The 84,332-nt window shown below is 60.5% G+C and carries 86 protein-coding genes, 2 tRNA genes, 1 pseudogene and 1 riboswitch; of the genes and pseudogenes, 64 read left to right on the forward strand and 25 right to left on the reverse strand.

Annotation, left to right across the window (positions count from 1 at the left end; translation table 11 throughout):
- Positions 1-530 (forward strand): sigma factor-like helix-turn-helix DNA-binding protein (locus ACK4TM_RS00670; RefSeq protein WP_409695163.1); only part of this gene is annotated, 530 nt, incomplete at its 5' end.
- Between the two features lie 134 nt (positions 531-664).
- On the forward strand, positions 665-1,636 hold the full coding sequence (locus ACK4TM_RS00675; protein WP_409695166.1) for a Gfo/Idh/MocA family protein: 972 nt from the start codon (positions 665-667) through the stop codon (positions 1,634-1,636).
- An 80-nt stretch (positions 1,637-1,716) separates the two neighbouring features.
- Here ACK4TM_RS00675 and ACK4TM_RS00680 read toward each other — a convergent pair whose 3' ends face one another.
- The 6 genes from ACK4TM_RS00680 to ACK4TM_RS00705 all read right to left on the reverse strand — a co-directional run bounded on the left by ACK4TM_RS00680 (position 1,717) and on the right by ACK4TM_RS00705 (position 8,004).
- Positions 1,717-2,190: a GNAT family N-acetyltransferase gene (locus tag ACK4TM_RS00680; protein WP_409695169.1), complete on the reverse strand. Its 474-nt coding sequence runs from the start codon at positions 2,188-2,190 to the stop codon at positions 1,717-1,719.
- Positions 2,187-3,998 carry a M3 family oligoendopeptidase gene (locus ACK4TM_RS00685; RefSeq protein ID WP_409695172.1) on the reverse strand — a complete coding sequence of 604 codons (1,812 nt, stop codon included), beginning with the start codon at positions 3,996-3,998 and terminating at the stop codon, positions 2,187-2,189. The genes ACK4TM_RS00680 and ACK4TM_RS00685 overlap by 4 nt, the downstream gene beginning before the upstream one ends.
- 63 nt (positions 3,999-4,061) lie before the next feature.
- Entirely contained in the window at positions 4,062-5,651 is a 1,590-nt protein-coding gene (locus ACK4TM_RS00690) for an ATP-dependent DNA ligase (RefSeq protein WP_409695174.1), read from the reverse strand.
- The gene (locus tag ACK4TM_RS00695) at positions 5,648-6,658 is read right to left on the reverse strand and encodes a ligase-associated DNA damage response exonuclease (protein ID WP_409695177.1); all 1,011 of its coding nucleotides are present in this window, start codon (positions 6,656-6,658) and stop codon (positions 5,648-5,650) included. The genes ACK4TM_RS00690 and ACK4TM_RS00695 overlap by 4 nt, the downstream gene beginning before the upstream one ends.
- A 111-nt stretch (positions 6,659-6,769) precedes the next feature.
- On the reverse strand, positions 6,770-7,714 hold the full coding sequence (locus ACK4TM_RS00700) for an alpha/beta hydrolase (protein ID WP_409695180.1): 945 nt from the start codon (positions 7,712-7,714) through the stop codon (positions 6,770-6,772).
- Positions 7,714-8,004, reverse strand: coding sequence for an SCP2 sterol-binding domain-containing protein (locus ACK4TM_RS00705; RefSeq protein WP_409695183.1), 291 nt, complete (start codon positions 8,002-8,004; stop codon positions 7,714-7,716). The genes ACK4TM_RS00700 and ACK4TM_RS00705 overlap by 1 nt, the downstream gene beginning before the upstream one ends.
- Before the next feature lie 77 nt (positions 8,005-8,081).
- Between ACK4TM_RS00705 and ACK4TM_RS00710 the strand changes: the two genes are divergently transcribed.
- The 5 genes from ACK4TM_RS00710 (at position 8,082) to ACK4TM_RS00730 (ending at position 12,959) form a co-directional block, all read left to right on the forward strand.
- Positions 8,082-8,639: a tetratricopeptide repeat protein gene (locus tag ACK4TM_RS00710; RefSeq protein WP_409695186.1), complete on the forward strand. Its 558-nt coding sequence runs from the start codon at positions 8,082-8,084 to the stop codon at positions 8,637-8,639.
- 24 nt (positions 8,640-8,663) lie between these two features.
- Positions 8,664-11,492 carry a helicase-related protein gene (locus ACK4TM_RS00715; RefSeq protein ID WP_409695189.1) on the forward strand — a complete coding sequence of 943 codons (2,829 nt, stop codon included), beginning with the start codon at positions 8,664-8,666 and terminating at the stop codon, positions 11,490-11,492.
- On the forward strand, positions 11,489-11,878 hold the full coding sequence (locus ACK4TM_RS00720; protein WP_409695192.1) for an RNA-binding S4 domain-containing protein: 390 nt from the start codon (positions 11,489-11,491) through the stop codon (positions 11,876-11,878). The genes ACK4TM_RS00715 and ACK4TM_RS00720 overlap by 4 nt, the downstream gene beginning before the upstream one ends.
- Positions 11,879-11,926: 48 nt before the next feature.
- A complete protein-coding gene (fdxA, locus tag ACK4TM_RS00725) occupies positions 11,927-12,262 on the forward strand; it encodes a ferredoxin FdxA (protein ID WP_409695195.1) in 336 nt (111 codons plus the stop codon).
- A gap of 190 nt (positions 12,263-12,452) precedes the next feature.
- Complete coding sequence (locus ACK4TM_RS00730) at positions 12,453-12,959, forward strand: CarD family transcriptional regulator (protein ID WP_409695198.1); 507 nt, start codon at positions 12,453-12,455, stop codon at positions 12,957-12,959.
- Positions 12,960-13,011: 52 nt separating this feature from the next.
- On the opposite strand, the gene purD is transcribed toward ACK4TM_RS00730, so the two are convergent.
- Entirely contained in the window at positions 13,012-14,274 is a 1,263-nt protein-coding gene (gene purD / locus ACK4TM_RS00735) for a phosphoribosylamine--glycine ligase (RefSeq protein ID WP_409695201.1), read from the reverse strand.
- Positions 14,275-14,400: 126 nt separating this feature from the next.
- Here purD and xseA point away from each other — a divergent pair, with 126 nt between their 5' ends.
- Entirely contained in the window at positions 14,401-15,882 is a 1,482-nt protein-coding gene (xseA, locus tag ACK4TM_RS00740; RefSeq protein WP_409695204.1) for an exodeoxyribonuclease VII large subunit, read from the forward strand.
- Here the strand turns inward: xseA and ACK4TM_RS00745 are convergent.
- Both ACK4TM_RS00745 and ACK4TM_RS00750 read right to left on the reverse strand, forming a co-directional pair.
- Positions 15,874-16,257, reverse strand: a complete 384-nt coding sequence (locus ACK4TM_RS00745) for a hypothetical protein (protein WP_409695207.1) — start codon at positions 16,255-16,257, stop codon at positions 15,874-15,876. The two genes, xseA and ACK4TM_RS00745, sit on opposite strands and share 9 nt — an antisense overlap.
- Complete coding sequence (locus ACK4TM_RS00750) at positions 16,250-17,266, reverse strand: alkane 1-monooxygenase (RefSeq protein WP_409695210.1); 1,017 nt, start codon at positions 17,264-17,266, stop codon at positions 16,250-16,252. The genes ACK4TM_RS00745 and ACK4TM_RS00750 overlap by 8 nt, the downstream gene beginning before the upstream one ends.
- Before the next feature lie 135 nt (positions 17,267-17,401).
- On the opposite strand from ACK4TM_RS00750, the gene ACK4TM_RS00755 reads away from it, so the two are divergent.
- The 5 genes from ACK4TM_RS00755 (at position 17,402) to metZ (ending at position 23,002) form a co-directional block, all read left to right on the forward strand.
- Positions 17,402-19,087, forward strand: coding sequence for an NAD(P)H-dependent oxidoreductase subunit E (locus ACK4TM_RS00755; RefSeq protein WP_409695212.1), 1,686 nt, complete (start codon positions 17,402-17,404; stop codon positions 19,085-19,087).
- Between the two features lie 83 nt (positions 19,088-19,170).
- Positions 19,171-20,151 carry a signal recognition particle-docking protein FtsY gene (ftsY, locus tag ACK4TM_RS00760; protein WP_409695215.1) on the forward strand — a complete coding sequence of 327 codons (981 nt, stop codon included), beginning with the start codon at positions 19,171-19,173 and terminating at the stop codon, positions 20,149-20,151.
- A 3-nt stretch (positions 20,152-20,154) separates the two neighbouring features.
- Positions 20,155-21,066, forward strand: a complete 912-nt coding sequence (locus ACK4TM_RS00765; RefSeq protein ID WP_409695409.1) for an EamA family transporter — start codon at positions 20,155-20,157, stop codon at positions 21,064-21,066.
- A gap of 11 nt (positions 21,067-21,077) precedes the next feature.
- Positions 21,078-21,686 carry an inner membrane-spanning protein YciB gene (locus ACK4TM_RS00770; RefSeq protein WP_409695218.1) on the forward strand — a complete coding sequence of 203 codons (609 nt, stop codon included), beginning with the start codon at positions 21,078-21,080 and terminating at the stop codon, positions 21,684-21,686.
- A gap of 21 nt (positions 21,687-21,707) precedes the next feature.
- Positions 21,708-21,785: riboswitch (SAM riboswitch) on the forward strand.
- A 50-nt stretch (positions 21,786-21,835) separates the two neighbouring features.
- Entirely contained in the window at positions 21,836-23,002 is a 1,167-nt protein-coding gene (metZ, locus tag ACK4TM_RS00775; RefSeq protein WP_409695221.1) for an O-succinylhomoserine sulfhydrylase, read from the forward strand.
- A 6-nt stretch (positions 23,003-23,008) separates the two neighbouring features.
- Here the strand turns inward: metZ and ACK4TM_RS00780 are convergent, their stop codons facing one another.
- On the reverse strand, positions 23,009-23,143 hold the full coding sequence (locus ACK4TM_RS00780) for a hypothetical protein (protein ID WP_409695224.1): 135 nt from the start codon (positions 23,141-23,143) through the stop codon (positions 23,009-23,011).
- A gap of 106 nt (positions 23,144-23,249) precedes the next feature.
- Between ACK4TM_RS00780 and folE2 the strand changes: the two genes are divergently transcribed.
- The 5 genes from folE2 (at position 23,250) to ACK4TM_RS00805 (ending at position 27,454) form a co-directional block, all read left to right on the forward strand.
- A complete protein-coding gene (folE2, locus tag ACK4TM_RS00785; protein ID WP_409695227.1) occupies positions 23,250-24,350 on the forward strand; it encodes a GTP cyclohydrolase FolE2 in 1,101 nt (366 codons plus the stop codon).
- A 131-nt stretch (positions 24,351-24,481) separates the two neighbouring features.
- Entirely contained in the window at positions 24,482-25,102 is a 621-nt protein-coding gene (locus tag ACK4TM_RS00790; RefSeq protein ID WP_409695230.1) for an ATP-dependent Clp protease proteolytic subunit, read from the forward strand.
- 135 nt (positions 25,103-25,237) lie between these two features.
- A complete protein-coding gene (clpX, locus tag ACK4TM_RS00795; protein WP_409695233.1) occupies positions 25,238-26,503 on the forward strand; it encodes an ATP-dependent Clp protease ATP-binding subunit ClpX in 1,266 nt (421 codons plus the stop codon).
- A gap of 167 nt (positions 26,504-26,670) precedes the next feature.
- Positions 26,671-27,054: an NADH:ubiquinone oxidoreductase subunit NDUFA12 gene (locus tag ACK4TM_RS00800; protein WP_409695236.1), complete on the forward strand. Its 384-nt coding sequence runs from the start codon at positions 26,671-26,673 to the stop codon at positions 27,052-27,054.
- Positions 27,055-27,061: 7 nt separating this feature from the next.
- A complete protein-coding gene (locus ACK4TM_RS00805) occupies positions 27,062-27,454 on the forward strand; it encodes a DUF2155 domain-containing protein (RefSeq protein WP_409695239.1) in 393 nt (130 codons plus the stop codon).
- Here ACK4TM_RS00805 and aat read toward each other — a convergent pair.
- From aat to ACK4TM_RS00825, 4 genes are all read right to left on the reverse strand, one after another.
- Positions 27,382-27,957 (reverse strand): leucyl/phenylalanyl-tRNA--protein transferase, encoded by a 576-nt coding sequence (aat, locus tag ACK4TM_RS00810; protein ID WP_409695412.1) that lies wholly within the window; start codon positions 27,955-27,957, stop codon positions 27,382-27,384. The genes ACK4TM_RS00805 and aat overlap by 73 nt on opposite strands.
- Before the next feature lie 70 nt (positions 27,958-28,027).
- Positions 28,028-29,374, reverse strand: a complete 1,347-nt coding sequence (gene accC, locus ACK4TM_RS00815) for an acetyl-CoA carboxylase biotin carboxylase subunit (protein ID WP_409695242.1) — start codon at positions 29,372-29,374, stop codon at positions 28,028-28,030.
- An 8-nt stretch (positions 29,375-29,382) separates the two neighbouring features.
- Positions 29,383-29,868 carry an acetyl-CoA carboxylase biotin carboxyl carrier protein gene (gene accB, locus ACK4TM_RS00820; RefSeq protein WP_409695245.1) on the reverse strand — a complete coding sequence of 162 codons (486 nt, stop codon included), beginning with the start codon at positions 29,866-29,868 and terminating at the stop codon, positions 29,383-29,385.
- A gap of 138 nt (positions 29,869-30,006) precedes the next feature.
- Entirely contained in the window at positions 30,007-30,309 is a 303-nt protein-coding gene (locus ACK4TM_RS00825) for a hypothetical protein (protein ID WP_409695248.1), read from the reverse strand.
- A 204-nt stretch (positions 30,310-30,513) separates the two neighbouring features.
- On the opposite strand from ACK4TM_RS00825, the gene ACK4TM_RS00830 reads away from it, so the two are divergent.
- The 6 genes from ACK4TM_RS00830 (at position 30,514) to ACK4TM_RS00855 (ending at position 37,189) form a co-directional block, all read left to right on the forward strand.
- The gene (locus ACK4TM_RS00830; RefSeq protein WP_409695251.1) at positions 30,514-31,821 is read left to right on the forward strand and encodes a helix-turn-helix domain-containing protein; all 1,308 of its coding nucleotides are present in this window, start codon (positions 30,514-30,516) and stop codon (positions 31,819-31,821) included.
- Positions 31,822-31,903: 82 nt separating this feature from the next.
- Positions 31,904-32,272 carry a response regulator transcription factor gene (locus ACK4TM_RS00835; RefSeq protein ID WP_409695254.1) on the forward strand — a complete coding sequence of 123 codons (369 nt, stop codon included), beginning with the start codon at positions 31,904-31,906 and terminating at the stop codon, positions 32,270-32,272.
- Positions 32,269-32,538 carry a hypothetical protein gene (locus tag ACK4TM_RS00840; RefSeq protein WP_409695257.1) on the forward strand — a complete coding sequence of 90 codons (270 nt, stop codon included), beginning with the start codon at positions 32,269-32,271 and terminating at the stop codon, positions 32,536-32,538. Before ACK4TM_RS00835 ends, ACK4TM_RS00840 begins: the two co-directional genes overlap by 4 nt.
- Complete coding sequence (locus ACK4TM_RS00845) at positions 32,538-35,210, forward strand: ATP-binding protein (RefSeq protein ID WP_409695260.1); 2,673 nt, start codon at positions 32,538-32,540, stop codon at positions 35,208-35,210. Before ACK4TM_RS00840 ends, ACK4TM_RS00845 begins: the two co-directional genes overlap by 1 nt.
- A gap of 51 nt (positions 35,211-35,261) precedes the next feature.
- Complete coding sequence (locus ACK4TM_RS00850) at positions 35,262-36,236, forward strand: FliM/FliN family flagellar motor C-terminal domain-containing protein (protein WP_409695263.1); 975 nt, start codon at positions 35,262-35,264, stop codon at positions 36,234-36,236.
- 209 nt (positions 36,237-36,445) lie between these two features.
- The gene (locus ACK4TM_RS00855) at positions 36,446-37,189 is read left to right on the forward strand and encodes a class I SAM-dependent methyltransferase (protein WP_409695266.1); all 744 of its coding nucleotides are present in this window, start codon (positions 36,446-36,448) and stop codon (positions 37,187-37,189) included.
- A gap of 90 nt (positions 37,190-37,279) precedes the next feature.
- Here ACK4TM_RS00855 and ACK4TM_RS00860 read toward each other — a convergent pair whose 3' ends face one another.
- The 4 genes from ACK4TM_RS00860 to ACK4TM_RS00875 are packed head-to-tail and all read right to left on the reverse strand — an operon-like array spanning position 37,280 to position 39,457.
- Positions 37,280-37,705, reverse strand: coding sequence for a TIGR01244 family sulfur transferase (locus ACK4TM_RS00860; protein WP_409695269.1), 426 nt, complete (start codon positions 37,703-37,705; stop codon positions 37,280-37,282).
- A 10-nt stretch (positions 37,706-37,715) separates the two neighbouring features.
- Positions 37,716-38,150: a DUF6691 family protein gene (locus tag ACK4TM_RS00865; protein ID WP_409695272.1), complete on the reverse strand. Its 435-nt coding sequence runs from the start codon at positions 38,148-38,150 to the stop codon at positions 37,716-37,718.
- The gene (locus ACK4TM_RS00870; protein WP_409695275.1) at positions 38,150-38,575 is read right to left on the reverse strand and encodes a YeeE/YedE family protein; all 426 of its coding nucleotides are present in this window, start codon (positions 38,573-38,575) and stop codon (positions 38,150-38,152) included. Before ACK4TM_RS00870 ends, ACK4TM_RS00865 begins: the two co-directional genes overlap by 1 nt.
- Before the next feature lie 18 nt (positions 38,576-38,593).
- Positions 38,594-39,457, reverse strand: coding sequence for an MBL fold metallo-hydrolase (locus ACK4TM_RS00875; RefSeq protein ID WP_409695278.1), 864 nt, complete (start codon positions 39,455-39,457; stop codon positions 38,594-38,596).
- Positions 39,458-39,544: 87 nt separating this feature from the next.
- Here ACK4TM_RS00875 and ACK4TM_RS00880 point away from each other — a divergent pair, with 87 nt between their 5' ends.
- Positions 39,545-39,859 carry an ArsR/SmtB family transcription factor gene (locus ACK4TM_RS00880; RefSeq protein ID WP_409695281.1) on the forward strand — a complete coding sequence of 105 codons (315 nt, stop codon included), beginning with the start codon at positions 39,545-39,547 and terminating at the stop codon, positions 39,857-39,859.
- Positions 39,860-39,878: 19 nt separating this feature from the next.
- On the opposite strand, the gene ACK4TM_RS00885 is transcribed toward ACK4TM_RS00880, so the two are convergent.
- A complete protein-coding gene (locus ACK4TM_RS00885; protein WP_409695285.1) occupies positions 39,879-40,121 on the reverse strand; it encodes a hypothetical protein in 243 nt (80 codons plus the stop codon).
- Between the two features lie 81 nt (positions 40,122-40,202).
- Here ACK4TM_RS00885 and ACK4TM_RS00890 point away from each other — a divergent pair, with 81 nt between their 5' ends.
- On the forward strand, positions 40,203-40,463 hold the full coding sequence (locus ACK4TM_RS00890; RefSeq protein ID WP_322895091.1) for a DUF2312 domain-containing protein: 261 nt from the start codon (positions 40,203-40,205) through the stop codon (positions 40,461-40,463).
- Positions 40,464-40,647: 184 nt separating this feature from the next.
- On the opposite strand, the gene ACK4TM_RS00895 is transcribed toward ACK4TM_RS00890, so the two are convergent.
- Positions 40,648-41,529: a hypothetical protein gene (locus tag ACK4TM_RS00895; RefSeq protein WP_409695288.1), complete on the reverse strand. Its 882-nt coding sequence runs from the start codon at positions 41,527-41,529 to the stop codon at positions 40,648-40,650.
- A gap of 80 nt (positions 41,530-41,609) precedes the next feature.
- On the opposite strand from ACK4TM_RS00895, the gene ACK4TM_RS00900 reads away from it, so the two are divergent.
- The 12 genes from ACK4TM_RS00900 to ACK4TM_RS00955 all read left to right on the forward strand — a co-directional run bounded on the left by ACK4TM_RS00900 (position 41,610) and on the right by ACK4TM_RS00955 (position 56,441).
- Positions 41,610-43,265 (forward strand): ABC transporter permease, encoded by a 1,656-nt coding sequence (locus ACK4TM_RS00900; protein ID WP_409695292.1) that lies wholly within the window; start codon positions 41,610-41,612, stop codon positions 43,263-43,265.
- Between the two features lie 104 nt (positions 43,266-43,369).
- A tRNA-Thr gene (locus ACK4TM_RS00905) sits at positions 43,370-43,445 on the forward strand.
- Between the two features lie 385 nt (positions 43,446-43,830).
- Positions 43,831-44,664, forward strand: coding sequence for a sugar transferase (locus tag ACK4TM_RS00910; protein WP_409695295.1), 834 nt, complete (start codon positions 43,831-43,833; stop codon positions 44,662-44,664).
- 78 nt (positions 44,665-44,742) lie between these two features.
- The gene (locus ACK4TM_RS00915; RefSeq protein WP_409695298.1) at positions 44,743-45,963 is read left to right on the forward strand and encodes a polysaccharide biosynthesis/export family protein; all 1,221 of its coding nucleotides are present in this window, start codon (positions 44,743-44,745) and stop codon (positions 45,961-45,963) included.
- Positions 45,960-47,471, forward strand: a complete 1,512-nt coding sequence (locus tag ACK4TM_RS00920) for a lipopolysaccharide biosynthesis protein (RefSeq protein WP_409695301.1) — start codon at positions 45,960-45,962, stop codon at positions 47,469-47,471. The genes ACK4TM_RS00915 and ACK4TM_RS00920 overlap by 4 nt, the downstream gene beginning before the upstream one ends.
- Positions 47,464-48,762, forward strand: a complete 1,299-nt coding sequence (locus ACK4TM_RS00925; RefSeq protein WP_409695305.1) for a glycosyltransferase family 2 protein — start codon at positions 47,464-47,466, stop codon at positions 48,760-48,762. Before ACK4TM_RS00920 ends, ACK4TM_RS00925 begins: the two co-directional genes overlap by 8 nt.
- Positions 48,759-49,943 (forward strand): glycosyl transferase, encoded by a 1,185-nt coding sequence (locus tag ACK4TM_RS00930; protein WP_409695308.1) that lies wholly within the window; start codon positions 48,759-48,761, stop codon positions 49,941-49,943. Before ACK4TM_RS00925 ends, ACK4TM_RS00930 begins: the two co-directional genes overlap by 4 nt.
- Complete coding sequence (locus ACK4TM_RS00935) at positions 49,940-51,034, forward strand: glycosyltransferase family 2 protein (protein WP_409695311.1); 1,095 nt, start codon at positions 49,940-49,942, stop codon at positions 51,032-51,034. Before ACK4TM_RS00930 ends, ACK4TM_RS00935 begins: the two co-directional genes overlap by 4 nt.
- On the forward strand, positions 51,031-53,364 hold the full coding sequence (locus tag ACK4TM_RS00940; protein WP_409695314.1) for a GNVR domain-containing protein: 2,334 nt from the start codon (positions 51,031-51,033) through the stop codon (positions 53,362-53,364). The genes ACK4TM_RS00935 and ACK4TM_RS00940 overlap by 4 nt, the downstream gene beginning before the upstream one ends.
- Positions 53,327-54,154: a family 16 glycosylhydrolase gene (locus tag ACK4TM_RS00945; protein WP_409695317.1), complete on the forward strand. Its 828-nt coding sequence runs from the start codon at positions 53,327-53,329 to the stop codon at positions 54,152-54,154. The genes ACK4TM_RS00940 and ACK4TM_RS00945 overlap by 38 nt, the downstream gene beginning before the upstream one ends.
- 10 nt (positions 54,155-54,164) lie before the next feature.
- Positions 54,165-55,424, forward strand: a complete 1,260-nt coding sequence (locus tag ACK4TM_RS00950; protein WP_409695320.1) for an O-antigen ligase family protein — start codon at positions 54,165-54,167, stop codon at positions 55,422-55,424.
- 12 nt (positions 55,425-55,436) lie between these two features.
- Positions 55,437-56,441, forward strand: a complete 1,005-nt coding sequence (locus ACK4TM_RS00955; protein WP_409695323.1) for a phosphoribosyltransferase family protein — start codon at positions 55,437-55,439, stop codon at positions 56,439-56,441.
- Between the two features lie 53 nt (positions 56,442-56,494).
- On the opposite strand, the gene ACK4TM_RS00960 is transcribed toward ACK4TM_RS00955, so the two are convergent.
- Entirely contained in the window at positions 56,495-56,788 is a 294-nt protein-coding gene (locus tag ACK4TM_RS00960; RefSeq protein ID WP_409695326.1) for a hypothetical protein, read from the reverse strand.
- On the opposite strand from ACK4TM_RS00960, the gene ACK4TM_RS00965 reads away from it, so the two are divergent.
- The 5 genes from ACK4TM_RS00965 to ACK4TM_RS00985 all read left to right on the forward strand — a co-directional run bounded on the left by ACK4TM_RS00965 (position 56,787) and on the right by ACK4TM_RS00985 (position 60,375).
- Positions 56,787-57,026: a hypothetical protein gene (locus tag ACK4TM_RS00965; protein ID WP_409695329.1), complete on the forward strand. Its 240-nt coding sequence runs from the start codon at positions 56,787-56,789 to the stop codon at positions 57,024-57,026. The two genes, ACK4TM_RS00960 and ACK4TM_RS00965, sit on opposite strands and share 2 nt — an antisense overlap.
- On the forward strand, positions 57,023-57,952 hold the full coding sequence (locus tag ACK4TM_RS00970) for a glycosyltransferase (protein ID WP_409695332.1): 930 nt from the start codon (positions 57,023-57,025) through the stop codon (positions 57,950-57,952). Before ACK4TM_RS00965 ends, ACK4TM_RS00970 begins: the two co-directional genes overlap by 4 nt.
- A gap of 199 nt (positions 57,953-58,151) precedes the next feature.
- Positions 58,152-58,856, forward strand: coding sequence for an ABC transporter permease (locus ACK4TM_RS00975; protein WP_409695335.1), 705 nt, complete (start codon positions 58,152-58,154; stop codon positions 58,854-58,856).
- Complete coding sequence (locus ACK4TM_RS00980; RefSeq protein ID WP_409695338.1) at positions 58,850-59,572, forward strand: ATP-binding cassette domain-containing protein; 723 nt, start codon at positions 58,850-58,852, stop codon at positions 59,570-59,572. Before ACK4TM_RS00975 ends, ACK4TM_RS00980 begins: the two co-directional genes overlap by 7 nt.
- Positions 59,569-60,375: a substrate-binding domain-containing protein gene (locus tag ACK4TM_RS00985; protein ID WP_409695340.1), complete on the forward strand. Its 807-nt coding sequence runs from the start codon at positions 59,569-59,571 to the stop codon at positions 60,373-60,375. Before ACK4TM_RS00980 ends, ACK4TM_RS00985 begins: the two co-directional genes overlap by 4 nt.
- Here ACK4TM_RS00985 and ACK4TM_RS00990 read toward each other — a convergent pair.
- On the reverse strand, positions 60,372-62,324 hold the full coding sequence (locus tag ACK4TM_RS00990) for a 4Fe-4S dicluster domain-containing protein (RefSeq protein ID WP_409695343.1): 1,953 nt from the start codon (positions 62,322-62,324) through the stop codon (positions 60,372-60,374). The two genes, ACK4TM_RS00985 and ACK4TM_RS00990, sit on opposite strands and share 4 nt — an antisense overlap.
- A gap of 111 nt (positions 62,325-62,435) precedes the next feature.
- Between ACK4TM_RS00990 and ACK4TM_RS00995 the strand changes: the two genes are divergently transcribed.
- The 14 genes from ACK4TM_RS00995 (at position 62,436) to ACK4TM_RS01060 (ending at position 74,701) form a co-directional block, all read left to right on the forward strand.
- On the forward strand, positions 62,436-63,170 hold the full coding sequence (locus tag ACK4TM_RS00995; RefSeq protein ID WP_409695346.1) for a biotin/lipoate--protein ligase family protein: 735 nt from the start codon (positions 62,436-62,438) through the stop codon (positions 63,168-63,170).
- Positions 63,167-63,712: a DUF6505 family protein gene (locus tag ACK4TM_RS01000; RefSeq protein ID WP_409695349.1), complete on the forward strand. Its 546-nt coding sequence runs from the start codon at positions 63,167-63,169 to the stop codon at positions 63,710-63,712. Before ACK4TM_RS00995 ends, ACK4TM_RS01000 begins: the two co-directional genes overlap by 4 nt.
- Entirely contained in the window at positions 63,712-64,701 is a 990-nt protein-coding gene (locus ACK4TM_RS01005) for a DUF6352 family protein (protein ID WP_409695352.1), read from the forward strand. Before ACK4TM_RS01000 ends, ACK4TM_RS01005 begins: the two co-directional genes overlap by 1 nt.
- A 9-nt stretch (positions 64,702-64,710) precedes the next feature.
- Positions 64,711-65,241 (forward strand): DUF3305 domain-containing protein, encoded by a 531-nt coding sequence (locus ACK4TM_RS01010; RefSeq protein WP_409695355.1) that lies wholly within the window; start codon positions 64,711-64,713, stop codon positions 65,239-65,241.
- A gap of 3 nt (positions 65,242-65,244) precedes the next feature.
- Positions 65,245-65,892, forward strand: coding sequence for a DUF3306 domain-containing protein (locus ACK4TM_RS01015; RefSeq protein ID WP_409695358.1), 648 nt, complete (start codon positions 65,245-65,247; stop codon positions 65,890-65,892).
- A 125-nt stretch (positions 65,893-66,017) separates the two neighbouring features.
- The gene (locus ACK4TM_RS01020) at positions 66,018-66,638 is read left to right on the forward strand and encodes a molecular chaperone (RefSeq protein WP_409695361.1); all 621 of its coding nucleotides are present in this window, start codon (positions 66,018-66,020) and stop codon (positions 66,636-66,638) included.
- A gap of 62 nt (positions 66,639-66,700) precedes the next feature.
- Positions 66,701-66,913 carry a hypothetical protein gene (locus ACK4TM_RS01025; RefSeq protein ID WP_409695363.1) on the forward strand — a complete coding sequence of 71 codons (213 nt, stop codon included), beginning with the start codon at positions 66,701-66,703 and terminating at the stop codon, positions 66,911-66,913.
- On the forward strand, positions 66,913-69,882 hold the full coding sequence (locus ACK4TM_RS01030) for a formate dehydrogenase subunit alpha (RefSeq protein WP_409695366.1): 2,970 nt from the start codon (positions 66,913-66,915) through the stop codon (positions 69,880-69,882). The genes ACK4TM_RS01025 and ACK4TM_RS01030 overlap by 1 nt, the downstream gene beginning before the upstream one ends.
- Before the next feature lie 14 nt (positions 69,883-69,896).
- On the forward strand, positions 69,897-70,493 hold the full coding sequence (fdh3B, locus tag ACK4TM_RS01035; protein WP_409695370.1) for a formate dehydrogenase FDH3 subunit beta: 597 nt from the start codon (positions 69,897-69,899) through the stop codon (positions 70,491-70,493).
- Positions 70,494-70,506: 13 nt separating this feature from the next.
- On the forward strand, positions 70,507-71,502 hold the full coding sequence (locus tag ACK4TM_RS01040) for a formate dehydrogenase subunit gamma (protein WP_409695373.1): 996 nt from the start codon (positions 70,507-70,509) through the stop codon (positions 71,500-71,502).
- Between the two features lie 80 nt (positions 71,503-71,582).
- On the forward strand, positions 71,583-72,674 hold the full coding sequence (locus tag ACK4TM_RS01045; RefSeq protein ID WP_409695376.1) for a P-loop NTPase: 1,092 nt from the start codon (positions 71,583-71,585) through the stop codon (positions 72,672-72,674).
- Between the two features lie 28 nt (positions 72,675-72,702).
- Positions 72,703-72,858, forward strand: a complete 156-nt coding sequence (locus tag ACK4TM_RS01050; RefSeq protein ID WP_409695379.1) for a hypothetical protein — start codon at positions 72,703-72,705, stop codon at positions 72,856-72,858.
- Between the two features lie 14 nt (positions 72,859-72,872).
- Positions 72,873-74,117, forward strand: coding sequence for a c-type cytochrome (locus tag ACK4TM_RS01055; RefSeq protein WP_409695382.1), 1,245 nt, complete (start codon positions 72,873-72,875; stop codon positions 74,115-74,117).
- A 134-nt stretch (positions 74,118-74,251) separates the two neighbouring features.
- On the forward strand, positions 74,252-74,701 hold the full coding sequence (locus tag ACK4TM_RS01060; RefSeq protein ID WP_409695385.1) for a hypothetical protein: 450 nt from the start codon (positions 74,252-74,254) through the stop codon (positions 74,699-74,701).
- A 428-nt stretch (positions 74,702-75,129) separates the two neighbouring features.
- Here ACK4TM_RS01060 and ACK4TM_RS01065 read toward each other — a convergent pair.
- A tRNA-Ser gene (locus tag ACK4TM_RS01065) sits at positions 75,130-75,219 on the reverse strand.
- 228 nt (positions 75,220-75,447) lie between these two features.
- Here ACK4TM_RS01065 and ACK4TM_RS01070 point away from each other — a divergent pair.
- The 7 genes from ACK4TM_RS01070 to ACK4TM_RS01100 are packed head-to-tail and all read left to right on the forward strand — an operon-like array spanning position 75,448 to position 81,792.
- A complete protein-coding gene (locus ACK4TM_RS01070; protein WP_409695388.1) occupies positions 75,448-76,299 on the forward strand; it encodes an SPOR domain-containing protein in 852 nt (283 codons plus the stop codon).
- Between the two features lie 17 nt (positions 76,300-76,316).
- On the forward strand, positions 76,317-77,507 hold the full coding sequence (locus ACK4TM_RS01075; RefSeq protein WP_409695391.1) for a D-alanyl-D-alanine carboxypeptidase family protein: 1,191 nt from the start codon (positions 76,317-76,319) through the stop codon (positions 77,505-77,507).
- Positions 77,504-78,112 carry a dTMP kinase gene (gene tmk, locus ACK4TM_RS01080; protein WP_409695394.1) on the forward strand — a complete coding sequence of 203 codons (609 nt, stop codon included), beginning with the start codon at positions 77,504-77,506 and terminating at the stop codon, positions 78,110-78,112. The genes ACK4TM_RS01075 and tmk overlap by 4 nt, the downstream gene beginning before the upstream one ends.
- The gene (locus tag ACK4TM_RS01085) at positions 78,109-79,215 is read left to right on the forward strand and encodes a DNA polymerase III subunit delta' (protein ID WP_409695397.1); all 1,107 of its coding nucleotides are present in this window, start codon (positions 78,109-78,111) and stop codon (positions 79,213-79,215) included. Before tmk ends, ACK4TM_RS01085 begins: the two co-directional genes overlap by 4 nt.
- A gap of 10 nt (positions 79,216-79,225) precedes the next feature.
- Entirely contained in the window at positions 79,226-80,014 is a 789-nt protein-coding gene (locus tag ACK4TM_RS01090) for a TatD family hydrolase (protein ID WP_409695400.1), read from the forward strand.
- The gene (locus tag ACK4TM_RS01095) at positions 80,011-80,823 is read left to right on the forward strand and encodes an MBL fold metallo-hydrolase (RefSeq protein ID WP_409695403.1); all 813 of its coding nucleotides are present in this window, start codon (positions 80,011-80,013) and stop codon (positions 80,821-80,823) included. The genes ACK4TM_RS01090 and ACK4TM_RS01095 overlap by 4 nt, the downstream gene beginning before the upstream one ends.
- A 39-nt stretch (positions 80,824-80,862) precedes the next feature.
- Positions 80,863-81,792 (forward strand): AEC family transporter, encoded by a 930-nt coding sequence (locus ACK4TM_RS01100; protein WP_409695406.1) that lies wholly within the window; start codon positions 80,863-80,865, stop codon positions 81,790-81,792.
- Positions 81,793-81,821: 29 nt separating this feature from the next.
- On the opposite strand, the pseudogene ACK4TM_RS01105 reads toward ACK4TM_RS01100, so the two are convergent.
- Together ACK4TM_RS01105 and ACK4TM_RS01110 are read right to left on the reverse strand one after the other, a co-directional pair.
- Positions 81,822-82,700, reverse strand: a pseudogene (locus ACK4TM_RS01105) (ABC transporter permease); the annotation flags it as partial.
- Positions 82,701-82,712: 12 nt separating this feature from the next.
- Entirely contained in the window at positions 82,713-84,329 is a 1,617-nt protein-coding gene (locus ACK4TM_RS01110) for an ABC transporter permease (protein WP_409695415.1), read from the reverse strand.
- Positions 84,330-84,332: the final 3 nt, after the last annotated feature.

The raw sequence follows: 84,332 nt of genomic DNA on the forward strand, positions 1-84,332 counted from the left end.
TGGTGAAAATGGGCACGACATCGGCGCAGAAAAAGCTGTTCTTCAACCTGCGCAAGGCGAAAAACCGCATCGGCGCGCTGGAAGAAGGCGATCTGCGCCCCGAGAACGTCAAACAGATCGCCACTGATCTGGGCGTGACCGAAGATGAAGTGATCTCGATGAACCGGCGCCTGTCTGGCGGCGACGCCTCATTGAATGCGCAGATCGGCTCGGACGGTGAAGGGTCGATGCAATGGCAGGACTGGCTGGAAGACGACAGCGCCAACACCGCCGCGGATTATGAGGAACACGACGAACTTGACGCGCGCCGCGCCTTGCTTGCCGAGGCGATGAATGTGCTGAACGACCGTGAGAAAGATATTCTGGTGCAGCGCCGTCTGGCCGATGAAACCATCACATTGGAAGATCTCAGCGCGCAATATGACGTCAGCCGCGAACGTATCCGCCAGATCGAAGTGCGAGCCTTCGAAAAACTGCAGGCCCGGATGCAGGAACTGGCGCGCGAAAAGGGCATGTTGGAAACCGTCTGAACTTTTCCATCTGACCGTTCATGACTGTGTCCCCGCCGGGCTCCCGGCGGGGATATTTTTGTTCGGCAGGCGCGAAAGGGGCGTGGCTATGCCGTAAAGATAGCGCTAACATCCCGCCAAAAAGGGAGAGATCAATGACACATATCCGTTGGGGCATTCTGGGCGCCGCTGATTTTGCGCGCCGCTTCATGGCGCCCGCGATACATGCCGCCAAAGGCGCAGAGCTTTATGCATTGGCCACATCAAGCCCGGACAAGGCGGCGGGTTTTTCGGATTTTGCGCCTGGGTTGAAGGTGCATGACAGCTATGATGCACTCTTGGCCGATCCCGCTATCGATGCGGTCTATATCCCGCTGCCCAATCATCTGCATGTGGAATGGTCGCTGAAAGCGCTTGCCGCAGGCAAGCCGGTGCTGTGTGAAAAGCCGATGGGCCTGAATGCTGATGATTATGATAGGCTGATCACCGCGCGCGATAACGCAGGCCTGCTGGCGGCAGAGGCGTTCATGATCGTCCATCACCCGCAATTCATCCGTGCGCGCGAATTGGTGCAGGGCGGCGCGATTGGCAAGTTGATGCATGTCGATGCGACATTCAGTTTCAACAATGCACGCGATGCCGCCAATATCCGCAACCGCCCCGAAACCGCAGGCGGGGCCATGCGTGATATCGGCGTTTACGTGCTGGGGGCTGCGCGATTTGTGACGGGTCAGGAGCCTGTGGCGGTTCCCTATGCCAACCTGCGGCTGGAAAACGATGTCGATGTTTTCGCGCAAATCGCCGCGCAATTTCCGGATTTCAGCTATTCCGGCGTGGTATCGATGCGGATGCAGCCGCGCCAGCAGGTCACTTTTCACGGGGACAGGGGCGTACTGACCCTGTCCTGCCCGTTCAACGCCAATGTCTTTGACCTCGCCCAGCTGACGCTCGATACCGGCGGGCCGATCACGACTGAACGCTGGCCGGGGGTGAATCATTATGTGTTGCAAGTCGAAAACTTCGGCAAGGCAATCCGGGGCGAGGCCGATTATCCTTGCCCGCTGGAATTTTCGCGTGGCACGCAGGTGATGATGGATATGATCTTTGCAAAAGGGGCAGGACGCTAACTGTGCACCCCTCTTGATCTTGTTTTTTCCAGAAATACTCCCCCGCCGGAGGCGTCCCATGGTGCCCCCGGCGCAGGTGTCTAGAACGGCAACTTCAAGATATGCTGCGGGCCAAAGCCGCCGTCCATATATTGCGCGCCGGTATCAATGAACCCGCCCGCCAGATAGGCCTTGCGCGCGCGGGGGTTCAACAGGTTGACGGTCAGCATAATCGCCTCTGCCGCCGGATAATGGCCGGACAGATAGTTGCCCAACGCCGCACAGCAGGCTTTGGCAATGCCGCGCCCTTGCAGGCGCTGATCCACCAAAAAGGTCCGCAGCCCATAGATGGTACTGGCCGCGAACCGGTGATGCAGGTGAAACCCCCGGTCAATCCGGAACATACCCGCGACCTGATCGCCATAATGAATCACATGGATATCGATCAGCGGATCATCCAGATCGATCACCTCCGACGGTTGACCGGAAAAATTGACCTGTTCTTCAGTAACCGAGATGCCCCGCAACGCTTCTTGCGTCGCGGGGGTCATCGGCGCAATCGTGACTTGCGTCATTCTTCCATGGCTTCCAATTCGTCGATCATGCTTTCGATCAGGGACAGGCCCTTGTCCCAGAACGCCGGGTCAGACGCGTCCAGCCCGAAAGGTGCCAGCAGTTCCTTGTGATGCTTGGACCCGCCCGCGCGCAGCATGGCGAAATATTTCTCGCGGAAATCGGGATCGCCTTCTTCGAATACCGCATAAAGCGCGTTCACCAGCCCGTCACCGAATGCATAGGCATAGACGTAAAAGGGCGAATGCACGAAATGCGGGATATAGGACCAGAAGGTTTCATAGCCGTCAACGAAATCGAACACCGGACCCAGGCTTTCGGCCTGCACCGACATCCACAATGCGTTGATATCATCGGGGGTCAATTCACCCTCCAGACGCGCGGCATGCAATTTACATTCGAAATCGTAGAACGCGATCTGGCGCACGACGGTGTTGATCATATCCTCGACCTTGCCCGCCAGCAGAACCTTGCGGTCTGCCTTGGTCTTGGCATTGTCCAGCAACTGCCGGAAGGTCAGCATCTCGCCAAAGACCGACGCGGTTTCCGCCAGTGTCAGCGGGGTCGATGACAAAAGCTCGCCCTGTTCGGCGGCCAGCAGCTGATGCACGCCGTGGCCCAATTCATGTGCCAGGGTCATCACATCGCGGGGCTTGCCCAGATAATTCAGCATCACATAAGGATGCACCGTGGTGACGGTGGGATGCGCAAAGGCACCCGGTGCCTTGCCCGGTTTCGCGCCCGCATCGATCCAGCCCTTGTGAAAGAACGGCTGCGCCAGTTCCGCCATTTTCGGATCAAACCCGGCATAGGCGGTCATCACCGTGTCGCGTGCCTCGTCCCAGCCGACGACGCGTGTCTGGTCCATCGGCAAAGGCGCGTTGCGGTCCCAGACCTGCATCCTGTCCAGCCCCAGCCATTTCGCTTTCAGCGCATAATAGCGGTGCGACAGGCGGGGATAGGCTTTGACGACAGCGTTCCGCAACGCTTCGACCACTTCTGGTTCGACGTGGTTGGCCAGATGGCGCGCGGCTTGCGGGCTGGGCATTTTGCGCCAGCGATCCTCGATCTCTTTTTCCTTGGTCAGCGTGTTGTGGATACGCGCAAAGGTTTTCAGGTTCTCGGCAAAGACGGCTGTCAAAGCATGAGTCGCGGCCTCGCGTTTGGAACGATCCTGATCGGTCAGCAGGTTCAGCGTTTCTTCCAGCCCCAGCACATCACTGTCCACGACAAATTCCAGACCCGCCATGGTTTCATCAAACAGCCGGTTCCATGCGGCGGCACCGACGGTGGATTGATCATGCAGGAATTGTTCCAGTTCATCGGACAATTGATGCGGCTTCATCGCGCGCATCCGGTCAAAGACGGGTTTATAGCGCGCCAGATCATCGTTAGCCGCCAAAAGCCCCGCCAGATGGTCGTCATCCAGCCGGTTGAATTCCAACCCATAGAACACCAGCGGGGTGGTGAAGCGGGTGATCTTGTCCTGACAATCGGCCATGAATTTGGCACGCCCACTATCGGTGGTGATCTGGTAATAGCGCAGGCCCGCATAAGACATGATCCGCCCGGCGGTCACATCGATTTGTTCATAGCGCTGCACGGCACCCAGCAGGCCCGCGGCGTCAAGATTGGCCAGTTTGCCTGCGTAATCGGCGGCAAAAGCGGCGCATTCCTTGTCGAGCCAGTCCAGATCGCGCGTGATCTCGGCACTGTCGGGGCTGGGGTAAAGATCGGTCAGGTCCCATTCGGGCAGATCGCCAAAGGCGTTTTTTCCGGTTGTATTGGCGTCATAGACGGGTTTTTGCATATTGCCGCTTTCATTGCTGTTTGATGTCTTACCTAAGGTGTCGCGCTGCGTCATGAAACCCTGTCAGCCGTAAACCCGCAGCATTTCCTGCAGATCGGCCAGCGTATTGGCCTCGGCCACCGGTTTGTCCTGCCGCCAGCGCAGCATCCGGGGAAATCGCAGGGCGACACCCGATTTGTGGCGTGGGCTTTCGTTGATGCCTTCAAAGGCGATTTCGAACACATGCACTGGCGGGACCTGCCGGACGGGTCCGAATTTTTGCAGCGTGTTCTTACGCACCCAGGCTGTGATCTGTCGGAATTCCGCATCGGTCAGGCCGGAATAGGCTTTGGTGAAAGGCACCAAAGCGTCACCGTCGCGTACTGCGAAAGTGTAATCGGTGAACAGATTGGCCCGTCGCCCGCTGCCCGATTGCGCATAGATCATCACGGCATCGATGGTCAGCGGATCAACCTTCCATTTCCACCAATCGCCTTTCTTGCGCCCGGCCAGATAGGGGCTGTCATGGCGTTTCAGCATCAGCCCTTCGGCACCGATGTCGCGGGAATCGTCGCGCGCCTTTGCCAGATCGTTCCAATCATTGAAAGGCACCCGCGGTGACAATCGCAGGGGCGCGCGGGTTGAAACCCGCGCAACCATATCCGCCAGCCGCCCGCGTCTTTCGGCAAAGGGCAGGGACCTGATATCATTACCGTCCTGTTCCAGCAGATCATAGGCCATCAGGATCACCGGCGCCTCGGCCAGCAATTTGCGTGGGACAGTCTTGCGCCCGATCCGTTTTTGCAAAGCGGCAAAGGGCAGGGGGGCGTCATCGACAAAGGCCAGCACTTCCCCATCGATCACGGTGCCATCCGGCAGCGCGTCGCAAAGCTGGGCGAGTTCGGGAAAGCGGTCTGTCATCAGATCCTCGCCCCGCGACCACAGGTAATGGCTGCCGCCGCGCAGGATGAACTGGCCACGGATACCGTCCCATTTGCGCTCTGCTGACCAATCCGCAGGCGGGCCGAGGCTGTCGAACCCCTCCAACCCATAGGCAAGATAGAACGGATAGGGTCGGGATTGGTCGGCGGTCGGGTCCTCCGCCTCGATCAGGCTGTGCCACGTCACGCTGTCGGGGGTCCAGTTGCCCATCAGCTTGTGGGTCAGTTCCGGTTCCGGCTGCCCCATCGCCAGCGCCAGCGCGCGGGTCATCAGTTTTGCGCTGATTCCGATCCGGAAACCACCCGTCAGCAGCTTGGTCAACAGGAATCGTTCCGCCGTGGGCAGGCTGTCCCATGCGGCGAGGATACCTGCCTTGCGCGCATCCTCGTCCTGTGTGCTAAGCTCGCGCAGGCGCATGATCCACGCGGTCAGGCTTTGGTCGCTGGTCTGAGACGGAGGCGGCAGGACCAGCGCGATCGTTTCGGCCAGATCGCCGACGATGCTGTAGCTTTCCTCGAACATCCAATCAGGCAGGCCCGCGTGCTCTGCCGCCCAAAGCCGCAATTTGCTGGCGGTGATCACCCGTTTCGGCCTACGCCCGGTGAACAGGGCGGCGGTCCAAAGCTTGTCTTCATCCGGGGCAGTGCGGAAATAATCCGCCAGCGCCGCGACCTTGACGCTGGTCTTGGTGCTTTCATCCAGTTGGGTGAAAAGCGCGGCAAAGGCTTTCATGCCGCATCCTCGTTGCTGTCGAAATCTTCGCCCTGATAATCGGTGCTGACCACATGGGCATCATAGCCCTGATCGCGCAGCCAGCGCTGAAAGGCGGATGTATAACCATGGGTGACGAATATCTTTTCGGCCCCTGTCGCCTTGATCGCCGTGTTCAGCCCGGCCCAATCGGCATGATCGGACACGATAAACCCGCGATCGGCCGCCCGCCTGCGCCGCACGCCGCGCAAAGCCATCCAGCCGCTGGCAAAGGCGGTCGAGGCAGGGCCGAATCGTTTCGCCCATGGCGTGCCAAGGGCGCTGGGTGTCGCCAGCACCAGCGCGCCGGGGTGGGTTTTGCCGGTAACAGCGGCATCAACGCGGATCGTGGCCGGCAGGGGGATGCCTTGGGCGCGCAACACCTCATTGGTGTTTTCCACCGCGCCATGCGTCAGGATCGGGCCAATGGCGGGATCAACAAGCCGCAACAGCCGTTGCGCCTTGCCCAAGGCATAGGCCCCGAGGATCGCGGTCTTGCCGTTGGCGGCGCAATCTTCCCACCAACGGTTGATCTGTTCGCGCAATATATCTTGGGGTGTCCAGTTGAAGATCGGCAGACCAAAGGTGCATTCGCTGATGAAGGCATGGCAACGGACCGGTTCAAACGGTTCCGACAGCCCGTCATCAATGGTTTTGTAGTCGCCAGAGACGACCCAGACCTGCCCTTTGACCGCGATGCGGATCTGCGCAGAACCCGGCACATGGCCTGCGGGATGGAACGACACACTCGCATCGCCGATCTGCTGTTGAGCACCATAAGCGATTGTTTCAACGTTGATATCCCCCAAGCGGTGCCGCATCACAGCAGCCGTGCCGGGGGTGGCAAGATAGCTGTCCATGCCCCAGCGCGCGTGATCGCTATGCGCATGGGTGATCAGCGCGCGCGATACCGGTCGCCACGGGTCAATGTAGAAATCGCCTGCGGCGCAATAGATCCCGCGGTCGGTGAAGGTCAGGACGTCGGCCATCAATCAAAGATAGGGGCTGAAATGCTGCTGCCAATAGCAAGCCTCTGCGGTGGACTGCAGAGGCGACTCCGGCGGAAGTATTTTTGGAAAAAAAAGACAGGGCGCGCTGGTTCAGCGATGCGCGTCGAAATGGGCCAGTGTCTTGGCCATGACCATGTCGCGCATCTCGGGCGAATCCATCAGCATTTCGTGACGGCCTGTCTTGATCTCGTGCAGCACACCGCCGGGCCATTGCGCCATGCGGCGGCGGATGGCGTCGGAATCGACGATGGTTTCCTTGCCGCCCAGAAAGGTGATGCAGGGGGTTGCGGGCGACGGCAGCCGCGCCAGATCGCGCATTTCCTGCAAGGATTGCCGTAGCCAGCGTAAAGACGGCCCGCCAAGCGCCAGTTCGGGATGGGCAATTACCTGTTGGCGCAAGGCGGCATAGATTTCGGCATCATTGGTCAGCGCATTGCCCGCGAAAGGTTGGTGCAGAAGATAGCTGGCAGGCAGCTGGCCCGGCACGATCCTTTCGTCGAATTTCAGCGATTGGCTGAGGCTCGACAGCCCCCAGGCGAAGGAATGCAGCGCGCGTGACATGCCGATGCCCCACATGGGCGCAGAAAACATCACGGCGTTGACGTCAAGCCCGGTTGCCAATGACCGCAGACCGATACAGCCGCCCATCGAATGGCCGATGAGAAAATAGGGGCGAGGCAGGGCGATAGCGGCGGCATGGTCCATCAATGCCTGCACATCATGCTGGTAATCAGCAAAACTGCCGACATGGCCCAAGGCCACATCCGTAATCAAGCGGTCGGCCAGCCCTTGGCCGCGCCAATCCACGGCCAGCGTGGCATAGCCTGCTGCGGCCAGCGCGCGGGCGGTCATCCCATATTTTTCGATATATTCGGTGCGACCGGGAAAAATCAGCACGGTGCCCTTGGCCTCGGCCTTGTCCACCGACCAGTGACCGGCGCGGATGCGCCTGCCGTCGCTGGTGGTCAGCCACTGCGCCGCCCCGCCTGCCGGGCCATCTGCGATGTCATCGAAAAGCGGGGCGGCTTGGGGCATCAGGACAGGACGCCGGACAATTTCATCGCCAGACCCATATCGCCATCCACGGCCAGCTTGCCGGTCATAAAGGCGGCGGTCGGGTTCTGTTCGCCATCAAGGATCGCCTTGAACACTTCGGTGCTGGCGGTCAGCGTCACATCGGCGTCGTCATCGCCGGCGCGGGCACCGTTCTGGTCGATGATGATTGCGCCTTCGTCTTCGATGACGAATTTGGCGGTGCCGTCAAAACCCTCGCCGCCCATCTTGGCGTTCAACTGGGTGACGGCTTCATTCACTACATCGCTCATTCTTCTGATCCTTTCGTGATAATCTGCGGCAGGCAGGCTCTGGTGTCTGGCGCATGATGCGCTACATTGAAGATATGATGTCTGATCTCTTTCGCTTCAAATGTATCGTTGCGGCACTTGTGCTGGGCTTTGGCTTTTCCACGCCTGTGGTCGCACAAACCGAAAGGCTCGACCAGCTTTTCGCAGAATTGTCACAGGCTGATGAAGAAGAGGCGCACCGGATCGAAAATCAGATCGTTTCCGAATGGGGCAAAAGCGGATCACCGGCCATCGACCTGCTGATGCGCCGGGGGCAGGATGCGCTGGACGCCGGTGCACCCGAGGCGGCTCTGGATCATTTCTCGGCGCTGGTGGACCATGCCCCGGATTTCGCGGAAGGCTATTTTCACCGCGCCACCGCCTATTACCTGCTGGAAGAATTCGGTCCTGCGATTGCTGATCTGGGCGAAGTCTTGGCACGCAATCCGCGCCATTTCGAGGCAATGCGCGGGCTTGCCATCATGATGGAAGACATGAAACGTCCGGCAGAGGCGCTTGACCTTTACCGGATGATATTGGACATCATGCCCCGGTCCGCCGCAGCGCGCGCAGAGGCCGACCGCCTGCAACAACAACTAGAGGGTATGGCGATCTGATCGCCACCCCAGACGGGGACGAAAATGCAAGGTTCCCGGATCACGGCCGTGCTCGGGCCGACCAATACCGGCAAGACCCATTACGCGATCCAGCGGATGCTGTCCTATCGCACCGGCGTGATCGGCCTGCCTTTGCGTCTGTTGGCGCGCGAGGTTTATGACCGGATCGTTGCGATCAAGGGGCCTTCGGTCGTGGCGTTGGTCACGGGCGAGGAACGGATCGTGCCGCCGCGCGCGGCCTTCTGGGTCTGTACGGTCGAGGCAATGCCCGAAGGGATGGGCTGCGATTTCCTTGCCGTCGATGAAATTCAGCTTTGTGGCGATCCTGAGCGGGGCCATGTGTTCACCGACCGTCTGCTGCATGCGCGCGGTTTGCATGAAACGCTGTTTCTGGGGGCCGATACGATGCGCGGCGCGATTGCAGCACTGGTGCCCGATGTGCAATTCATGCGCCGTGACCGGATGTCGGAATTGACATATACCGGATCGAAGAAAATCAGCCGGATGCCTGCGCGCTCCGCCATTGTCGGATTCTCGGTCGATAACGTCTATGCCATTGCCGAGCTTTTGCGCCGCACTAAGGGCGGCGCTGCCGTTGTCATGGGTGCGCTGTCGCCCCGCACCCGCAATGCGCAGGTGGAAATGTATCAGAACGGCGATGTCGATTATCTGGTCGCCACCGATGCAATCGGGATGGGGCTGAACCTGGATATCGGCCATGTCGCCTTTTCCGCGCTGACGAAATTCGACGGTCGGCGGATGCGCCATCTGGCGCCCGAAGAACTGGCCCAGATCGCGGGTCGTGCCGGGCGCCATATCGAAAACGGTACCTTCGGCGTGACGGGCGAAGCCCCGCCTTTGGACGACGCGGTGGCAGAAGCTATCTGCAACCATCAGTTCCGCCCGGTCGGAAAGCTGCAATGGCGCAATAGCCGGTTGCAATTCGGGTCCATCAAGCGGCTGATCAGCACGCTGGAGGAGCGCACAGATAACCCATGGCTGACGCGTGTGCGCGAAAGCGACGATCTGGCGGCACTCAAAGCGCTGTCGCTTGATGCAGAAGTCGCGGCACGTGCGACCGACGGGCCATCGGTGAAACTTTTGTGGGATGTCTGCCGAATCCCTGATTTCCGCGGCGTCTCACCTGCGGAACATGCGTCGCTTCTGACGCAGATTTACAACGATCTGCATCAACTTGGGCATGTCTCGGCCAATTGGTTCGCATTGCAGGTGCGTCGGATTGACCGCACCGACGGGGATATCGATACTTTGTCCAAGCGGCTCGCCTTTATTCGCACCTGGACCTATGTGGCGCAGCGCAAAGGCTGGCTTATTGACGATTCTCATTGGCGTGATGAAACCCGCGCTGTAGAAGATCGTTTATCAGATGCGCTGCATGGCGCATTGACGCAAAGATTTGTGGACCGGCGGACCAGCATCCTGCTTCGCCGGCTCAAACAAAAGGAGAGCCTGTTGGCCGAGGTGAATGAAAAAGGTGAAGTGACCGTCGAGGGCGAATTCGTCGGTCGTTTGGAAGGGTTCCGTTTCCGCATGGACAAGGCGGGTAGCCCGGACGAGGCGAAAACCTTACGGCAGGCATCGGTGCAGGCGATTGCGCCGCATCTGCATCTGCGGGCGGATCGTTTCTATAACGCGCCGGATACCGAGATTGATTTCACCGAACAGGGTGGCCTGATGTGGGGCGATCAGGCTCTGGGTAAACTGGTGGCGGGGTCCGATCCGCTGAAACCCGGCGTGGCGGTGTTCGTCGATGAAGAAGCCGGGCCGGATGTCGTTGCCAAGGTGCAGCGCCGTTTGCAGCATTTCATCGACCGCAAGATCGCCGCCGGGTTCGAGGGCCTGCTCGCACTGCGCAATGATGAGACGCTGACAGGGGCTGCCAAAGGGTTCGCCTTCCGCATGGCGGAAAATTTCGGCATCATTCCGCGCGGCGATGTGGCGGATGAGGTCAAGGCGCTGGAGCAGGAAGCGCGTTCTGCGTTGCGCAAACACGGCGTGCGCTTTGGGCAATTCACCATTTTCCAGCCCTTGCTGCTGAAACCTGCGCCGACGCGTCTGCGGCTGGTGCTGTGGTCTTTGGCCAAAAACCTGTCCGAATTTCCCGAAAGCCCGCCCCCCGGTCTGGTCACATTGCCTACCGCCAAGGATGCCGTGCCGGGCTATTACGCGATGTCGGGCTACCGCGCTGCCGGTGACCGCGCGATCCGGATCGACATGCTCGAACGGCTCGCCGATATGCTGCGCGATAAGGACAGCCGGGGTGGATTCGAGGCGAATTCTGATATGCTGTCGATCACCGGCATGACTTTGGATCAATTCGCCGATCTGATGGCCGGTCTGGGTTATAAGGCTGAGAAAGCGGAACGGGTAAAGGTGAAAGCTCCCCGCGCTGACGCGGCTGGCAAGCCGCCCGTGGAAACCCCGGTTGAAGAACCTCAGGAGACGCCGCCAACGCCTCCTGCGGAAGTCCCCAACGACACGCCACCCGCCGACAGCCCCGCGGACGTGCCGGTAGAACTGCCCGACGACGCGCCGCAGGAAATTCCGGTCGATGACCCCGCCGGTACACCCGATGCCCCGCAAGAGGTGCCCTCTGACACGCCCGAGATGGAGGCATATTATACCTTCACTTGGGGCGGGCGGGCCGCGCGCCCGGCGCGTCCGGCGAATGATCGCCCGCGCGGGAATCCAAAGCCGAAGGGTAAGGGCAAGGGCAAGCCACCTGCGCAGGCCAACAAGCCCGAGAGCTTTCAGGCCAAACCCAAGCGCGACAAGCCAATTGATCCCGACAACCCCTTCGCCGCAGCGCTGGCGGGGTTCAAGAAGGCTTGACCGACGCCCCGCGTCAATTGATCCGGCTCGACAAATGGCTGTGGCATGCGCGGTTTTTCAAATCGCGCAGCATCGCCGCCGGGATCGTCAGCGCGGGCAAGGTGCGGGTGGGCGGCAATCCGGTCAGCAAACCGGCGCGCGCCGTGGGGGCGGGCGATGTGCTGACCTTCGTGCAGGCCGAACAGACCAAGGTGATCCGCATTCTCGATTGCGGCGCCCGTCGCGGTCCTGCACCCGAGGCGCAGACGCTTTACGAAGATCTGTCTCCCGCGCCTGTACCAACGACGCAGGGCATACCCAGCGACCGCAAAGGCAGGCCCACGAAAAAGGATCGCAGGGATATGATGACGCAGCGCGGTAGGGATGACCCTTTCAGCCTTGAATGACCGCGCGATCCGAATTAGCACACCACCCAAAGCATTACGGATGATCCCATGACCTATATCGTCAACGACAATTGTATCGCCTGCAAATACACCGATTGCGTCGAGGTATGCCCGGTGGATTGTTTCTACGAGGGTGAGAACATGCTGGTCATCCATCCTGATGAATGTATCGATTGCGGCGTCTGCGAACCCGAATGCCCCGCCGACGCGATCCGCCCGGATACAGAGCCTGACATGGAAAAATGGGTCGAGTTCAACCGCAAATATTCGGAGATGTGGCCGGTCATTATCACCAAGAAAGACCCGCTGCCCGGCGCCGAAGAGATGGATGGCCAGCCCGACAAGATGCGCCTGTTTTCTGAGGTCCCCGGTGAGGGCGGCTAAGCTAACCCACTGATGTCGCAGAATTTCATGCTGCTGTTACAGAACGCTTCCGAAGGGGGCGTTTTTGTGGTATGATTCCGTAATGACGCGAACAATGTGATCCCGCTGAAATAAGCATATCCCGCCGGTGACCCAAGTTACCGACGGTTTTTTGTCGCTTGATGCGCCGGATTGCCATGAAAGGAAAATCATGACCAAGAAGAAGAATGAATTCAGCCCCGACCAGTTTGTCGTGTACCCCGCCCATGGTGTGGGCAAGATCGTTTCCGTGGAAACGCAAGAGGTTGCGGGTTTCGAGCTGGAAATGTTCGTGATTGCCTTCGAAAAAGACAAGATGACCCTGCGGGTGCCGACCCACAAGGCCTCTGATGTCGGCATGCGCGCTTTGGCGACGCCCGATGTCGTCAATCACGCGCTGAAAACCCTGCGTGGCAAGGCGAAGGTTAAGAAAGCCATGTGGTCGCGCCGCGCGCAGGAATATGAGCAAAAGATCAATTCCGGCGACCTGATCGCCATTGCAGAGGTCGTACGCGACCTGCACCGTCAAGACGACCAGCGCGAGCAAAGCTATTCCGAACGTCAGTTGTACGAAGCTGCCTTGGAACGTCTGACCCGTGAATTCGCTGCTGTCGCTGGCGATGATGAAAACGCAGCAGCCGCACAGATCGGGTCTGTTCTGGTCGGGCGCGCCGCTTAACTCTGCGTCCTGTCACTGAAAAGCCGCGCCCGACAGCGCGGCTTTTTCGCATTTATAGCGCGCGCCAACCGATATCGGACCGGTAAAACCCGCCCGGCCAGTCGACACCTTGCGCCATGGCGTAAGCTTGTTCATGCGCCTCTGCCAATGTCGCGCCGCGCGCGGTGATGTTCAGCACCCGCCCGCCATTTGCCTGATATTGGCCGTCTGCTCGCCTCGTCCCGGCATGAAACACCATGTGAAAACTATCTGTAGGCTGGGTGTCCAAGCCGTTGATCACGCTGCCTTTTTCATACGCATCCGGGTATCCGTTGGCGGCCATCACGATGGTCAGCGCGTGATCGTCGGCCCAGTTGACTGACATTTCATGCAGTCGCTCTTCCGCACAGGCCTGCAGCAGGTCAAGGATCTGCCCCCCCAGCCGCATCATCAGCACCTGACATTCGGGATCGCCAAAGCGGACGTTATATTCCACCAGCCGCGGCTGGCCGTTCTGGATCATCAGACCGCAGAACAGCACGCCCTGAAACGGCGTGCCGCGTTTGGCCATTTCATCCATTGTGGGCTGGATGATTTCGCCCAAGGCTTTTTCGGTCACCGCGTCATTCATCACAGGGGCGGGGGAATAGGCGCCCATGCCGCCCGTGTTCGGCCCCTGATCGCCGTCAAAGGCGCGTTTGTGGTCTTGCGCGGTGCCGACGGGCAGGATCGTCTTGCCGTCGCAGAGCACGAAGAATGATGCTTCCTCGCCCTCCATGAACTCCTCGATCACCACGGATGCCCCGGCATCGCCGAACGCGCCGTCGCACATATCGTCAATCGCGGCCAGGGCATCGTCCAGCGTCATCGCCACGGTCACGCCCTTGCCGGCGGCCAGACCGTCCGCCTTGATCACGATCGGCGCGCCTTGTGCCTGCACATAGGCACGCGCGGTATCCGCATCGGTGAATGTCGCATAACCGGCGGTGGGTGCATTTGCCGCATCGCAGATGGATTTGGTAAAGGCTTTCGAGGCTTCTAACTGCGCGGCCGCCTGTGACGGCCCGAAAACCAGCAATCCCGCACGGCGCAGACGGTCCGCGACACCGGCGGCAAGCGGGGCCTCTGGCCCGATGATCACAAAATCTATCGTGTTTTCCTCGGCGAAATTCGCGACTGCATCGCCGTCGAGGATATTGATATCGGCACATTCCGCGATCTGCGCGATCCCGGCATTGCCCGGTGCCACGATCAGCCGGTCGCATTTGGGGTTCTGCTTGATCGCCCAGGCCAGGCTATGTTCGCGCCCGCCGCTGCCCAAAATCAGGATATTCATGGCTGTGCCTCCGGCTTTGCAATCTTTGCGCGGTTCTAGTGAGCGGCGCGTCAGATCACAAGGCCGGGGTTGGCCTTTCGTCCGCGCCCATTTAGGAATGTAGCCAGAACAAAAGGACAGCGCATCATGGATCTGTTTGAGGATGGCCCGGCGGATAACACGCCTGAATTTTCTGTGTCGGAAATCTCTGGCGCGGTCAAGAAAGCCATTGAGGGCGGCTTTTCCCATGTGCGCGTGCGCGGCGAATTGGGCCGGGTGTCGCGGCCGTCATCGGGCCATATCTATCTTGATCTGAAAGACGACCGCGCCGTCCTGTCCGCCGTGATCTGGAAAGGCCGCGCCACTGCGCTGACGCACAAGCCCGAAGAAGGGATGGAGGTGATCGCCACCGGCAAGCTGACCACCTTTCCCGGCCAGTCAAAATATCAGATGATCATCGAAGATATCGTGCCTGCAGGCGCGGGTGCACTGATGGCGATGCTGGAAAAGCGCCGCGCGATGCTGGCGGGCGAGGGGTTGTTTGATACGGCGCGCAAGCAGCCCTTGCCCTATCTGCCAGAGATTATCGGCGTCGTGACCTCGCCATCGGGTGCGGTGATCCGTGATATCCTGCACCGTCTGCGCGACCGTTTCCCGCGCAAGGTGCTGGTCTGGCCCGTTGCCGTGCAGGGTCAGAAATGCGCGGCAGAGGTGGCGGCGGCGATCAATGGGTTCAACCTGTTAACCCCCGGCGGCGCCCTGCCGCGTCCTGATCTGTTGATCGTCGCGCGCGGTGGCGGGTCATTGGAAGACCTCTGGGGTTTCAACGAAGAAATCGTGGTACGGGCGGCGGCGGCATCGGATATTCCGCTGATCTCTGCCGTGGGGCATGAGACCGACACGACGCTGATTGATTTCGCCGCTGATGTACGCGCGCCGACACCGACGGCGGCGGCGGAGCTGGCGGTGCCGGTGCGGATCGAATTGCTGGCCTTTGTGGATCAACAAGGTGCGCGTCTGGTGCGGGCCTTGTCCAACGCGGTGCAGAACCGCCGCCAGCGGCTGCTTGATCTGGCGCGGGCATTGCCGCAGGTGGAAACGCTGGTCGATGGGCCGCGCCAGCGGCTGGATTATATGGCTGATCGTTTGCCCGCCGCGCTGCGGCAGGCGGCGGCCAAGAAACGCCTGCAACTCTCTGACGCGGCCCTGCGCCCTGCGATTTTGCAGCGGCGCAGGGCCGAGGATCGGCGGCGGTTGCTGGCCCTGTCCGACAGGCTGGTCCCCGCCTTGCAACGCCGCACCCGCGATGCGGCGACGACGCTGGAACGGGCAGGGCGAGGGTTGCGTGCTGATCTGTTGCAGGCCCGGCTGGACCGGCAGGCTGACAGGTTCGGTGTCGCGGTTCAGCGCCTGTCAGACCGCGCCAGCCGCCAGCAGGCGGAACGCAAGGCCCGGCTGGCCGCGCTGGACAGGTTGCACGAATCCCTAGGTTATATGGATACGCTCAAACGCGGCTATGCCGTGGTGCGGGCGGGGGATGTGCTGATCACCGACAGCCAGACAGCGGCCAAGGCGGGCGATCTTGAAATCCAGTTTGCCGATGGGCGGATCAATGTCCGGTCAGGATGACAGATCATTGCAGATCAGCGGCTCATCCGCGTCGGTTTCGTAGATCACTGTGCCAAAGGGCACATTGGTAAACACCGCTCTGATTCCGCCGGGTTCATCATAGATCGCCCAGCATTTGGGTTCTGGGTCATCGTCGTAGCGAAAGCAGATATCGCCTTTGCTTTCATACCAGACGCCATACATGCAGGTGCCGTCAAAGGTGGACCACATGACGCGCTGGCCGGGCAGATAGGCCTCGACGCCATAGGTGGGGTTGGTGTCCGTGCGAAAGGTGATCGTGCGACCCGTGACATGGGCGTCGAAGTCTTCCGCATTCATGGTGTCCTGCGCCATGGCGGGGGTCGCCAAAGAGAGCATCAAAAGTAAACTACGCATCGCGCCACCTGTCGGTTAAAGGGTCCATGATCCGTCGCCACAAAGGCGGCACGAGCGCGATGCTGGCCATCAACGGCAATGGCCGTGGCAGCACCGGCGCATCGCCGGGCAGTTCGAGTGCCGGATACGCGCGGGCCGGGCGCGCGTGATGATCCGAATGCCGTGTCGCGTTCAGCAGCATGGACGAGGAATAAAGATGCGGGCTGTTCCAGCTATGCTTTGCCGCGACGGGTTCGGGCTTGCCGCCTTCCCGGATTTTGCGGGTCAGCCCGTAATGCTGGACGTAGTCGGACAGCAACAGCTGGGTCTGCGCATGGCCTGCAAGGGCGACATATAGCACCATGCCCATGGTTCCACCCAGCAAATAGGCCAGCGCGACAAAGGCCGCACCGCCGCCCAGATAGACCCAGTAGGGATTGCGCCATGCGGGCCGTCCGATCCTTGCCAGACGCTCTTTCTCGGCCCTGTAGCCGCCTGTGAACGACCCGGCCCAGGCGCGGATCAGATAGCGGTAAAACCCTTCGCCCCGGCGCGATGTGTTGGGGTCCTTGTATGTCGCCACATGCCGGTGATGCACCAGCACATGCGCCGATGTGTGATGCCCGAACAGCAAGGAGATATAGACCCACATCCCCAGTCGGTGCAGCGTGCGCTGCGGGCGGTGGATCAGCTCATGCGCATTGGCATTGCTGACCTGCCCGAAATAGAGCCCTGCAGCAAAGAACAGCGCGACCTTTTCCAGACGGCTGATGGCGTCACCTGCCAGCGCCCAGACCACCAGCGCCAGCAGCGCCAGATGCACCAGTGCCAGCAGCACCGACAGCGTCGTGCCGGTGGCATCCGCGTCGCGCCCGGTGTCTTCGGGCAGCAGCCGGTCGGCAAGGGTGGTGACCAGCGTTAGCGCCAGCAGGGCCGCGATGACCCAGACACCGCCCTGCACGGCAGCCAAGGCAATCAGCCCCGCAGGCAGCAAGGTGGCAAAGGCAAAAAGGGCGGCGTGTCGCGTCATCGCGCCATCCTTAGCATGTGTTTTCCGCCAGATTAAGCGAAACCCGCGTGATGCGCGGTTTGGCTCTGCGGCGTCGCTTTTGCGTGGTTCAGTCCCGGGGCAGGGTCTATGGTGCCCGCAAAATGAGGGGGCATCATGGACAACGACAGTCAGAACGGCATCTGGAAATCCGGCAAAGGCAAGGGGCGGCACACACCCAAAGGCCGACAACTGGACGATCAGGCCTGGGATGACATCCGCGCCCTTTTAGGGGACCGACCGCGCCGCCGGGACCTATTGATCGAGTTTCTGCATTTGATTCAAGACCGCTATGGTCATCTGGCCGCCGCCCATCTGCGCGCCTTGGCCGAAGAAATGCGCCTGTCACAGGCCGAAGTGTACGAGGTCGCCACCTTCTATGCCCATTTCGATGTGGTGAAAGAAGGTGAGACGCCACCGCCCGCCCTGACGATCCGCGTTTGCGACAGTCTTTCTTGTGAAATGGCTGGTGCGCAGGCGCTGAAATCGGCGCTGGAGGATGGGCTTGATCCCACGCAAGTCCGCGTTCTTCGCGCCCCGTGCATGGGCCGCTGTGATACAGCACCCGTGCTGGAAATCGGCCATAACCACATCGACCATGCCACGGTAGGAAAGGTGCAGGCGGCGATTGCCGCCGGCGATACCCATGCGCATCTGCCCGAATACCAGACCCTTGCGACCTATCGCGCCGATGGCGGCTATCTGACGCTGGCTGACCTGCGCGAGAGCGGCGATTGGGAGGTCGTGCAGGACAAAATTCTCGGCTCTGGCCTGCGCGGCTTGGGCGGGGCTGGTTTTCCGTCGGGCAAGAAATGGGGTTTCGTGCGCGCCAACCCCGGCCCACGCTATCTGGCAGTGAACGGGGATGAGGGTGAACCGGGGACTTTCAAGGACCGGCATTATCTGGAACGGCATCCGCATCTGTTTCTGGAAGGCATGCTGATCGCCGCTTGGGCGGTGCAGGCAGAGACGTGTTTCATCTATATGCGCGACGAATACCCTGCCGTGCTGGAGATTTTGCGGCGCGAGATTGTGGCGCTGGAAGAGGCCGGGATCGTCACCCCCGGCTATATCGATCTGCGGCGCGGGGCCGGTGCCTATATCTGTGGCGAGGAATCCGCGATGATCGAAAGCATCGAGGGCAAGCGCGGTATCCCCCGACACCGCCCGCCCTTTGTCGCGCAGGTCGGCATCTTTGACCGCCCGACGCTGGTGCATAATGTCGAAACACTGCTTTGGGTGGCGCGGGTCTGTCGGGAAGGGCCGGAAATTCTGGATGCGGTCGAAAAGAACGGGCGCAGGGGTCTGCGGTCTTACTCCGTTTCGGGGCGGGTCGCGCGCCCCGGCATCTATGTGCTGCCTGCGGGTTCCACGATCAGCGATGTGATCGCCGCGGCTGGCGGCATGGCAGCGGGGCATGTGTTCAAGGCCTATCAGCCGGGTGGGCCTTCGTCGGGGATATTGCCCGCGTCGATCAATGATGTGCCCCTGGATTTCGACACGTTGCAGGAACATGATACGTTTATCGGGTCGGCGGCTGTCGTCGTCCTGTCGCAGCAGGACCGCGCACGGGATGCGGCGCTGAACATGCTGCGGTTTTTCGAGGATGAAAGCTGTGGCCAATGCACGCCTTGCCGGGTTGGCTGCCAAAAGGCGGTGATGCTGATGCAGGCGGATCGCTGGGACCGCGATCTGTTGGACGACCTGTGCACCGCGATGGCCGATGCCTCGATCTGCGGGCTGGGGCAGGCGGCACCGAATCCGATCAGGCTGGTGATGCGGCATTTCGGGGATGAAATCTGATGCGCCGGCATGATGAGGTGTGGTCTTTTCAATTGTTGGCGGAATGGCTAGGTCTTTGAGTGTCACAATAAAAGGCGGATCGCATGGCGTTCTTTAGCAAACTCAAAGAGAGGATGTTCAAATCCTCAGCCAAGATCGACGCCGGTCTGGATGCGATTGTCACCGAAACGCCGGAACCTGCACCGAAACCCGGCCTGATCGGACGGTTGTTTTCCGATGCTGATGTGCAGCGCCGCGTACTTGACGACGCAATGCTGGAAGAGCTGGAGGATTTGCTGATCACCGCCGATATGGGCGTCGAGACCGCGCAGCGTGTCGCCGCCAATCTGGCCGAGGGCAGTCTGGGCAAGCGTCTGTCGGTCGAAGAGGTCAAGCGCCTGCTGGCGGCGGAAATCGTGCGGATCATGGAACCCGTCGCGCGGCCTTTGCCGATTTACGCCAAGACACCGCAGGTCGTGCTGGTGGTGGGCGTGAATGGATCAGGCAAGACCACGACGATTGGCAAGCTCGCCAGTCAGTTTCAGGGGGCAGGCAAACAGGTGGTGATTGCCGCCGGTGACACCTTCCGCGCTGCTGCTGTGGAACAATTGCAGGTCTGGGGCCAGCGCGCCGGGGTGCCGGTGCTGACCGCGCCCGAAGGGTCGGACCCCGCCAGCCTTGCCTTTGATGCGATGGGCCGCGCGCAGGCGGATGGCGCTGATCTGTTGATGATCGACACTGCCGGGCGGTTGCAGAACCGCGCCGATCTGATGGAGGAATTGTCCAAGATCGTCCGGGTCATCCGCAAGAAAGACCCCGACGCGCCGCATAACACATTGCTCGTGCTGGACGCGACGACGGGGCAGAATGCGATCCAGCAGGTGAAGGTGTTTCAGGAACTTGCAGCGGTGTCAGGGCTGGTGATGACCAAGCTGGATGGCACCGCCAAGGGTGGGGTGCTGGTCGCACTGGCCGACAAATTCGGCCTGCCGATCCATGCAATTGGCGTGGGCGAACAGATCGACGATCTGGCCCCCTTTGACCCCGAAGAATTTGCCGCGGCTCTTGTCGGCCTGGAGTTGTAAGTCCTGCCAGACCTTGCCGCCTATCTGATCAGCATCGCAGGCACGGCCGAAGGCGCGCGGCTGGCGACGATACTGGCGCTGACCTCGGCTGTGGCGCATGCGGTGTTCGGGGCCTTGCAGAAAGGCCGCCATGATCCCTGGCTGACGCGGGGCGCGATTGATCTGTGGCTGGTGATCTTTACCGCACCCATCGCGCTGTTCCTCGTGCCTTGGCCCAATGCGGCGACGGCGCTGATCCTCGCGGGGGCGGTGATTATTCATTTCGCCTATAAGGTCGCGATGAGGCGGGCCTATGAAAAGGCTGCATTCACAGTGGTTTACCCTGTGGTGCGCGGCACCGGACCGCTGGTCACGGTGATCGCGGCATCGCTGTTTTTCGGGGAATTTTACTCTGTCATGCAATGGGTCGGTGTGGCGTTCTTGTCGGGCGGTATCCTGCTGTTGGCGCTGCGTAACCTGAGCGAGGAAAAACTGGACCTTGCGTCGTTGAAATCCGGGCTGATCTGGGCGCTGATCGGCGGGATGCTGGTGGCGCTTTACACCACCTACGACGCCTTCGGCATCCGGCAATCGCCGGACCCGTTCACCTTTCTGGCGTGGTTTTTCTTTGTCACTGCGCTGGATTTCCCGGTGCTGGCCTATCTGCGCTACCGGCGGATGGATAACCCGCCGACGCTGACCCCGCTGATGTGGCGCGGGGTGATCGGTGCACTGGTCGCCTGGGTCAGTTTCGGCGGCGTGATGTTGGCCACCATGGTCGGCAAAGTGGGCGAGGCGGCGGTGCTGCGGGAGACATCGACCGTTTTTGCCGCATTGATCGGCTGGTTCATCCTGCGCGAAAAGGTGGGGCCGCGCCGCCTGTTCCTGATGACATTGGTTGCGCTGGGCGCCGTGATCGTGGAAATGGGGGGCTGAAGGAGACTGCAATGACCAAAACCATCAACCCGATCCTGAAACAGGTGTTGGAACTGGGGCCGACTTTGGCGTTTTTCCTGATCTATCTGCGGATCAAGGATGATATCTATGTCATTGGTGGTACGGAATATTCCGGGTTCATCATCGCTGCGCTGGTCTTTGTGCCGATCCTGCTGGTCGCGATGGGCATCCTTTGGGCGCTGACCGGCAAGCTGAGCCGGATGCAGATTTTCACCGCCTTCATGGTGATCTTTTTCGGCGGGCTGACGGCCTGGTTCAATGATGAACGGTTTTTCAAAATGAAAACCACCATCGTTTATGGCGCGATGGCGGGGCTGCTGGGGATCGGGCTGTTGCGCGGGCAAAGCTATCTGCAATATGTGATGGAAGAATTCCTGCCGATGGAGCGCGAAGGCTGGATGATCTTTACCAAACGGCTGGCGTTCATCTTTACCGTGCTGGCCATTGCCAATGAAATCATCTGGCGCACGCAATCAACCGAGACCTGGGTCAAGCTGGAAACCTTTGCCTTTCCGGTCGTGCTGTTTGCCTTTCTGTGGTTCCAGATCATCGGATTGCAAAAATACCTGATCGAGGATCCGGCGCAAACCAAGGATTGACGCCATGGCGTCGCAGGCGTAATTGGCGGGCGTGGTGATTTGTTTCCGGATTGCAGGCCACGTAAAATATACTGCTAAAAAGGGTGGCGGGTTTGCGAACCCCGATGCCTTTGCCGGTGTCGGGGTTTTTTGTTGCGCGAGGGCAGAACATGGAAAATTGGAACAAACGCACCAAGGCGGTGCATACAGGCATCCGCCGCAGCCAGTATGGCGAGGTCAGCGAAGCGATCTTCATGACGCAAGGCTTTGTCTATGACACAGCCGAGGCCGCCGAGGCCCGGTTCATCAAGACTGGCCCAGATGAATTCATCTATGCCCGTTACGGCAACCCTACCGTCGCGATGTTCGAGGACCGGATCGCCGCCTTGGAGGGAACCGAGGATGGTTTTGCCACCGCATCGGGCATGGCCGCCGTGCATGGCGCGCTGGTGTCGATGCTGAAGGCTGGCGATCATGTCGTATCCGCCCGCGCTTTGTTCGGGTCGTGCCTATATATTCTCGAAGAGGTGCTGACCCGCTACGGCGTTGAAGTAACATTCGTCGATGGCACTGATCTGGCCGCGTGGAAGGCGGCGATCCGGCCCGACACCAAGGCCGTGTTCTTTGAAAGCATCTCGAACCCCACGCTGGAAGTCGTTGATATCAAAGCCGTCTGTGATCTTGCCCATGCCCAGGGCGCGACGGTGATCGTCGATAACGTGTTCTCGACGCCAGTGTTTTCCGATGCTGTGGCGCTTGGTGCCGATGTCATCGTCTATTCCGCGACCAAGCATATCGACGGGCAGGGGCGCGCATTGGGCGGTGTGATCCTCGGGACGCGCGAGTTTATCCGCGGCACGGTCGAACCCTTCATGAAACATACCGGCGGGTCGATGTCGCCTTTCACGGCCTGGCTGATGGTCAAGGGGATCGAAACCATGGATTTGCGGGTGCGTGCACAGGCCGCATCTGCGCTGCAAGTGGCCAGCGCGCTGGCGGCAGACGGGACGGTCCGCGTGATCTATCCGGGCCTGCCCGCCCATCCGCAGCATGCGCTGACGCAGGCGCAGATGGGGTCCGGCGGAACCGTGATGGCCATTGATGCGGGGACGAAAGAGGCCGCCTTTGCCCTGCTGAACACGCTGAAGATTTTCACGATTTCCAACAATCTGGGCGACGCCAAATCCATCGCCACCCATCCCGCGACAACAACGCATCAGCGTTTGCCTGATGACGTCAAGCAGACATTGGGGATCACACCGGGGCTGATCCGGCTGAGCATCGGGCTGGAAGATGCGGATGATCTGCTGAATGATCTGCGCGCTGCAATCGGATAGGCAATTCTACCTGCGGCGTTGCGGCGCAGGCAGGGCTTGAAAGCGCTGGCGCATCACGGCATTTTCCCGCAGGGTAGTGGGATGCGCCATGCCATAAAGCCTTGCCAGACGCGATCGCGCCGCCACAGGGTTTGCCGCCATGGCTGATCTGCGGCGTGATTTGTCACATATCTACCATAGCATCGCTGGACAGACGGATTATCCGCGCCATTTACCGAAGGCGGATAGACCACAAGAGGGTGTCGATATGAATATTCACGCGCGCGATTTAGACCGCCAGCCAACCCGGTCCGAGGCAGAGGCGGCACTGGCGCTGTTGCGCCGTTGGGCCGTCGATGTATCGCCGGAAGAGATCGCCACGCTCGACCCGCTGGTCTCGCGGCTGATCCCGGGGCAGGAGGTGTCGAACTATCCCGCTCTGGCCCGCGCCTATCCAGAGGATTTCGCGGTGGACGATGCCTATAAGGCTTCGATGCCCGATTTGCAGAACGGCCCGTCCAGCCTGATCAAAGGCGCGCAGCAGCAGATTCAGCATGTCGGCATTTCCAATTTCCGGCTTCCGATCCGGTTTCGGACCCGCGACAATGGTGACCTGACGCTGGAAACATCCGTGACCGGCACCGTGTCGCTGGAGGCGGAGAAGAAAGGCATCAACATGTCCCGCATCATGCGGACATTCTACAAACATGCCGAGGAAACCTTCAGTTTTGAGGTCATCGAACGCGCATTGGATGCCTATAAATCCGATCTGGAAAGTTTCGATGCCCGCATCCAGATGCGGTTCAGTTTCCCGATGAAGGTGCAAAGCCTGCGGTCGAGGTTGGCAGGTTATCAATATTACGATATCGCGCTGGAACTGGTGGAAAGCGCGGGCGTGCGCAAAAAGATCGTGCATCTGGATTATGTCTATTCCTCGACCTGCCCCTGTTCGCTGGAATTGTCTGAACACGCGCGCCAGTTTCGCGGACAATTGGCTACACCGCATTCGCAACGCTCTGTCGCGCGGATATCGGTGCTGGTCGAAGACGGCCCCTGCCTGTGGTTCGAGGATCTGATCGACCGTGCCCGCGCCGCCGTGCCGACGGAAACGCAGGTCATGGTCAAGCGCGAGGATGAACAGGCATTCGCGGAACTCAACGCCGCCAATCCGATCTTTGTCGAAGATGCGGCACGGTTGTTCACCGAACAATTGCAGATGGAACCGCGGGTGTCGGATTTTCGGGTGATCGCCAGCCATCAGGAAAGCCTGCACAGCCATGATGCGGTGTCGGTGCTGACCGAAGGACCAACCTTTGCGGCAGAAAGCCTGGACCCACGGCTGTTCGCATCGCTGTTTCACGTCGGTTAACTTTTGCGGGTTAACTGTAAGGTGGATCAAGCTCCACCTTACGCCCGCCAGCCCTTGAAGCCCCCCGCGCCCGCGCATAGTGTCAGGCGGAATGATGAAGTCGGACTTTTGTCCAGCAGAGAGGCATGAACATGCAAGACCCCGTTGAAACCTATATGAACCTCGTTCCCATGGTCGTGGAACAGACCGCGCGCGGCGAACGCGCCTATGATATCTTTTCGCGCCTGCTGAAGGAACGGATCATCTTTGTCAACGGTCCCGTCCATGACGGGATGAGCCAACTTGTCGTCGCGCAATTGCTGCATCTGGAATCGGAAAATCCGAAAAAAGAAATCAGCATGTATATCAACAGCCCCGGCGGTGTCGTCACATCCGGCCTGTCGATCTATGACACGATGCAGTATATCAAGCCCAAGGTCAGCACGCTGGTGATCGGGCAGGCGGCCTCGATGGGGTCGCTTTTGCTGACGGCCGGTCACCCTGGCATGCGGTTCTCGCTGCCGAACAGCCGCATCATGGTTCACCAGCCATCGGGCGGCTATCAAGGGCAGGCGACGGATATCATGATCCATGCCGCAGAGACCCAGAAGCTGAAGACCCGGTTGAACGAGATCTACGTCCACCACACCGGCCAGCCCCTGAAAAAGGTCGAGGCCGCGTTGGAGCGTGACAACTTCATGTCCCCCGAAGAGGCCAAGGACTGGGGTCTGATCGACGAAATCGTGGTCAATCGCGAAAAATCCAGCGAGTAAAAGAGGCTAGGTTCATGTTGAAAAAGTGACCAAAGCAGTGGTCATTTTGACATTGTGGACCCGGACGGGCTGTCCTAGTGTTGTTACAAGGCAGCCCGGCAGGTTTTGGCGGGCCAATAGGCCAAGAGGTTTGATATGGCGACGACGACCGGAAACGACAGCAAAAACACCCTTTACTGTAGCTTCTGCGGCAAAAGCCAGCACGAGGTGCGCAAGCTGATCGCGGGACCCACCGTGTTCATCTGCGATGAATGCGTTGAATTATGCATGGATATCATCCGCGAGGAAACCAAAGCCTCGGGACTGAAATCCGGCGAAGGCGTGCCGACGCCGTTGGAAATCTGTAATGTGCTGGACGATTACGTGATTGGGCAGATCCATGCCAAGCGCGTTTTGTCGGTCGCCGTGCATAACCATTATAAACGCCTCAATCACGCCGATAAATCCGATATCGAACTGTCGAAATCCAACATCCTGCTGATCGGCCCGACCGGTTGCGGCAAGACTTTGCTGGCGCAAACCTTGGCGCGAATCCTTGATGTGCCCTTCACCATGGCTGATGCGACAACGCTGACCGAAGCAGGCTATGTCGGCGAAGATGTCGAGAACATCATCCTGAAACTGCTGCAGGCCTCCGAATATAACGTCGAACGCGCGCAGCGCGGCATCGTCTATATCGACGAGGTCGACAAGATCACGCGCAAGTCCGACAATCCGTCGATCACCCGCGATGTATCGGGCGAAGGTGTGCAGCAGGCGCTGCTGAAGATCATGGAAGGCACCGTTGCCTCTGTGCCGCCGCAGGGCGGGCGCAAGCATCCGCAGCAGGAATTCCTGCAGGTGGACACAACCAATATCCTGTTCATCTGTGGCGGGGCCTTTGCCGGTCTCGACAAGATCATCGCGCAGCGCAGCAAAGGGTCCGGTATGGGCTTTGGCGCGGACGTGAAAGACGTCGAAGAACGTGGCATCGGCGAGGTGTTTCAGGATCTCGAACCTGAGGATCTGCTGAAATTCGGCCTGATCCCGGAATTTGTCGGCCGCCTTCCCGTGATCGCGACCCTGACCGATCTGGACGAAGACGCGCTGATCACCATCCTGACCCAGCCAAAGAACGCATTGGTCAAGCAATACCAGCGCCTGTTCGAGCTGGAAAACACCAAGCTGACCTTCACCGATGACGCCCTCACCGCCATCGCCAAACGCGCCATCAAACGCAAGACCGGCGCGCGCGGCCTGCGGTCGATCATGGAAGGTATCCTGCTGGACACGATGTTCGACCTGCCCGGCATGGACACCGTGACCGAAGTCGTCGTGAACGAAGAGGCGGTCAATTCAGACGTGGCACCGTTAATGATCCATGACGATGTGAAAAAGAAAGAATCCGCGACTGCGGGTTAACAAATCTGCGTCGGTGGTTTCCGATCTGTCGGAGCCTCCGGCGGGAGTATTTTTTACAAAGCGAGAGACAAGTCGTTTCGAAGGGCGGTTGGCATGGCCGCAGCCTCTGCTCTGGACCTTTCACGCGCGATAGGGCATGAAACCCACAAGTTTACCGGAGACGCAGCATGGGCCTTGGTCATTCAATCAAACGCATCTTTACCTGGTGGGACGGTCAGACCTATGGCACCCAGCTCTGGACCAGCCGGACGGGCACCAAGGTAGGCGAAGATGCGCAGGGCAATATCTATTACCGCAATGCCGACGACAGCCGCCGCTGGGTGATTTACAACGGCGAGATGGAAGCATCCCGCGTCAGCCCCGATTGGCATGGCTGGCTGCACCGGACATGGGACCAGCCGCCGACCGAACTGGCCTTGCCGCAAAAACCTTGGCAGAAGCCGCATCAGCCCAATCTGACCGGTACGCCCGGGGCATACGCGCCTGCGGGATCCCTGCGTCGCATCCCCCCGGTCGAGCGTAAGGATTACGAAGCCTGGTCGCCTGAATAGCCACGTGATGCGCCTGTTTGCCGTTCTTGCCTGCCTGACATTTGCTGCCCCCTTGGCGGCGCAACAGGTTGTGACCGGTGCAGGCGGGGAAATCCGCGTACTGGACCGGCTGACGGGCGATATCACCGACCTGACACTTGCCAACGGACAGACCGAAAATGTCGGTGCCTTGTCGATCACCTTGGGCGAATGCCGTTACCCGGCAGAAAATGTCGCGGGGGACGGTTTTGCGCGGCTGATCATCCATTTCCGCGATTCCGTGACGCCGATCTTTTCGGGCTGGATGCTGGCGTCATCGCCCGCGCTGAACGCGCTGGACCATTCGCGTTACGATGTCTGGGTGTTGCGCTGTATGACATCCATGGTCGAAGATACCTCGGACGGGAATGTCGCGGACTGAACGACGGCCTGCGCCAGTAATCTGTGATACCGGGCGCGCGGGATTTCCACGGCACCAAGGCTTTGCAGATGCGGCGTGAGGAATTGCGTATCGAAAAGCTGAAAACCGCCACGCCGCAACATGTCCACCAGATGCGCCAATGCGACCTTTGATGCATCTGTGGCGCGGCTGAACATGCTTTCGCCGAAAAACGCGGCCCCGATGCAGATGCCGTAAACACCGCCGACCAGCTTATCATCCTGCCAGACCTCGATCGCGTGGGCGTGGCCCTGAAGATACAGATCCAGATACAGCGCATGGATTGTTGGATTGATCCAAGTGTCGTCGCGGTCGGCGCAGCCGCGCACGACGCCTTCGAAATCGCGATCCACGGTAACACGCAAATGACCGCGCCGCATCGTCCGGCCCAACGAACGGCTGATCCGGAATCGATCCAGCGGGAAGATGCCGCGCATCCTTGGGTCGACCCAGAAGATGTCCGGATCGTCGCGGCTTTCGGACATGGGGAACACCCCCAGCCGGTAGGCTTGCAGCACAAGCGCCGGGGTCAAGGGGGGGTCCGTGTCCTTCACGTCAGTTCAGGTTGGTTTCCAGCCAATGTTCCAGCCAGTGGATATTGTAATCCCCGGTCTGAACGGCTGGTTCTGCCAGCAGCGCATGGAACAATGGAATGGTCGTGTCGACACCGTCCACGATCAACTCGCCCAAGGCGCGCGCCAGCCGCGCCAAAGCCTCTGGCCGGTCGCGGCCATGCACGATCAGCTTGCCGATCAGGCTGTCGTAATAGGGCGGGATCCGGTAGCCATCGTAAAGTGCGCTGTCCATTCGCACGCCCAGACCACCCGGCGCGTGATATTGGGTGATCGTGCCGGGGCAGGGCGCGAAATTGGGCAGTTTTTCGGCGTTGATCCTCACCTCGATCGCGTGGCCGTTGATCTTCAGATCGTCCTGCGTAAAGGACATCGGCAGGCCAGAGGCGACGCGCAATTGTTCGCGCACCAGATCGACGCCAAAGATCGCTTCGGTCACCGGATGTTCGACCTGCAGGCGGGTGTTCATCTCGATAAAGAAGAATTCGTCGTTCTCGAACAGGAATTCGATGGTCCCGGCACCGATGTAGTTGATCGCAGCCACCGCATCGGCGCAGACTTTGCCGATCCGCGCCCGCAATTCGGGTGTGATGGCGGGGCCGGGGGCCTCTTCGAATACTTTCTGGTGGCGGCGCTGCAGCGAACAATCGCGCTCGCCCAGATGCACGGCGTTGCCTTTGCCGTCGCCAAAGACCTGAATCTCGATATGGCGCGGCGTGGTCAGGTATTTTTCGATATAAACTTCGTCATTGCCGAAATTGGATTTTGCTTCGGCGCGGGCGGAATGAAACGCCTTTTCCATATCCTCGGCGGCCAACGCGACCTTCATGCCGCGTCCGCCGCCCCCTGCCGTGGCTTTGATAATGACAGGATAACCAACCTCGGCCCCGATGCGCTGCGCGTCCTTCAGTGTCGCCACGCCGCCATCCGATCCGGGCACGCAGGGCACACCCAGCGCTTTCATCGTGTCCTTGGCGCTGATCTTGTCGCCCATGACGCGGATATGTTCGGCGGTGGGGCCGATGAAAGTCAGCCCGTGGTCCTCGACCGCCTGCACAAAGGCCGCGTTTTCCGACAGAAAGCCATAGCCCGGGTGGATCGCTTGCGCGCCGCTGATTTCACAGGCTGAAATGATCGCCGGGAACGACAGATAGCTTTGCGCCGATGACGGGGGGCCGATGCAGATCGCCTCATCCGCCATGCGCACATGCATCGCGTCACTGTCGGCGGTGGAATGGACCGCGACGGATTTGACACCCATCTCGCGGCAAGCACGCACGACACGCAGGGCAATTTCGCCCCGGTTCGCAATCAGGATTTTATCAAACATGCTGCGGCCTATTCGATGATCACAAGTGGCGCGCCGAATTCGACCGGCCCGCCGTCTTCGACCAGAATGCGCTTGACCGTGCCGGCGCGGGGGGCCGGAATGTGGTTCATCGTCTTCATCGCCTCGATGATCAGGATCGTGTCGCCTTCGCGGACGGATTGACCCACGCTGACAAAGGCGGCGGCACCCGGTTCGGGCGACATATAGACCGTGCCGACCATGGGCGAGGCGACAACGCCGGGCAGGGTAGCCGGATCGGTATCTGCGGTGGCAGGGGCAGGGGCCGATGTTGCGCCCGCCAGGGCCTGCTGCGCCGGAGCAGATGGCGCGGCCTGCATCATCACTTGCGTTTGTCTGCTGACGCGGACGTTCAGGCTGTCATTCTCGCCGTAATCCCGCTTGACCTGCAATTCTGTCAGGTCGTTCTTACGCAGCAGTTCTGCCAATGCCTGAATAAAGCTGACATCGCTTTCGTGAGAGGTTTTGTTGCTCATGTGATCCTCGGCCCATTGCCCATCGTTTGTTACCCGCCTGATGCGGGTTTATCATATCCTGCCTGCTTATAGGGTAAGCTGGCCAAGGTGGGAAGCGGCAGAGGCGTAAAATGCGCAACCTCGCGTCAACTGGCAGTCTTAATCACCGCTTGGTTTGGGCGTGTCATGCGTGTCGTCTGTTTTTTCTGCTGGCAGCATCGGCGTCCCATAGGGCCGCAGTACGCGGTCGTCGGGCAGGATTTCACCGAATTTTCTGACAAAATCGCCGCCCTGCAACTGGGCCGCGATCGCCTGCGCCAGATAGGGCCGTTGAGGCGGCAAAGGTGGAATATCCGGCGCGGGCTGTATGGGGGGAAGGGCGTGCTCTGCCGTGCGGTGTCCATCTGTGGGATAGGGCAAGGCGACAAAGAGGGTTGGCGTCAAATACAAGGAATGGGTCATTGTCTTGGTCCATGAGTTGATCTTCACACATATTTTCTGCACGAAACCTTACTTGAACGTTAAGCGGACGGCCCGGAAATGATTCGGATTTTACGCACTGGGGTTGCCAGCGCAGGCAAGTCAAATCCGTGACAGGCAATCAGTAAATCTTGTCAATACGTCGATGCTGCCCCACTATCACCTGATGCGAACAGGCAGGACATCATGCCCACAGACAGACTAACCGGCACAAGAATCCGCGAGAAGCGCATCGATCTGGGCATGCGGCAGGCAGCACTTGCGCAATCTGTCGGGATATCGCCGTCCTATCTGAACCTGATCGAACATAACCGCCGCCGGATCGGCGGCAAGCTTTTGTCCGATCTGGCGCGCGCTTTGGATGTCGATGCAACAGCCCTGTCGGATGGGGCCGATACCGACCTGCTGGATCAGTTGCGCGCCGCGGCCAGCCTGATCGGCGACAGGGCAGAGGTGACGCGCGCAGAGGAACTCGCCACCCGCTTTCCGGGCTGGGCCACGCTGATTGCGCAACAATCCCGCCGCCTTGCGGTGATGGACGAACGGGTGCGCGCCCTGTCGGACCGCATGATGCATGACCCGTTTCTGGCGAGCGCGCTGCATGATGTGATTTCGGCAGTGACAGCGATCCGTTCCACCGCAGCGATCCTTGTCAGTCAGGAAAAGATCGACGCGGATTGGCAGCGCCGTTTTCACAAAAATATCCATAACGATGCGCTGCGCCTTGGCACCAGCAGCGAAGCGCTGATCGCCTATCTTGAAACCCCGCAGGAGGCGGGCCAATCCCCTGAAACGCCGATGGGGCAGGTCGATGGCTATCTTGCGCAGAATAGCTACCATCTGGGCGGGCTGGAAGATGGCAGTAGAGATGTGGCGGATATCGTGGCGCAATCCGGGCTGACCGGGGCGGCGGCGGCGTTGCTGACGGGGATTGCGCGGCAATACGCAGAGGACACGCAGGCCCTCCCGCTGGTGTCATTCACGCAGGCTTGTGTGCAGCATGACTATGACCCCGCGAAGCTTGCCGCGCAATTTGGCGTTGATTTCGCGCAGGTTTTGCGGCGCTTGCCCTCTCTGCCGCCCGGTGCAGGCCATCCGCCGATGGGGTTGGCGGTTTGCGATGCCTCGGGCGCGCTGATCTATCTCAAACCGGTGCCGGGTTTCGCGATGCCTGTCACCGGCGGGGCCTGTCCGCTGTGGCCGCTTTTCGGGGCGCTCAGCCGGCCAAGCCAACCCTTGCGGGCCGAAGCTGTGCTGCCTGGCCCGGCGGCGCAGCATCTGTTGTGCTATGCTGTCGCGACGCCTGTCAGCGCGCATCATTTCGACCTGCCGCCGGTGCTGCGCAGCTATATGCTGGTGCTACCTGACCCCATTGCCGTGCCGGTGTCGCCGGCGTCGCCGGTTCCTGTGGGCGTGTCCTGCCGCATCTGTCCGCGCAGCGCTTGCCCCAGCCGCCGCGAACCTGCGATTGCCGGGCTGGCAACCACGCTTTGACACCCCGCGGCGAAAGGGTGATAGTCCGCCCAAGGGGAGCAGGCGCGCCAAGCGCCGTGCAAAGACATGGGGAGGCGATGAGATGGGCAAACGTGTCCTTCTGATCGAGGATGAGCCGAATATCATCGAGGCGATCGGCTTTATCTTATCGCGCGACGGCTGGACGGTGCATACGCATCAGGATGGGCAAAGCGCGATGGCCAAGGTGCTGGGTTTGCCACCTGATATGATCATTCTGGATGTGATGCTGCCTGGGCGCAGCGGGTTCGAGATTTTGCGCGAATTGCGCAGCACCGATGTTACCAAAGATATCCCGGTGATGATGCTGACCGCGCGCGGGCAGGAAAAAGACCGCGAACTGGCACTGCGGCTCGGGGCCAACCATTTCATGACCAAACCCTTTTCCAACACCGAAATGCGCGATTACGTGCGCAGCATGATGAACGTATGAAACCTCCCGCCAAAACGCCGGTGTTTCTGGAACGGGCCAGTTACCGGCAACGCCGCCTGGGCGATGCGGCGCGGTTTCTGCCGGTGCTTGGTGCGGTGCTGTGGCTGATCCCGCTTTTGTGGCAACCTGACGGGCCAGAGGCACCGTCGAACGCAGGCACGATCACCTATATTTTCGCGGTCTGGGTGCTGCTGATCGGGTTGGCGGCTGTCCTGTCGCGGGTGCTGCGCGACGATGGCCCTGCCAAAGACGACGCGACCGGCTGATGGTTTCGTTCAATATCCTGATTGTCGTGTCGCTCAGCTATGTCGCGGCGCTGTTTGCCGTGGCCTTTCTGGCCGAACAGCGGGCGGCGGCAGGCCAGGGGAACTGGCTGCGATCCCCCGTGATCTATACATTGTCGCTCAGCATCTATTGCACGGCATGGACGTTTTACGGCGCTGTCGGCTATGCCGCGCGGTCGGGTCTGGAGTTTGTGACGATCTATCTGGGGCCGACGCTGGTGATGGTCGGCTGGTGGTGGATCCTGCGTCGGCTTGTGCGGATCGGGCGGGCGCAAAGGATCACCTCGATTGCCGATCTGATTTCATCGCGCTTTGGCAAATCGCGCAGGCTGGGTGTGATCGTGACGCTGATCGCCGTGGTCGCGGCGACCCCCTATATCGCGCTGCAGATCCAATCCGTCACCTTGTCGCTGGCCGTCTTTGCCGAGGCGGAAGGCCCCGCCTGGACCGACCTTGATTTCGCCCGCGCCGCGATGTGGTTTGCGGGTGGGCTGGCGGTCTTTACCATCCTCTTCGGCACCCGCAATCTGGACGCCAATGAACGCCACCACGGTATCGTCATGGCCATCGCGGTCGAGGCTGTGGTCAAGCTTTTCGCGCTGATCGCCGTCGGTATCTTCGTCGTCTGGGGGCTGGGCGGCGGCCCGGCACAGATGATGGCGCGGATCGACGCCAGCGATCTGGACCTGTGGGATCAGGACGCTAGCCGCTGGGCCGGGCTGATCTTTGTCTCTGCCGCGGCCTTTATCTGCCTGCCACGGATGTTTCAGGTCATGGTTGTTGAAAACGATGACGAAGCCCATCTGCGCATCGCGAGCTGGGCCTTCCCGACCTATCTTTTCTTGATGAGCCTGTTTGTCGTCCCCATCGCCGTGATGGGGCTTGAACTGATGCCCGCAGGTAGCAACCCGGATCTGTTCGTGCTGACTCTTCCTTTAAGTCAGGGTGCCAACGGACTGGCGATGTTATCTTTTTTGGGTGGTTTTTCATCCGCCACATCCATGGTGATCGTGGCGACCATCGCACTGGCAACCATGGTGTCCAATCATATCGTGGTCCCGCTCTGGCTGGCGCTGCAGGATGATCAGCAAGGCGCGATGTCGGGCGATGTGCGGCAATTGACGCTGCTGGCGCGGCGGCTGTCGATCGCGGGGGTGCTGGCGCTGGGGTTCGTCTATTACCGCCTGTCGGGCGGCGGCACGGCGCTGGCTGCAATCGGGCTGATTTCATTCGCAGGCTCGGTGCAGGTGCTGCCCGCGCTGATCGGCGGCATTTTCTGGCGCGGCGCGACGCGGCCTGCGGCAGCGGCGGCGCTTTTGACCGGGCTTGTGGTCTGGGGCTGGACGATGTTCCTGCCCAGCTTCGGCCCCGGCGCGGTGATCCCGGTGCAGGTGATGGAGGACGGGCCTTTCGGCATCCCCTGGCTGCGCCCGCAGGCCCTGTTCGGGATCAGCGGCATCGATCCTCTGGTGCATGGCATCCTGTGGTCCATGCTGCTGAATTCTGCAGCTTTCATCGGGCTATCGCTGGTCACCTTTCCCACCCCGCTGGAACGTCTTCAAGGCGCGCAATTCGTCAATGTGTTCGACCATTCCGCAGGGATGCGCACATGGTCACGCCCCGTCGCCGATGCCGAAGACCTGTTGCTGATGTCGCAACGCATCATCGGCCGGACCGAGGCGCAGCGGATATTCGAACGCGAGGCCCGGCGTCAGGGCAACCCCGGTCAATTGCCCAAGGCCACGCCCGATTTCATCGCAAGGCTGGAACGCGAACTGGGCGGTTCGGTCGGGGCCGCCACCGCCCATGCGATGATCGGGCAATTGACGGGGGGCAGCGGTGTGTCGGTCGAAGACCTGATCGCCGTGGCGGATGAGGCGGCACAGATCCTTGAATATTCCAATCAGTTAGAGGCGAAATCCGCCGAACAGGAAGCCACCGCGCGCGCCCTGCGCGACGCCAATGCCAAACTGACCGCGCTGTCGATCCAGAAAGACGCATTCCTCAGCCAGATCAGCCATGAATTGCGCACGCCCATGACCTCGATCCGGTCGTTTTCGGAAATTCTGCGCGATGTCGATCTGCCGCCTGCCGATCAAAGCCGCTATGCCGGGATCATTCAGGACGAATCGATCCGGCTGTCGCGGCTGCTGGACGATCTGCTGGACCTGTCGGTGCTGGAAAACGGGCAGGTCGTGCTGCACCGGCAGACCGGGCAATTGTCCGCCCTGCTTGACAGGGCCGTGGCGGCGGCGGGGCTTCATGACCGCAATCTGACGGTGCTGCGCGACAGCAACGCCGAACAGATCAGCATCACCACCGATCTGGACCGGCTGGTGCAGGTTTTCATCAACCTGATTTCCAATGCGGCCAAATATTGCGATGCGAAAAAGCCCACCCTGACGATCCGTGTCAGCCGTGCACAAGGGCAGCACCGGATCGATTTTCTCGACAACGGCATCGGGATCGCGGCGCAGAATCAGGCACTGATCTTTGAAAAATTCTCGCGTCTGGCGGATGAAGCCAAGGCCGGCGGCGCGGGCCTTGGTCTGGCTATCTGCCGCGAGATCATGCACCGGCTGGAGGGCGACATCATCTATCTGCCGGGCACCTCGGGGACCGCATTTCGGGTGATCCTGCCGGTCACATCTTAGGGAAATCGTAACCTCTGCCGGTGTAAGGTTGGTCAAACACATGGCAGGCATATGACTGAACGTTCACAAACCTCCATTCTGCGGCGAATGGCGCGGCAATCTGTTGCCGCGCCCCCCGCCAGCCCACTGACCACATCGCGTGCGGTGCGTCTGGCGCTGGTCAAGGCAGCGTCAGACGCGGGCGGGCTGGTGCTCGCTGTGGCCAGCACCGCCGATGATGTCGGGCGGCTGGACGATCTGGTGGGTGGACTTGATCCGGGGCTGATGCTGGTCGGGCTGGACCGGCGCGGGAAACTGGCGGGCTTTGTGGCGGTGGACATGCAGTTGCGCGGCGCGATGCTGGAAATACAGACCATGGGACGGCTCATCGACCAACCCGCCGAGGATCGCCTGGCCACCGATACGGACAAGGCGCTTTGCGATCCGCTTTTGGCCGCCTTTCTGGCCGCTCTGCCGCCCGCCGTGACCGGCACCGGCTATGAAGGCTGGGTCGATGATGTCACCCTGGGTGACCGTCTGGCCGACAGCCGCTTGGCAGGATTGCTGCTCGCGGACGGCGATTACCGCGTTTTGCGGATGAACGTCGATCTGGGCCACGCCGACCGGCAGGGCGAGGTGTTGCTGGCATTGCCCCTGATCCAGCGCGCGGCGCCGGCACCGGTCGCCCCGGCACCGGCGGTCGATTGGGACAGCGCCTTTGCCGCCGCGGTGCAGGATGCACCGGCAAGCCTGATGGCGCGATTGCACCGGTTCACCATGCCGCTGGGCGACGCGCAGGCGTTGCACGTCGGGCAGGTGGTGCCTTTGCCGGGCTGCACGGTGAATTCGGTCCGGCTGATCGCACCGGACGGGCGCTGCGTGGCGCGCGCGAAACTGGGGCAGATGGGCGGCAAACGCGCCATCCGGGTTGAGGGAGAAACCGTGGCGCAGATGCAGGATCTGGTGGTGGAGGGTGGGGATGTGGACGCTCCAATTCCAATCGCACTGGCCACGAACGAAAAGGACAAAATGATTGTAAGTACCTAGGCGCATAAATCTGGCTGTTTTGGTACTCTCAAAAACGGTTGACGAACTATTTCGCATGGGAACGCATCGCGAAGCTCTATGTGCAGGAGATTTTACGTCGAAAGCTCGCTGAATTACAGGTTGACCAGTAGGCGGAATGGTCTCAGATAGTGTAAACGGTGGTATGGTTTGACTGGTAAAGATGACGGATGATTACATTTCAAGACGCTATGCAAGCCATGGACAGCCCGGAGGTATCGCGCATAAAGGCCCATAATCTTGGGGTCAATGATATGGTGAACCTTGTTTTGCAACGCTCAGAAATTATTCGGGACCAGCCAAAACCCAACCGATTTATCAAGGCTTGGGTCAACGGCAACGATGCGCCCCTGCTTGATCTGGTCGAAAAGCTCGGTGCCGATGAGTTGGTCCGTCGCGCCGCCGCATTTATTTATCTTGAGTTTCAGAAAATGAAACCTTTCCTGACAAGCCCTGCGCCGCGCAAAGTTGCTGATATTGGCTGCGGCTACGCGTTGTTTGATCTCTTTCTGGCGCGCGAATACGATGCAGATTTGGTGCTCATCGACATCGAGGCGAATGAAAAACGCCATTTTGGCTTTGAAAAAGAAGGTGCGGCCTATTCAAGCCTCGCGCAGACCCGTGATTTTTTGATCGCAAACGGTGTGGAGGCTGGTTCGATCGAACTGCGGAATCCACAGACGGACAGTTTGTCTGATATCAAGGAGCTTGATTACATCTTCAGCTTTATTTCCTGCGGATTTCATTATCCGTGGGATACTTACCTCGATTTTTATGACAAGGCCCTTTCCGCTGAAGGTCGGGTCATACTTGATTTGCGGGCACGAAAGTTTGCTGAGGCGCTGCCCGAAATTTCAAAATTTGGTTTTGCCCGCCATCTTGCGAAAGCCGCCAACGGAAGCGCTGATCGCATCATGTTCATGAAAGCTGCATAACGGCCTTACGGGGGGCGATATTTGTGAATACGTCCCCGTGCCGGTGTAGTACGCCGGGCGCAAGATGGCAGTCAAAGCAGCCACACACCCTCACCCCCGCGCCAACCCGTCCAACTGTCCGCGCATGCCCGCCAGATCATAGCCCGCCTTGGCGGTCGCTGCGATAATTTCATCCGTCGGCATTTGCCCCGCTTGCCCCAGCGACCAGACAATCGACGACCGTGTGCCGGACGCGCAATAGGCCAGCACAGGCCCGGTGGCGCCTTCCGATGCCGCCTTTTGCGCCGCGACCATATCCATGTTCAGCGTCTGATGCGTCACCGGGTTGATCGCAAAGTCAAGCCCGGCAGCCTTTGCTGCGGCTTCAATTGCGGCGGCCTGATGCGATGGCGGCACCTCTGCGTCGGGCCGGTTGCAGATGACCCTGGTAAAACCGGCGGCGGCGATGGCGGGGATATCCTCGGCACTGATTTGCGGGCTGACGGCGTAATCGGGGGTGATATGGCGGATGTCCATGGTCTTGTCCTTATGCTGCGGCGGCGAGGGCGCGGTCGATCCTGATGCGTAGCCCCGGTGTCAGCACCATACCTGCCAGCATCGCGGCCAGAAAGACAAGCCCACCGATACCACCATAGGACAGCGAGGCAATCGCTGGTCCGGGGCACAACCCTGCCAGACCCCAGCCCATCCCGAACATCGTCGACCCGATCACCAGATTGCGCCCGATCCGCGGTTGCGGCGGGGTGGGAAAGGCCACCGCCAGCACCAGCTTGCGCCCGATGGTGAACCGCCAGGCGATGGCCATGGGTATAATCGCCCCGCCCATCACGAAGGCCAGCGTCGGGTCCCAGTCGCCGAACACATCCAGCCAGCCCTGCACCCTGGTTGTGTCAGTCATGCCGGAAATCAGCAGGCCCATGCCAAAAAGACAGCCCGTCAGAAAAGCAAAGACAGCGCGCATCAGATTGCCCCCAGCAGATGCCTGAACACCACCACCGTCAGACCACCGGCCCCGATGTAAAACACGGTCGCGACGATTCCGCGCAGCGACAGGCGCGAAATTCCGCAGACCCCATGGCCAGAGGTACAGCCATTGGCAAGCCTTGTACCGACCCCCACCAGCAGACCCGCCGCGATGACGACCGCAAAATTGCCGGTCAGATGCGTCTGCGCCCCGCCGATTGCAAAGGCCATGATGGCCGGTGCGATGAACAGCCCCGCCAGCAGCGCCGCGCGTTCGGCCCGGTCATCGCGCCCGCTGCCATCGACCAATCCGCCGATGATGCCCGACGCCCCCATGACGCGCCCGTTGACCAGCAGGAAAATCGCCCCTGCCAGTCCGATCAGCCCACCGCCGATCAGGCCTATGATCCATTCAATTTGCATCCGAGGCCCCCGAACTGCTTACAACTGGTTGATCGGCACTTTGAAATACCGTGTGCCGTTGTCTTCCGGCTCCGGCAGGTGGCCAGCGCGCATATTGGTCTGCAGCGACGGCAGGATCAGCCGGGGCATCCCCAATTGTGCATCGCGGGTGTTGCGCATGGAAACGAATTCCTCCAGCGGTTTGCCGGCACCCACATGGACATTCATCGCCTTTTGCTCGCCCACCGTGGTTTCCCAGGCAAAGTCGTCACGCCCAGGTGCCTTGTAATCATGTCCGACAAAGATCCGGGTCTCGTCGGGCAGGGACAGGATTTTCTGGATCGAGCGGTAAAGATCCTCCGCCGACCCGCCTGGAAAATCGCAGCGCGCCGTGCCGAAATCGGGCATGAAAAGCGTATCGCCGACAAAGGCGGCGTCGCCGATCACATAGGTTAGGCAGGCCGGTGTGTGGCCGGGGGTGTGCAGCACGTCGGCGCGCATCTGTCCGATATGAAATGTATCGCCGTCCGCGAATAACACGTCGAATTGTGACCCGTCGCGCTGGAATGCGGTGCCTTCGTTGAATATCTTGCCGAATGTGTCCTGCACCAAGGTGATATTGGCCCCGATGCCGATCTTGCCACCCAAGTGGTCCTGCAGATAGGGCGCTGCGGACAGATGGTCCGCATGCACATGGCTTTCCAGAATCCAGGCCACGTTCAGCCCTTGGTCCCTGATCCACGCGATGATTGCGTCCGCCGATGACGTATCGGTCCGCCCTGCGGCAGAATCGTAGTCGAGCACTGAATCCACAATCGCGCAATTGCTGCCCGCAGGTTCCCGCAGGACATAGGAAATCGTATTGGTGGCCTCATCGAAAAAGGCTTTCACGTCGGGTTTCATGTTGATTCTCCTTTGTCGAAAGACAATAAGCACTGCTCGTAACATTTCAATGTTGAAATGTTTAAAGATGCCATTTAAGGTGCTGCTATGGACCAAGTCACTGATTTTCAAGTCGATCCGATGGATGCCGCCGCGCAAGAGGCGGCGGAATTGCTCAAGGCGCTGTCGAATCCCGGCCGTCTGCGGATTTTATGCGCGCTTGTGCCGGGTGACATGTCGGTGGGACAGCTCGAAAAAGCGCTGGGTGCCAGTCAGTCTTACGTGTCCGGCCAGCTATTGCGCCTGCGCAGCGAAGGTCTGGTCGCCGCGATCAGGGATGGGCGCAACATCCGCTATCATCTCGCAGACCCGCGTGTGCGGCCCCTGCTGGAACGGATCTACGATATTTTCTGTCCGGCGTAATAGCGGCGCAGGCCGCATCTTAGCCCAGCATCAGACCCAGCGCGACTGTCATCAGCCCGATGACCGAGATGAAGAGCGCGCCCAGATTGATTGGTAGCACTTTGGACATCTTGACGCGCATATCCTCGTCCGAGAGGTTGGCGCGTTTGGCTTTCACAACAGTCAGGATGCTGTAGATAATTCCCAGCAGGCCGACAGCCGACAGGCCAGCACCGATTGCGACAAGGATTTCCATCAAACTCTCCGCTGTTTTGCCTGCCATAGAGCGGGCAGGGACGCGGTGCAAGGGTTGCGGGCCATCAGGCCAGCAGCTAACACACCCCAACCCCGCGAGGAGAGCGCCATGAACGATTCAATCACCGAAACAACATCATCCGTCGCCGCCGAGGAACTGCGCCAGTTCATCGAACGGTTCGAACGTCTGGAAGCCGAGAAAAAAGACATCGCCGACGCCCAGAAAGAAGTCATGGCAGAGGCGAAGGGCCGTGGTTACGACACCAAGGTCCTGCGCAAGATCATCGCGATCCGCAAGCGCGACGCCAACGACCTGGCCGAAGAAGAAGCGGTGATGGACCTCTATATGTCCGCTTTGGGCATGTCTTAACCGGGGGGTTCCGCATCGCGCGGCGCGCTGGCCCACGTTAACGCAGATGAACCATATATATACGTAAGCCGGTGATATCACGCATTGCCGACCTTCCTCGCGGGGAAGACGGGCGAAACCTGCCCCGCGGGGAGGCATTCGTTATCTTGCGCAAAATACATGTGCTGCGTCTTCCTCGCCCGCGCTATCTGAACGGTAGCAACAGCTCGACCCCCGGCATGGCGGCGATCACCGCCAGATCAGCTTCATACGCCGCACTCATATGCGCGACTGTCGCTGCATCCAGTTCGGGCAGGTCGATGTCCTGTTCAATCTGCGCAGTCAGCGCATGATCGGCCCAGACGTCGGCGATGATCTCGTGGCGCTGCGGAGCGGTGATATCCCCGGACTGCGCCAGCTTTTCCGTCAGAAGGGTCATGCCTTCGGGGCTCAGCAATCCTGCTATCCGGTCCAGCCCGCCCGTCAGCCCGCCCTGCGGTTCAACGCCGCATATCCGGTGGATCAATTGATCCCACAGCAGCGGGCTGTCTTCGTCGCACCAGATTGTCAGCGGCGTGTCGGGGGCGCCCTGCTTGATCCGGCGGATTACATCGGACCAGCGGATTTCCTCGGGCGACAGCATGCCCATCCACGCACCCAGATCCTGAATCTTCACATTGGGCAGGGCGTCCTGCAGGAATGCGGCGGGATTGCGGATCGCCATGAACAGGCTGATCTCGTCATCCGGAAACAGGCGGTGCAAGCCGCGGGTCTTGGCCTCGGCCTGCGCGTAGAACACGCCATGCTCGACGATCCGGTTGGGAACGCAGATAAAATTATCATTACTCAGCACCAGCCGCCGCAGATCGTCAGCGGCGACAATCGCATCAAGCAAGATATCGCGCGTGTCCGGGTTCGTGGGGGTGCCGGCCATGCCCTGAATCGTCTCGCGGATCAGGCTGCGGTACTTTCCGGGGCCGGGCACCGCGATCCCCTGCTGCAACAGGCTGTCGTTATTCTTGAGAAGGGATTTCAGTAAACGGTCTTCGTCTGTGCAATGCGCGCCGATGTGAAAGGCAATCTGCATGGGCCATCCTTGGTTTTTGGCTGCTCTATATCATAGCGGGCAATCTGGACAGCAAAACCCGTTTCGACTAGACCCTGCTGATGTCCGATCAAATAAGTCAGATTTACAACGCCAGACGACGACGGCGCCGGATTGACCCCTGGTCCGTCGGTGCCTTGCTGATTGCGACGATGGTCATGGTGCCAATTTTCGCGGTGATCTGGTTTGCGCTGACGCCAACCGAAAATATATGGCCGCATCTGCTGCGCACGACCTTGCCGCGCTATCTGTCCAATACGGCGGTATTGATGTTCAGTGTCGGTGCAATCACCGCGGTGGTGGGGACGGGTGCCGCTTGGCTGGTGGTGATGTACCGGTTCCCCGGTCGCAGCGTGCTGCAATGGGCGCTGCTGATGCCACTGGCGGTGCCGGCCTATGTCGGGGCCTATGCATTGGTGGATTTTCTCGAATATGCGGGACCGGTGCAAACCGCACTGCGCGACACGTTCGGATGGCAATCTTCGCGCGATTACTGGTTTCCTGCGATCCGGACACGCGAGGCCGCCATCGTCGTGCTGAGCGCGGCACTCTATCCTTATGTCTATCTTCTGGCGCGCGCGGCGTTCCGCGAACAATCGGGCGCGGCGTTTGAAGTCGCGCGCGCGCTGGGGGCAGGGGCCTGGGGGCGGTTTTTCCGGGTCGGCCTGCCGCTGGCCCGTCCGGCCATCGCGGCAGCCGTTGCGATCGTGATGATGGAAACCGTGAACGACTACGGCACGGTCGCCTATTTCGCGGTGCAGACGCTGACCACGGGTATCTTTTCGGTCTGGCTGCAAAGCGGCAATCTGGGCGGTGCCGCGCAACTGGCCACGACAATGCTGGCGGTGATCATCCTGCTGGTGCTGGCGGAAAAGCTGAGCCGCCGCAAGATCCGCGTTTTCGGATCAGCGCGCGGCACCCGCCCGGTCACGCCGGAATCCCTGACCGGCTGGAAGGCATGGGTCGCCACCGCCCTCTGCGCGTTTCCGGTGCTGCTGGGCTTTATCCTGCCGGTGACCGTGATCCTCGGCCATGCATTCGACGCCAACATGTGGGTCGCACCGGGGCTGCACCACGCGATCATCCATACCGTCACCGTCGGCGGGATCGCTGCGGTGGTGACAGTGGTCGGGGGCGTGTTCATGGTTTACGGCGTGCGCATGTCGCGCCACAGCCTGCCGCGACAATTGATGCCGGTGACGGCCATCGGCTATGCCGCGCCCGGTGCGGTGCTGGGTATTGGCATTCTGGTGCCATTGGCGGCCTTTGACAACCGGCTGGCCGATGCGATGGTCGCCATGGGCTTTGACGATCCGGGGCTGATCTTTACCGGGTCGGCGGCGGCATTGGTGTTGGCCTATGTGGTGCGGTTCTTTGCCATCGCCCAGGGCACAGCGGATGCGGCGCTGGGCCGGGTCCCGCCCAGCCTGCCGATGGCCGCGCGCTCGCTCGGGCGCAGCGCAGGCGGCACGCTGCGCGCGATACATCTGCCACTGGTGCGCGCGTCGATGGGATCTGCCCTGCTGCTTGTCTTTGTCGATATCGTCAAGGAACTGCCCGCCACCCTGCTGCTGCGACCGTTCAACTATGAAACGCTGGCGACACGGGTACATGCGAAAGCCTCGCTTGAAAACCTGTCAGAGGCGGCACCGGCGGCGATGATGATCACGCTTGTGGGGCTTTTGGCGGTCGGATTGCTTGCCCGGGCGAACCGCTAGGGCGGGCGCGGAATTATTTGCACGATGAACGTCAGATCGGCATTGCCAGAGTGCGTTTTCCCCTGCTATACGCCCGCAACCGAAGGCGTTTGCCCGGTACCAGTGCCCCTATAGCTCAGCTGGTAGAGCAACTGATTTGTAATCAGTAGGTCCGCGGTTCGAGTCCGTGTGGGGGCACCATCACTTCTTCTGTCTATCGCCGGTTCGACGCCATCACGATGATGCGTCGCTCATGCGCTGGCGCATTTGTGCCGCGCCACAAATTTACCATAAAGAAGACATAATATCACGGCGGCAGCCCGGATGCGGCAGGTCGCATTTCGCGACCTTCGGCGGGACCCGACAGATCCGGGTTTTCAGCGACCGAGTCGGCGTCGCCGCGTGGTGCCCCCCATCAGCGGTTTCGATTCGTGCCAAATGGCACAGAGCGGCCGGGTTCCGGTGCCTCGGAAGTTGCCTTGTCCGCTCATGCTGCCCATTTCCCGCTCACTTGGTGAACAAAAGTCGAAAAATTGCTACATTCTTCCGATGTCAAGGACGAATATGACATAAAAATGTTTGAAATATGGTGGAAGCTGTATCAAAGGTAGCGCAAGAAGGCTTGGACGAGATTACGTCAAAGAGCCCGCTGATTATTTTTTGTTCGACCGTTTTTCAATTATTTATAATAGGTAAGTTTATGCCGGATTCGCACCAGACGAAGTTTCAGAATTTTCAGGCGAGCCACGACAGCGTTATGACGCTGCGACAGGTTTCGTCCTCCTTCCAACCAATCGACGGCATACCCTGCGGGGGCCATATGAAGCGCGCATTCGACGTGTTTCTGGCGCTTGTCGCCTGCATCTTGCTGTCGCCGCTGCTGATCGGGCTGACGCTGGCAATACATTTTTCTGACGGAGGGCCTGCGTTCTTCGGGCATATAAGGGTCGGGCGTTCCGGCAAGAAGTTCAGATGCTGGAAGTTCCGCAGCATGCGGCCGGATTCCGCAGCCTATCTGCAGCGCTATCTGATCGAAAACCCGGAAGCGGCACGTGAATGGCTTTTGCACCGCAAGCTCAAGAACGATCCGCGGGTCACGCCTTTGGGCCAGATATTGCGCAAGTACAGCGTCGATGAGCTGCCCCAGCTTTTCAACATCCTGTTCGGCGAGATGAGCTTTGTCGGGCCACGCCCGGTCGAGGAAACAGAGCTGGAGAAATTCGGCCCTTCCCTGCGTCATTATCTGCGTGCCCGCCCCGGCCTGACAGGGCTGTGGCAGGTCAGTGGCAGAAGCGATACCGGCTATCAACGCCGTGTCGCGCTGGACAGATATTATGTGTCCAACTGCTCTTTGCTGATGGATATGAAGGTTATTTTCAAGACCGTCCCGGTCGCCTTGTTTGGTCGCGGCGCCTACTGACGCGCCCGATCAACCAAGACTACCACGGAGCAAATTATGCCAAAATGCACTTTCACTGCTATCTGCAGTCTTGCCATCATGCTGTGCACCCAGCCCCTGCTGGCCGAAACCTACCGGATTGGTCCGGGCGACGTACTGGAACTGCGCGTCCTTGAATGGGACCAACTGGAAAGCGCCGCCGTCGAATGGGAGGCCCTGCGCGGCGCATTGCCGGTCGGGTCGGATGGCATGGTCAACGTGCCGTTCATCGGCCAGATCGATGCAAATGCCATGACCACCGCCGAAATGGGGCAGGTCGTGGCCGAGAGGTTGCAGCAACGCCTTGCGACATCCGCATCGCTGGATGCCATTGTCAGCGTCACGCAGTATAGTCCGGTTTACATAGCGGGCGCAGTGCGCAATCCGGGCGAATATCCGTTCAGACCGGGCCTTGTCGCGGTGCAGCTTCTGGCGCAGGCGGGGGGCAGCTCGCTCGATCAGAATGCGGTCAACATCGATGCACGCGAGATTTTCAACCGTGAAGGCAATATTTCGCTTTTACATCAGGAAGGCGAACGGCTCGCCGTGCGCCGCGCGATGCTGCAGGCAGCGATTGACGGTCAGGACGCAGTCACGATGCCGACAACATCCGGCGACAACGCCTGGCCCGCCCGTCTGGTAGATGTGGAAAACGATGTGCTTCAACTGCGCCGTCAGCAACGTGCGCGCGAACTCACCGCTTTGAGCGACCAGATCAGGCTTTTAAACAACGAGGTCGACGCCTTGCTGGAACGCTCGGCAGCGCTGGACCGTCTGAGCGAAATCGCGCAAAGCGAATATGAAAGCGCGCTTGCTCTGGTCGAACGTGGTTTGGCCGCCAATGCCCGCGTCGGGGAAGCCGAACGATCCATCGCACAGACAGAAGCGCAGCAGCTTGAAATCTCGACCGCGATCCTGCGCGCACGGCAGGGGATCACCATCGCAGAGGCCGAAAAGCTTGCCCTGCGCGACCGCGAAGTGATCGAGGATACGCGGCAATTGCAACTGGTTGACGAAGAGCTGGAACGCGTCGTCACAAATCTGGACACCCAGCAACGTATCGCGCTGGCCGAAACTGGCATGTTCGTGCAGGAAAGCCTGTCGGATGAACCCGTCACGGCACCTGTACCGCTTGTGACGATCCGGCGCGCCACACCGGATGGCATCACCACGCTGACCGGGCTGGAAACCGTGTTGGAGCCTGGCGACGTCGTCGAAGTGACCCTGCCACGCATGCGCAACCGCTGGAGCCAGCAATTGCCGGATGTGGTGACGCAATGACCCAGACATTCAGCGAAACTGTGTCAAAAGGTACAGCAGAGGCGGCACCGATCCGCGCGCTGGCCAAAGCGAACCGCGGCCGCAAGGCTGTTGTCGGCCTTTTGTGGTCGGCGTTGAATACAGGGTCCGCGACGATCATCGCGGCCATCGTCTTTGTCATAACTTCGCGGCTGCTGGGGCCGACCGAATTCGGCATCGTCGCCCTGGCGGTCAGCATGGTCACCTTTGTCGGCTGTGCGACGCCTGCGTCCTTTGGCGAAGCGATCATCCAAAGATCCCGGATCGCGGCAGAGCATCTGGATACGGTCTTCTGGATGTGTCTGATTTCGGGGGTGGTGCTTTATGTGCCCATTCTGCTTCTTGCCCCGACCATCGCAGAATTCACCGACGAACCTGTACTTGCCATGCTTTTGCCGTTCATCGGGCTCAAGCTTGTGATCGATCTGATCGCCGTCGTCCCGCAGGCGCTGGTCATCAGAGATATGCAATTCAAATATATCGCGGCGCGCACGGCCATCGGCAACGGCATCGGCGGGGTGGTGTGTATCATCATGGCGCTGAATGGCTATGGCCTCTGGGCCTTGGCGATGGCGCCTGTGATTACCTCTGTCGTGTCAGCCGCTATTTTGATCAAGGCTGCGCGCTGGCATCCGCGTTTTCGGGTCAGCAAGGCGGCGGCATCCGATCTGATGCGCTTCGGCCTGTTTTCATCAGGCAATCGCATATTGACCGTGATCAATCTTGACCAGATCCTGATCGGTATTCTGGCAGGCCCGGCCGTGCTTGGGCTCTATTTTCTGGGCAAGCGGCTGTTTGACCTGTTGTCGGGGGTCACGACGGGCGCGTTTTACCCCGTTGCGACGGTATTTTTCGCCGCGATTCAAGAAGAGCCCGGCAAGCAGGTCGGACCCTTTGCATTGGTGACCTTTGCGGCGGCCCTGGCGACATTCCCGCTGTTTGCAGGGCTGTTCGTTCTTGCGGATAATGCTATTCCGCTGGTTCTGGGCAGCCATTGGCAGCCTGCGATACCGGCAATTCAGGCCTTTGCGGTCATCGGGTTGCTGTTCGGACTGCATGTTCCGGCCGCATCGCTGGCCAGCGGTCTGGGCCGTGCGGATATCTGGTTCGGCTTTGATCTGATCCGCTACGCCCTGACGCTGACGGTGATCGCGCTGTTCATCGGGCGTGGGCTGGACGTTGTCATGATCGGGATCGTGGTGGTTAATCTGGCGATTGCGCCGGGCTGCTTTCTGATTGCACGCAAACTGATCGGGATCACGGCGATCCAATATGCCAGAGCGTTGATGGCCCCCTTGCTGGCGACCGCTGCAATGTGCGTGGTTCTGGCCTTGCTGCCATTCGTTCTGACGATGATCTCCCCCGCGTTCTTGCTGGTCTGTCAAGTCGTGACCGGCGTGGCGACCTATTGCGTCATCGCCCTTGCCATGTCGCATGCAGAGATTGCCGAGATCCGGCGCGCCATGACGAAAGGGAAATCCAATGGATGACCATATGCACAGCGCGGCCAAGGCACCTTTGATTTCGGTCCTCATGGCCAATTTCAACGGTGACGCGCATCTTCGCGCGGCGATGCAATCGGTTCTGGCACAGACCCATCCCGCGCTGGAACTGATCCTGTCTGACGATGGATCGCAGGACCGAAGCATCGCCATCGTGCAAGAGATCATGGCCAATGATGGCCGTGTGCGCCTGCTCCGGTCAGAAACGCCGACCGGACCAGCAGGTGCCCGGAATCGCGCGCTGGAGGCTGCGCGCGGGAGCTGGGTCGCCATTGTCGATTCAGACGATATCATTCACCCCGAACGGCTGACCCTTATGCTGAGTGCGGCAAAGTCGTTGCAGGCGGATATGGTCGCCGACGATCTGATCTTTTTCGCCCAGGATCTGTCTGAAAATCCCCGGACGCTGTTTCAGGACCTTGATCTTGTGCAGCCGGAAATGATCGATGCGCAGGCACTGATCGAGGGGCGTCTGCCCGGACGGCGCAACGTTGCGCTTGGCTATGTCAAGCCTTTGATCCGGCGCGCGGCGATTGGCGATATACGCTATAATCCCGATCTTCGGGTGGATGAGGACCATGATTTCTATCTGCGCCTGCTGCTGTCCGGTGCGCGCTTCACCCTGATACCTGATGCGATGTATCTTTACCGGCGCCACGCCGCGTCTTTGTCGCATCGTTTCAGCGTCGCGAAACTGCAGCCGATGATCGCGGTGCAGAAGGCGCTTGTCGATGCGCTGCCAGCCGACCGCGCCGATCTGCGCCCGGCGCTGTTGCGTCGGATAGAAACGCACGAGCAGCATTTGCATTACGCGCAGTTGATCGATGCGTTGAAAGCGCGTCGGGCTTTTGCCGCGCTGGGGCTTCTTGTGCGCTATCCGGCAAGCTGGACAATGCTGGCGCACACACTGAAAGAGCGGAGCTTGCGCAAACGCCAGCAACCTGCGGCGACGCAAAAGCGGATGAAGATCATTCTGTGTGCATCGGGTGACATGACAGGTGCCGTTTGTCCCGGTTTCAACGTCGTGCAGGTCCCGGATGCCCCCGCGTCCGGCTGGACGCGATCTGCAGCGGCGATCTGGGCCAATCTTGCGCGCATGTCATGTGAATATGACCTGGATATTATTGCCGTCGGGCGCGCCGGATCATTCGCGCTGGGGTTGGTGCCGGTGCTGCGGTCGGCCCGCGTCGTCGATGCGTACGAGGATATTCAAATTGGCCCGCGTGAAGCGACGGCAGACCAGCCGCGCCACGCTGCAAATTATGCGAGAAGCCTATGAAGAACATCCTTTACCTTGCGCATGATCTGGACGACGCCGCGATCTGGCGACGTGTCAGCATGCTCGAAGCCGGCGGCGCGAAAGTGGCGGTCATCGGGTTTCGCCGGCTGACATCACCGCTTGATCGCCCGGCGCTGGTGCTGGGACGCACGCATAACCGCAGAATTCTGCACCGTGGATGGGCGAGCCTGCGCGTTTTGATCCGTGCGCGTGAATTTGCGCGCGACTTTGCGCCCGACATCATCATGGCACGCAATCTGGAAATGTTACCGCTGGCGGCGCGTATCAAGGCCCGGTGCAAAGGCGCGGCACCCAAGATATTTTACGAAGTTCTGGACGTGCATCGCCTGATGATCGGGCAGGGCGTTGTTTCGGCCTCGCTTCGCTGGGTCGAACGCAAGCTTTGCGCCCAGGTGGAAAGTGTCATCATTTCATCTCAAAGGTTCGATCAGGAACATTTTGCGCGCCATAAACAGATTTCATCGCCCCCGATCCTGATCGAAAACAAAATCTGGCACGGACGCGATGTCGAAAGTGATACGCCCGCATCGCGCGAGGGCGTGAAACGCATCGGGCCGCTGGTTATCGGCTGGTTCGGCATCCTGCGCTGTGCCGCGTCGCTGGATTGCCTTGATCAGGTGACGCGCCGGCTTGACGGTCGTGTCAAGCTGGTGCTGCGCGGAAAACCCGCGCTGGACGCGCTTCCTGATTTTCATCGGATCGTCGAGGAAAACCCGCATATGAGCTTTTGCGGACCCTATGATTATCGTCATGACCTTGCGCGCATCTACAGCACGGTTGATTTCGCCTGGCTGGTCGACCGCTATGACGCCAATGCCAATTCAGACTGGCTGCTGCCGAACCGGCTTTATGAAAGCTGCGCGCATGGGGCCATCCCCCTGGCGCTGGAAGGCACCGAAACCGGGCGCTTTCTGCGGATACGGGGCATTGGGATGGTCTTGCGGGATCTGCGTCCGATTGCGGTCGCCTCGGTCTTGCAGGGGGTGGATCAGGGTCATCTTTCCGCCTTGGCAAGACAGCAAGACGCAATTGACCCCGCGACCTGGCGCACAACCCGGCAGGATTGCATTGCTTTGGTGCAGTTGCTGTCAGGGGACGCCCGCATGCGGACCAACCGGCCGGTTTCGCCACGCGCCACAACGGCGGATCTTGCCCGATGATATCACTGAGAACAGAATTAAGCGCGTTTTACGCAGCCCGGCCCAATCGTCAGGCACAAGATGCGCAGGCATGTGTCGCGATCGTTATCCCGACCCTGAACGAGGCACGCCACATTATCCCGGTGCTGCGGATGCTGCTGCCGGGCGCGCAGCGCATGGGGGCTGCGATCATCGTCGCGGATGGCGGTTCTGACGACGGGACTGTCGATCTTGTGCTGTCAGAAGCAAGGCGCGTGCCGGGCCTGTTCCTGTTGCACAATCCACGCAAGCTGCAATCGGCAGCGGTCAATCTTGCTGTGGCAAACTGCCCGCCAGAGGTCGATTGGCTGATCCGTGTGGACGCACATGGCGCCTATCCCGACAATTACTGCGAAGTTCTGCTGGACGAGGCCTGCCAGACCGGCGCGGACAGCGTGGTCGTTACGATGTTGGCCCGTGGGGATGGCGGGATGCAGAACGTGATCGCGGCCGCACAGAACGGTTTTGTCGGCAATGGCGGGTCCGCACATCGCGGCGAACCCAAGGGGCGGTATGTCGAACATGGGCATCACGCATTGATGCGCCGGGCCGCTTTTTCCAAGGTTGGTGGATATGACGAGACATTCACCCATAACGAAGATGCCGAACTGGATGCGCGGCTGCGCAAGGCGGGTTGCCGTATCTGGCTGACCGGCAAGACGCAGATGATCTATTTCCCCCGCGACAGCCTGACGGGGCTTGCCAGACAATATTTCAATTTCGGGCGCGGCCGTCTGGCCACTGCCATCAGGCATCCGGACAGTTTTCGCAAAAGGCACCTTGTTCTGGTCAGCCTTGCGCCCGCTGCCTGCCTTGCGGTGCTGTCCGGCCTGCATGTGATTTTTGCTGTCCCGCTTTTGCTATGGCTGCTGATCTGCTGTCTGGCAGGGCTGCTGATGGCGTTGCAGCACCGCAGACCCGCCTTGGCTGCAAGCGGCATTGCCGCAGGTCTCATGCAGATGGGCTGGTCCGCTGGTTTCTGGAATGGCCTGTATCACCACGTAAAGACCCGGTTCGTTATGTCCGCTGAAAACAAACACAACAAACACCCGATGAAAAAGGAGGGATCATGAACAAGATGCTTGTGCGTTTTGGCGATAGTGACCCCGGCATGACGCCGTCGACCAACAGGCCAGTTTATGGTCGTGAAATTCATGTCTCGACCATCATGACCGCGATGCGGAACCATAAACTGGTTCTGGGGCTTGCGGTGCTGGCGGCGCTTGGCGTCGGATTTGTCTATCTGCAGACGACACCCGCGCTTTACCGTGCATCCGCCGAAGTCATGATCGGAGAGGAAATTCCCGGCGTCGGTGATGCGCAGAACCGCGGTGGATTGGCACAGAACGATATCCTGCTGGAAAGCGCGCAACGCGTGCTGACCTCGCAGCAGATCGCGCTGGCCGTCGTTGACGATCTTGATCTGCACAACAATGCTTCCTTCATGCAGCCGCCCCAACCGTTGCTGCGCGAGGCCGTTCAGGGCTTGCGCGGTCTGATCGGGGCGGTTCTGCCGGGCAGCGCGCCACCTGGGGTTGAGGATGTGTCGTTCGAAGAGCTGGACCGGCTGGAACGCATGTCCGCCGCCGATGCGCTGACCGGTGATATCGAGGTGCGGCGCGAAGGACGCAGTTCGGTGTTCACGATCCGCTATGCGTCGGCTGATCCCGCGCTTGCCGCAGCGGTGGTCAATGCCTATGGGCGCGCCATCGTGTCGGATCAGATGATCGGCAATGTCGCGGCCTCGGCGCGGGTGCTGGACTGGCTGCAAGAGCGTTTGTCCATCATTCAGGACAACGCCATGACGGCGGCGCTGGAGGCCGAAGAATTCCGCGCCGCCAGCGGATTGCTTGCCATTGCGGGCGAATCGATCACGGCGCAGACAATCGCGCAGCTTAACAACGATCTGGGCGCGGCCACTGTGCAATTGGCACGACTGCGCGCACAGAACAGCGTCTATGCCGAATTGCGCGCGCTTGATCCGGCGGCATTCGTGCAGGCTGGCGCGCCTGCCGTGGGTATTCCTGACGCCGGTTTCACGGCTGGGCAACAGCGACTTCAAGGGCTGGTGCGCCGGGCCGAACAGATCGAAAGCCAATATGGCCCCGATCACGCGGAAGTCGTGCAATTGCGCGCCCAGATCGAAACGGAAGGCAGATCGCTGCAAAGAGAATTGCAGACCTTGCATGAAACCTCGCTTTACGCCGCGCGTGCGCTGGAAACCGAGGCGGGGATGTTGCGCGAAAGCATTGCCGAGGCGGCCACGGAAAATCTGCGACTGGCGCAGGCGCAGGTCGAATTACGCGCATTGGAGCGGCAGGCAGAGGTGTTCGACGCTTTGAATGAAACCTATCTGCTGCGCCTCAAGGATCTGGAGCAGACGCAGACCTTTCCCGTCACGAATGTGCGCGTGCTGTCGGTTGCGGATATACCTGAAAACCCGTTTGCGCCACGCAAATCGCTGGTGCTGGCGTTCATGATGATCCTGGGGATGATGGCAGGCACGGCGATCGCCCTGATCCGCGACGGCGCGGAAAAGTTCATCCGTACCAAAGAGGATCTGCGCAACACCACCGGCAAGCCGTTCCTGGGATATCTGCCGTTGCTGTCACCCGCAGAGATGGTAGGCACAGCCATCCCGATGAACCGCGAACGGCGGCTGGATATCGCGACCGACAAGCGCGAAACCTTCCGGTTTCCGTTTCCCGCCATGCGTTTCCCGCTGTCGCATTTTACGGAAACCCTGCGCAATATCCGCGTCCATTCCGATACGGCTGCCAATAACAAGCCCGGCTATGTGCTTGGCGTGGTGTCGGTCCGGGCGTCCGAGGGCAAATCAACCGTTGCGGCCAATCTTGCGGCGCTGATTGCATCCGGTGGGCGGTCTGTCCTGTTGATCGACGCCGATCTGCGTACGTCGGGGCTCAGCAAGATGATGCACAAGGTGATGGGCATCGGTCTGCGTGAAGTGCTGCTGGGCCGGGAAAAGTGGCAGGCTGCCGTGCGGCAGGAGGCATCCACGGGCTTGCATCTGCTGCCGTCCACGTTTCCGTCCAGCGATCCCATCGCCGGTGATCTGGCCGGATCGCCAGAGTTTCGCGACGTGATCAGAGAGGCCAGCAAATCCTATTCCTTTACCGTCGTGGACCTGTCGCCGTTGGGGCCGGTCTCCGATGCGCGCGCGCTGCTACCGGTGATCGACGGGCTGGTGATGGTGGTCGAATGGAACAAGATGACCCGCGAATTGCTCGAAGAGGTGCTGAGCAGGGACCCGATCCTTTATGACAAACTGCTTGGCGTGGCTTTCAACAAGACAAGCATGGAATCGATCACACGATACGGAAGTATCGAAGAACAGGAGCGCTATGGATATGGCAATGATGAAATCAAAGTTTCGGCCTGACGCACCGGCGATGTCGGTCGTCAGGCGCAGCAGGATTGGCATGGCGGTTGGCGCGCTTGTTCTTGGTGCCGCAACCGCGGTGGCGGGGGCCGACGCCGACAACGCGTCGTTTCTGGACGATTTCACCACCTTTGACATGTCCCGGTGGTATATCTCCGACGGGTGGAGCAACGGTGACCATCAGAACTGCCTTTGGTCACAAGATGCAGTTGCGCATGAAGAGGGGCGTCTAAGTCTTTATTTTTATGCCGACACCAGCGAAACCCACGAATATAAATGCGGCGAGATTCAATCCCGCGCTGTATTCGGACACGGCACCTATGAGGCGCGTTTGCGCACCAACGAAGGCTCTGGTCTGAATGCCGCCTTCTTTACCTATATTGGTCCCGTGCATGGTGAACGCCATGACGAGATCGATTTCGAGATACTGACCGCGAATACCAGCGAAGTGACCGTGAACACCTATGTGGATGGCGAACCCAAGCATGGCGCAATTCATCCGCTGGAGCAGGCGGCCAACGACGCGTTTCACATCTACTCCTTTACATGGGAACCCGACCGGCTGAGTTTTTTCGTGGATGGCGCCCTAATTCATACGGTTGAGGATGATGAGCTGCCGATCACCGACCAGAAGATGTATTTCAGCCTCTGGGGCAGTGACACCTTGTCGGACTGGATGGGGCCGTTTGAGCATCCCGCCGGGCCCAAACGGATGGATATAGACTGGGTCGCCTTCACTGCCCTTGGCGAGGACTGTCAGTTCCCTGATTCCGTCCTGTGCGAACAATAAGGACCGCGCGATGCACGATTCAGCCATGCATATGACGGGCAGCACGCGGGGGGCGTTCGAGATCAGGATCTGCCCCAACGCGGTGCTGGGCATGGGAATTTTCCTTGCGCTGGTGTTTGTCTCTTATCTGGGGCGCAACGGGGTTCTGGTCTTTCTGCTGCTGGGAATGGCGATGCAGGTGCGCAGACTGGATCTGGCGTGGCGCGATATCCGCTCTTATTGGTGGGTCTGCCTGCTGCCTGTCTGGGCTACCGTCAGCTTTCTCTGGTCGGATCATGCATCGCTTTCCCTCAGGCATGGCACGCAGCTTTTGATTACCTTCGTCATCGCCATCACATTGGCAAACCGTTTGTCACCGCTCTTGCTGCTGCAGATGCTGTTTTCGGCGTTGCTGGTTGCAGGCGTTGCCAGCGTGCTGATCGGCGAAGTCAGGCCCGACGGGATCTGGATCGGGATTTTCGATAGCAAGAATTACTACGCCTTCACCATGGTCGCGCTGGTGCTTTGTTCCTTTGCTTTCATGATCGACAAAAGTCAGACGCCGCTATGGCGCATGGCCGGCGTGGTCGGTGCGGCGCTTGGGCTGCCACAGATTTTCATGGCGGAATCGATCGGCGCGATGATTGCGGCGATTTGCGTGCTTATCGCTGCCGTGGCGTTGTTGCGGATACGTGCCCTGCCGCCCGAGCGCCAAGCCCCGCGCATATTCAGTCTGTGTATGTGGATCGGGGGCGCGGTTCTGGTGATGTGGTATTTCTCTGAACCCGCGTTTGAACTGATGTTCGATCTGACGGGAAAAGACGCGACATTGACCGGGCGCACGGACCTTTGGGCCGTGGCGCTGGCAGAGATCGCAAAGGCACCGTTATCGGGCGGCGGTTATCGCGCGTTCTGGGTGGAAGGGAACGCTGCTGCCGAAATGCTTTGGGCGGAATTCTATATCGGATCGAAAAGCGGCTTCAATTTCCACAACCTTTATCTTTCTAACGCGGTCGAGATTGGTCTGGTCGGCGTTGCAGCGCAGATCGCATTGCTGGCGTCGGGATTTATCCTGTGTATCCGCTGGCTGCTGCGGTCGGGCGGCGCTGCGCCGTTGTTCTTTTTCATGGTCGTTTCATTCGTGATCGTTCTGTCATTCGTTGAAGTGCCCGTGTTTTTCGAGTTCGACACATTGTCCGTGATGACGTTGGCCAGCGTGATCTATGGATTGCGTGCATCGCGGGAGCTTCCCAGTTTTTACACCCCCAAGCAGGCAGGCTGGACAGCCTAGCTTTCATTGTTGATGAGGTATCAGATGGAATTCAAATCCTACGCCGACCTTGAAGCCGATGTCGTCAGATTGCTGCCCAGATTACCCCGTGATCTGGACCTGATCGTCGCCATCCCGCGCAGTGGCATGATCCCTGCGACGATGATTGCGCTGCACATGAATCTGCCGTTGACCGATCTCAAGGGGCTTTATGAAGGACGGTTCATCGCGTCCGGACACCGCAACCTGCGCAATACGCTCGACGGGGCAGAGGCAAAGCCGCTGAACGTGCTGATTGTCGATGACAGCGTCGGCACCGGCGCACAATTGCGCGAAATCCGTCAGGAACTGGCGGCGCGCGCGCTGCCGCACCGGATCGAGATTGCTGTGATCTATGCGACATCGGCGGGCGCGCCGCTGGTTGATTACTTTGTGCAGACGGTCCCGATGCTGCGGCATTTCTTTGCCTGGAACGTCATGCATCACGGCGCCATCGGCAAATGGTGTGTCGATATCGACGGTGTGCTGTGCCGCGATTGCACCCCGGCCGAGGATGATGACGCCGACCGCTACGCGCGTTTTCTCGAAAGTGTGGAACCTTTGTTCATACCAACGGCAAAGGTGGGTTGGCTTGTGACGGGTCGGCTTGAAAAGCACCGGGCAGTGACCGAGGCATGGCTGCATCGTCACGGGGTCGCCTTTGACCATCTGGAAATGTTTCCCGCCGAAACCGTTGCGCAGCGCAAGGCGATGGGCGGCGCGGGCCATTACAAGGGCGCATTTTATAAACGGGTCGATGCCGGCTTGTTCATCGAAAGCAGCCCCTATGAAGCGCAGGAAATCGCCAATACCGCAGCCAAGCCGGTGCTTTGCATCGAAACACGCACGATGTTCAAACCGGGGCACGTGACCCAGTTGCGCAAATTAGCCAGAAAAGGGCCGGGCGCGTATCTGCGCTACGCGAAAAGGGTGTTCGACAATATGCGGCAGTACAATCAGAATCTTTCCGCCAAGCGGTCTAGCCCGGACACCAAGTGACCAATCAGAAAATTCCTGAAAGTCCGTGAATATGAATCTAATCCGCCGTGCGCTTACCGCTTTGGATCATAGGGTGGACCCGCCGCAGTTTTTGGCGTCCGTTTGTCGCTGGCCGCATGATCTGCATCCGATCGGGATGGGTTGCGTTCACGCTCTGCCGCTTTTTCACGCCTTGCCGAAAGCCATGCCATGCCCACGAGCATAACAAGATACATGATCTGCCCGATAAATAACGCCGCAAGCGCCATGAGCACCAGCATTCCTGCTGACATGCCGACATACCAGCCAAAGGAAACCGCAGCCGATGTGACCGCGATTGTGCCGATGACGAATGTCATAATTTTCATGACTGACTTTCTTATTGGCTTGGTTTTTGCGAGTTTACAGCATTGTTTACCCCGCCAACCTAATGCGAAAGCCCGTATCGTCAAGCATAACACAACCGAACCCGGCATAGCGACCTGCGGATTGTTTGAGCATGTCGACATTTTTCGCACATCTTTTTATCGCCACTGGACCTTGTCGATGGCCGTCCGCGGCGCGCAACAGGTATTCGGCAAGTCGCCTCATGGGTGTGGTGTATGACAACCCTGGCTGAAACATCTTCCTGCCTGGTGGCAATCGGGGTCTGCACCTTTCGCCGGCCCGGACTGGCGCAGACACTCCAAAGTTTGGCAACGCAGTCCTTGCGGGGGCGGGTGCGCTGTTGCGTCATTGTTGCTGATAACGATGAAAGCCCCTCGGCCTTGTCGATCATTGCGCAGGCAAGGGAAACCCATGATATCGACCTGCACTATGTCCACGCGCCTGCGCGAAATATATCTATTGCGCGCAATGCGTTATTGGACAAAGCGCAACAATTGAATGCACGTTATCTTGCCATGATCGACGACGACGAGTTTGCCGATCCGAACTGGGCGGAAAATCTGTTCGCAACCTTGCGTGATTCTGCCGCCCATGCGGTCCTTGGCCGGATCGTCGCGGAGTTCAGGTCCGATGCGCCCGCCTGGATGCGTAGCGCAGGCCTGCACGACATGGCACCCGAGATTCAACGAGACGGGCGCATCCTGACGGGATATTCAGGAAACATGATGATCAAACTTGATACAGATTGCGTGAAATCGCGGCGGTTTGACCTTGCTCTGGGTCAGACCGGCGGTGAGGATGATACGTTTTTCCACGAGATGGTCCGCGACGGTGGAATGATCGCTTATGCGCCCGACGCGATTGTACGAGAACACGTCCCGGAAAAACGCGAAAAGCTGCGCTTTCTCTTGCCCAGAAACTATCGGTCAGGCCAAACCTATGCCACTTTGAACACCCCACCGGGCGCCATGCGGGTGGTCTACCTGGCGAAGGCGGCAGCGAAGGTTGCCATCCTGACGGCAGCAGCAGGGGTTTTCTTTTGGCACCCTGCCAAACGGACCAGGGCGCTGATGCGGGCGTCGCTGCATCTGGGCGTTTGTTCGCAGGTTCTGGGTGGCCGAATGCTCAGGTTGTACGGAAGCTGAAGCCAGAAAGGCGTTTCTGGTAGCGCGTCAGTCTTGGTGTCACCAGCCACCGACGCCGTTTGGCCCGGTTCACAAAGCGCCTGAGAGAGGCTTGTTGCCACCGGCTGATTGCTGTTAGAGCACAGCGGCGGCATGCGGGGGCGTTGTATCGCGCATTTATCAGGGTTTTGAAAAGCGTGACATCAGCCATGGACCATAGATGAGCGATCTGACAGAAGGTTTCGCCACGGCGGCCCGGCTGGTGGTGTCGCTGGACCCTGCATTGATCGAGATTACGCTGCGGTCGCTTTACGTGACGCTGAGTGCCACGGCAATCGCGTCGCTGATTGGCCTGCCGCTTGGCGCATGGCTCGCGATCACGCGGTTTCCCGCCAGGCGCTATGTCATCGCCGTGCTCAATGCGTTGATGGGGCTGCCGCCGGTGGTGGTGGGGTTGATCGTTTATATCCTGTTGTCACGCTCTGGCCCCTTTGGTGTGCTGGGGCTGCTTTTCACCCCGACAGCCATGGTCATCGCCCAGGTCATCATCATCACGCCGCTGGTCGCCTCTATCGCGCATCAGGCGATGCGGGAACTTTGGGCGGATTACCACGATCTGCTGATCTCGCTGCATGCGTCGCGCAGACAGCGCATTGTGACGCTGGTTTGGGATGGGCGGCGCACGCTGATGACGGCGCAGCTTGCCGGTTTCGGTCGTGGCATCGGCGAGGTGGGCGCGATCATGATCGTGGGCGGGAATATCGACAATGCGACACGCGTCCTGACCACGGCGATATCGCTGGAAACCGGGCGCGGGGATTTTGCGCTGGCGCTGGCACTGGGTTTTGTGCTGATCGGGCTGGCGATCGCGGTCAACCTTGGCATGCATATGCTGTCACGGACCGAACAGGGCAGCAGATGGTGAATTCTTCCGACATTCTGCCACTCAACCTGCAAGACATCGCGGTCCGGCGTCGTGGCAAGCGGCTGCTTGGGCCGGTGTCCCTGACCTTGCAGGGCGCGGGCATCAGCGTGCTGATCGGGCCCAATGGCAGCGGCAAGACCACATTGCTGCGCGCGATGCACGGGATCGAACGGATTACAGCCGGGCATAAGGCGTGGTCGGTCAGCGACGCGGATGCCCATGCGGCACAGTCTTTCGTGTTCCAGACCCCGATCATGATGCGCCGCAACCTGCGCGACAATATCGCCTATCCCCTGATCCTGCGGGGCATGCGCCGGGCCGAGGCGCGGCTTGCCGCCGAAGATTGGGCCGCGCGCGTCGGTCTCGCAGCGGCGCTGCCGCGTCCGGCGACCGTCCTGTCGGGGGGCGAAAAGCAGAAACTCGCGCTGGCGCGCGCGCTGGTGACAGAACCGCAGGTGCTGTTTCTGGATGAACCCTGCGCCAATCTTGACGGGCGGGCCACGCAGGATATCGAAAAGATCCTGCTTGCCGCCTGCGCGGCGGGCACGCGGATCGTGATGTCGACGCATGATCTGGGCCAGGCGCGCCGTCTTGCTGATGAGGTGTTGTTTCTGCACGATGGCCTTCTGATCGACATGCTGCCTGCGGCAGCTTTCTTCGCCGGTCCTGTTTCGCCACAGGCGACGGCTTTTCTGAATGGGGATCTGGTATTATGAAACGCTTTTTATTGTCAGCCTGCTTGTGTCTGTCCGCCTTTGCCGCGCAGGCCGAAACCTTGCGGATCGCGGTGACGACATCGTTCGAAAACTCCGGCCTTGCGGATATTCTGCTGCCTGCCTTGCAGGACGACACCGGCATCACTGCGGAACTGGTGGTGGTGGGCACCGGGCAGGCCTTGCGTCTGGGGGCGGCGGGCGACGTGGACGCCGTGCTGGCCCATGCGCGCGAGGGTGAGGAAGAACTGATCGCCCAAGGCCATGCGACCCACCGGCGCGAGATCATGTATAATGACTTTGTCATCATCGGCCCTGCGGATGATTCCGCAGGCGTGGCGCAGGCCGACGACGCTTTGGCGGCTTTCGGCGCGATTGCAACGGCACAGGCACCCTTTGTCAGCCGTGGCGACAGCAGCGGCACGCATATGCGCGAACTGGCGCTGTGGGACATGGCGTCACTGACGCCAGATCAGGCGTGGTACCGGTCGGTCGGGGCGGGTATGGGAGCTGCGCTGAACACGGCAAGTGCGATGAATGCCTATATCCTCAGCGACCGGGCGACATGGGCGGCGTTTGGCAACAAGGGCGATCTGGCACTGCTGTTCGCAGGCGATGCAGCATTATTCAACCAATACGCCTATCTGCCGATCAATCCGGGGCAGCACAGCCATGTGCGCGCCGATCTGTCCGCAGCGGTCGAGGATTGGCTGACCTCGCCCCGCGCAGCAGAATTGATCGACGGCTTCCAGATTGACGGGATGCAGATGTTCACCTTCAACGCCGTGCAGCCCGACGCTGATTAACCGCCCACCTTTTCATGCGGATCAAAGCCTGCGATCACCACCTCGCGCGTGCGGCAATCGTCGCACATGGTCAGCAGGCGACGGCGGTCGGCACCGGCGTTACCTGCGAACATCCAGTGGTCTTCCAGCTTTTGCATGACCCGTTCGATGCTCGATTTCGTTCCGAACGGTTTGGCGCAGGACGTGCAGGCGAACGGTTCTTCCTGTTTCAGCACACGGCGCGGCGCGGACCAACCGGTGAAATCGATCTGCGGCGTCAGGCGCAGCGCGTCTTCGGGGCAGGTCGCGACACAGATGGAACATTGCACACAGGCGCTTTCGGTAAACCGCAGCATCGGCATGTCCGGGTTGTCGGACAAGGCCCCTGCGGGACAGGCACCGACGCAAGCAAGGCACAAGGTGCAGGCGTCATGATCCAGCAGGACACTGCCGAACGGCGCGCCCTGCGGCAAAGGGATCAAATCTGCGGGCGCGGGTGCGGTGCGGTTCATCTCTTCCATCGCCAACAGCAGCAGACCGCGTTTGTCATCGGGCGGCAGAAAGCCTGACCTTGTCGCACGAGTGGGCGGGGCAGGCCGCCATAGGGCCGCGTCCAGCGCATCAGGATCGTCAATTGCCAGCAAGGCGCAGGCGTCCGGATCATGCCCCGTCTCGATGCAGATGACCGCCATCAGGTCCAGCGTCTCCTGCAACCCGTCCAACGGATGGGCGGGGCGTTCTTTGGCCAGAACGCGCACACCGCTGGCACCATAGGCCAGCGCAGCGGCCATGATTTCCGGCCCGATCTGCGTTGGTTCATTGATCTGCAGCGGGATCACATGCGCGGGCAGGCCGCGCCCGAACCGGGCGCTGGCGTCGATCAGGGCGGCGCCATGCTCGGCATCATGGAACAACAAGACCGGCGCATCCTTGCCGCCCGCGTCGAAATAGGCGGCAAGGCCCGCGCGCAGCCGGGCGGCGATATTGTCGACAACCGGCAGGGCATAGGCGGCGGCCCCGGTCGGACAGGCCGCAGCACATTGCCCACAGCCCGCGCAGATGTTGGGATCAATCGCCACGGTGTCCCCGAATGATGTGATCGCGCCTGTGGGACACAGGTTCAGACAGCGGGTGCAGCCGGACAGCGTGTTGCGCGAATGTGCGCAAAGATCGGGGGTGAAGTTGATGTATTTCGGTTTGTCAAAGGTGCCGACCATCTGGCCCGCCTGTGTCACCAGCCGCGCCAGCGCCACCGGATCACGCGGATCGGCGCGGAAATAGCCGGGCCGCGTTTCGTGGAACAATGGCTGCCCGCCGGTCAGATCGATCACCAGATCACAGGTCGAGATCGCACCGTTACGTGCCGCGTCAAACGCCAGCCGCGCGCGGGACGAGGGCAGGGGGGCTGCATAATCATCGACCGTCAGTTCGAACGCGCCCAGATGCCCTGTCGCGCGCCTGATCCGCCCTTGCAGCACCGGCCATGTGGTCTGCGCACGCGGCGCGACATCGGCACCGGGTGTCAGCAGGACGGTGATATCAAGCGTATCCGACAGGCGTTGCGCGACATCCAACGCGGCCTGATCGCGCCCGAGAATCAGCGCGATGCCGTTGCTTTCCAGACTGACGACATCGAAAGGCGTGGCGGCGAGTTCCCCCATTGCGAGCAATGCAGCCATTTTCGGGTTTGCCGACTGACCATCATCCGACCAGCCCGCCGTTTCGCGGATATTGATGAAATGCAGGGTGCCATCATAGCCCATATCTTCGGCCACCTCGTCAAAAAGCGGGGCTTCCTGCGTGCAGGCGACGGTCACTTCTGCGAAATCACCCAGCGCCTTACGGAAATGATCAAGCTGGCTGCGGCACAGGTGATGCGCGCTATGTGCTTGTCCGCCAAGGGCTTTTGCGTCGATACCCATGCTGCCTTCGCAGTTGCAGATCAGACGGGTTTTGGTTGGCTGGGGCATGATCTGTGTCGCTTCTGGCTAGATATGGCTGGAACTTGACGTGATTAGGTCGATATACGCTGCATTGATCGCAAAGCCTAGGCATAGCTGCGTGAAAATCGGGGAGGCATCATGGTTACGACATCACAAACCCACGGTCTGGGACCTATCCTGCTCCCGCCGCCATACAGGCTGCATCATGGCACAGGCCCGGATGTTCTGGAACAGGCAGTGGCGCTGGCGCCGGATCACGGGGCAGGGACTCTGGTCTGTCATGCTTCGTCGGGATTGCTGACATTCGCCGTGGTGCTTGAGCCGGAACAAAAGCTGGAAGAGGCGCAGATGGCCTTTCCGCTGGGCATGGTGGCGGTGGCCGATGCGCTTGCCGCGCATTGCCCGCCCGAACGCGCGGTGCGGCTGAACTGGCCTGATGAAATCCGCTACGACAAGGCGCGGATCGGCGGTGGGCGCTTTGCTGTGGCCCCCGGCACCGGACCGCAGGACGTGCCCGACTGGATGGTGTTCGCCGCCGAGCTGATCGCGGATCGCGACCATCTGCCCGAACCGGGGCGGTTTCCTGACTCCACATCCTTACAGGAAGAAGCCTTTGACCCGGCAGAGGATATCATCGCGACCTTCGCCAGCTATATGATGCTGTATTTCGATCGCTGGCAGCATGACGGTCTGGATGCCGTGACCAACCGCTATCTGATGCGGATCGACCCGCCGCTGTTGCGTGGCGTTCGCCGGATCGAAGATGACCGGCTGGTCGAAATCACGCCCGCAGGTGGTGGCAAAACGTCGGACCCGTTGCTGCACTCCTTCAACGCCACGGGCTGGCGCGATGCCAAAGGGCCAAAGCTTTGATCCGCCTGCCAAGGACAATTCAGCTTGATGCCTCGGACAAGGTGGTGTTCAGCCTTGCCGCCGATCCCGGTGAGTGGGCCGTGCCGGGGACCTTTCTGTTCTGGGGGCGCAGCCCAGAAGACATGACCCGCAAGGAATCGATTGCCTTTCGTTCCGGGTTTCTCGGCGTCGAAAGTTTCGGCCATTCTACCTTGGTGACGGTGCAAGAGGCGCGCCCGCAGGAGCGTGAAGACATGGTTCTGACCCTTGCCCGCCAGTTGGTGACGCATCTGGGCGCGCCCTCTGTTGACGCTGCGCGCCCCGCTGCGGAAGAAGAGGTCGCGCTGGCAGAAAGCCTGTGCCGCGATCATCCGCTGAACACGTTGATTGCGCTGCACCGCAAACATGACGCGGGCGATATCCGCGAACAGTTCCGCACGCTGAAACCGCGTGATGAAACAGCCTTTTCCGGATCGCATCTGCAAGGTCACGACCGCGCCTTTCAGTTTTTCGAGGAAACCGAGGATCACGTGAATATCTTTGATCTGAGAGGAAAGTCCTGATGCCGGAATTCTGGGTCGCCTCGGGCCATCACCTGACAACATTGGACCGTCACGGGCGCATGTTGGTCACGGATGAACTGATCCTTGCCTGGCTCGCGCGGCCAGAGGTGCTGCCGCCGTCCGATGCCTGTTCCGCCGAACGCGCCCTGCATGCGCGGTTGATGGACCGGCCACGCGCGAAAGTGTCCGAACTGGAACTGATCGCCTTGCAAGATGAGGATGCGCAGGAAAACTGGCGCTTTCTTCTGACCTTGCGCGACCGGCTGATCGCCGCCGGCACCGTGGAGGAAGGCTATAGCCGGATCGTCAAGGACGGCATCACGATCCCCGTCGTATTCATGTCCCAGCTTGTGCAGTTGATTCTGCGCAATGCGCTGGATGGCTGCAGCGATCCGCAGGTTTTGCGCGCGGCGGAATGTTTCTTTCGCCCGCAGCGCAGCCATATTCAGGACGACAATCTGTTCCTGGCGGATGAGGAACTTGTGCAATTGCTGGAACAGGAAATGCATGTCTCACCGCTCACCGCGATGTTGTCGGGTGGGATCGACAGGCTGGACGTGCTGAGCGAAAGCAACGAATGGTCCTATTGGTCGCGGTCGGACGCGCATACGATGGTGCTGAACTTTGGCGGTGACGCGATGGCGCGGGCGGGCATGGCCACGGCGATTGCCGCCTTCCTGCGGCATATGCTGGGGCTGGAATGTGATGTGACGGCGCAGACCTCTGCCGACAACATCGACCTGCGCTGGTTCGTCGGGCTGGATCAGGCGGGCACCGCGATCGGCAACGCCTTGTGGAACAATCAGCTGATGCCTGCTACATTGGTGGGATTATTCCGGCTCGATATCGCGGATCAGGACCGTGTCGCGCCTGATATGCGCGGACAGCCGGTCTGGTTGTTTCTGGGGCTGGGGGCGGATGGCGCGGTGCGGATCAAGCCGCAGAACCTGCTGACGGGTCTGCCGCTTGCCCCGCCCGTGCTGAACTGAGGGAAGACCATGCCGACAAAAACCCTGCGCATTTCGGTTCTGGCCCTGCGGCGGCCTGCGGTCACAAAATGGGGGGCTGGCGAATTGCGCCCCTGTTCGGTGCTGCCCCAAGAACCGGATGCCGCGCCCAACACCCTGCTTTACGCAGACAACGGGGTCGAGACATGGTATCTGGGGGGCCGCGATCTGGTGCTTTATTCTGGAGATACGCTGCATCATCGCGATAATCTTTCTTCGGGCCGTCCGGCGCTCTGGGTCGCCTTGCGTGGACAGGACCCTAAAACAGCCGAGATCGTGAATGTGACAGCCGACCCTTACGAGGGCGAAGGCTATGCCTCTGATCTGGATCTGTTTGTCGAACCGGTGCCGATGCCAGGGGTGATCGCAACGCAGATCGCGGAATTTGTCGCGGCACATCACGTGGATATCCCGTTCAAGAAACGCAAGCGCCACGTGATCGATCCCAACGCCGAACCGCCGCGCGCCCCGCGCATCCTCCAGGATGACGACAAATGGGCGCATAACCCGCGCAAGAGGTAAGCCATGCCAAAACCGCCCAGTGATGACACATCCTTTCTTGGCCGCTGGTCGCGGAACAAACGCGCGCAGCCTGTCGAGGACGAAGCTGTGGCAGAGCCCGAACCAGCGCCCGAACCGGAGACCTTGGACGAATCACTCAGCGATGAAGACATTGCAGCGCTTCCCGCGCTGGACGATCTGACCCCGCAAACCGACATTCGCGTATTTTTGCAAAAAGGCGTGCCGCAGGCTCTGCGCAACGCGGCTTTGCGCCGGAAATGGATGCTCGTGCCGGGGATCAGAGATCACAAGGACCCGGCGGTGGATTACGCCTGGGACTGGAACACACCGGGCGGTGTGCCGGGGGATGGCGCGGCCCCGTCACCCGAACGGGCGGCGCAAATGCTGCGCGAATTGTTTGCGCCACGCCGCGACGCAGAAACCGCGCAGCCCGTTGAAAGTGGGGATGATCAGGACGATGACCCCGCTGAGACAGCCATGGATGTTGCAGCGCAGCAGGCCGTGCCGTCACCGGTCCGACGCGGGGTCGCGGGCGCTGACCCCAGTGACGAGGCAGGCGATCACCCTAAGAAGACGCGCCCTGATGTGGCGGATACGAGCGATGACCCGTTGCCCCTGCGCCGGCGGCATGGCGGAGCCCTGCCGGGATAGACAAACACGACCCCATCAGCAGAAAATGGGGTTGCATCGCTGCAATTCTGTCAAACATTCTGGACACTAACCGCCAGCATGGATAACATGGGGTCAAGTGGTAAGATTTTCTTACCGTGGGGGAAATGAGGCTCAATAAAATGTCGGATAGCCAGCCCGGAACCGGGCGAGCCATTGATCCACTGGAAGCCGCAAGAAGCGAACAATATCGCTTTTTGGCCCGCATGTTATCGGCCAGCCCGGATCAGACATTGTTGGACCATATCGCCCAGTTGCAAGGCGATGCATCGCCTTTGGGCCGCGCTTTTACCGCGCTGGCGGACGGGGCGAAAACCGCTGATCCCGCCCGCGTCGAACGCGAGTATTTCGAGCTTTTCATCGGTGTCGGACGCGGTGAATTGCTGCCCTATGCCAGCTTTTATCAGACCGGGTTTCTGAACGAACGGCCCCTGGCCATCCTGCGGGACGATCTGTCCCGTCTGGGTGTCGCGCGCGCCAAGGGGCGGCACGAACCCGAAGATCATATCGCACTGCTGCTCGACGTGATGGCGGACATGATTTCCGGCGAAATTGCAGTCAGCGATGATATGCAGGCCGCTTTCTTCAATCGCCATCTCGCCCCCTGGGCCGCGCAGTTCTTTGACGATCTGGCGATTGCACCAAGTGCACAGTTTTACAGACCACTGGCCGAGATTGGCCGGTTGTTGACAGATATCGAGGCGCGGGCTTTCGCGCTTGCTGCCTGAAGAGTTCAGGTTTTATGCCGGTAAGCCAGCCAGCTTGCAGGTCCGCCATGAGGGAGAAGCAGATGACAAAAGACAAACATAATCCAATGAGCCGCAGGGCGTTTTTCGGCGTCGCGGCGACGGGTGCATCTGCTGCCGCCCTGACGGCGGGGGGCGCGCGCCCGGTGATGGCGCAGCAAACCGGGGATGAGCGCACAAAGGCGCGGTATCAGGAGACAGAGCATGTCGCGACCTATTACCGCACCAATCGTTACTATGATCGGGGGGATAACTGATGCTGGTCAAACGCAGAACACGTGAGGCGACCGCGACCGGCCGCCTGTCGCAGATGGCCGCAGGGGTCGCGGCCAAGCCTTTGGATCGCCGCAGCTTTCTGCGTGCATCAGGGATGAGCATCGGCGGTCTGGCCGTGATCGCTACGGTCGGGTCGGGCCTGACGCAGCGGGTCGAAGCCGCGGGATTTACCGATCAGGCGCAGCCGATCGAGCTGAAAAAGAACATGTGCACCCATTGTTCGGTCGGGTGTTCAGTGATTGCCGAGGTCCAGAATGGCGTCTGGGTCGGACAAGAGCCTGCCTATAACAGCCCGATCAACCGTGGCACACATTGCGCCAAGGGCGCATCGGTGCGCGAGGTCGTGCATGGTGACCGTCGCCTGAAATATCCGATGAAAAAGGTCGGCGGCGAATGGCAGCGTATCAGCTGGGATCAGGCGCTGGATGAAATCGCCGAAAAGATGGGCGAGATCCGCCAGAATTCCGGTGCGGATTCGGTCTATCTGCTGGGGTCGGCCAAGTTCAGCAACGAAGGGTCTTACCTGTTCCGCAAACTTGCCGCTTTCTGGGGTACCAACAACGTCGACCATCAGGCACGGATTTGCCATTCCACCACGGTTGCAGGTGTCGCGAACACTTGGGGCTATGGCGCGATGACCAATAGCTATAACGACATCCGCAATTCCAAAACCGTGATCTTCATGGGCTCGAACGCGGCAGAGGCGCATCCGGTGTCGATGCAGCACATCCTGACGGGCAAGGAAACGCAGCGCGCGAATGTCATCGTGCTCGACCCGCGCTTTACCCGCACGGCGGCCCATGCGACGGAATATATCCGTTTCCGGCCCGGCACCGATATCGCTGTCATCAACGGGATGCTTTACCACATCTTTGAAAACGGCTGGGAAGATACCGAATATCTGTCGCAGCGCGTTTACGGCATGGATCAGGTCCGTGAAGTCGTGCGTGCCTACACGCCAGAGGTGGTCGAAAAGATCGCCGGTGTGGATGGCGACACGCTCAGGCGCGCGGCAGAGAAATTCGCCAAGGAACGTCCATCGACCTTTATCTGGTGCATGGGTGGCACGCAGCACACTGTCGGCACCGCCAACGTGCGTGCCTATAACATCCTGCTGCTGGCGACAGGCAATGTCGGCGGCGAAGGCAATGGCGCCAATATTTTCCGCGGCCATTGCAACGTGCAGGGGGCCACGGATTTCGGTCTCGATGTCGGCAACCTGCCTTGTTACTACGGCCTTGGTGCCGGTGCCTGGCAGCATTGGTCGCGCGTCTGGGACGTGCCTTACGAATATTTCGTCACCCGTTTCGACGACGTACCGGCCAAAGGTGGGCGCGATGCGCGTACGGCCGAGGATAACATGACCATTCCGGGCATCACCTCGACCCGCTGGTTTGATGCTGTGACGATGGACAGCGAAGAAGTTGACCAGCGCGACAACATCAAGGCGATGGTCGTCTTCGGCCACGGCGGCAATACCGTGCCCCGGATGCAGGATGCGCGTCGCGGTATGGATGCGCTGGACCTGCTGGTCGTCGCTGATCCGCATCCTACCACCTTTGCCGCGCTGCATTCGCGCACCGACAACACCTATCTGCTGCCGATCTGCACGCAGTTTGAATGTTCCGGGTCGCGGACGGCGTCGAACCGGTCTGTGCAATGGGGCGAAAAGATCGTCGATCCGATCTTTGAATCCGACAATGATTATGCGGTGATGTATGGTCTGTCGCAGCGGTTGGGCTTTGCCGATGAGATGTTCAAGAATTTTGAACTGGTCGAGGGCAAATTCGGTCTGGAACCGACACCGGAATCCATCCTGCGCGAAATCAACCGTGGCGGCTGGTCTGTCGGTTACACCGGCCAAAGCCCGGAACGCCTCAAGGCGCATATGGCCAATCAGCAGCATTTCGATCTGGTCACACTGAAGGCAAGACCGGACGCCCCCGAAGAGATTGCAGGCGATTTCTACGGTCTGCCATGGCCCTGCTGGGGCACACCGGAATTCCGGCATCCGGGCAGCCATATCCTGTACAACACTAACGTCCCGGTCATGGAAGGCGGCGGCGCATTCCGTCCTCGTTTCGGTCTGGAACGCGATGGCGAGACATTGCTGGCCGAAGGTAGCTGGAACCCCGGCTCCGAGATTCAGGATGGTTATCCCGAATTCACCATGGGCATGTTGCGTGAACTCGGCTGGGATGCTGACCTGACCGCACAGGAACTGGCCGTGATCGAAGGCATCGGCGGCGGCGATGAAGAGCGGGTCAACGGCGTCAGCTGGTCCATCGATCTGTCGGGCGGTATCCAGCGCGTGGCGATTGAACACGGCTGCGTGCCATACGGCAACGGCAAGGCCCGTGCCATTGCATGGAACCTGCCGGACCCGATCCCGGTGCACCGCGAACCGATCTATTCGGGCCGTCCCGAACTGGTGGCGGAATATCCGACGAACGAAGACGGTCGTCAGCAGCGGATGCCCAATATCGGCAGATCGGTGCAGCAAAGCGCCGTGGACCGCAATCTTGCGCAAGACTTCCCGATCATCCTGACCTCTGGTCGTCTGGTGGAATATGAAGGTGGCGGTGAAGAAACCCGGTCCAACCCATGGCTGGCCGAATTGCAGCAGGACATGTTCGTCGAGATCAACCCCGCAGATGCGACCGCACGCGGTATCACCGATGGCGGTTGGGTCTGGGTTTACGGCCCGGAAAACGGCTCCAAGGCGCGGGTCAAGGCGATGGTAACCGAGCGGGTGAATTCCGGTCTGGCCTTCATGCCCTTCCACTTCGCAGGCTGGTTCCAGGGTGAAGATCAGCGCGGCAATTACCCTGCCGGGACTGACCCGATCGTTCTGGGCGAATCCGTCAATGTTATCACCAGCTACGGCTATGACCCGGTGACCGGCATGCATGAAGGCAAAGTCACACTTTGCCAAATTGCAGCGGCATAAGGGAGGATCAATAAATGGCACGCATGAAATTCCTTTGTGACGCGGACCGCTGCATCGAATGCAACGCCTGCGTCACCGCCTGCAAGAACGAACACGAGGTGCCTTGGGGCATCAACCGCCGCCGGGTCGTGACCCTGAATGACGGGTTGCCCGGCGAACGCTCGGTCTCGATGGCCTGCATGCATTGCACCGATGCGCCTTGTGCTGCGGTCTGTCCGGTCACCTGCTTTTACACCACTGACGATGCTGTCGTGCTGCATAACAAGGACACCTGCATCGGCTGTGGCTATTGCAGCTATGCCTGCCCCTTCGGCGCGCCGCAGTACCCGCAGACCGCGAATTTCGGCACACGCGGCAAGATGGACAAATGCACCTATTGTTCGGGCGGTCCGGAACCGGACATGTCGCAGGCAGAATATGTCAAATACGGTGCCAACCGTCTGGCCGAGGGCAAATTGCCGCTATGCGCGGAAATGTGTTCGACCAAAGCGCTGTTGGCGGGGGATGGCGATATCATCGCCGATATCTATCGCGAACGCGTCGTCACGCGCGGCTATGGTTCGGGTGCCTGGGGTTGGCGCACGGCCTATGGTGAAACGGTTACGGTGTAAGGAGAACATGAAAATGCGATATTTTTCCCAACTCATGATCGCCTTGGCCGTTCTGGTCTTCATCGGCCAAACCGCACCTGACGCGCTCGCGCAGGTCAATCCCACCGAAAATTCGGTGACCGAGGATGCGATGTTTCAGGCCTTGGGCGGCGATAGCAACGCCGTGGCGGGCCGCGTGTCTATTCCCGACGGCAACGCGGGCAACCTGATCAAGCCCGAAAACAAATCCTGGGCCGCCTTTCAGGGCGGCACAATGCAGACATTGTCCATTGCCGCTGTTGCCGGCATGGTCGTGTTGCTGGCTATTTTCTACCTGATACGGGGCCGGATCAGGGTCGATGCCGGATTTTCCGGACGCAAGATCCTGCGCTTTGGCACGATTGACCGTTTTGCCCATTGGACGCTTGCCGCGACCTTCATTATTCTGGCGCTGACCGGGTTGAACCTGATCATCGGCAGCACGGTGATCCTGCCAATCATCGGTGAAAACGCGTTTGGCACACTGACGGCTTTTGGCAAACTGGCGCATAATTATCTGGCGTGGCCTTTCATGTTGGCGCTGGCGCTGATCTTTGTGCTGTGGGTGCTGGAAAACATCCCCAACAAGGTCGATCTTCAATGGATCAAGCAGGGCGGCGGTCTTTTGAAAAAAGGCGTTCACCCGCCTGCGAAAAAGTTCAACGCCGGTCAGAAGGTGATCTTCTGGTCCGTCATTCTTGGCGGTGCGGGCCTGTCTTTTACCGGTGTGATGATGCTTTTCCCGGCGGTTGCAGGCACGCCTGCTGACTGGCAATTGTATCAGACGATCCACGCGTTGGTTGCCGCAGGTCTATCGGCCATCATCATTGCGCATATCTATATCGGCTCTGTCGGTATGGAAGGTGCCTTTGACGCGATGGGGTCGGGCGAGGTTGATGAAAACTGGGCGAAAGAGCATCACGCGCTCTGGGTCGAGGAAGAAAAAGCAAAGCCCGCCAAGCAAAGCGCGCTTTCGACGCCAGCCGAATAGCCGGGCACGCAGCCTTTGAACAGCGACCCGGCCCCTTGGCGGTGGCTGGGTCGTTTCACTTCTGATGACCAGTGGGAAACATGCCGGTAAGCAATCGCAATCTCGATGATGATATATCCGGGGTTCTGGCGGCGGTGGCCTTGCCCGATGGCAGGACCCTGGGCAGTTCCGGTCGCGTGGCGGGGCTGACGCAATCGGGCGGCAAGATCAGCCTGTCGATCCAGATCAGCCCGGAAGAAGCCGCAGCCTTTGCGCCGCTGCGCGAAAAGGTGGCGACGGGTCTGAGCGCGCTGGACGGCGTTACATCAGCCGTTGTCGTGCTGACAGCAGAACGTCCGGCACCCCCAAAACTGGTCGCTGATAAGCCCACGAAAACCGACCCACTGGCCGGTATCCATCATGTCATCGCCGTGGCATCAGGCAAGGGCGGTGTCGGAAAATCGACCACGACGGTCAATTTGGCACTGGCGCTAGTGTCGCTTGGCCTGCGCGTCGGCATTCTGGATGCTGATGTCTATGGGCCGTCCCTGCCCACCTTGCTGGGCCTGCACGGCAAACCCGCCATGGGCGAGGGGCGCAAATTGCGCCCGATGCAGGCCTACGGACTCAAGGCGATGTCGATGGGTCTGCTGGTTGAACCTGAAACAGCGATGGTCTGGCGCGGCCCGATGGTGATGTCGGCGATCACTCAGCTGATGGCTGACGTGGAATGGGGCGCGCTCGATGTGCTGTTGGTCGATATGCCGCCCGGCACCGGTGATGCGCAACTGGCGCTTGCGCAGGGCACGCGGCTGGCAGGTGCGGTGATCGTGTCCACCCCGCAGGATCTGTCGCTGATCGACGTGCGGCGCGGCATCGCGATGTTCCGCAAGGTCGATGTGCCGATCCTTGGGGTGATCGAGAATATGTCGCAATTCATCTGCCCCGATTGCGGCAGCAGCCACGCCATTTTTGGCGACGGCGGTGCCAAGGCCGAGGCCGCGCGTATCGGCGTACCCTATCTGGGCGCGGTGCCGCTGACCATGGCGTTGCGGGCCGCATCGGATGCGGGCCAGCCGATTGTCGCGCGCGATCCCGACGGGCCATTGGGGCGGATCTATACGGATATCGCGCGCGCCATGCTGGGTGGCCTTGATCTGCAAAAGGCGGGTCCATCCCCGCGCATGATATGATATTTATGAACCTGACAGGAGAACCGATATGAAAGCCTTTCTTTTCGCCGTGGTCTTTGCTGGCCTTGTGGCCGTCGCCGCCGCCATGGTGCTGGACAACACCTTCCAGCAACCCAGCTACGCCGCCTACACCACCGAAGGCGCGCGGGTCGATAACCCCGGACAGAACCTGATCGGGTATTGAACCGGGGCCGTGTCATGCGTCTGACCTCCACCTGCCTTGCCATATTGGCTGGGATGGCGATGCCAGCCGTTGCGCAGGACCTGCGTGGTCACGGCGGGCCTGTCGGCGCGCTTGACGCAGGGCAGGGGGTGCTGGTGTCAGGCGGCTTTGATACCCGCGCGATCCTGTGGGATCTGAATACTGCCACCGCGCGCAACGTCACCCGTTTTCATGACGGCAATGTCACGGCGGTCCACCTGCTGCCCACAGGCGGTTTTGTCACCGCAGGTCAGGATGGCAGGCTTGCGACCTGGCAAGCCGACGGTCGCGAACCCGGCTTTGCCACCGATGCCGCCGCATCGGCGGTGGCATCGCTCGACGTCAGCCCGGACGGCACACAGGTCGCCGCAGGCTATTGGGACGGGCGCGTCCTGCGCCTTGATCTGTCCACACAACAGGTCACCGAATTTCAGGCCCATAGCGACCGTGTGACCGGGCTTGGCTACCTGCCCGATGGCGATCTGGTCACCGTCGGCGGTGATCTGTTTTTGGCGCGCTGGACACCCCAATCCGCGCTGGCATTCAGGCAAAGCCTGACCGAACTGCCCAACGGGCTTGCCGTGTCAGACAGCGGCATCGCGGTGATCTTTGCCGATGGCGCGCTGCGGCTTTATGACGACGCAGGCGCGCTGAGCACAGAACGTTTCCTGACGGATCGCCCCCTGGTGTCAGTCGCGGCAGGGGCAGAATACATCGCAGCTGCGTCACTGGATGGAACCGTCTGGCTGTCGCTGGGCGATGATCTTGCGCCCTACCAGTCGTTCACAGCGGCGGGCGGCCCGGTATGGGGTCTGGCGATCACGCAGACGCAGGTTTTCACCTCCGGCGCGGACGGGATCATTCGCCGCTGGCCGCTTGACGATGGTGAACCGGGTAATTTCGTGGCAGAGGCGGCCCCTGCCGCCCATGATGGCAGCCGCGGGGCGGAAGTCTGGAAAAACTGTGCGGTCTGCCATTCTCTGGAACCCGACGACCATAGCATGGCAGGGCCCAGCCTGCATGGCATTTTCGGTCGGGCCATCGGCACGCAACAAGGCTATGACTATTCAGCGGCCCTGCAACAGCTTGACATCATCTGGTCGCCCCGGACTTTGTCGGAACTGTTCACTCTTGGGCCCGAAGCCTATACGCCGGGGTCCCGCATGCCCGAACAGCGGATCGCCGACCCAGAGGACCGGCAGGCGCTGGCCGACTATCTGCAGCGTGTGGCGCAAGACTAGCCCCGCGTGCTCACGAATGCGGCAACTGGGGAACAAAGACGACCAGTCGGCGTTAATCATCGAAGGCTTTGGGATGATCAGGGTCAGTCGCAAGGGTGCCACGCCCCTTGGACGCATGTTCACAGGAGATAAGAATGCCCTTTAAAAAGTTATACGCAGCCGGTGTCATCGGATTTTGCATGACCGCCGTTCCGCTTTTTGCGCAGACGGCAGACCTCAGCAGCGAAGACGACGCCTTGTTCGTGCCGATTGTCGCGGAATGTGTCGAGGTGCAGGATCAGACGACTTGCGGACAGGTGCGGGGCGTCGTGACCGAATGCGCGGCGGATCTGGACCGGGCTTTGTGCGATGTTCTGTTCGTCGATCCGGATGACGTCTTCGACACGCCCACACTCCGGGACCGCGCCGAGGAGCTGCTGTCCGAAACAAGCGAGGCCATCGCCGGGATGGAGTTCGAAGATGTGCATAACGGACAGATCGATGGCATCGTCGAAGAGGGCCGCGCCGACGCCGAGCGTACATTGCTGCGCGGTGATGAAAACAAGATGTCGCATTCCGGGCCGCCCGTGGTCGCTGAAGAATAATCAAAGGTCTGCCAGCGCGCCTGTCCGCGCTGGCCGCGTCGGTCTGCCCTGAGTGAATACCAGCCTTGCAGGCTGGGGTGGCAGGCGAAAAACCACATAAAATTTGCCCTGAGAATGGGACGGCACTGACCGTCTTACAGCAGCGCTGACCCGATGGGCGCGGCCAGGGCGGAAATGTGTCTCAAGCGTAACTGTGATGTCATCGCGCACGGAATCGCGGGATCTTGCGGAAACTTGCACTTGACGGGGAGAGCGCAGCACTAACTGCCTTGCAGGATCAAGATCAGGATCAGGATCAGGCCGAGGCGTCACGCAGCGAACCAATACCGTATGTCAGAGCATGTAAGTTACGGAAATCGGCGGTAGAGGCATGCAGCCTCATGCGTGCGCCTGTTTGCATGCGCGGGCGCTTCCGATTGATACCGAACTGGCGGAGGAGGTGGGATTCGAACCCACGGTAGACTTTCACCTACGTCGGTTTTCAAGACCGGTGCATTCAACCACTCTGCCACTCCTCCGACCGGGACCTGTTAGCGGGTGAAAAGTGATTCGGAAAGCAGCTTTCCGCGCGGGGAAAATTGCCGAAGCCAGTGGGTTCCGGCTTTCCATACGCCTTTGGGGCGGTTATCTGTAATCCAAAGGCGATCTCGCATGGTCCGGGCTGGGATTGCTTTCGCCAGAACAGGCGCAACATAAGAAAAAGGGCTGATTTCTTCGTCATCTGACGCAGAATGAAGGGGTTGGGAATGACAGGCAAACCGATACAACAGCGACGCCGGGTGACGTTGCCCGCCATGCTTTGCGCGGGGCTGCTGCTGGCGGCCTGCGGCAATGAAGGCACCGGGGGTCTGACGGGGGGCCTGTTTGGCGCCTCTGCCGGTGCAGATCAGGGCGCGCGTGTCGGTCAGGATGTCGAACGGCCCGATATTTTTGCAGTCACGGATCGCGGTCTGTGGGATGGCCGTCCCTCGCTGGGTGGCATCTGGGTCGCGCATCCTGATGTCCGCGAACCTGAACGCGTCATCATTCGCAATACGCTGAACGGGCAATCCACCACAGGGGCGCTGTTTCGCCGTGAACGCGACAATCCCGGGCCGGCGCTGCAGGTATCCTCCGATGCGGCCGAGGCGTTGGGCATCCTTGCCGGCGCGCCGACAGAGCTGGCTGTGACCGTCCTGCGGCGTCTGGAGGTGGCCGAGCCCGGTGATAACGCGCTTGCCGGGCCCGCCGATATCGGCGCTGCCGCAGATCTGTCCGCGCCTGACACCATCACCGCGACCCCGCTGGACCCGGTCGCCACCGCGCCTGCCGCTCCTGAAGACAGGGTTGAGGTGAATTTGCCCGCCGCCGCAGCAGCACCCGCGAACGCCGCCGCGCCTGCGGCCCTGCCACAGGGCACTCTGGCACAAATCGGTGTATTCGGCGTGCAGGCCAATGCCGATGCCGCAGCGGGCCGTCTGAATGCGGCCGGGTTTAATGCGCAGGTCGTGCCATTGCAAAGCAGTTGGCGCGTCGTGGCGGGGCCGGTGGCGGATGAGGCGGCACTGGCGCGGATCAAGGGGTTGGGCTTCACGGATGCTTATCTGATCCGGAACTGATGATGAAAGGGCTTGCTATGAATACGATCAAATCCGGACTGACGGCTGGCATTATGATGCTTTGCGCCGGGCTTGCCCATGCGCAGGCGTTCGAGACCAGCGCGCGCGCCGCTTATGTCTATGACCAGACCACCGGCACCGTGCTGCTGGCCAAGGATGCGGCGACGCCTTTGCCGCCAGCTTCGATGTCCAAGCTGATGACGATCTACATGGCCTTCGAGGCGATCACGCAGGGCAGGCTGTCCGTCGATGATATCCTGCCCGTGTCCACCCATGCCGCGAGCTTTGGCGGATCGTCTATGTTTCTGGACACCACCGACCGCGTCAGCGTGGAGGATTTGCTGCGCGGCGTGATCGTGCTGTCCGGCAATGACGCCAGCGTGGTGCTGGCCGAAGCCTTGTCGCCTGACGGAACCGAGGCAGGTTTTGGTCGCTTGATGACAGAGCGTGCGCGCCAGTTGGGCATGGTGAATTCGGTCTTTGTGAATGCCAGCGGCTGGCCCGCCGCCGGTCACCGCATGTCGACCGAGGATCTGGGCATTCTGTCCAGTCGTCTGATTGCCGATTTCCCGACATTCTATCCGTTGTTTGCCGAAACCGAATTTGCCTTTGACGGGCGAGTGCCGTCCAATTCGCAAAACCGCAATCCGATCCTGCGGATGGGCATCGGTGCCGACGGGCTCAAGACCGGCCATACGCAAGAGGCGGGTTACGGTCTGGCCGGGTCTGCCGTGCAGGGCGACAGGCGTGTGATCTTCGTGATCACCGGGTTGGACACCGCTGTCGCAAGGGCCGAAGAATCCGAACGGATCGTCAACTGGGCCTTTCGCCAGTTTGCAGAACGTGATGTCGCCACAGCGGGCACACGCGTTGCCACGGCCGATGTCTGGATGGGGGCCGAAACCAGCGTGGGCCTGACCGTGGCCGAAGACCTGCAGATGCTGGTGCCGATCCTGCATCAGGGGTCCGTGAATGGCGAAGTCGTCTTTGATGGCCCGGTTCAGGCCCCGATCACCGCAGGTCAGCAATTGGGCGAATTGATTATCGCGCTCGAAGATCTGCCCGAGAAGCGCGTGCCGCTGGTGGCCGAGACTGACGTGCCTTTGGGCGGTTTCAGCGCGCGGATGCGCACCGCAGCGATGGTCCTTTGGGGCAAATACGGTTTTGCGCCGGGTGCCGATGCAGGCGCCGATGCGAATGGCGCATGACATCATCCCGCTTCATCACGTTCGAGGGGATCGACGGCTCCGGTAAATCGACACAGGCGCGCCGGCTTGCCGACTTTATGCGCGCCCGGCATGCCGATGTCATCCTGACCCGCGAACCCGGCGGCAGCCCGGGGGCCGAAGAAATCCGTCAACTTTTGCTGACCGGCGACACCGACCGCTGGTCCGCCGAGACAGAGATCCTGCTGTTCACCGCCGCCCGCCGCGACCATCTGGAAAAGACCATTCTGCCGGCGCTGGAGGCAGGCAAGACCGTGGTGTCTGACCGTTTCGCCGACAGCACGCGCGTCTACCAAGGGGCGACACGCGGCGATCTGCGCGCCAAGGTCGACGCGTTGCATGATCTGATGATCGCCCGCGAACCTGATCTGACCTTCATCATCGACATGGACCCGGCCACCGCGTTGCAGCGCGGCCTTGCCCGCCGGTCCGGCGAAGACCGGTTCGAGGATTTCGGCCTGCCGTTTCAGGAAACCCTGCGGCATGGCTTTCTGGCGCTGGCCCATGCCAATCCCGGGCGCTGTGTGGTGATCGACGGCAACCGCACAATGGACCAGATCGCCAGCGACGTGGCAGCACATCTATGAGCGATGAAGCCGCAGCAGAACCCGACCGCATCCCCGGCGCACCCCATCCGCGCGAAACGGCCGTGCTATATGGTCAGCAGACAGCAGAGCAGGCCTTTGTCGATGCTTTCACTGCCGGCCGGATGCATTCGGGCTGGCTGATCACCGGCCCGCGCGGGGTGGGTAAGGCCACGTTGGCGTGGAAAATCGCGACCTTTCTTTTGGCGAATCCGGACCCTGATATGCTGGGCCAGCACAGCCTTGCAGTGGACCGCGATCATCCCGACGCCAAACTGGTGCAATCGGGTGCGCATCCGCGTCTGGCGCTGATCCGGCGGCCATGGGACGAAAAGACCGGCAAGTTCCGCGCGGAAATTACCGTCGATGCGGTGCGCAGCCTGAAACATTTCTTTCAGATGTCCGCAACGGATGGCGGCAGGCGCGTCGTCATCGTCGATGCCGCCGATGAAATGAACCGCAATGCCGCCAATGCGATCCTGAAAGAACTCGAAGAACCCCCCGCGGGCGCTGTGATCCTGCTGGTCGCGCATCAACCGTCCAAATTGTTGCCGACGATCCGGTCACGCTGCCGCGAATTGCGTTGCGCAGCACTTGGGCCGGACGATCTGTCGCGCGCCTTGGCGCAGGCCGGACACAGCACTGATCACGCGGCCAGCCTCGCCGCGCTTGCCAGCGGCTCTGCCGGTGACGCGATCCGGCTTTTGGGCAGTGGCGGGCTGGCGCTTTATGCCGATCTGGTCCAGCTTTTTGACGGTCTGCCGCAGATCAACCGGCAGGCGGCATTGCGCCTTGCCGATGCCTGCGCCGGGCGCGGGTCCGAGGCGCGCTTTGGCCTGACGCTCGACCTGATCGATCTGTTCATCGCCCGGAGCGCGCGCGCGGGGCTGCTAGGTGAACCCACCACGCAGGGCGCGCAGGGCGAGGCGCGCTTGCTGGCGCGGATCGCACCCGATGCGCGCGCAGCACAGGCCTGGGCCCGCTTGCAGCAGGATCTGTCCGAAAGGTCGCGGCATGGGCGCGCGGTGAACCTTGACCCTGCCGCGCTGATCCTTGATATGATCTTCAAGATTGAAGAGACGGCGCAAGGCGTCGCCGCAGCCTGAAAGCCGCGCCATGACCCAAAGCCCGATCACCGATGCCCATTGCCACCTTGATTTTCCCGATTTCGACGGGGAACGCGACGACATCATGGCGCGCGCGCTTGCGGCAGGCGTGACGCGGATGGTGACGATCTGCACGAAACTGCGCAACGAACCCGCCGTGCGTGCCATCGCGGAAACCTATGCGCCGGTGTTCTATGCCGCCGGGACCCATCCGATGTCGGCAGCGGATGAACCGCTGGCCAGTGTCGATGAACTGATCGCACTGGCGCAGCATCCCAAATTCGTCGGCATCGGCGAGACGGGGCTGGATTATCATTACACCGCCGACAGCAAGGAAATCCAGCAATCCAGCCTGCGGGTGCATATCGCCGCCGCGCGCGAAACCCGACTGCCGCTGATCATCCACGCCCGCGACGCCGATGACGATATGGCGCGGATATTGACCGAGGAACATCGCAACGGCCCCTATACCTGCATGATGCATTGCTTTTCCAGCTCTGCCGCGCTTGCGCAGGCAGCGCTTGATCTGGACTTCTACCTGTCGATGTCGGGCATCGCTGCGTTCCCGAAAAGCAAGGACCTGCGCGATATTTTCGCCAGCGCCCCGCTGGATCGGATATTGGTTGAAACCGACAGCCCCTATCTGGCGCCGCCCCCCCATCGCGGGCGGCGCAATGAACCGGCCCATACCGCGCATACCGCAGCAGTAGGCGCAGAGATTTTCGGTTTGGACTATGCCGATTTCGCGGCCCGCACGAATGCCAATTTCGACCGGCTTTTCTGGAAGGCCGCGGCATGACCGACACAATCAGCTTTACCATTTTGGGCTGCGGGTCCTCTGGCGGCGTGCCGCGTCTGGGCGGCGATTGGGGGGCCTGCGACCCGGATGATCCGCGCAACAACCGGCGGCGCTGCTCCTTGCTGATCACGCGGCAAAGCGGCGATCAGGCGACGCGGGTGCTGATCGACACCTCACCCGATATGCGCAGCCAACTGCTTGATGCGGGCGTCAGCACGCTGGATGCGGTCGTCTATACCCACGCGCATGCGGATCATGTCCACGGGATCGACGATCTGCGGATGATCGTCTTCAATACCCGCGAACGGCTGCAGGTCTGGGCCGATGGCGACACGACTGACGCGCTGCTGTCGCGCTTTGGCTATGCTTTCGTGCAGCCCAAAGGGTCCGCCTATCCGCCGATCTGCGATCTGAACACGATCGACGGCGATGTCACGATCACCGGGGCAGGGGGGCCGGTCACGCTGACCCCGTTCCGGGTCGCGCATGGCAGCATCGATGCGCTGGGGTTCCGGGTCAATGACGTGGCCTATCTGCCCGATGTGTCCGACATTCCCGATGCGGCATGGCCTGCGCTGGAAAACCTGACCTGCTGGATCGTCGATGCGCTGCGCCGCAAGCCACATCCGACCCATGCACATCTGGCGAAAACGCTGGACTGGATCGCAAGGGTGCAACCCGAACATGCCGTGCTGACCAATATGCACAACGATCTGGACTACGCCACCGTCGCCGCCGAAACCCCCGCCCATATTCAACCCGCCTATGACGGGCTGACCCTGACCTTTCCCGTCACCGTCCGCGCCTGACTTTCCCGCCTGAGGCAGCAAGTTTTTCAAGGACCGCCCATGGCCGCTCTGCTCGAAGTTATTCTGCCTGTCTTCATCGTGATCGGCTTTGGTTATCTGGCCGTCTGGAAAGGATATTTCAGCGATTCCGGTGTCGACGGGCTGATGAAATTCACCCAGAATTTCGCGATCCCCTGCCTGTTGTTCCGCGCCATCTCGACGCTGGATCTGCAACAAAGCTTTGACCTTGTGCTGTTGGGCAGCTTTTATGCCGGGGCCCTCGGCGGTTTTCTGGCAGGGCTGCTGGGCGCGCGCTATATCTTCGCGCGCGATTGGGAAGACAGCGTCGCCATCGGCTTTTGCTGTCTGTTTTCCAATTCGCTGCTGCTGGGCCTGCCGATCACCGAACGCGCCTATGGGGTTTCCGCGCTGGAAGCCAACTATGCGATCATCGCGATCCATTCGCCGTTTTGCTATGGTGTCGGGATCACTGCGATGGAAATCGCGCGCAACCGGGGTGGCGCCGTGAGCGCCCTGCCGGGCAAGGTGCTGCGGGCGATGTTTCAAAATGCGCTGATCATCGGGATCGCGCTGGGTTTCGTCGTGAACCTGAGCGGGTATCCCGCGCCCGTTGTCCTGGCCGATGCGCTGGATCTGATCGCGCGCGCGGCCTTGCCTGCCGCCCTGTTCGGGCTGGGTGGCGTGCTGTATCGCTATCGCCCCGAAGGCGATATGCGCACGATCATGTATGTGGTGGCTGTGTCGCTGCTGTTGCATCCCGCGATTGTCTGGGTGCTGGGGCAGGCGGGCGGGCTTGGCGTTGCCGGCACCCGTTCGGCCATTCTGACAGCGGCGATGGCGCCGGGGGTCAATGCCTATATCTTTGCCAATATGTATGGCCGGGCCAAACGGGTCGCCGCATCATCAGTGCTGATGGCGACGGGGCTGTCGATCCTGACGATCTGGGGCTGGCTCGCATTGCTGCCGTAGCCGGCCAGAACCTTCCCCGCGGGGAAGGTCTAGCTTGGCGACAGACCGCGGAGCCGTTCGGACCGGCGCCGCAGCATTTCCACCGTGGCCAGCAGCACGACCGAGACGGCGACCAGCACGGTTGCGGCAGCCAGAATTGTGGGGCTGATTTGTTCGCGCAAACCCGTAAACATCTGCCACGGCAGGGTTTTCTGTGCGGCAGCACCGACGAACAGGACCACGACCACCTCGTCAAACGACGTGATGAAGGCGAACAACCCGCCTGATACCACGCCGGGCAGGATCAGCGGCATCTGCACCTTGAAGAATGTCTGCGTCGGCGTTGCCCCCATATTTGCGGCAGCACGCGTCAGGGACCGGTCAAAACCCACCAGCGTGGCTGTCACCGTGATGATCACAAAGGGAATCCCAAGCGCGGCATGCGCGAGGATCACCTTGATATAGCCGGTGAAGGACCGCGAAAACCCAAGCGTGCTTTCCATCCACAAGCCCAGCTGGCTGTAGAAAAAGAACATCCCCGTGGCCGAGATGATCAGCGGCACGATCATCGGCGAAATCAGGATCGCCATGATCGCCCGTCGGTAGGGCACATGCGATTGCGACAGGCCGATCGCCGCCAGCGTGCCAAGGCTGACCGAGATGATCGTCGCGAAAGGCGCGATGATCAGCGAGTTCTGCAGCGGTCTGATCCAGTCTTGATTGGTAAAGAAATCCCGGTAATGGCGCAGGGAATAGCCATCAGGGTCCAGCGCCAGCATGGCGGGCGTAAAGGTAAAGAAACTCTCGGCGTTGAACGACAAAGGGATGATGATCAGGATCGGCGCGATCAGGAAGAACAGGATCAATCCCACGATCACCCGAAAGGTATAATGCCAGATCTTCTGACCCGTGGTGGCATAGATGGGCAAAGCGGCCATGGTTTATCCTCCGAGTTTCACGTTGTCGATGCCGACGATCCGGTCATAGGCCCAGTAAAGCGCCATCACCACCACCAGCAGGATTGTGCCAAGCGCTGCCGCCAGCCCCCAGTTCAGCGAACTGGAGATGTGATAGGCAATCCGGTTCGAGATGAAGATCCCCGAGGTGCCGCCGACGATTTCCGGCGTGATGTAATAACCGATGGACAGGATGAACACGAGGATTGACCCCGCCCCGATCCCCGGCACAGATTGCGGGAAATAAACCCGCCAGAATGCCGTCCAGTTCGTCGCCCCCAGTGATTTCGCCGCGCGCAGATAGCTGGGCGGGATCGTCTTCATCACCGAATACAGCGGCAGGATCATGAACGGCAGCAGGATATGCGTCATCGCGATCACAGTGCCGGTGGCATTGTTGATCATCGTCAGCCGGTTTGCATCGCTCACCAGCCCGATCCAGACCAGCAGGTCATTAATCACCCCTTGCTGTTGCAGCAGCACTTTCCACGCCGAGGTCCGCACCAGAAGCGAGGTCCAGAACGGCAGCAGGACAAGGATCAGCATCAGATTGGCCTGCCGCGCGGGCAGGTTCGCCAGCATCCACGCCACCGGATAACCCAGCAGAATACAGGCCCCCATGATCGTCAGCGACATGATCAGGGTGCGGATGAACAATTTGACATAGATCTGCTGGTTTTCCGGCACCGTCACGACCCCGTCCGGCGTCATCTGCATGTCGATGGAATTGAGAAAATAACCGGCCGTATAGGGCGCGCTGAAGGTCTGGATCGTCTGCCAGATCTGCGTATCACCCCAGCCGTTCGAACTGTTGATGAATGCGGCGCGGAAATCCTCTGTGGCAAAGGCCGGCGCCGCGGCTGTGGCTTCGGTCAGCAGGGTCGCGGCAGGTCCATCGATTTGTGGGGCGGGGCCGCCGGCGGTCAGGTCTTCGTAAAGGGCGGCATAAACGACGTTCCAGGGCTGCACCGCTGTCGGGCTGCGGCTGTTGACCTGTTGCGTGATGCGGGCAAAGTCGGCGTAGATATCCGCCGTCCGGGGCAGCCCCTCGGCTGCGTCGTCCGACAGCACGAAACGGGGTTCTGTGCCTTCGCCGTCCCATGCGGCCCGGTCGCTGATCCAGTCGGGATCAGCCATCAGCGCGATCCAGGTGGCAGGCTCTTCCCAGGCCGGGTCGAGTGCTGCGAATTGTTCGGTATAAACCTCGCCCATATCGCTGACATCACGGCCAGTGCGCCGGAATTGCGAAGATATCCCCGCCAGTTCATAATTCAGCCGCGACCCTAATCTTGTGTGGCGGCGTTCTTCGACGGCGACTGCCATGTCCTTGGCAAAGGCGGCGTAAACGGCTTCATGCGGTAGCGGATCGGTGCTGGCATCCCATGCAGCAAGTTCCTGGACGGTGCGCGGGATCGTATCGCCGACGATCTGGTTTTCAACGGACCGGAACAGCATCTGCCCGATCGGGATGACGAAGGTGATCATGATGAACAGCAGCAGCGGCGCGATCAGCAGCATCGCCCGCAGCTTTTGCCTGCGCAAGGCGCGGTTGAGGCTGGATTTGAGCGTGCGGCCATCGGCGGCCATCATTTGTTCTGCCATGAA

Origin of the sequence: Yoonia sp. (genome assembly GCF_046292185.1) — a bacterium.
Classification (GTDB): Bacteria; Pseudomonadota; Alphaproteobacteria; order Rhodobacterales; family Rhodobacteraceae; genus Yoonia.

Bases quoted from the DNA above. Each gene is read 5' to 3' on its own strand.
- ACK4TM_RS00675 (WP_409695166.1), top strand. From the start codon at position 665: ATGACACATATCCGTTGGGGCATTCTGGGCGCCGCTGATTTTGCGCGC.
- ACK4TM_RS00680 (WP_409695169.1), bottom strand. From the start codon at position 2,190: ATGACGCAAGTCACGATTGCGCCGATGACCCCCGCGACGCAAGAAGCG.
- ACK4TM_RS00685 (WP_409695172.1), bottom strand. From the start codon at position 3,998: ATGCAAAAACCCGTCTATGACGCCAATACAACCGGAAAAAACGCCTTT.
- ACK4TM_RS00690 (WP_409695174.1), bottom strand. From the start codon at position 5,651: ATGAAAGCCTTTGCCGCGCTTTTCACCCAACTGGATGAAAGCACCAAG.
- ACK4TM_RS00695 (WP_409695177.1), bottom strand. From the start codon at position 6,658: ATGGCCGACGTCCTGACCTTCACCGACCGCGGGATCTATTGCGCCGCA.
- ACK4TM_RS00700 (WP_409695180.1), bottom strand. From the start codon at position 7,714: ATGCCCCAAGCCGCCCCGCTTTTCGATGACATCGCAGATGGCCCGGCA.
- ACK4TM_RS00705 (WP_409695183.1), bottom strand. From the start codon at position 8,004: ATGAGCGATGTAGTGAATGAAGCCGTCACCCAGTTGAACGCCAAGATG.
- ACK4TM_RS00710 (WP_409695186.1), top strand. From the start codon at position 8,082: ATGTCTGATCTCTTTCGCTTCAAATGTATCGTTGCGGCACTTGTGCTG.
- ACK4TM_RS00715 (WP_409695189.1), top strand. From the start codon at position 8,664: ATGCAAGGTTCCCGGATCACGGCCGTGCTCGGGCCGACCAATACCGGC.
- fdxA (WP_409695195.1), top strand. From the start codon at position 11,927: ATGACCTATATCGTCAACGACAATTGTATCGCCTGCAAATACACCGAT.
- ACK4TM_RS00730 (WP_409695198.1), top strand. From the start codon at position 12,453: ATGACCAAGAAGAAGAATGAATTCAGCCCCGACCAGTTTGTCGTGTAC.
- purD (WP_409695201.1), bottom strand. From the start codon at position 14,274: ATGAATATCCTGATTTTGGGCAGCGGCGGGCGCGAACATAGCCTGGCC.
- xseA (WP_409695204.1), top strand. From the start codon at position 14,401: ATGGATCTGTTTGAGGATGGCCCGGCGGATAACACGCCTGAATTTTCT.
- ACK4TM_RS00745 (WP_409695207.1), bottom strand. From the start codon at position 16,257: ATGCGTAGTTTACTTTTGATGCTCTCTTTGGCGACCCCCGCCATGGCG.
- ACK4TM_RS00750 (WP_409695210.1), bottom strand. From the start codon at position 17,266: ATGACGCGACACGCCGCCCTTTTTGCCTTTGCCACCTTGCTGCCTGCG.
- ACK4TM_RS00755 (WP_409695212.1), top strand. From the start codon at position 17,402: ATGGACAACGACAGTCAGAACGGCATCTGGAAATCCGGCAAAGGCAAG.
- ftsY (WP_409695215.1), top strand. From the start codon at position 19,171: ATGGCGTTCTTTAGCAAACTCAAAGAGAGGATGTTCAAATCCTCAGCC.
- ACK4TM_RS00770 (WP_409695218.1), top strand. From the start codon at position 21,078: ATGACCAAAACCATCAACCCGATCCTGAAACAGGTGTTGGAACTGGGG.
- metZ (WP_409695221.1), top strand. From the start codon at position 21,836: ATGGAAAATTGGAACAAACGCACCAAGGCGGTGCATACAGGCATCCGC.
- ACK4TM_RS00780 (WP_409695224.1), bottom strand. From the start codon at position 23,143: ATGGCGGCAAACCCTGTGGCGGCGCGATCGCGTCTGGCAAGGCTTTAT.
- folE2 (WP_409695227.1), top strand. From the start codon at position 23,250: ATGAATATTCACGCGCGCGATTTAGACCGCCAGCCAACCCGGTCCGAG.
- ACK4TM_RS00790 (WP_409695230.1), top strand. From the start codon at position 24,482: ATGCAAGACCCCGTTGAAACCTATATGAACCTCGTTCCCATGGTCGTG.
- clpX (WP_409695233.1), top strand. From the start codon at position 25,238: ATGGCGACGACGACCGGAAACGACAGCAAAAACACCCTTTACTGTAGC.
- ACK4TM_RS00800 (WP_409695236.1), top strand. From the start codon at position 26,671: ATGGGCCTTGGTCATTCAATCAAACGCATCTTTACCTGGTGGGACGGT.
- ACK4TM_RS00805 (WP_409695239.1), top strand. From the start codon at position 27,062: ATGCGCCTGTTTGCCGTTCTTGCCTGCCTGACATTTGCTGCCCCCTTG.
- aat (WP_409695412.1), bottom strand. From the start codon at position 27,957: ATGTCCGAAAGCCGCGACGATCCGGACATCTTCTGGGTCGACCCAAGG.
- accC (WP_409695242.1), bottom strand. From the start codon at position 29,374: ATGTTTGATAAAATCCTGATTGCGAACCGGGGCGAAATTGCCCTGCGT.
- accB (WP_409695245.1), bottom strand. From the start codon at position 29,868: ATGAGCAACAAAACCTCTCACGAAAGCGATGTCAGCTTTATTCAGGCA.
- ACK4TM_RS00825 (WP_409695248.1), bottom strand. From the start codon at position 30,309: ATGACCCATTCCTTGTATTTGACGCCAACCCTCTTTGTCGCCTTGCCC.
- ACK4TM_RS00830 (WP_409695251.1), top strand. From the start codon at position 30,514: ATGCCCACAGACAGACTAACCGGCACAAGAATCCGCGAGAAGCGCATC.
- ACK4TM_RS00835 (WP_409695254.1), top strand. From the start codon at position 31,904: ATGGGCAAACGTGTCCTTCTGATCGAGGATGAGCCGAATATCATCGAG.
- ACK4TM_RS00840 (WP_409695257.1), top strand. From the start codon at position 32,269: ATGAAACCTCCCGCCAAAACGCCGGTGTTTCTGGAACGGGCCAGTTAC.
- ACK4TM_RS00845 (WP_409695260.1), top strand. From the start codon at position 32,538: ATGGTTTCGTTCAATATCCTGATTGTCGTGTCGCTCAGCTATGTCGCG.
- ACK4TM_RS00850 (WP_409695263.1), top strand. From the start codon at position 35,262: ATGACTGAACGTTCACAAACCTCCATTCTGCGGCGAATGGCGCGGCAA.
- ACK4TM_RS00855 (WP_409695266.1), top strand. From the start codon at position 36,446: ATGCAAGCCATGGACAGCCCGGAGGTATCGCGCATAAAGGCCCATAAT.
- ACK4TM_RS00860 (WP_409695269.1), bottom strand. From the start codon at position 37,705: ATGGACATCCGCCATATCACCCCCGATTACGCCGTCAGCCCGCAAATC.
- ACK4TM_RS00865 (WP_409695272.1), bottom strand. From the start codon at position 38,150: ATGCGCGCTGTCTTTGCTTTTCTGACGGGCTGTCTTTTTGGCATGGGC.
- ACK4TM_RS00870 (WP_409695275.1), bottom strand. From the start codon at position 38,575: ATGCAAATTGAATGGATCATAGGCCTGATCGGCGGTGGGCTGATCGGA.
- ACK4TM_RS00875 (WP_409695278.1), bottom strand. From the start codon at position 39,457: ATGAAACCCGACGTGAAAGCCTTTTTCGATGAGGCCACCAATACGATT.
- ACK4TM_RS00880 (WP_409695281.1), top strand. From the start codon at position 39,545: ATGGACCAAGTCACTGATTTTCAAGTCGATCCGATGGATGCCGCCGCG.
- ACK4TM_RS00885 (WP_409695285.1), bottom strand. From the start codon at position 40,121: ATGGCAGGCAAAACAGCGGAGAGTTTGATGGAAATCCTTGTCGCAATC.
- ACK4TM_RS00890 (WP_322895091.1), top strand. From the start codon at position 40,203: ATGAACGATTCAATCACCGAAACAACATCATCCGTCGCCGCCGAGGAA.
- ACK4TM_RS00895 (WP_409695288.1), bottom strand. From the start codon at position 41,529: ATGCAGATTGCCTTTCACATCGGCGCGCATTGCACAGACGAAGACCGT.
- ACK4TM_RS00900 (WP_409695292.1), top strand. From the start codon at position 41,610: ATGTCCGATCAAATAAGTCAGATTTACAACGCCAGACGACGACGGCGC.
- ACK4TM_RS00910 (WP_409695295.1), top strand. From the start codon at position 43,831: ATGGTGGAAGCTGTATCAAAGGTAGCGCAAGAAGGCTTGGACGAGATT.
- ACK4TM_RS00915 (WP_409695298.1), top strand. From the start codon at position 44,743: ATGCTGTGCACCCAGCCCCTGCTGGCCGAAACCTACCGGATTGGTCCG.
- ACK4TM_RS00920 (WP_409695301.1), top strand. From the start codon at position 45,960: ATGACCCAGACATTCAGCGAAACTGTGTCAAAAGGTACAGCAGAGGCG.
- ACK4TM_RS00925 (WP_409695305.1), top strand. From the start codon at position 47,464: ATGGATGACCATATGCACAGCGCGGCCAAGGCACCTTTGATTTCGGTC.
- ACK4TM_RS00930 (WP_409695308.1), top strand. From the start codon at position 48,759: ATGAAGAACATCCTTTACCTTGCGCATGATCTGGACGACGCCGCGATC.
- ACK4TM_RS00935 (WP_409695311.1), top strand. From the start codon at position 49,940: ATGATATCACTGAGAACAGAATTAAGCGCGTTTTACGCAGCCCGGCCC.
- ACK4TM_RS00940 (WP_409695314.1), top strand. From the start codon at position 51,031: ATGAACAAGATGCTTGTGCGTTTTGGCGATAGTGACCCCGGCATGACG.
- ACK4TM_RS00945 (WP_409695317.1), top strand. From the start codon at position 53,327: ATGGATATGGCAATGATGAAATCAAAGTTTCGGCCTGACGCACCGGCG.
- ACK4TM_RS00950 (WP_409695320.1), top strand. From the start codon at position 54,165: ATGCACGATTCAGCCATGCATATGACGGGCAGCACGCGGGGGGCGTTC.
- ACK4TM_RS00955 (WP_409695323.1), top strand. From the start codon at position 55,437: ATGAGGTATCAGATGGAATTCAAATCCTACGCCGACCTTGAAGCCGAT.
- ACK4TM_RS00965 (WP_409695329.1), top strand. From the start codon at position 56,787: ATGACTGACTTTCTTATTGGCTTGGTTTTTGCGAGTTTACAGCATTGT.
- ACK4TM_RS00960 (WP_409695326.1), bottom strand. From the start codon at position 56,788: ATGAAAATTATGACATTCGTCATCGGCACAATCGCGGTCACATCGGCT.
- ACK4TM_RS00970 (WP_409695332.1), top strand. From the start codon at position 57,023: ATGACAACCCTGGCTGAAACATCTTCCTGCCTGGTGGCAATCGGGGTC.
- ACK4TM_RS00975 (WP_409695335.1), top strand. From the start codon at position 58,152: ATGAGCGATCTGACAGAAGGTTTCGCCACGGCGGCCCGGCTGGTGGTG.
- ACK4TM_RS00980 (WP_409695338.1), top strand. From the start codon at position 58,850: ATGGTGAATTCTTCCGACATTCTGCCACTCAACCTGCAAGACATCGCG.
- ACK4TM_RS00985 (WP_409695340.1), top strand. From the start codon at position 59,569: ATGAAACGCTTTTTATTGTCAGCCTGCTTGTGTCTGTCCGCCTTTGCC.
- ACK4TM_RS00990 (WP_409695343.1), bottom strand. From the start codon at position 62,324: ATGCCCCAGCCAACCAAAACCCGTCTGATCTGCAACTGCGAAGGCAGC.
- ACK4TM_RS00995 (WP_409695346.1), top strand. From the start codon at position 62,436: ATGGTTACGACATCACAAACCCACGGTCTGGGACCTATCCTGCTCCCG.
- ACK4TM_RS01005 (WP_409695352.1), top strand. From the start codon at position 63,712: ATGCCGGAATTCTGGGTCGCCTCGGGCCATCACCTGACAACATTGGAC.
- ACK4TM_RS01010 (WP_409695355.1), top strand. From the start codon at position 64,711: ATGCCGACAAAAACCCTGCGCATTTCGGTTCTGGCCCTGCGGCGGCCT.
- ACK4TM_RS01015 (WP_409695358.1), top strand. From the start codon at position 65,245: ATGCCAAAACCGCCCAGTGATGACACATCCTTTCTTGGCCGCTGGTCG.
- ACK4TM_RS01020 (WP_409695361.1), top strand. From the start codon at position 66,018: ATGAGGCTCAATAAAATGTCGGATAGCCAGCCCGGAACCGGGCGAGCC.
- ACK4TM_RS01025 (WP_409695363.1), top strand. From the start codon at position 66,701: ATGACAAAAGACAAACATAATCCAATGAGCCGCAGGGCGTTTTTCGGC.
- ACK4TM_RS01030 (WP_409695366.1), top strand. From the start codon at position 66,913: ATGCTGGTCAAACGCAGAACACGTGAGGCGACCGCGACCGGCCGCCTG.
- fdh3B (WP_409695370.1), top strand. From the start codon at position 69,897: ATGGCACGCATGAAATTCCTTTGTGACGCGGACCGCTGCATCGAATGC.
- ACK4TM_RS01040 (WP_409695373.1), top strand. From the start codon at position 70,507: ATGCGATATTTTTCCCAACTCATGATCGCCTTGGCCGTTCTGGTCTTC.
- ACK4TM_RS01045 (WP_409695376.1), top strand. From the start codon at position 71,583: ATGCCGGTAAGCAATCGCAATCTCGATGATGATATATCCGGGGTTCTG.
- ACK4TM_RS01050 (WP_409695379.1), top strand. From the start codon at position 72,703: ATGAAAGCCTTTCTTTTCGCCGTGGTCTTTGCTGGCCTTGTGGCCGTC.
- ACK4TM_RS01055 (WP_409695382.1), top strand. From the start codon at position 72,873: ATGCGTCTGACCTCCACCTGCCTTGCCATATTGGCTGGGATGGCGATG.
- ACK4TM_RS01060 (WP_409695385.1), top strand. From the start codon at position 74,252: ATGCCCTTTAAAAAGTTATACGCAGCCGGTGTCATCGGATTTTGCATG.
- ACK4TM_RS01070 (WP_409695388.1), top strand. From the start codon at position 75,448: ATGACAGGCAAACCGATACAACAGCGACGCCGGGTGACGTTGCCCGCC.
- ACK4TM_RS01075 (WP_409695391.1), top strand. From the start codon at position 76,317: ATGAATACGATCAAATCCGGACTGACGGCTGGCATTATGATGCTTTGC.
- tmk (WP_409695394.1), top strand. From the start codon at position 77,504: ATGACATCATCCCGCTTCATCACGTTCGAGGGGATCGACGGCTCCGGT.
- ACK4TM_RS01085 (WP_409695397.1), top strand. From the start codon at position 78,109: ATGAGCGATGAAGCCGCAGCAGAACCCGACCGCATCCCCGGCGCACCC.
- ACK4TM_RS01090 (WP_409695400.1), top strand. From the start codon at position 79,226: ATGACCCAAAGCCCGATCACCGATGCCCATTGCCACCTTGATTTTCCC.
- ACK4TM_RS01095 (WP_409695403.1), top strand. From the start codon at position 80,011: ATGACCGACACAATCAGCTTTACCATTTTGGGCTGCGGGTCCTCTGGC.
- ACK4TM_RS01100 (WP_409695406.1), top strand. From the start codon at position 80,863: ATGGCCGCTCTGCTCGAAGTTATTCTGCCTGTCTTCATCGTGATCGGC.
- ACK4TM_RS01110 (WP_409695415.1), bottom strand. From the start codon at position 84,329: ATGGCAGAACAAATGATGGCCGCCGATGGCCGCACGCTCAAATCCAGC.